Consider the following 115,343-nt stretch of genomic DNA (forward strand, 5'->3'; position numbering starts at 1 on the left):
ACCGCAACAACAGACAGCAGCACCAGCGTGGCAATCAACGCGTTCGCGGAGCCCTTCTGGCGCGCCTCCATCACCTCGCGCGACAGCCACGCGAGCGCCACGACATCCGTGGCAGGCAGGTCGGTTTCGCCCTCGAACTCCAGGATCGCCTTGCGCACACCCGAGTTGGCGCGCGTAAACTGCGCGACTTTCTCGCCGGCGGCGTTGTCGATGATCCAGTTCGATGAGGTCTCGCTGACCAGCGTGTAGCCGCGCCCCTCAACCTCGGCGCGGATGGTTTCGCCGCGCTTCAGCGGGTCGGCGGCACGCACGATTTCCACACCGTCGCGCACCGCGCTGGCCCCGGCCTCAGGCGCAACGGTCAACTCCCAGACTTCGCCGCCAACATTGGCGTGCGAACCAGTGAACACGCCGAGTACCTCAGGACCTGCCTCTGCAAGCAGCTTCGGCGCGTCCCGATCCGTACGATCCCAGCTGACGTAATGCATTAGCAGCCGATCAGTCGCGCAGCCAGGTATGCCTCGAGCTCTGCCAGCGGCACGCGCTCCTGCTCCATGGTGTCGCGCTCGCGCACGGTCACGGCGTTGTCCTCCAGCGACTCAAAGTCATACGTCACGCAGAACGGCGTACCAATCTCGTCCTGGCGGCGGTAGCGGCGGCCGATCGCACCGGAGGTGTCGTAGTCCACGTTCCAGTGCTGACGCAGCTTGTCCGCCAGCTCGCCGGCAGGCCCGGCAAGCTCCGGCTTCTTCGACAGCGGCAACACGGCCACCTTCACCGGCGCGAGGCGGCGGTCAAGGCGCAGCACAACACGAGTGTCGGTGCCTCCCTTAGCGTTGGGGGCTTCTTCTTCATCGTAGGCGTCGATAAGAAAAGCCATCATGGCGCGACCCAAGCCTGCCGCCGGCTCGATGCAGTACGGGATCCAGCGCTCGCCGGACTCCTGGTCGAAGTAGGACAGGTCCTCACCGGAAGCCTCGGAGTGCGTCTTCAGGTCATAGTCAGTGCGGTTGGCAACGCCCTCCAGCTCGCCCCACTTGGAGCCCTGGAAACCGTACGCGTACTCAATATCCACGGTGCGCTTGGAGTAGTGCGACAGCTTCTCCTGCGGGTGCTCGTACAGGCGCAGATTATCCGGGTTGATGCCCAGGTCGATGTACCACTGGTGGCGGTTGTCAATCCAGTACTGGTGCCACTGCTCGTCCTCACCTGGCTTGACAAAGAATTCCATCTCCATCTGCTCAAACTCGCGGGTTCGGAAGATGAAGTTGCCCGGGGTGATCTCGTTGCGGAAGGACTTACCAATGTTGGCAATTCCGAACGGGGGCTTCATGCGTGACGACGTCATCACGTTCTTAAAGTTCACAAAAATACCCTGAGCCGTCTCGGGCCGCATGTAGTGCAGGCCCTCTTCGTCATCGACGGGGCCGAGGTACGTCTTCATCAGGCCGGAGAATTCGCGCGGCTCGGTCCAATTGCCGGGCTGGCCGGTCTCCGGGTCATTGATGTCTGCCAGGCCGTTTGCTGGCGGGTGGCCGTGCTTCTCCTCGTAGGCCTCAATGAGGTGGTCGGCGCGGTAGCGTTTGTTGGTGTAGAGCGACTCCACTAGCGGGTCGGTGAACACCTCGACGTGGCCGGATGCGACCCACACCTGGCGCGGCAGGATGATGGAGGTGTCAACGCCAACCGTGTCGCGGCGGGACTGCACCATGTGGCGCCACCACTGGCGCTTGATGTTTTCCTTCAGCTCAACGCCAAGCGGGCCGTAGTCCCAGGCAGAGCGGGTGCCGCCGTAGATTTCACCGGCCGGGTATACAAGGCCGCGGCGCTTGCACAGGTTAACTACGGTATCGATTGTATTGGCGGGCACTTGGTCCGAGCCTCCTCTTTGCGTCTGAACACTATCGGCATCAGTCTAGCGAAGCGACCAGCAAACTCTGCATGGTGTGGGGAAATGTGCAACATTTACTGGTCCATTTGCAGTAAAATATTCCGGCATGGAACTGACACCGCGGGAGCTTGAGCGCACTGTTGTACTGCTCAGCGCGCTTGATTCGCGGTTGCGGTTGCAGTTGGTGCTTTTGCTTGCCGACGGCGACCGCGCCGTCAACACCCTCGTCACCTCCTTGGGTAAATCGCAGCCTTTGATTTCGCAGCATTTGCGGATTTTGAGGGCGGCGGGGGTGGTGGCGTCGCGTCGTGAAGGGCGTGAGGTGGTCTATTCGTTGACGCATCCGGGGGTAGTTGACGCAATCCACTGGCTTGCGGGGCGGGGGCATTCGGGTGGGGTTGGCGTGGCGGCAATCGCGGCCCCGGGGCTCACCCCGTCAACCCCGAGGCCGCAAAAAGCTTAGCGGTGGGCTAATAGTGGTAGGTATGGCCAAACAGCCCATTCCCAAGATCGGTCCCCGCTCGACGCGACAGCGCACCGCCATCGTGGAGATGCTGCGCGAGGTTGAACGCTTCTCCTCTGCCAGGACAATCCACGGGATGCTTGAAGAGCGCGGCGAACAAGTCGGCCTGACCACCGTGTATCGCACGCTGCAGTCGTTGGCGGAGATGGACATTGTGGACGTGTTGCAGACCCCCGAGGGCGAAACGCTGTACCGCCACTGCGTGAGTCCGCACCACCATCACCATCTCGTGTGCACCAAGTGCGGGCGCAGTGAGGAAGTTGAGGGCGGGCCGGTGGAGCGTTGGGCGGAGGCGGTTGCGTCGCGCTACGGCTACGAGCTCGTGGCGCACGACGCCGAGGTGTACGGCATCTGCCGCACCTGCCAAGCCGCGCGAGCCGAACAAGAAGCACAAGCCGAACAAGAGGCACAGGCCGAGCCGGGGAGGCAGTAGCGGCGCCAAAACTGCTGGCCCGTAGCGGCGCCAAACCGCGCCCGGCGCGCTGGGGTTTCGCTAGGGTTTCGCGAACTTATCTACCGCGCCGCCGAAGCGGCGGTCGCGCTTGGCGTACTCCAGCACGGCGTCGTACATGTGCTGCGGCGTAAAGTCCGGAAACAGCGTGTCCTGGTAGACCATCTCCGCGTACGCCGACTGCCACAAAAGGAAGTTCGACGTGCGCTTCTCCCCGCTCGGGCGCAGAAACAGGTCCACGTCCGGCATGTCGGGGCGGTACAGGTATTGGGACAGCGTGTCCTCGTTGATGTCGCCGGGGCGGATGTTGCCTTCGTTGGCGGCTTGGATGAGGTTACGTGTGGCGTCGATAATCTCGGCCCTGCCGCCGTAATTAATACACATGGCGAGCGTGAGCCCGGTGTTGTCCTTCGTCAGCGCTTCGGCTTCCTCCAGCTCACGCAGCACGGAACGCCACAAGCGCGGACGGCGGCCCGCCCACACGATGCGCACGTTTTTCTCATGCAGCTCATCACGTTGGCGACGCAGCACGTCGCGCGAAAAACCCATCAGAAAACGCACTTCGGAGGCGGAGCGGCGCCAATTCTCCGTCGAAAAGGCATAGGCGGACAGCCAGTCGACGCCCATGGCGATGCAGGCATCCACACAGTCCATAAGCACCGCCTCCCCGCGCCTGTGTCCCTCCGTGCGCGGCAGGCCACGTTCCTGGGCCCAGCGGCCGTTGCCGTCCATGACCAGCGCAATGTGGCGTGGGATGAACTTTGGGTCAATCGCGGGAGGTTGCGGTGTCATGCGTTTGATTATGCCTGCTCCATCACGCGCAGTGACTTCAGCCCGGTTTCTAGGTGATAGTTCAGGTGGGCGGCGGTCAGGCGGTGCGCGGCGGCGGCGTGCTCGGGGCCGGCGGGGTGGTTGTGTTGCAGCAGCCACATGGTGTGGAGGACTTCCGGGTCCACGTCGGCGGATCCGGACGGGCGGCAGTTGGTGCACACGGCGCCGCCTACTGCGGGGTTGAACGCGCGGTGCGGGCCGGGCGCCTGGCAGTTGGCGCAGTTGAACAGGGTGACTCCCCAGCCGGCATGGTCTGTGGCTTGGAGGATGAAGGCATCTAACACCATTGTCGGAGCTTCGTTTGCTTGTAGACGCCCCAACGCAGCCCCCACCAACCCAAACAACCCCGGATCCGCCTCCTCATAAGCCAGCTTTTCTGCGGTTTCCATGATCGCGCAGGCGGCGGTGTAGCGGTCAAAGTTGTCGGTGATTTGGTGGCCGTAGTAGGTCACGGTGTCCGCGCCGGTGATGGTGGCAAGCGCATTGGTTTTGCGTCCGGGGTAGACCTGCACGTCTACCTCCACAAACGGCTGCAGGCGCGAGCCGAAGCGGGACTTGGACTTGCGCACCCCCTTGGCCACGCCACGCACCAGGCCGTGGTGTTCGGTGAGCAGGACGATGACGCGGTCCGCCTCGCCGAAGTCGTAGGTGCGGATGATGTAGGCGCGATCGCGCCAGGAGTTAAAAGCCACCTAAAAGCCCAGCCGTCCGAGGGCTTTCGGGTCCGACTGCCAGTTCTTCAGCACCTTCATGCGCAGGTCCAGGTAGACGTTGGTGCCGGTCAGGTCCATGATCTGGCGTCGCGCGCGGTGCGTAATGCCGGACAAGCGGCGCCCGTCCGGGCCCTCCAGGATGCGCTTCTGGCCGGGGCGCTCTAGGTAGACCACGGCGTAGATCATGGTGCGCTCCGGGTTGTCCGGGTCCGGCACCATCTCATCTACTTGTACGGCAACGGAGTGCGGCAGTTCCTCGCGAAGACCTTTGAGCGCCTCTTCACGGATCAGCTCCGCGATGCGCGTTTCCATGTCCTCATCGGTCACGTGGTCCTGGGGGTAGAAGCGGGGGCCTTCGGGGAGTTGAGAGACCAGGACGTTCAAAAGCACATCCAGCTGCACCTGCTCGGTGGCGGACACCGGCACAACCTCCGAATCCGGCCCTAGCATCTCATGCAGCTCAATGAGGCGCTCGCCCACCGCGTCCTTGGACGTCTTGTCCAGCTTGGTCACAATGCCAACCACCGGCGCCTTCGGGCTGATCTCACGGATCTGCTCATAAATGAAGCGGTCGCCGGGTCCGAGCTTCTCATCCGCCGGCACCGTAAAGCCGATCACGTCCACGTCCGCGTACGTGTCGCGCACCACGTCATTCAAACGCTCACCCAAAAGCGTGCGCGGGCGGTGAATACCCGGGGTGTCCACCACGATCACCTGGGCGTCATCGCGATTGACAATGCCGCGGATCGGGTGACGCGTTGTCTCCGGCTGATCCGCCATAATCGCAATCTTCTCCCCCACCAACGCATTGGTCAGCGTGGACTTACCCGTATTCGGACGGCCCACGAAAGCAACAAAACCAGAGCGGAAGCCCTCAGGTGCGGAAGTGAAATCATGCATAACGCCTAAGGGTACTCAACCTCCACCACATCAAAGGAGGAGCGCGGCCGGACGAGCAGCTCCTGGCACTCAATCAGCGGCAGTTCCGGCAGATTGCGCGTGCGGACCTCGTTGACAAAATCAAACATCGTCGCCCCCAAATGACCCAGCCTGTCGCGGGCTGGCTCATCAAACATTGCCGCGTAGAGTGCGGTGGCGAGGTCTCCGGCGCCGACGACGTTGCCGCCTAAACGTGGCGTCGATAAGCAAAAAGTGCCCTCCGGCGACACATCGATCATGCGCAAAGGATCCGAACCCACCGAGGTAATCAACGCGCGCGACGGCAGATCCACCCCGAGCAGGTTCAGCTCCCACTCATTCGGGGTAATCGCATCAGCCAGCGGAATCAGCACCTCACGAAACACATCCGGCATCTCCGGGCTGACAAAAGAACCAACCTCCTCATTACCAATCACCGGATCACAGATATAGCGCGCCCGCGGATTCGCCGCCTTGATACGCGTCACGGTCTCGCGCACCACCTCCGCAAGCTCCGGCGAACCCAGGTAGCCAGTGACCACCAGATCAACCTGGTCAAACGCAAAACTAAACCCGTCCAGCACATCTTTGACCTGAGCCGGGTCCATCACCGGCCCACCCCAATCGGGGTACTCCGTATGGTTGGAAAAATTCACCGTGTACACCGGCCAGACCTCATGGCCTAAGCGCTGCATAGCAAAGGTAGCCGCCGAATTTCCCACATGCCCGTAGGCCACGTGAGACTGCAAGGAAACGATATTCACGGCGAAAATCCTAACAATCGCTAGAGTGGGGGTACTTCTGTGATTGCAACCACAAACTGCGAAGGGAGAGGCATTGCCCATCTACGAATTCAAATGCGGCGCTGGTCACATATCCGAGCAGCAGCTACCCATGTCCAGCGAGCAACGCACCCGCGAATGCCCCAACTGCGGCGACGTAGCCAACCGGATGATCAGCGCCGTTTCCGTACGACGTGTCGACGGAGCCAAAGCACGCGCCGTCGAAGCAACACAGAAGAGCGCATACGAGCCAGCCGTAGTCAACAGCCTGCCAAGCGCAGGCAACAAACGCGCAACGCCCGTCACGCGCAACCCCCAACACGCAAAACTACCCAAACCCTGAGGAGGATCACCCCATGCCAACCAACCTGTTTCCCCTCGACTCAACCAAGCCATTCACCGAGCAAGAAACACTCGGCCACAACCGCTGGCACCCAGACATCCCGCCGGCGGTCACGGTAAAGCCCGGCGACTCATTCCGCGTTGACTGCCGCGAATGGTTCGACGGCTTCATCAAAAACGACGACAGCGCCGACGATATTCGCGACGCCCCACTCAACACCGTCCACACCCTCTCCGGCCCATTCCGCATCGAAGGCGCCAAGCCCGGCGACCTGCTCGTGGTGGACATCCTGGATGTCGGCCCGATCCCGCAGGAGGAAGGCCCGCTGGCCGGCCAAGGCTGGGGCTACACCGGCATCTTTGCCAAGAAAAACGGCGGCAGCTTCCTCACCGACCAGTTCCCAGACGCCTACAAGGCCGTCTGGGACTTCAAGGGCCAAACCGCAACCTCGCGCCACATCCCGGGCGTGAGCTTCACCGGCATCATCCACCCGGGTCTGATGGGCACCGCGCCGTCGCACGAGCTTCTGGGCAAGTGGAACCAGCGCGAAGCCGCGCTCATTGCCACCGACCCGGAGCGCGTACCGCCGTTGGCGCTGCCGCCGGAGCCGAACGGTGCCGTGCTGGGTTCGCTGGAAGGCGCTGAGTTCGACCGCGTCGCCGCCGAAGGCGCACGTACCGCCCCGCCGCGCGAAAACGGCGGCAACCAGGACATCAAGAACCTGTCCAAGGGCACCCGCGTGTTCTACCCCGTGTATGTGGACGGCGCGAACTTCTCCGTCGGCGACCTGCACTTCTCCCAGGGCGACGGCGAGATCACGTTCTGCGGCGGCATCGAGATGGGCGGCTTCATTGACCTGCACGTTGACATCATCAAAGACGGCATGGCCAAGTACAACGTCAGCGAGAACGCCATCTTCATGCCCGGCAACGTGGAGCCGCGCTACAGCCAGTGGCTGGCGTTCTCCGGCACGTCGGTGACGCTTGAGGGTGAGCAGCGCTACCTGGATTCGCAGCTTGCGTACCAGCGCGCCTGCCTGCACGCCATCGATTACCTGACCACGTTCGGCTGGTCGCCGGAGCAGGCCTACCTGCTGTTGGGCGCCGCGCCGATCGAAGGCCGTTTCTCCGGCGTGGTGGACATCCCGAACTCGTGCGCCACGGTCTACTTGCCTACGGAGATTTTCGACATCGACATCCGCCCCGGCGCCGGCGACCCACCGCGCATCGACCCGGGCATCGGCGCACCGCGTTCGGCGTTCTAAGAGCTACAGCTTTTCGACGCCAAACTGCATCGCCGGATGCGCAAAAAACTCCTGCGACTCAACCAGTTTGAGCTCGCGGGAATCCGCCTCGAAGGTCAGACGCAACATGTCGTAGACCGACGAGGCGGTTTTTGCCAGCGCGTCCGCCGGATCAGCCGAGTTCAGCAGGTGGCCGGTAAACAGGGCGGCGGTGACGTCGCCAGAGCCGTTGCGTTTCATGGGCAGGCGCGGGGTCTGCACCATCCACGTGCCCTCGCTGTTAGTCACCAGCATCTCCATCACGTCCAGCTCGGCGGTCTCGGGGCGCTCCACCGACGTCACCACAACCGTCTTCGGGCCCATGTCGCGCGCCGCCTCCACAGCGGCAAGCGTGGAGTCCAGATCCGTCACGTCGCGCTCCGTGAGATAGCCCAGCTCGAACTGGTTCGGGAAAATGATGTCCGCAACCGGCACCACCTTCGAGCGCAGCATCGGCGGGATCTCATCAGCCACGTGGCAGCCGGATTTCGCGTTGCCCATCACCGGGTCGCACGCATAGATCGCCTTCGGATTAGCTTCCTTGACGCGGGCCACGGTATCGATGATCACGTCCGCGATGGTGGGGGCGCCTTGGTAGCCGGTCAGGATGGCGTCGACAAGCGGGAAAGCCCCACGCTCCTCAACACCCGCAATCACCGCGGCAACATCATCCGCCGGCAACACCGGGCCCTTCCACGCGCCGTAGCCGGTGTGGTTGGAGAAGTTGACCGTGTGCACCGGCCACACCTCATGCCCGATGCGCTGCAGCGGGAACACCGCCGCCGAATTGCCCACGTGCCCGTAGGCCACCGCCGACTGGATCGACAAAATATTCACTCGGAAAACTCCTCCCCCGCGCTCGCGGGAACACTAACTAAAACAGAACGGGTCTTGATGCGGCCTCGGCGGTCACGGCCGCCTTCCGCGGTGTACGTCAGGCCATCCATGCTTATCGACGACCCCGGCAACGGCACACGCCCCAACTCATAGGACAACAACCCGGCAACGGTATCGACGGAATCGAGCACCTCGTCGCCGTACGTGAGCTCGTAGTCCAGGTGGTCGGCGAGGTGGTCGATGAGGTCATCCAGCGGCAGGCGGGCCTGGACGCGCAGCAGACGGGTGTCCGAATCCATGTCGAGGTGCTCGATGGGGGCGGCCTCGTCTTCGTCGTACTCGTCGGTGATCTCGCCGACGATCTCCTCCAACAGGTCCTCCATGGTGAGCAGGCCAGCGACGCCACCGTACTCGTCCACAACAATCGCGATGTGCGTATTTTGCTGCTGCATCTGCTTCAGCAACACGTCCAACGGCTTGGAGTCGGGGACGAACAGCGGCTCGCGCACCACGTTGGTGATGGCGGTTTCGCGGTCGATGGGGCGGCCGTCATCACCAAACATGTCCTTGAGGTAGGCAACGCCGACAATGTCATCGACGTCCTTGCCGATCACGGGCACGCGCGAGTGGCCGGAACGCACCATCAGGCGCGTGGCCTGGGCTGCCGTCTTGTCCTCCTCGATCCAGATCATCTCCGGGCGCGGCACCATCACCTGGCGGGCGTGGGTGGAGGCGAGGTCAAAAATATTCTGAATCATGCGGCCCTCGGTGGTTTCCACCACGCCCTGCTCCTGGGCAATATCCACCATCTCGCGCAGCTCCACCTCGGTGGAGTACGGGCCGTCGCGGAAATCCTCACCCGGGTGGAACACGTTGCCCAGTTTGATCAGCAACCCCGACAGCGGGCCGAGGATGGTGTGGAACGCCACCAGCCACTGCGCGGCGCGCAAGCTGATGGAATACGGGTTGCGTTTGCCCGCCGTGCGCGCGAACACGCCGATGATGCCGAACTGCAGCAACGTCACAGCGGCCACCGCCGCGGTAATCGCCCACACATCGGAGGCGATCAGGTCCATGGCAAGCATCGCGGCAAACACCGCCGCCACCACATCCAACACGGTGCGAAGCATCACCAGCGTATTAACGTGGCTTGCGCGGTTATCCACCACGCGCAGCAACGCGCCGGCGCCACGCACCTCGTCTTTGACCATGCCCTCAACGCGGGCGCGCGAAATCGGCGCCAGCGCCGACTCCACTGAACCAAGCAGGCCGGAGAGCAGCAGTGCGATCAGCGTCGTCACCGCATATGCAAGTGTGAGTGGCACTTAACGCTCCCCTGCCTGCTCGCCGGCCGCGCGCATGCGGCGATCCAGCTCCTCGCGGTCCGCCGCCGACGGAAACGCATGCTCACCCGACGGCTTGTCCTGGTAGGCCACGCCACGGGTGTGCAGCGAGTCGTACCAATCCGACAGGATCTCGTTTTGCAGGGCGAACATCTCGTGCTCGTCGTCCGGGGCAACGTGGTCGTAGCCAAGCAGGTGCAGCACCCCGTGGACGGTGAGCAGCGCAAGCTCATGCGCTAGGTCGTGGCCGGCCATGTCGGCTTGTTTGCGGTCGAAGGCGGGGCACAAGATGATGTCTCCAAGCATGGCCGCACCAAACGGCGATGCGTCTGGGCGCCCACCGCCCGGCGTCAACTCATCCATGGGGAAACTCATCACGTCGGTGGGGCCTTCGAGGTCCATCCAGCGGACGTGGAGGTCGGCCATGGTCGCTTCGTCTACAAGCGTGATGGTCGCCTCGGTATCGGGGTGGACGTCCATCGCACGCAAAGCGAACGAGCAGACGTCCACCAGCATTTCCTCGTTGACGTCGGCTTCACCCGACTCGTTTAGCACCTCAATACTCATTGGCCTGCCTCCAGCTCACGTTCGCGCTCAATTTCTCGCTGGCGCTTTTCGTAGCGCGCCGCGTTTTGCGCATCATGGCGGTCATAGGCCGCAACAATGCGCGAGATCAGGTGGTGGCGCACCACGTCTTCGGCGCGCAGCTCCATAAATTCAATGCCTTCAATGTCGCCCAGGATGCGACGCGCCACGCGCAAGCCAGAGACGGTGCCGCGCGGCAGGTCCACCTGGGATACGTCGCCAGTAACCACCATTTTCGAGCCGAACCCAAGGCGCGTCAGGAACATTTTCATCTGCGCGCCGGTGGTGTTTTGGGCCTCATCCAGGATCACAAAGGCGTCTGACAGCGTGCGGCCTCGCATGTAGGCAAGCGGGGCGACTTCGATGATGCCTGCCTCAATCAGTTTCGGAATCATCTCCGGGTCCAGCATGTCGCGCAGCGCGTCATACAAGGGCCGCAGGTACGGGTCGATCTTGTCGCTGAGCGTGCCGGGCAAAAAGCCCAGCTTCTCGCCCGCTTCCACGGCTGGGCGGGTCAGGATGATGCGTTTGACCTCTTTGTTCTGCAGCGCCTGCACGGCTTTCGCCACCGCCAGGTACGTCTTGCCGGAACCGGCCGGGCCGATGCCGAACGTGATCGTGTTCGCGTCAATCGCATCCACGTAACGACGCTGCCCCGCCGTCTTCGGACGAATCACCTTGCCCTTGCGCGCCACAATCTCCGCGCCCAGGATCTCGGCGACGGACTCCGGCGCCTCATTTTCCATGATCCGCACGGCGTGCACCACGGTATCGGCAGTCACGGGTACTCCGCGGCGCGCCATCGACTCCAGCTCATCCAGCGCGCGCAGGGCGTGGCCGACACGGTGTGCCTCGCCGCGCAGCGTCACCGTCGTGCCGCGCGCGTGCACGTCCACGCCCAAATGTTGGCTGAGTACGCGGACGTTTTCATCGTTGACCCCAAGGACGGATTGCGCGTAGGCGGAATCCAGCTCGATTTTTCGGGTGAGCAGTTCTTCCATAATGCGCTTCAGACTACCAGCGCTTTGTCAAGGTTCCGATCGCACAGAGCCCCGCAAACGCCGCACTTGCCGTCCGAAGCACCTCGGGCCCTAGTTTCACGGGCGTGCCGCCGATCAGCTCCAGCTCATCTGCCCCGATGCCGCCCTCGGGCCCGACAACCAGGTAGATGTCATCGGCAAGCTCCACATCCCTGATCGACGTGGTCGCATCCTCATGCAGAATGAGCTTTTGCTTATCGACGCCACCCAGCCACCCCGACGACACCGGCGCAGCCACCTGCGGCACCCACGCCCGACGCGCCTGTTTGGCGCTGGCCAGGGCCTGGTTTTGCCACTTCTCCACCATCTTCGCCTGCTTGTTTTCCGGCCAGCGGGCGATCGTGCGGTGGCTGATCCACGGGATGATCGCATCCGCGCCCGCCTGCACAGCCAGGTCAACGGCCAGCTCGGAGCGCTCCGACTTCGGGATCGCCTGCACCACCGTCACCCGCGGCGACGGCGCTTCCACCACGTGTTGGGCAACCACGTCGCCGCGGAGTTCATTCTTGGCGGTGTGGGTGACGGTGACGGTGGTGGTCAGGCCGTTGCCGTCTGTAAGCATGATCTGCTCCCCAACCGCAATGCGCTTCACGTGGGCGTGCTGGGCCTCCGGGCCAACGAGCACGCCCGCGCGCGGGTCATCACAGACGAAAAATGGCAGCGACACTAGCGGCGGAACCTATCACGCATCCGGCCGAAGAACCCCTCATGGGCGGTGTCGGACTCGGTGTGGACTTCGGCACTGTCACTGCGAGCGTCCCGCAGCTTGGTCAACGCCTCACGCTCCGCGGACGACAAGTCCGTAGGCACGACGACCTGCACGTGCGCGACCAGGTCACCGAAGCGGTCGGTGCGAAGCAGCGGCATGCCCTCACCATCCAGGCGCACAGTCTCGCCCGGCTGTGTGCCCGCAGGCACCTCGATGACAGTCTGGCCGCCAGCCAGGTTGTCCACCGTGATCTCCGTGCCAAGCGCCGCATCCACCATGGGCACGTTGAGCTGCAGCAGCAGATCGTTGCCGTCGCGAACAAAGTACGGGTGCGGCTCCGTGTGCACCTCTACATACAGATCACCTGCGGGCCCGCCGCCGTGGCCGACCTCACCCTGGCTTGCCATGCGGATACGCATGCCGTTAGCAATGCCCGCCGGGATGTTCACCGTCAGATCACGGGTTGCGCGCACGCGGCCATCGCCGGCGCACTGGCCGCACGGGTCCTTGATAATCTCGCCGTAGCCGCGGCACTTCGGGCAATCACGCGTAGTCATCACATTGCCCAGGAAGGACTGCTGCATCTCTTGCACTGCGCCCATGCCATGGCAGTGATCACACATCACCGGCTTCGACTGGGATTCCGAGCCCGTACCGTGGCACTTCTCGCACACCACGGCTGTATCCACGCTGACCTCCTGCTTCACACCCGTGTAGGCCTCCTGCAAGGTGATGGAGGTCCGCAGCAACGCATCTGCGCCCGGCTGCACACGCGAACGCGGCTGGCGCGCCCCACCGGCGCCGCCGCCGAAAAACGCCTCAAAAATATCGCCCAGGCCGCCACCGAAGCCGGCGCCGCCGCCCATGCCGCCGCCTGCTTCCATCGGATCCCCACCACGATCCACAATGGAGCGCTTCTGCGGATCCAGCAGCACCTCTTGCGCAAGCGAGATCTCCGCAAACTTCTCCTGCGCCTCATCCGACGGATTCACATCCGGGTGGTACTTACGCGCAAGTTTGCGATACGCCTTTTTAATTTCCTGTTCGGTGGCTTCCCGGTCCACGCCGAGGATGCCGTAGTAATCCCGAGCCAAAACGTTCCTTTCTATTCGCCGCGCAGGATGCGGCTGATATAGCTGGCCACCGTTGCAACCTTCTGAATGGTACCGGGGTAGTCCATGTGCGTGGGACCGACAACCCCTAAACCACCAAGTGCCTCATGGCCAGCCCCATATGCAGTTGTAACAACACTGGCGCGGGATAATTCCACGTCCTCGTTCTCGCGCCCGATGCGCACAGACACGTGCTCCAGCTCCTGAGCGCTCGCCAACAGCTTCAGCACCACCACCTGCTCCTCCAAGGCGGCGATCACGCTGCGCAGATCCCCCGGCCCGTGCAGGGTGAGGTTGCCGGCGCCAGCGATCAGCAGGCGGTCCGGCGTGGTGTCTACCAGCGTGTCTATGAGCACCTCGGTAGCCCGGCGCGCCGCCGGCTGCAGGTGCATCGGCGCCGCGTTTGGCAGATCGGCGATGGCGTCGGCGGCTTCGCACAGGGTTTTGCCCACGAGCACGGTGTTGAGGTGTTCGCGCAGCAACCGCACCGCGTCATCATCAATCGGGTGTTCCAGCTCCACGTTGCGCTGGTCCACACGTCCCGTGTCCGTGATCAGCACAAGCAGAAGCCGCATCGGCGCAAGCGCCACCACCTCGCAGTGCTTCACGCGTGAGACCGTCAGCGTGGGCAGCTGCACCACGGCCGCCTGGTTGGTCAGTTGCGCAAGCAGCGTCACGGAGCGGCGCAGGACGTCTTCTAAGTCCACACCGCCATCAAGAAACTGCATAATCGCGTGCCGCTCGGCGACGGACAGCGGCTTGACGTCGTGCAACGCGTCTACAAACGCCCGGTAGCCCGCCTCCGTGGGGATCCGCCCAGACGACGCGTGTGTTTGCTCGATGAAGCCCTGGGATTCCAGCACACTCATGTCGTTGCGGATCGTCGCCGAGCTCACCCCCAGCCCGTGGCGCTCTACAAGCGCCTTCGACCCCACAGGTTCCTGGCTGGCGATGTAATCAGCGACGATTGCCCGCAGCACCGCCCGCCGTCTCACATCCGCCGCACTCATAGCCGTCGATGTTACTCGTGGGCGAGGAGGTCTGTCACGATGCCGTCCACAAGCAGCCTGCCCTTGTCCGTGACCGCAATGCGCTCGCCCACGGTGAGCAGCCCGAGCTTTTCATGCTTATCGACGCCCACGTCAACCAACCCAGCGTCAATCCCCTCCTTCAGGCGCAACCCCAACATGACGGCCTCAAAACGGCGGATCTCTTCGGTGAGCTGTTCTTCTTCAGCAATCGGCAGCTGGCCTGCGGCGAGGATGTCGGCGTAGCGCTCGGGCCGCTTCACGTTATAAAAGCGGCGCGGGTAGATCGTGGAATGCGCGCCCGGGCCCGCACCCCACCACGCGCCGCCGCGCCAATAGAGCAGGTTGTGGCGGCACTGGCCGCCCGGCTTGGCCCAGTTGGAGACCTCGTACCAGTCAAACCCCTGGGCTTCGAGGGTCTCGGCGATCATCTCGTATCTGCGCGCGTAGACATCCTCCTGCGGCTCCGGCAGCTCGCCGCGGCGGACTTTGCGATGCATCGCCGTACCATCCTCCACAATCAGGGAGTAGGCGCTGACGTGATCCACCGGCGTTTCCAAAATGGCGTCGAGGGTTGCGCGCACATCGTCGTCCGTCTCCGTCGGGGTGCCGTAGATCATGTCCAGGTTGATGTGCTGGAAGCCTGCGTTGTGGGCCTCTTTGGCAGCCGCGACCGCGCGCCCCGGCGTGTGACGACGATCCAGCACCTTCAGCACCGGCGTGGACGCCGACTGCATCCCCAACGACACGCGCGTAAAACCATGACCCAGCAGCCCCTCGAAGTACTGCGGGCTCGTGGACTCTGGGTTGGACTCCGTGGTGATCTCCGCGCCTTCGCTAATGCCAAAGGTATTACGGACTGCATTGAGGATACGACCCAAGCCATCCGCGCCAAGGACACTCGGCGTGCCACCGCCAATAAACACCGTGTCCGCGGATCGCTGCACCTGCGCCGCCGCTAACTCCAGCTCACGCTCCAACGCATCCAAATACGTTGCGTGCGAAGTCTCCACCTCGCTCGGGGTATACGTATTGAAATCGCAATACCCGCAACGACTCTCACAAAACGGGACATGCACATACACGCCAAAAGCATCCATGCGAGACATTCTGCTACCTAACCCCGAAACACACACAAAACGCCCCGGCGGCGAAGCGCACGGATCCGCCAATCCATGCCTTCACGCGCCAGGGCATGAGGCGTAAGCGTACCTGAAGTACCCGATCAATCCTTAAGCGCCGCGTCGGCGGCGTTTGGCGGCGACGCGGGCCACGATAGCGTCGATACGCGCGCGCTCCTCCAAAAACTCCGGCGGATTCGTCCCCCGCATCGTCCGAGCAAACGCCGGATGATCCTCAAACACGGTCTCAATCCAGCCGTCCACGGCCGCCTCCACCAGCGCACCAGCACGCGCATACAGATGCGGCAAGCTCACCGCACCCAACTCACGCGCCACCATGTCCGTCTGCTCAAGCACAAACGCCACAACCTCTTCAAGGTGCTGCACCACCAAATCAGTGCGACCCGTCAAGGCGTCCTGCATCATCTGCACCGAATACGGCACCTCGAGTGGGAAGAGGTCGTCCAGGCCCGCAGCGTCGAGAAGCTCAGGCTCCGGGATCCGCTCCTCCGGCTCCGCACTGGCAGACAGGTGCCCGGCGCGCATCCCGGACGTCAGCGCCTGGCGCAGCCCGATCAGCTCGCCGACGATACGGCGGGCGTCCTGGCGGGCATCGTCCACAATCTCGCAGAACTCCGCCAGGCAGTCATCTGCTAGCTCACCGTCATAGTCAGCGATGGCCTCGGCGATGTGCTCAGCGTACTCAGCAACCTCATCGCCAATGTTGTAAATCTCCTGAGTCAACTCACGATGGCGCAGCACAGCGGCCGATTTGTGCATCGCAAGCCTCCCAGGAAACAAACACGTGACAGTAACAGTCAGCGATGCTATTCCACTTCACGCGCCGCCGCGTTAAGGCGCGCCGCTAACGCTGATACAGCTTGTCAATATCCTCCTGGAAACGCTGGAACACCACGTTGCGCTTCACCTTCATCGTCGGCGTCATCTCATCATTTTGCTCCGAGAGGTCACGATCCAGGATGCGGAACTTCTTCACCGCCTCAGCCCGCGACACCGTCGCATTGGCCATGTTGATCGCATCCTGCACCTCAGCACGCAACGCCGGGTCCTGCGCCAAATCCGACAACTTCCGGTTCGCCGGAATGTTGCGGTTAGCCTTCCAGCGCTTCAGCTCTTCCTCATCCAGGGTGACAAGGACGCCGATGAACGGCTTGCCGTCGCCCACCAGCAGTGCGTTGGAAATCAGCGGGTGCTGGCGGATGATCTCCTCCAGCGGCGCCGGGGAGACGTTCTTGCCGCCGGCGGTAACAATCAGGTCTTTCTTGCGGCCCGTGATGGAGACAAACCCGTCCTCATCAACCTCACCCAGATCCCCAGTGTTGAACCAGCCGTCCGTAATCGCCTCTTCGGTGGCCTCCGGGTTCTGCCAGTAGTAGGAGAACACGCCGGGGCCCTGGAACTCGATCTCACCGTCATCATTGATACGCACCGAATATCCATTGACCGGGCGGCCCACGGTGCCGATCTTGTTCGCGTCCGCGTTGTTCACGCAGCACGCCGCGCACGTCTCGGTCAGCCCGTAGCCCTCATAAATAGGCACGCCCATGCCGCGGAAGAAGTGCGACAGATCCGCGCTCATCGCCGAACCACCCGTAATGGCGTACCAGACCGAGCCACCCATGGCTTCCTTGATCTTGCCGTACACCAGCTTCTCGTACACCTTGGCCTTGGCCTTTTGCATTCGCGACGGCCCCTCCGGCGTATCCAACGCCTTCGAGTATTCAATCGCCGCCTTCTCCGCCTCTAGGAAGATGCGCTTGCCCACCGCCGAGCCGTCGGCGGCCTTGTGGTAGGCGCCCTCGCGCACCTTCTCAAACACGCGCGGCACACCCACCACCAGGTTCGGGCGCACGCGCTGCAGCTCCACCGTCAACGTGGAGGTGTCAGACCAGTGCGTCTGCGTCGCCCCCGAAATCGTCCACGCCGTAGACACCGCACGCGCCAACACGTGCGCCAGCGGCAAGAACGTCACCATGCGCTGGCCAGGGTACGACACCTTGCCAATCTCATTTTCCAGAAGCGCCCAGCACTGGTGCGCCCAGTTGCCGTGCGTAATGGCCACACCTTTCGGGCGTCCCGTGGTGCCCGAGGTGTACACGATGGACGCCAGGTCGTCGTGGGTGAGGGCTTGCCAGCGCGCGTCTACAAGCGAGGAGTCCACCGTGCGGCCCTCAAACTTGATGGTCTCCACACCTGCGGAGTTGAACTCATACAAACGCTCCAACTTGGAGTCCTTGTACACACCATCCGGCAAAAACGGGGTCATCAGCTCGGTGTGATCACGCGTCTCACAAAACGCGATCCGCGCCCCCGAGTTCTCCAAAATCCACTGAATCTGCGGCGTGGAACTCGTCGGGTAAATCGGCACAGACGCAGCACCCGCCGCCCAAATCGCAAAATCCAACAGCGCCCACTCGTAGCGCGTCGACGACAAGATAGCCACACGATCCCCCGGCTCAATACCAGCCGCGATCAGGCCCTTCGCCACGTCATAGACCTCTTCCCAGAAGTCCGCGGCGGTCACCGACACCCACTCATAATTACGAGGACGGGAAAACAGCACCAAATGCGGCTGCTCCGTGCACATCGTTGCCAGACGGCGGATGCACGTTTCCTTCTCGTCCAGGTGGAATCCAAGCTCTGTTGTGTACGTGTTCGACGGCATGGGGGCCACTTTAGCGTGTGCTGTGGCAGAATTACTGTTTGTGATGAACGGGGATTTGCTGCTCGAACTCGCCGCGGCCTACGGCTTCGGCACCACCTACCGCGACTCCAACGGGGAGGTGACCACACCCCCGAGGCAGTCTTTTATCAAGCTGTTGCGCGCTTTGGGGCTCCCGCTTGACGACGATCCGACGAACGAACAACTCCAACTCCACCTGGACGCACGCCACCTTGAGCTGGCGACACGCCCCCTGCCGCCAACCGTGGTGGCACCGGAAGGCGAGGAACGCCACTTCAACGTGCACGTGCACGACGGGCATCCGGCGCACTGCTGGATCCGGCTCGAAGACGGCACCTCGCGCGACGCCTACCAGGACGAAAACTGGTCTCAACCTGTCACCGGCGCCGACGGCATCGTGTGGGGCGAAGCCACCTTCCACATCCCCGGCGACCTGCCCGTGGGCTGGCACGAACTGCACCTGGAATCCGACAACTTCACCGACAGCTGCACGCTGATCATCACCCCACGCACGCTGTCCACCAACGAATCCTGCATCCAGGACCCCGTGTGGGGTGTCATGGCGCAGCTCTACTCCGTACGCTCCGAGCAGTCCTGGGGCGTGGGCGACTTCGAAGACCTCGCGCGCCTAGCTGAGGTCGTCGCCGCCGAAGGCGCAGACTACCTGCTGATCAACCCCGTCCACGCCGCGCAACCCGTGCCGCCGGTGGAGGACTCGCCGTACCTGCCCACCTCGCGGCGCTTTGTTAACCCCATCTATATCTCCGTGGAGGCTGTGCCGGAGTATGGGCGGTTGGATGGGGAAACGTTGGCGTCGATAAGCAAAATGGCCCAACCGCTTAAAGCCATGAACCGCTCAGCCGAACCGCTGCAACGCAACGAAGTCTTCGGCACCAAACTGCAAGTGCTGCGCGAACTGTTCTACATGGCTGAGCAGGACCCGAAACGCACCCACGATTTCGAACTGTTCATGCTTGATGAAGGCGAAGGGCTCGCCGAATTCGCCCACTGGTGCGCGCAACAGGCCGTCACCACCGCCAACGCACGCCACGACGGCGCGGAATACCTCGGCGAAACCACCCGCTTCTACATGTGGCTGCAGTTCATTGCGGATGAGCAACGCCGCATCGCGCAAGAGCGCGCCATCGCCGCCGGCATGCGTCTCGGCATCATGACCGACCTGGCGGTGGGTATCCACCCCGACGGCGCCGACGCGAACACCCTTGCAGACGTTCTGGTTGCCGACGCCTCCGTAGGCGCCCCACCAGACCAATACTCACAACTCGGCCAAGACTGGTCCCAGCCGCCGTGGAACCCCCAGGCGCTCGCCGAAGCTGGCTACGAACCCTGGCGCGACCTGCTGCGCACCGTGCTGCGCCACTCCGGCGGGATCCGCGTCGACCACGTGCTTGGCCTATTCCGCCTGTTTTGGATCCCCCGCATGGACACCCCCGCCGACGGCGCCTACATGAACTACGACTACGAAGCCATGGTGGGCATCCTCGCGCTCGAAGCGCAGCGCGCCGGCGCCGTTGTTGTGGGCGAAGACCTGGGCACCTTCGAACCGTGGGTCCAAGACGTGCTGCGTGACAAGGGCATCCTCGGCACCACCGTGTTGTGGTTCGAGTCCACCCCGTGGAACGGCGCGCCGCTGCCCTCGGATCAGTACCGCAACCTGTCGCTGACCGCGGTGGGCACGCACGACCTGCCGCCAACCGCCGGCTACATCCAGGGCGCACACAACGAGCTGCGCCACAAACTCGGCCTCGTGCACGAGACGCTGGAGGAGCTCAACGCCAACGATGCCGTGTGGATCTCCCAGGTCCTTGCCGCCGTGCAGGCCGAGGGCGCATTCGAGGGCACCCCGCTTGCCAAGGTCAACTTCCTAGACAAGGACTTGGGGCAGTACGGCGACGTCGACTCGCTACTGGTGGGGCTCACGCGCTTTGTCGCCTCCACCCCATCCGCCATGACCTGCACGAACCTGGTGGATATGGTTGGAGACGTCCGCATCCAAAACCAGCCCGGCACCAATCACGAGCAGTACTCCAACTGGTGCATCCCGCTTTGCGACGCCCAACGCAACCCCCTCACCATCGAAGACCTCCCCACCCTGGAGCTCTTCAAGCGCGTTGCCGAAGCCTCGCAGCGCGGGCGCTAAACGCCAGCGCTTGCAGCGCCCGCGGTGCGGGGGTGCTGGCATTGCCCCCCCGTGCCCCCTGTGTGCTTGCGGCGCTAGAGCGCGCTGATCGCGGCGGCGACAACGCACATCGCGATCAGAAACCACATCACCTGGGTGACGCGCGACTTGGGGAAGCGCCGCTTCGTGGTCCGCTTCTCCGTGCTTGCCGGGGTTTCAGGCAGCGCGTTTTGCGTATCCTGCGGGTGCTGCGGGTGCTGTGTGTTCAAGGGGTCTGGCATGGCAGTTACGCTACTCCCCTTGGCCGTGGACGTCGGAACCCGCAAGCCCGCGGCGGGTCAGCAGGGGGCGGACGTCTTTGTCGCGGCCTCGGAAAGCACGGTATGCCTCCGTGTAGTCGCGGGCGGCACCGCGCGACAGGATGGTGTCGCGGAACGCCTGGCCGGTTTCGCGGTTGATGCCGCGCTCTTCAACCAGCTGGTAGCCATCAGCATCCAGCGCCTCAGCCCACAGGTAGGAGTAGTAGCCCGCCGAATACCCACCGGCGAAGACGTGGTTAAACCAAGTGGAGCGGTAGCGCGGTTCGAGACCTTCGATGTCCAGGCCGACCTGACGAAGCGCCTGGGCTTCGAACTCGGCGATGTCCACGTCGTCTGCCGGCGGGGTTTCCAGGGAGTGCCACGCCAAGTCAATGGCTGCGGCCGCCAAGTATTCGGCGGTGGCGAAGCCTTGGCCGAACTGTCGGGAAGCACGCACCGCTTCGAGCAGCTCGTCGGGGATGACCTCGCCAGTGTCTACGTGGCGTGCGTAGTTGCGCACGATCTCCGGGGCAAAGGCGTAGTTTTCATTGATCTGGGAGGGGAACTCCACCCAGTCACGCGGCACATTCGTGCCGCTGAGCGTTGGGTAGCGCACGTTGGACAGCAGCCCGTGCAGCGCGTGGCCGAACTCGTGGAAGACGGTGGTGACCTCGTCCACACTGAGCAGATTGTCGGTGATGCTCATGACGTTGACCACCACCGGCTTCGTGTCCAGCAGCGTGGACTGTTCCACAAAGGAGCTCATCCAGGCGCCGCCGCGCTTGGTTTCGCGGGCGAAGTAGTCCGTCAACAGCAGGCCGATGCCGGTGCCGTCGGCGTCTTTCACTTCCCACACATCCACGTCGTCCCGGTAGCCGCGCAAATCCTCGCGCTTGGTCACGGTGATGCCGTAGAGGAGGTTGGCGGCGTGAAACGCGCCGTCTACAAGCACCTGCTCAAGCGGGAAGTACTTGCGCAGCTCGGCGTCATCAACGTCAAGCTCCTCTTCCCTGCGGCGCGCCTGATAGTACGGCCAATCCGCCCCATCCACCTCAAAACCGGCGAGCTCGGAGGCGAGTTTGCGCTCAGCTTCCGCATTCGCCGCAGCCGCCGGAGCCAGGTCCGCAACCAGCGCGCGGGCAGCCTGAGCGGTTTCGGCGGTTTCCTCCGCAATCACGTAATCAGCGTGGCTGGCAAAACCGAGCAGGTTCGCGCGCTCCAGGCGCAGCTGCACGGTCTCGGCGATGATCGCCGGGTTGGTTTCCGCGCCGCGTTGGCGAGAGGCGGTGAACAGATGGCGTCGAGAAGCAGGAAGCTCCAGGTCAGCCTGCAGGGACTGGGTGGTGGGCAGCTCGATGGGCACCACGTAACGGTCGCCGTCGCGGTAGGCCTCGCGCTGCGACTCGCTCAGGCCGGCCAGCTCCTCCGCGCTGAACTCCACGGCAAGGCGCTTCGTGTCAGCGAGCAGGTTGCGCCCGAAACGCTCCGACAACTCCGCCAGGCGCTGGTTGATCTCCTGCAGGCGGGTCTTGCCCTGCGCATCAAGCGTGGCACCGCGGCGCTGGAAGCGGCGCATCAACAGGTCATGCAGGCGCTGCGACTCCTCATCAGCCGGCACCTCAACGGCCTCCAGGCGGCGGTAAAGCTCCTCGTTTTGGTAGATGGAATCCAGGTGGGCGGACAGCTTCGGCACAATGTCGTCTGCAACCGCGTCGAATGCCTCATTGCCGTCGGTGCCTTGCAGGTTGAAGAACCAGGCGGTGACGCGCTCAAGTTCACGGCCGGAACGCTCCAGCGCCTCGACGGTGTTTTCCCACGTCGGGGCGGCTTCGGTGGTGATGGCGGTGATTTCTTCAGCGTGGCGCCGTAACGCCTCAGCGAACGCGGGCTGCACGTCATCGAGCGTGATGGCGGCGAAGTCCGGCAGACCGTAGGGCAGATTCGATGGGGTAAGCAACGGATTTGTCATGCCCACACAATAGCTATGATGGCGCGGGTGAACACCACTGAAGTCACGTGTCCGGCTGGAACGGTCCTCGGCGTCATGGATGATGGCCTGCGCCGTTTCCATTCCATCCCGGTGGTGCAGGCTTCAGGATTGTTTGATAACCCCAGGCCAGCAGAGCTTGGTTTGCTTATCGACGCCACACGCCCCCGCCCCAACGCACCCCACCTCTCGATCACCGCCCCAGCAGCCACGGCGCACGAAGATCTGCCCGTCATGGTGTGGATTCACGGCGGCCGGTTTGAGGAAGGCGACCACACGGAGACGTTTTCCAACCCCGACGGGTTCGCGCGCGAAGGTGTGGTGCACGTGCGCGTGGGCTACCGGCTGAAGTTCCCGGGATTTGTGCAGTTTCCTGATGACACCGCCGCGCACTACCGCGCCGTCGCCGACGTCTCCACAGCCCTGACCTGGATTCAGCACAACATCGAAGCATTTGGGGGTGACCCGACAAACGTGACTGTCATGGGCCACTCCGCGGGTGCCGCGATCGCACTGTGGCTGTGCAGACGCGACCACTACAAAGGCGAATTCCGACGCGTGCTTGCCATGTCACCAGCGTTTCCCCGCCGCGGTTTCCCGCAACGCAAATGGGCCGCGCGTGGCGCTTTGGGCACGCCAATTGCACGCGTGGCGCTCAACCGTCTCTCCCCAACCAAACTCAACCACGCCTACCAGCGCTTCCGCCTGCACTTCCCAACGGACATGGCGCTTGGCCCCTACCCGCTGGAACCTCAAGAGATGGCGAATGTTCCCGTCGTGCTCACCTGCACGGACAAGGAATTCCACCACTCAGGCGCGAAGCTGGACCGCGTGCCTGCGCTGGGCCGTGTCTTTGTGCGTGTCGCCGGACGCACGATGGGCCTGCGCAAGCGTGCCAGCAAAGGCGCAGGTAAAGGCACGGTTACAGGCACGGGCAAGGGCTACACCGCGGGTCAGTTGCTCTCAGACTCCCTGGTGCGACGCCACGTAGACGCGGTCGCCGAGCACGCACCTGGCCCCGTATGGCTTGCGGAGCACGTAGGTTACGCCCACGCCGAAGACCTCAGCGGTATGTTCGCGCCGGACCCATGGTTGTTGACGTTCCTGCACACCGGTGATGTTGGTTGGCCGGAGTATGGGGTGTCGGGGAGGGGTGCGGTGAGGCGTCGTGAAGCAGAAGCCCCAACCGTGGTACACGATCCCCTTGGCTACCTGCGCGACATATTCGAAGACCCAAACAGCAGCGACATCGCCGAATAAGGATGATGGCGGTTCTCCACCGGCACCCCACTCGGTGACACCCAACAGGTACGGCCGTTGATGCTCTCCGTACGGCCACGAATGGGCTGCGAAGGATCATCATCATTGACCTGGTTGTGATAGCGACACAGCACCGCCAAGTTATCCATGTTCGTCTCACCACCACGCGACCACGCGGTGATGTGGTGCAGCTGGCAGTTGTCCGAAACGTGGCGGCAATCAGGCACCGTGCACACCGGGTTGGCCATGCGCGCCAAGTCGCGCTGCTTCGTGTTGGCGTAGCGCTTCGTGCGGTACAGGTTCACGGGCCCCTCCTGCGGGTGGAACGTTGCCACCTCAAGGACCTCGCCGTAGCCCTGCTTGAGCAGTTCGGCGCCGGTGATGGTGGTGCCGTCGGTGAGGCCGAAGGTGGTTTCGTCGGCGTCGCCTTTGAGCAGCTTCAGGTGCTCATCAACGGGGATCAGGACGATTGGCCGACGCACAGCCCGAGACACGCCTGAGGATTTGCCCCGCAAAATGGCCAGGAGTCGTTCCAACATCTGACCCATCGCAGGTTTTTCCAGGTCAAGGTCGTGGGTCAGGGCGTGTTCAACGTCTGCAATCAGCTCCTCATCGTGTGTGAGCGTCATGGTGCGCTTGCGGTCTTTGGATTTACTAAATCGAACGCCATCTTGGCGCGGCTTCTCTAGCTTCGGAATGCGCTGTTTCACCAACGCCATCACCGCCTTGTAGTGGCCGCGCAAGCCAAGCAGCACTAGGCGTAGTTTGTTGCGGGTGCGGAGGCTCTTGATGCGTCGCAGCTCACGCTCGATCATGCACAGTTGGTCTAAGGAAAGGCCCGAGCGGCGCGCCTTATCTAACGCTTGGCGCTGCTTGGCGGCGGAAGTGGCCGCACCGTAATAAACCTCGTGTGCTAATTGCCACTCGCGTACTTTATTGGGCGGAATGCCCGCATCTAATGCTTGTTGCTTATTGAAGTGTTCAAGGACGTCGATGTTTGCTGTTTGCAAAAATTGTTCAAATGGATTCATGCGCAAAACGCTAAGACAAAATCAAGCCTTTGCCAAGGGGTACGCACAGCGCCTGTGGATAACTAAAACAGGTTATCCACAGGCTTCATTGATCCATTTTCAATAAGCCCTATCTGCGCAGGTGGGCGCGTAGCGGCTCATGCAACGCTTCTTCAATAAGCCACGGCGAAAAAACGAACGGCGCAGCCTCAATCGCCGCAGACAACCCCCCGGGGGTAATCCAGGCGCTCTCACATACCTCGTCGGGGTTGGGTTGAATCTGCGCATCCGCGGTCAAGCGTGCCACGAACACGGGGCAGATTTCATTTTCTACCACGCCGGATGCATCCACGGCGCGGTACTGGAAGTTCGGCAGGACCAGCTCAAGCGACGCAAATGCCTCGCGCTGCAGCCCTAACTCAAAAGTGGCGCGGCGGTACACGGCCTCCTCCGGGGTCTCGCCAGGGGCGGGATGGCCGCAAAAGGAGTTCGTCCACACCCCGGGCCACGTCTTCTTCCCCAATGCGCGCCGTGTGAGCAGCAGCTGGCCGTCCTCGTTGAACAGCCAGCAGGAAAAGGCGAGGTGCAGCGGGGTGTCACCGGTGTGGACCTCGGCCTTGTCCGCGGTCCCGATCGGGGATCCGCTGTCACTGAGCAGGATGACTTCTTCGCGCATTAGTTATTCAGATTCCCTTGGAACGTGACATTGCCGATGGTGAACTGCGCGTCCCACAGGTTGCCCGTAGACACGTTGAACGCGTACTTGGCGTTCACCGTCGCACCAGGACCAAGCGGCAGGTCAAGGCCAACAATGTCTACCCCGGCCGCATCCGCGGTCAGCGTCTCAGCGGTGCGCATCTCCCCACCGCCGACGTTGTACTTCAGCGTGGGTTTCAACGCGTCTACAGGCAGCGGCGCATCCGACTCATTGGTCACCACCACCACGACCACGGTGCCGCCGCCCGGAGCGTAGCTAGATCCCTGCCACTTGTACGACAGGTCCATGGCGGGATCCTTGACGCGCTCGCCGTTGATCTCCGTGCTTGGCACGGGCTCAACCTCAGAGCTTGCGAAGGTCTCCGCGGGTCGCCCGATCGTGCTGGTGGGGGTGACGGCCTCCGGGTCAACGTCGTTTTCTCCGGGGGCAGCGCAGGCGGCAAGCGGCAGCAGCAGGCTGAATACCGCAAGTTTTAGGCGGTGGGACATGTAGGCGACGCTCCAAAATCCATCGTTGTGAGTTTGCAGGCAATCCTACAGCCCGGGCTAGTGTGGACCATCATGCAGCCGATCATCCGCGTTCTGCGCAGCACCTCAACGCTTTGGCCGTTCTATCTTGCGGTGGTGGTGGTTTCTTCTGCCGTCGCGGGGTTGAGTTTGCTCAGTCCGTTTTTGCTCCGTGAGGCCACGGACACGATTGTGGACGGCGGCGCGATCCGCACCGTCGTGTGGCTGGCGGTGGGGTTGTTCGCCGCGGAGGCAGGCGCGACGCTGTTGCGAAACGTGTCTGGCTACCTCGGGGATGTGATGGTGGCGCGTATTCGCCAGGTGTTGTCTACGCGCTATTTTGCAAAGCTTCTGGCACTGCCACAGTCGTATTTTAACGGGCAGGTCACGGGCACGATCATCGCGCGGCTGGATCGTTCGATTGCGAACGTCACGCAGTTTATCCAGTCCTTTACTAATAACTTCTTGCCAATGCTGCTTCAGGTGGTGGCCATTTTGGGCATCACTGCCTACTACTACTGGCCGCTGACGGTGCTTCTGGCGTTGCTGTTTCCGTTGTATACGTGGTTGACTGCGCTCACGTCGAAACGCTGGCAGGTGTTTGAGCAGGAAAAGAACGCCAACATCGATGAGGGCAACGGCCGTTTCGCCGAGGTTGTGGGCCAGGTGAAGGTGACCAAGTCCTATGGCGCTGAGGTGCGTGAGCTGGAGAGCTTCGGCCGCCACTACACCAATACGGTGGAGATTACGCGTCCGCAGTCGCGCTGGTGGCATTCGATGGACACGGCGCGCGGCGTGGCCATGAACCTGATCTTCCTGGGCATTTATCTGATTGTGTTCACGCGGACGCTGAACGGCTTTTTCACTATCGGTGAGATGGTGATGCTGATTCAGATGGTGACTATGGCGCGTCAGCCGGTGACCATGATGAGTTGGATTGTGGATTCGGCGCAGCGAGCGATTGCGGGTTCGCGCGATTACTTCAAGGTGATGGATGAGTCGGTGGAGCCGACCGCGAACCGCCAGCTGGTTGCGGCCACTAAGGCTTCCGACATGCCGGAGGTGGCACTCGCCCAGCAGACTCCACTGCCGGTGCGTGAGCCGGTGGTTGCGTTTGATCAGGTTACTTTCGCTTACACGCCTGGGGAGCCTGTGCTTCACGACGTCACGTTTTCCGCCCACAAAGACGAAAAAATCGCCCTGGTTGGCGAGTCTGGTGGGGGCAAGTCCACGATTGTCAACCTGCTTTTGGGCTTGTACCCGGTAACTCAGGGTCGCCTTGAGGTATGCGGCGAAGAGCTGGGCGAGTTGGACGTGGAGAAGCTGCGCGCCACAACTGGTGTGGTGTTTCAGGAGGCTGCGCTGTTTTCGGGCTCTGTGTTTGAGAACATTGCGTACGGCAAGCCGGAGGCCACGCTGGAAGAGGTTGTGGCAGTGGCAAAGCGTGCCAACGCGCACGACTTCATCATGAAGTTCACCGACGGCTACGACACGGTGATTGGTGAGCGCGGTTTGCGCCTCTCGGGCGGGCAGCGCCAGCGTGTGGCGGTAGCGCGCGCCATGTTGAAGGATGCGCCGATTCTGATCCTGGACGAGGCGACCTCCGCCTTAGACACCAAGGCGGAGCGCGCCGTGCAGGCCGGGTTGGATGAGTTGATGGAAGGCCGCACCACCATCATGATTGCGCACCGCTTGTCCACCATTGCGGGTGTGGACACGATTATCACGCTTCGTAACGGCCGCATCGACGAAATCGGCTCGCCCGCTGAGTTGGCGGTCTCCGGAGGTATTTATTCGGAGCTGTTGAAGCTGACTGCGTCCTCGTCTGCGGAGGATCGTAGGAGGTTGAGGGCGTTTGGGTTTGCGTCGGAAAGCATGAGCCCCGATGAGGATGAGGACGAAGACGTCTAGGGCTGCGCTAGCGTAGGGCGCATGCAGTTTCTGGACCTGGATACTTTAAGGGCGCGCGGCACCCGCAAATGGACCGTCTACGGCGATGACGTTATCCCCATGTTCATCGCGGAAAGCGACTTCCCCACCGCACCTGCGGTCAAAGACGCGATTGTTCAAGCCTGTGAGCGCGAGATGTTTGGGTACACACCGGCGCCGGGCGCGCATCGTTTGGGGGAAGCGGTGTCGGATTTCTACGCGTCGCGCTACGGCTGGCGCCCGGAGCCTGCGCGCGTATTCCCGGTGGCGGACGTAGTGCGCGGCGTGCTGCTAGCCATCCAGCACTTCACGCAAGGCCCGGTGATTGTGCCGGTGCCAGCGTATTTCCCGTTCCTGGACATTGCGGATGCCGCCGGGCGCGAACGTATCAACGTTGCAAGCACCCCGGGCCTGGATCTGGCAGAGATCGAGGAGGCGTTTAAAAAGGGCGCGGGCAGCATCATTGTGACCAACCCGTACAACCCGGGCGGCTGGATTTTCAGCGAGGCTGAGCTGGATGCCATTTGTGATGTGGCACGCCGCTACGGCGGGCGCGTGATTGTAGACGAGATCCACGCCCCGCTTGTGCTGGACGGTCAGCACGTGTGCGCAGCGGCGAACAACCCGGATGTGTGCATTACGGTCACAGCGACCTCGAAGGCGTGGAACGTCGCGGGACTGAAGTGCGCGCAGATGATGTTCTCCAACGATGAAGACGTGGCCATTTGGCAGCGCATCAACCCAGTGCTGAAGGACGGTGTGGGCACGCTTGGAATCACCGCTGCGGAGGCGTGCTACGACCACGGCCGTGAGTTCCTCGATGAGGAGGTGGCGCAGCTGAAGGCCAACCGCGATTGGCTTGTCACCCACCTACCGGAGGCGGTGCCGGGCATTAAATTCGAGGTTCCGGCCGCGACGTATCTGATGTTCCTGGATTTCAGCAACACGGAACTCAACGATCCGCGCCCAGCCGCCTGGCTGCTGGAGCACGCAAAGGTCGCGATGAATGAGGGCGCCCACTTCGGCCCGGGCGGTGAGCACAAGGCGCGGATGAACTTTGCTACCAGCCCGGAGATTTTGCGGCAGGCCGTCGAGCGCATCGCCCAGGCCATCCGGCTACGCTAACTGGCTATGCTAACTGGCTATGGAGCAAACCCCTCAGGCAACTGATTTTCTTACGCCTACCCCAGCTGAGCAGCCGTGGCAGCGTCCGGACCCGGAGTGGTACAAGGATTCCGTGTTTTATGAGGTGCTGGTACGCGCCTTCTACGACCCGGATGGTACGGGGTCCGGCACGCTGAAGGGCCTGGAGGAGAAGCTGGATTACCTGCAGTGGCTGGGTGTGGATTGTCTGTGGATCCCGCCGTTTTATGATTCGCCTCTTCGAGACGGCGGCTATGACATCCGTGATTTCCGCAAGGTGCTGCCGGAGTTTGGCACGGTTGAGGACTTTGTTTCGCTTATCGACGCTGCACATAAACGCGGCATCCGCATCATCACGGACTTCCCCATCAACCACACCTCCGATTCGCACGCCTGGTTCCAGGCGTCGCGTCAGGACCCGGATGGGGAGTACGGCGATTACTACGTGTGGACCGATGACCCGGAGCAGTACGCGGGCACGCGCATCATCTTCATTGACACGGAAGAGTCCAACTGGACGTGGGACCCGGTGCGCAAGCAGTACTTCTGGCACCGTTTCTTCTCGCACCAGCCGGATCTGAACTACGACAATCCGCGTGTACAGGAGGAAATCCTGGACGTGATCCGGTTCTGGCTGGACCTAGGCATGGACGGTATCCGCTTGGATGCCATTCCGTACCTGTTTGAGTGCGAGGGCACCTCCAGCGAGAACCTGCCGGAGACCCACCAGTTCATCAAACGTGTGCGCAGGATGTTTGATGAGGAGTACCCGGGCCGCTTCTTGCTGGCTGAGGCAAATCAGCTGCCGCATGAGGTGGTGGAGTACTTCGGTGAGGGCACAGACGGCAAGGGCGATGAGTGCCAGATGGCGTTCCACTTCCCTGTCATGCCGCGCATCTTTATGGGGCTGCACATGGAAAACGCGCAGCCAATCATTGACATTTTGCGCCAGACCCCAGCGATCCCGGAGTCTGCGCAGTGGGGCATTTTCCTGCGCAACCACGATGAGCTCACGCTTGAGATGGTCACGGAGGAAGAGCGCGAGTACATGTACAAGCATTACGCGTTTGATCCGCGGATGCGCGCGAATGTGGGTATTCGTCGCCGCTTAGCGCCGCTTTTGGGTGGGCATCGTGATCGTTTGCAGTTAGCGCACGCGTTGCTGCTGTCGCTGCCGGGTTCGCCGTTTATGTACTACGGCGATGAGATTGGCATGGGCGACAACATCTGGCTCTATGACCGTGATGGTGTGCGTACCCCGATGCAGTGGTCGAATGACCGCAACGGTGGTTTTTCCTCCGCGGACCCGGAGCGTCTCTATCTTCCGCCGGTGCGCAATGACCAGTACGGCTACCACATTGTGAACGTGGAGAGCCAGATGAAGCAGGAGAATTCACTGCTGCATTGGGTGCGCACGTTGGTGCATGTGCGCAAGCAGTACAAAGCGTTCGGCCGCGGCTCCTACATTGAGGTTGAGCACGGTAATGAGCAGGTGCTGGCGTTTATCCGCGAGTACACGGATGAGACGGGCCGCACGGAGCGTATTTTGTGCGTGCACAATATGTCCTCGCGCCCACAGCCTGTGGAGATGGAGCTGGCGCAATACAACGGCATTGTGCCGCGTGAGCTCTCTGGCAGCGTGGAGTTCCCGGCGATTGGTGAGCTGCCGTGGCTTGTCACACTCGCGCCGCACGGTTTCTTCTGGTTCGATATTTCAGCATGATCGATATCACCAAGGAGCGGTTTTTTGGGTCGAAGGCGGGGAGGGTGGTTGGCGGGGGCGTCGATAAGCAAAAAGCCCTCGGCCCCTATACCTGGGAGATTGTGACCCTGGATCTGGGCACGCACCGCGAGAGCTATCAGATTCTTCACGACGGCACACGTGACATCCTTGCCACCTCCCCCGGCGCGCAGACGTATGTGGAGCATATGGCGCAGCTTGGGCAGGTGCACGGGCAGCTGCGCGGGGGTGATGTGCGTCCGATGGGTGCGGAGCAGTCCAACACCAATCTGATTGTTGGCGACACGATTGTGAAGGTCTTTCGCAAGCTTGAAGACGGCCTGAATCCGGACGTAGAGCTCTTAAGCCGCATTGAGAACAAGCATGTGGCAAAGGTGACGGGGTATGTCACGTTGGATGGTCGCACGCTTGCGATGCAGCAGGAGCTGGTTGGCGGCACGGATGGTTTTGTGCTGGCTACGGCAGGCGATTTGGGGGTGGCGGATGCGCGTGCGTTGGGTGAGGCGATTGCCAGCGTGCATGGGTCCTTGGCGTCGGAGTTTGGTGTGGAACAGCGCGCGGGCTCAGCGATTCGCGCCCAGCTGGATGCCAACTTGGATGCGTATGTGGAGCGTGCTTCGGTGCTGCGTGAGTTCGCCCCGGGCCTGCGTGCGCTCTACGCCGCGCTTGATACCCAGGACGTCGACGTGCAGCGCGTGCATGGGGATCTGCATTTGGGCCAGACGCTTTTCGACGCCCCGTTGTGGCACCTCATCGACTTCGAAGGAGAGCCAGCGCGCCCGTTGGCGGAGCGTCGCCGCAAAGACGTGGCGTTGCGCGATGTTGCCGGCATGGTGCGCTCGTTTGGCTACGCGCGTGCCGTGGGTGAGCTTTCGAACTCGTGGGAGCACGAGATGCGCGAGGCGTTGCTGGCTGGCTATGGGGAGTTGGACGGAACGTTGGATGAGGCGCTGCTGGCTGCATATGTGGCGGATAAGGCCGCCTATGAGGTGGTCTATGAGGCCAATAATCGCCCGGATTGGGTGGACATTCCGCTGACTGCAATCAAGCAATTGCTGTCCATCTAGTGGAATCCGTTTCCCAAATTGGACCTTGGAGTGTACTGTCAACTGCATCCTATGCATCACAGCTAACTCCTAGGAGGCAATTATGGGCTCAACCGCAGTCAAGCGGGGCGGGTCTGGAAAGACCATCGCGATCACCTCGCTCGCGCTCTTTTCCATGTTCTTTGGCGCGGGCAACCTGATCTTCCCGCCGATGCTTGCCGTTCAGGCGGGCGACAACTTCTGGCCCGCAATTCTGGGCTTCCTCGGCACCGGTGCCCTCCTGCCGGTGCTCGCTGTGATTGCTATTGCGCTCTCGGGTGCTTCCGTACGCGACCTGTCCCAGCGCGCTGGCACCGTCTTCGGCGTCCTGTTCCCCATTCTGGCGTACCTGTCCATCGGTGCGTTCTACGCGTTGCCGCGTACCGGCGCGGTATCCATGGAAACCGCCATCACCCCACTGTTTGGCATTGAGGGCACAGCCGCGTCCGCAGTGTTCAACCTGCTGTTCTTCGGCGCCGCCCTGGCCCTGGCATGGAACCCCTCCACCATCATGGACAAGCTGGGCAAATTCTTGGTCCCGTCTCTGGTGATCCTGCTGATCGTTATGATCGTCGGTTCACTGTTCCGCTGGGACGCTGAGCCGAGCACCCCCGGCGAGCAGTACGCAGACGGCGCGTTTACCGCGGGCCTGCTCGAGGGCTACCTGACCATGGACTCCATTGCCGCCTTGGCGTTTTCCATCGTGATCATCTCCACCCTGCGCATGAAGGGTTTTTCTGAAGGTGGCGAGATTGTCCGCGGCACCATCATCGCTGGCCTTGGCGCTGGCCTCATGTTAGCGCTGGTCTACCTGGGCTTGGGCGGCATCGGCCGTGTTATCCCGACCGGCGGCGAGTACGACAACGGCGCGGGCCTTTTGGCAGATGCCGCGAACCTGACCATGGGCACCGCGGGCCAGATCATCTTCTCTTTGGTCGTGCTCCTTGCCTGCCTGACCACTGCGGTTGGTCTGATCACCGCTACTGGTGAGTACTTCTCCGAGCAGTTCCCCGGCAGCTACAAGGCGTGGGCGATCTTCTTCACCATCTGGTCCATCGTGTTTGCTACCCAGGGCCTGAACTTCATCATGGGCGTTGCCGCCCCGGTGATCGGCTTCCTGTACCCGCCGGCGATTGCACTGATCTTTGTCACCCTGGTTGAGCCTGCGTTCCGCAGCCGCACCCGCTTCACATGGGCAATGTTTTTGCCGATCTGGGTTGCTGTGATCTGGTCCGCTATCGAGACCTTCATCGCCCAGGGGTGGGCTGCCGACGCCCTGCAACCTCTGGTGGACTGGGCGCCGCTGGCCGCAGAAGGCTTGGGCTGGGTCCTGCCAGTTGTAGTGGCGTTTGTCATCGGCCTGATCATTGACTTTGCTAAGCCAAAGCCGCCGATGGTGGTTGGCACCAACGAGGCTGTCGACGGTGAGGTGGTTACCACGTAGCCTCGGGGCTATGAGTACCCCCCTTTCCTTAATTGATTTTTGCACCCGATACCCCGGCGAGTCCGTGGGCAAGGCGATAGAGCGATCTGTCGCCTTCGCCCAGGAAGCGGAAACGCTGGGGTTTTCGCGTATCTGGTACTCCGAGCACCACAACATGACGCGGATCATCTCTTCTGCGCCAGCTGTGCTGATCGCGCACGTAGGTGCCAAGACGGAGAAGATCCGCCTCGGCGCCGGCGGCGTAATGCTGCCCAACCACTCGCCGTATGTGATCGCGGAGCAGTTCGGCATGCTTGCAGAGATGTATCCAGAGCGCATTGACCTTGGTCTGGGCCGCGCCCCGGGTACAGACCAGCAGACGTTGGGCCAGGCGCTGCGTCGTGACCCGCGGGCGGCCGAGAACTTCCCGCAGGATCTGCTGGAGCTGCAGGCGTGGATGTCCAACCAGTCGCCCATGCCTGGGGTTGTGGCCATGCCGGGCGCAAGCACGAACGTGCCCATCTACATCCTTGGCTCTTCCATGTTCGGTGCCTCATTGGCGGCGAAGCTGGGCTTGCCGTATTCCTTTGCTTCCCACTTCGCCCCGCAGCACTTAGAGCAAGCGACTACCTACTACCGGGAAAACTACGAGCCCTCAGAGCGCTACCCGGAGCCCTACTGCATCGCTGCGGTCAACGTGATCGCCTCCGACAGCATGGAAGATGCGGACAGGCAAGAAAAACTTGTTCATAAAGAACGCGTTCGCGCCTTTGTAGGCCGCCGCGGTACCCCCCTTTCGGATGATCAGCTGGAACAAATTATTCATTCCTATCAGGGGCGCCAAATTACGGATATGTTGCGCTACACCGCAAAAGGTACAGGCACCGAGGTGCGAGAATACCTGCAATGGTTTAGGGAGCACGCGAAGGCAGATGAACTGATGATTTCCGTACAAGCGCCTACGTTTGAAGAAACTGTCCACACTATGGGCATTGTTGCAACATCAATGCAATAGTATTCTTCACACACAAAATGGTTTGACCTGGAAAGAGGTAAGGCGTGACTGAATCCGTCCCCAATACCCCCCTACGGCGGCCGCAGCAGCACCAAGAAATCGCTAGCTACCTGCGCGACGAGATTTTCGCAGGCCGTATCCCGGTTGGTAAGTCGCTGCCGTCTGAGGCTGAGCTGTGTGAGCAGTTTGCTACCTCGCGTGGGCCAGTGCGTCAGGCTGTGGCCACGCTGCGTAGTGAGGGGTTGATTTCCTCGGGTCGGGGACGCCGTTCAATCGTCTTATCCAACACGCGCACGGAATCGTTTGAGGAAGTGCTGTGTACCGCTAGCCGCGTGACGCAAATGGGCAAGATCCCGGGCCAGGTTTTGCAGGAGTTTGGCCTCCACCAGGCAAACGACCATATTGCAGAAGCGCTGTGGCTCAATGACACCAAGACGGTGGTAACGCTGCGCCGCATTCGCACCGCCAACGATCACCCGGTGGTGGTGGAGGAGATTTACTTCTCACCCTCTATTTCCTCGACAGTGTTGAGCGTGGATCCGAACGCGGAATCGTTCCACCGCGAGCTGATGCGCAATGGTGTGAACTACAACAATATTTCGCGCAAGGCTCGTGTCGCTCCTGCTACCGAGGAGCACGCTGAGGCGTTGCAGTTGCCGGTAGGCGCGCCATTGCTTGAGATTGAGTTGCGTGCGTTTACGCACACGGGTGCTCCGGTGGAGTATTCGGTGCAGCGTTACAGCACGGAGCAGTTGACCTTCGGGTTGAATATTGTGCGCGGTCATTCCTCACCGTTGTGGATTGAGCTAGAACCAGAGCAGATCGGCTGATGCGGGGCGCTCGGATCGCCGGTGCGTTGACTGCGGTTGGGGTGTTGCTTGCTGGATGTGGGGCGTCCACGCAGCCAAGCAACATGCTGACTGTTGCAGCTTCCGCACCGCCGGCAAGTTTGGATTTCACTACGGTTGGCGGTGCTGCGGCGCCGCAGGCGTTGGTTGGCAATGTGTATGAGACGCTCGTGCGTATCGACGCAACGGGCACCCCACAGCCCAACCTAGCCACATCCTGGGACGTCAGTGATGACGGCACGGTGTACACGTTCCATCTGAAAGAGGGCGTGACCTTTTCTGACGGATCACCGTTTACTGCGCATGATGCGGTGTTTTCCATCAATTATGTGAAAAACGAGTGGACCAACGGGCTGAAGGCCCAGATGGATCCCGTTGCAGAGGCACTCGCCCTTGATAGCGCTACGCTGCAGGTCACCCTCTCAGCGCCCAGCGAACCCTGGCTTTGGTCCATGGCCACGCTGACGGGAGCGATGATGTGTGAGGACTCGATTCCTCGCCTTGCAACCGACCCGTTGGGCACCGGCCCGTATACAGTGGCGCGGTTTGATGAGGGAACGGCGATCACGTTTAAGGCGCGCGATGAACAACGCAGGGATGCGCAAATCCGCTACTTCGCTGATGCGGCAAGCTCCGTTAACGCGCTGCGCGCCGGTGATGTGGATGTGGTTTGGGCGATGCAGGCGCCACAACTCTTGGATGCACTGCCGGAAGAAATCGGCGTGCAGGTGGGCACCACCAACGGCGAGGTGCTGCTCAGTATGAACAACAACGCCGCTCCTTTTGATGATCCGGATGTTCGCCGCGCTGTGGCCTACGCCATAGACCGTGATGCGCTCAACCAGGTGGTGTACAACGGCCTGGCCACTGACACCGGTGGCGCCCCTGTCCCACCAACAGATCCGTGGTTTAGCAACCGCAACTACTACCCCTTCGACCCGGACAAGGCCCGTGAGCTGCTTGCCGGCCGCACACCCGAGATCACGATCACGGTGCCATCGCTGCCCTATGCGCAGACGGCGGCGGAACTGATTTTCTCGCAGCTGCGTGACGTTGGTTTTGTAGTCAACCTCGAAACCGTCGAGTTCCCGGCGGTGTGGTTGTCCAAGGTGTTGAAGGGGGCGGATTATCAGGCGTCGATTATCGCGCACGTTGAGCCGCGCGACATCCCGAACCTGTTTGGCAACCCGGACTACTACCTGGGCTACGACAACGAACACGCCCGCGAGCTGATCACCGCGGGTGATGTGGAAAGCATGCGCCTGGCCGTGGACCAGATCATGGATGACGCCGGGGCCTTGACCTTGGTCAACGCCCCCAACATTGTGCTCACCCGCCCGGGCATTAGCGGGGTAGATCCGAACGTGGTGACAGATTCCCTGCCCCTGGCAGACATCGAGGTGGAGGAATGAGAAACGGCCTTACCCGAGGCGTTGCCCGCTTTCTCGCGCTCATGGTCGCGGCAAGCGTGATTATTTTCGTACTTCTGCGCGCAGTGCCGGGCGACCCGGCGCGTATCGCCCTTGGCGTTACTGCCACCGAGGAAGCAGTTGCGGAGCTAGCCACGCGCCTGGGCACGGACCGCCCCTTGGTTGTCCAGTACTTCGACTGGGTCACAAACATGCTCACGGGCAACTTCGGCATCTCGATGTCCTCGGGGCGCGAGATTACTAGCACCATCTGGGAGCGCGCCGGGGTATCCCTGACACTGACCATCCTTGCCATGCTGCTGGCGATCATCACCGCAGTTCCCCTGGGTATACACCTGGCGCGTACACCAAACGCGGTGCTCTCCGGGCTCACCCAGGTGGGCATTGCGGTGCCCTCGTTCCTCGTCGGCATCCTGGCGGTCAGCGCGTTTTCCGTGCGGCTCGGTTGGCTGCCCGCCGGCGGCTGGGGCACCCCCGCCCACGCCGTGTTGCCAGTGTTTTCGCTGGCCTTAGTGCAGTCGGCGATTCTGACCCGCTACGTGCGCTCGGCTGTGGCAGAAGAGATGGGCAAGGATTATGTGCGTACGGGAAGGAGCCAGGGGGCGTCGATAAGCGAAGTGCTCTATCGCTCCGTTTTGCGCAACGCCGCACTACCCGTGCTGACCGTGACGGGCTTGCAACTGTCCACCATGATCGTCGGCGCCGTGGTGGTTGAGCGCGTGTTTGCGGTGCCTGGGTTAGGTTCGCTGCTGCTGGATTCCGTGGGCAACCGCGACCTGACCACCGTGCAAACCGTGATGATGCTGCTGGTGGCGTTCACGCTGGTGGTCAACCTGATCGTTGACTTTCTGTACGCCGCCATTGACCCAAGGAGCCGTCGATGAAACGCACCGCAGGGTTTGTCATTGTCGGCCTGATGATTCTGCTTGGGCTGTTGTCTTTGGTGTGGACGCCCTACGACCCGCTGCAAGCCGACCCGTTGGTACGCCTGCAGGGATCCAGCCTGCAGCACCTCATGGGCACCGACGAGCTGGGCCGCGACGTGCTATCCCGCGTGATGAGCGGGGCGCGCCTGACCATGGCCGTCGTGCTGGGCGCGGTGAGTATCTCCGCGCTCGTGGGCATCCCGCTGGGCATCTGGGCGGGCATACGTGGGCGCGCCGGGCGCGTGGTCATGGGCGCAAGCGATCTGCTGCTCGCCTTCCCCGCGCTGCTTCTGGCGATTGTGTTTACCGCCGTGTTCGGCGCGTCGATCTGGATTGTGGTGCTGGCCATCGGCATCGCGGGGATCCCTGGCTTTGTGCGCGTGGCGCGTGTGGGCACGCTGCAGGTGCTCAGCCAGGACTACATCCTGGCCGCCCGCATGGCGCGTGTGCCTGGGCCGGTGATTGCGTGGCGGCACGTCTTGCCAAACATCGCCCACCTGGTGATCACCCAGGCGACGGTGGCCGCGGCGCTTGCCATCCTGGCGGAGGCCGGCTTGTCCTTCCTGGGCCTGGGTGCGCCAGCCCCGTTCGCTTCGTGGGGTCGGATGCTGCAAGCCTCGCAGCCGTACCTTGCTACCGCGTGGCATTTGGCACTGTGGCCCGGTTTGGCAATTGTGTTGACGGTATTGGGATTGAATGTGATTGGGGGTTCGCGTGATCGTCGTTAAGGATCTGCGCATTGCAGGCATCCTGCATGGAATTTCGTTTGAGCTGGCGCGTGGCGAGCGCCTCGGCATCATCGGGGAATCCGGCTCCGGTAAGTCACTGACTGCACTGGCCATCATGGGGCTAGTTGATCTGCCGGTTGAAGGCTCCATCACTATCGACGCCACGCAGATGGTGGGCACCCCCGACCGCGTGCGCCGGCGCGTTCGCGGTGCGACGGTGGGCATGGTCTTCCAGGAGCCGATGACGGCACTTGACCCGCTGACCAAGGTGGGCAAACTGGTGCCGCGCGAGCTGCTGGTGGACGTTGGCGTGGATCGCCCGGAGGCCTACCCACACCAGCTGTCCGGCGGGCAACGCCAACGCGTGCTGATTGCGCTGGCGCTCAAACAGAACCCGGACTTTCTGATTTGCGACGAACCCACCACCGCCCTCGACGCCACCACCCAAGCCCAAATCCTGGACCTGATCGACCGGCTAGTACGCGAGCGCGACATGGGCCTGATCTTCATCTCCCACGACTTGGCGGTGGTGCGCCGGATGACCACGCGCCAGCTGGTGTTTCGCGGCGGCGAGATCGTCGCGGGTGACTCTGAGTATGCGCAGGCGCTGGCGGCTGCGGCGAAACCCGGCGCGCCCGCCTCACCCACTGTGCTGGGTGAGCCGGTGGTTGAGCTGCGTGACGTATCGCTGCGCCGCGGCAAGACGCAGGCGCTCGACGGTGTGACGCTGACGGTTCACCACGGCGAACGCCTTGGCATCGTCGGCGGCTCCGGCTCCGGCAAAACCACGCTGATCCACACGATTGCGGGGCTGTTGAAGCCCGATTCGGGGACCGTGACCACCAGCGGGCGGATGCAGATGGTGTTCCAGGACCCGTACGCCTCGCTGGATCCGCGCATGAAGGTGCGCGATTCCATCCGCGAGGCCGGCGTGGACCACGCGCGCGCCGAGGAGGTACTGGGCGCCGTTGACCTGGCCGGCACCGGCGATCGCCTGCCGCGCGAGTTCTCCGGCGGTCAGCGCCAGCGCATCTCCATTGCGCGAGCCGCCGCCCCGCACCCCGACGTGTTGCTTGCCGATGAGCCGGTTTCCGCGCTGGATGTGTCGCTGCGTGCGCAGGTGCTTTCGCTCATTAGCGACACCGTGAACACCAACACCCTCATTTTCATCACCCACGACCTTGCCGTGGTGCGTGAAATCTGCCCACGGCTTGCTGTGATGCAGGCGGGCAGGATTGTGGAGCACGGTAATACCGAGGAGATCTGGGCGAACCCGCAACATGAATACACGCGTGAGCTGATCCGTTCCGTTATCTCCGGGTAAAACGCGGGCAATCACGCGTATTCTCGGTGGCTATGAACCACCCGCAGATCACCGTTGTTGGCTCTATTAACGCGGACTTGACGGTTAACGTCGCGCGTCACCCGAACCCGGGCGAAACCTTGCTCGGCTCAGGCGGTGGTGTGACCGCCGGCGGCAAGGGCGCGAACCAGGCTGTGGCGGCGGCGCGCCTCGGTGCACGCGTGGCGCTCGTCGGCGCGGTTGGCGCGGACGCGAACGCCCATCCTGCAACCGCGCTGCTTCGCGAGGCCAACGTGGACCTCACCCACGTCGAAACCATCAGCACCGAGGTCACCGGCCTAGCCGTGATCACGGTGTCGGAAGACGGGGAGAACACGATCATCGTGGTGCCGGGGGCGAATGTGGGGGTGGATGCGCGGGGCGTCGAGAAGCATAAGGCCCCCGTGGAAGCTGCTGAGCTGGTGCTTCTGCAAGGCGAGATCCCTGCGGACGGGTTTGCGCGTGCCGTGGAGCTGGCGCGCGGGCGTGTGGCGGTGAACCTGGCGCCGGTGGTGGACGTGCCGCGCGAGGCCCTGCTGAAGGCAGACCCGCTGATGGCCAACGAACACGAAGCCGGTCTGATCCTGGAGCAACTGGGCTTGCGTGGTGAGGGCGAGCCTAAGGAGCTTGCGAAACGCCTGGTGGAGGCCGGTTTCGCCTCCGTGGTACTGACGTTGGGTGCGCAAGGCGCGCTGGTTGCCGACGCCCAGGGCGTGCGCCCCGTACCCACCCCAATCGTCACAGCGGTAGACACCGTCGGCGCAGGCGACGCCTTCGCAGGCGCGCTGTGCTACCGGCTTGTCCAGGGCGACACGTTGGACGAGGCTGCCGCATTCGCCGCACGCGTCGGCGCATTCGCCGTGACCAAACCCGGCGCGCAACCGTCCTACCCCACGCAGGCGGACGAGCTGCCTACCTGTTGACGTAGAGCATCAGCGACGCATCCAGCACGTGCTCTTCCACCCGCTCAAACTGGGCAGCAAGGGCGTCGAATTCCTGGCGCTCAATGGCGCTTAACCGCACTTGCTCGCGGGGAACCGGTGTCTGCATGCGCTCATTGTATCGCGATACCATTGCCGCATGGTTTTAGTGCGACACCTCCCCCACCCGACCGGTGACCTGCTGTTTTCCTCCCGCGTTGGTGCGGAGCACGGCGGGATGCCTGTGGTTGCGCCGTGGTTTGCCACCACGTTGGGTACGCAGATGCATGGTTGGGCGGAATCTCTGCCGTGGCATGACGGGGTGCTTTCGCACGAGGGCTTGCGCCTCACATTTACCGCCGAGGACCTCACGTTTAGATTGTCGTGCCGCAACGAGTCTGACACTGTGCGACGCGTGCAGCTTGCCTTGCACCCGTACTGGGCGGTGGACACGACAAGTGCCGCCGTGCGCGGGGTGGACGGCGCGCAGTATTTCGACAAAACCGACGGCCAGCTGAAGCGTTTCTGCGGCGAGGTGCGTTTTGGCCAGGAAGTCGACTACGTTTTTGCCACCACCTCGGAGCTTTTGCTTGCCGACGCTTACCGCACCCTCACCCTCACCCCCACCGGCACCGATCACGCCGTGGTGTGGAACCCCGGCCCGGTGGAATGCGCGAACGCCCCAGGGCTTGGTGATGAAGAGTGGCGGCAGTTCGTCTGCGTCGAACCCGCGCTGCTGGGCCCCGAGCGCGACGGCGTTGACCTACGTCCTGGCCAGGACGTAGAAATCGGCCTTAGGGTGCAGGTATGAGTTTTCACCTAATCGCCCGGCCGCGAAACGGTTGGCTGGCGCTGGCGGAGCTGGCGCTTTTAATCGCGTTGTTTGTGGGCGTGCAGTTTCTCATCGTGATCGCTGCGGGGCTGATCAACCCCGAGCTGTTTATCGAGTTTGCTGATGCGGACGCCGCCGGGCCGAACGACGTATTTATCATCGCGCTTTCCATCATCGCGCCGTTTGTGGCGTCCTGGATTGCGCAAAGGAACCCGGCCGGGCTGGTGTCGGTGGCCAACCGGGTGCGCTGGCGCTACGTGGGCGTTGCCGCGGCAGTAGCAGTGCCGGTATATGGGGTGCTGTTGGTGGTCGATGGTATAAGCGGCGGGTGGACCGTAACCACCTCCACGCTCGCGCTGGTTGTTGCGATGGTGCTGGTCGTGCCCGTCCAAGCGGCCACTGAGGAGTTTGTGTTTCGCGCCGCCATCCCCCAGATTGTGGGCAACTGGCTGCGCCCAGCGTGGGTTGCCTACGGCGCGGGCGTGCTGCCCTTTGTGTTTCTGCACCTCTACAACGTGATCGGACTTGTAGACATCTTCATTTTCGCGCTTTGCGCGGCGTACCTGACGTGGCGATCGAACGGCATCGAGCAAGCGGTGGTGCTGCACGCCGCGAGCAACACGTTCGTGTTCATCACCCAGGCGCTTCGCCCCGACCTTGTGGTGACCACCGATATCTCTTGGGGCGAGACCGCACTCAGCGCCGGGTTGACGGTGGGCGTTACCGCTGGCATCGCGTGGCTCACCCGCGCGAAGCTGCCCGGACCAAGCGAAAGCGCTACCCCGGCACCAGCGCTAGTCCAGCATGGTGAATAGGCCCTTGGCTACGTCGGCGCCGTGGGCCCAGATGCCGTCGTGAAGCCAGTCGTCATGAATCCACAGCTTCAGGTTGCCCACCTTCTCAGCTGATTTGATGGACAGCTCAAACGGCAAATACACGTCCTGGGGGTACAAGATCGCAGCCACCGGCACCGTGTTGTTTGCAACGTCCACGGACTGCGCGGCCAAGTCATCCATGCGGTGTACCTCATCCACTGCTTCATAAAACGGACGGAGCGCCGGGTCCTCCTTGAAGTGCGTGGTGAAGAACTGGTTGCCCAGAAACGTCAGGTCCGCGAACTCTTCGCGGTAAATACGCTCGCCGGACCAGTTGATCGCATGCCCCGGGCGCGCCATCACGCTTTCATGGATCACAGCCCACAGCGGCATCGTCTCCAGTGAGATGATGCTGCCAAGCTGCGCCAGGAAATCCCCACGCAGCCGCATCTGCCCCTTATAGCTGGTAAACGGGGACTCAAACAGGTTGGCAAGGGCGGCGAAATCACCTTCCTCACCAATCAGCACACCCGAGGTGCGCATGCGTATCGACGACAAGCGCTCCCCCGTCGGCATGAACTCCTCATGCGTGTCCACGTGCTTAGCTACTTCTTCGACGCGTTGCTGCATCCACGGCACAGCGTCGAAAAGCTTGAGCTGGCGCTCCCGCAACAACCGGAACTCCGCGCGGTGGAACGCGTCCACGTCCATCTCCGGCTCCGGCACACAGCCTGCCAAATGGGCGCGACGCACCCCGTGCGGGTAGTACGCCAAATAGGCGCCCGCGCACGCCGCGCCGAAGGAATTGCCCAGCACATCCCACTGCTCAATACCAAGGTGGATGCGAAGCGCCTCCGCATCCGCCGCGACATCCGGCGGGCGAAGATGCGACAAGAAGTGCGCGTTGATGCGCTCTGGCGTGGTTTTGTCGACTTTGGTGGATAGGCCGGTGCCGCGTTCGTCGATAAGCAAAATGCGATACCGCTTCAACGCCTCCGGGATCCAGCCCATCACCGTGCGCGGGCCGGGCTTGCCGGGGCCGCCTTGGAAGTAGATCAAGTACGGCAGCGACGCGTCCGTGAACAACTCACGCGCAAACACCGTGATCACGCCTGCGGCAGGGTTCGCACGGTCAATGGGGACGGTGATGGTGTGCTCACGCTGCTGTACGCCAGGAAAATAAACAGTTGAGCTCAAAGGTATCCTCCCAGGTATGCAACTGCACTCGTCGAACGGCATCGGGCACGACTTCTACGTGCCGGAAGACTTTAAGGCCCCGATCCTACCCGAGTGGCGCCTGGCGTTTTTCAGCATCATCATGCCCATCCCGCGCGCCGCCGGACTGGCGAAATATGGCAAGCCGTTTGACTTCGCCACCGCCGAAGGCTGGTGTTACGGCCGTGACAAAGGCGTGCGCACCGTGGAGAACCCGCAGTGGGACCCGGCGCTGGGGGTGTTTCGCAAACCTGAGCCCCGCTACGGCTACTACGGCGACCCCATCATTGAAGGCGGACGGCCCTTCTACAACGACGCGCGCACGCGTTTTGTGGACCCGATGGACAAGGCCACCGGTGCGGCGTCGGTGGATGTAGACGTGGAGCTTGCGTCCAACTGGAGCCACTCAGAACGCAAGGAAGTGATGTGGCACGAAGACGCGATAAAACTCGCCGAACAGCGCGCCGAGCAGCGCATCACGCCTGAGAAGGTGCGCGAGGTGACGATTACTGATGCCGGGTGGGACCCCGCGATCAGCGCCCACCATTTCGTGTTTGAGCCGGTGCGCAACGAAACGTTCTATGAGCTGGTTAATTATGACGAGCAGCGGCCCTGGGAAGACCAAATCCGCGGCGAGCGAAACAGCCACGGCACCGCCACGCTGCGGCTGCTGTCCGCAGAAGTCATGCAGTTCCATGACCTGAACCTGACTGACGTTGCGCCTGATGAGCCGCAGCCAGCACACGTGGTCAGTGACTTTCTGATCCTGAACGTGGCCGCGGAGAACATCTCGAATGCAACGCTTGGGTTTTTATCCGCCACGCTGCACACCCCGCGCAACTCCTCGCAGTTCTACGAGCACGATGATTTCTACGAGGAAAGCCCGCCGCAGCTCTACGCGCTGACCAAGTTCACCAACCTGGCGGTGGCGCGCATTGATGCGGCGTTGGGCAGGGACCGTTCCATGCGCATCGGTTCTGACGGCAGCCTGGTGCCCACCACCGCGCCGGTAGGCTTGCGGGAGGAGACGTTTACGCTGCCGGCACCCCAACGCGTAGCGTTTGCCATCCCGAACCCGGCGCGCCCCAACTCGGTGAACAAGACCCTCGGCGAGGGCAACAACGGCTCGGTCCCCGACGACATCGAAGCGCCCCTTGTGCTTCGCGACGACACCGAAAGCACCTGGGCCTGGCACGAACAATGGGCCTGGCAGATCCTCACCGGCGCGGACTCCTACCCCGAGTCCGTGCCCGCCCAAACGCCTGCTGCGTTACGACGCTTCCTGGCAGCCAAACTCTCCTCCTGGACCGTGTTCACCTCCGACAACGGGGTAGGCATGGTGCGCACCAAATCCGCCAGCCGCGAGGGAATGCGCTACTGGTCCATGGCGGGGTCACGCTTTGTGGATCTGGTGATGCTGCAGATGCGCGCCCAGGCGGGTGAGGCGCACCTGCGCAAGTCCTTGAAGATTGTCGGCGAGAAGAGCGCGGCAAAAAGCGGCACCGCGGAAAAAGACATGCACCACCGCGAGCTGCGCGCGGACCTTGAACGCCTGGAGAAGCTGCAGCTAGATCACATTGAGATCCGCGACAAGCTGTGGTTCCGCTCCGTGCCGGGGCGTGACATTGACACCCGCGTGCTCAAAGGGCTGCAGGAGGCCACCAATTTTGACCAGTTGCGTGATGATTTCGACTCTAAGGTCAAGTCACGTCAAAACGTCATCCGCACCCAGTTTGAGCAGCTTTCGAGTGCGATTGCAGACGAAGAGTCCAAGCGCGCCGAAGCCATGAACCTGGTGCTTGGCTTTGTCGCCGCGGCCATTGGTGCGCCGGACTGGGCGCAGGCCGCCGGTTGGACTGGTCCGTGGGGCAACCTGGGCATGGCGGCGATTATCTTCGTGCTGATGTTCGCCGTGGTGTGGGTGGTGCAGCGCCTCTTTGCGTGGAAGCGCGGCGGCGCACGTTAGGCGCTTACTCCTCGTCCGTGGACAGCGCTGCCACGAATGCTTCCTGCGGCACGGTCACAGACCCGATGGACTTCATGCGCTTCTTACCGGCCTTCTGCTTCTCCAGCAGCTTGCGCTTACGGGAGATGTCGCCGCCGTAGCACTTCGACAGCACGTCTTTACGCAGGGCGCGGATGTTCTCGCGCGCGATAATCTTGGAGCCAATCGCGGCCTGTACCGGTACCTCGAACTGCTGGCGTGGGATGAGCTCTTTGAGCTTCTTGGTCATCTTGTTGCCGTACCACTGGGCAGAGTCCTTGTGCACGATCGCGCTGAACGCGTCCACCGGCTCGCCCTGCAGCAGGATGTCCACCTTCACCAGGTCGCCGAGCTGCTCGCCGGCTTCCTCATAGTTCAGGGAGGCATACCCCTTGGTGCGGGACTTCAGCATGTCGAAGAAGTCAAAAATGATCTCACCCAGCGGCATGATGTAGCGCAGCTCCACGCGGTCCTCGGAGAGGTATTCCATGTTCTTCATCTGGCCGCGCTTGGACTGGCACAGTTCCATCGTGGTGCCCACAAATTCCTGGGGCACGATGATGGTCATGTTCACGATCGGCTCGTAGACCTCGTCGATCTTGCCGCCGGGCCAGTCGGAGGGGTTGTGCACGATTTGCTCAGTGCCGTCCTCACGGATCACGCGATACGTTACGGACGGTGCTGTGGAGATCAGGTCCAGGTCGAACTCGCGCTCCAGGCGGTCGCGGGTGATCTCCATGTGGAGCAAGCCCAGGAAGCCACAGCGGAAACCGAAGCCCAGGGCGACGGAGGTTTCGGGCTCCCAGGTCAGCGAGGCGTCGTTAAGCTGGAGCTTCTCTAAGGATTCGCGCAGCGCCGGGAAGTCCTCCTGGCTGACCGGAAACAGGCCGGAGTACACCATCGGCATGACTTCCTCGAAACCTTCAAGCGGCTCTGATGCACCCTTGGACGCCCACGTGACGGTGTCACCCACGCGTGTCTCACGCACGTCTTTCACGCCCGTGATGAGGTAGCCCACCTCACCGGGACCGAGGCCCTTCGTTTTCTTCATGGTTGGCGAGACCACGCCGATTTCGAGGATTTCCAGCTTGGTGCCGGTGTTCATCATCTGCACCTGCTGGTTGGGCAGCAGCTTGCCATCCATCATGCGCACGTAGGTGACTACGCCGCGGTAGGTGTCGTAGACCGAGTCGAAGATCAGGGCACGAGCCGGTGCGTCAGCCCCCAGCTCCTCGCCGCCTGTGCTTCGTGATGACGGCGGCGGGACCAGCTCCACCACCTTATCCAGAAGCTCCGGCACGCCCTCGCCGGTCTTGCCGGAAACGCGCAGCACCTCATCGGTTTCGCAGCCGATAATGTTGGCGATCTCCAGCGCGTATTTCTCCGGGTCCGCTGCCGGCAGGTCAATCTTGTTCAGCACCGGGATGATCTCAAGATCATTGTCCATAGCCATGTACAGGTTGGCTAGGGTTTGGGCTTCGATGCCCTGCGCGGCGTCCACAAGCAAGATAGCTCCCTCGCACGCATCGAGCGAGCGGGAAACCTCATAGGAAAAGTCCACGTGACCAGGGGTGTCAATCATCTGCAGCACGAACTGCTCACCATCGGCGGTAGTCCAAGGCAGACGAACGTTCTGCGCCTTAATGGTGATGCCGCGCTCACGCTCAATGTCCATGTTGTCCAGGTACTGATCACGCATCTCGCGCGCATCCACCACGTTGGACAGTTGCAAAATGCGGTCCGCCAGCGTGGATTTACCGTGGTCAATGTGAGCAATGATGCAGAAGTTGCGGATTTTCGACGGGTCCGTAAACGTCTCTTCCGCATAATTCTTCTTCAAGGCAGCCATAACCCCAGGATTCTACCGGTGCACACGCAAATGAGAAACACCGGCAAAAAGTGCTTGTGCCAACCTGCCAAAGAACCTAGAGTTGCGTTAAAGAAAGGAGGCGACCATGCGCAGGTTGTTGAAACGCAAACGCGCAGGGTCGCTTGACCGCGGCTTGGCGCTCCTCAACGAACGCTTGGCCAGCCCCGCCGTGCGCCGCGGCAAAGATCTGGCGGCGCGAGTGCAGGTGAAGGCCACCGCGAAAATCCCCCGCAACATCTACTACGCGCCTGATATGGACGGCAGCGCCGAACCGGGCGAGGTGGTGTGGGTAACCGTGCCGTCCCAGCCGCCGAGCGAGCGCTCCATGCTGGTTGTGGGCCGCGACCGCCATGACGTGCTGGGGCTGTTGATCTCGCCCGAGAAGGACCACGCGCAGGACTCGCGCTGGCTGGGCATCGGCTGCGGCAGCTGGGATAGTTCCGGCGAGCCGTGCTGGGTGCGCCTGGATAAGACGCTGTGTGTGCCGGAAAGTGACGTACATCGTCGGGGCGCCACCCTGCCGCCGCTGCGCTTTGAGCGGGTGGCGAACCGGCTGCGGGACCACTTTGACTGGAGCTAGCATTTGGTAACCGCCTGGGCGTACTGCTATTTTTGAGTGGTTGCCCAAAACAGGGCGAATGTGTGTAACGCGGGCAGGACCTTGGGTCCGCGTTTTCGACATCATCGATACCACTAGCAAGAGGTGCAAACATGGCTAACATCAAGCAGCAGCAGAAGCGCGTGCTGACCAACGAGAAGCGTCGCGTGCGCAACAAGTCCATCCGCTCCGCCACCCGTACGGAGATCCGCAAGTTCCGCGAGGCCGTGGCCTCCGGCGACAAGGCTGCTGCTGAGGCACAGCTGCGCGTGGCTTCCCGCAAGCTGGACAAGGCTGTGACCAAGGGTGTGTTCCACCGCAACAGCGCTGCGAACAAGAAGTCCAACATGGCTCGCGCCTTCAACAAGATGGAAGGCTAAGCACTTCCGCTTGATTTACGCCCCCGTGGTCCTTGTGGCCGCAGGGGCGTTTTGCTTTGCGACGCTCCCCCGCGCCGCCAGCTCAGCTAAGCCAGCTCAGCGATGCGGCGCACGGCGTCTTCGACGGCGAACTCCGGGTCGCCGCCTTGGCCTTTGACGGTGGCGTCCAAGTCGGCCACGATGATCACCGCTTCAGAGATCGCGTCCCCGCTCCACTGCCGTGCGGTTTGCATGGTGCGTTTCACACCGTAGGGCGGCATGCCTAGTTGGCGTGCGAGTTGCTCGGGGTTGCCGCGTACGCCGTAGAGCTTGGCAACGTCGCCGACCTTGTAGGCCAGTGCTGCTGCGATGGCGACGGGGCTGGTGCCCAGTTGGAGTGCGCGCCTGGTGGATGCCAGTGCGCGGTCGGCGCGGCCGGCAAGTGCTTGTTCGGCGATGTCGAAGCCGGCGACTTCCGCAACACCCGTGTAGTACTCGCGCACGGCAGCGACGGTGATTTCGCCCTCGGTATCGGCGATCAGTTGGCTCACAGCACTGGCAAGCTCGCGCAGGTCAGAGCCGACGGATTCCAGCAGCGCGGCCACAACGTCTGGGGTGGGGCGCACACCGTGGCGTTTGAATTCGTTGGTGAGCCAGCTTTGGCGGTCCCGGTCACGCAGCGGCGCCACGCTATGCACTTGCGCGATTTTGGCCAGCTTGGAGGCGTAGGCCTTCTGGCGTCCCCCACCGGTGTGCTGCACGATAATGGTCACCCCGGGCGCCACGTCCACGCAGGCGCGCAAGAGTGCTTCGACGGGTTCTTTGCCGGCGAGTTCGGTTTTCTCCACCACCAGCACGCGGTCCTCAGCGAACAGGGAGGGGCTTGTGGCCTGGGCGAGTTCGCTTGCGGTGACGTCGGATCCGCGCAGGGTGGTCACTTCGGCTTGGGGGCCTGCGTCCGCGATGATCTCCTTGGTGGCGCGTTGGGCGAGGAACTCGTCTTCGCCTAAAACCAGGTGCACGGGGTTTTGCATGCGCTCTATTCTAGGGGGCGTGGTTAGGGGGAGCGTGAGGCGTCGGTACGCAAGGTGACCGGGCCGTCGCGGTTGGGAAACACGACGGGGATCCCGCCGATGGTTTTGGTGCCGCGTGGGGTGGGTGGCCCGTCTTCCAACACCACAACCAGCTGTGTGCCGGGTGGGACGGGTTCCACATCGGCGCGCGTGTCCACTACGTGTGCGACAAGCTGGTGTTGGTCCACAACCGGTGCGCGCGGGGATGCAAGGTTGCTTACACACAGCGTGACGACGGCCAACGCCACCGTCAGCCGCGGCCTCCCCGCTAAAAAGCCGTAGATGATCCAGCCGTAGCCCACGATCGCCGCCAAAGGGCCAATCGGCGCGGTGGCCAGGGGTAATGACGCCCCCACCACCGCCACCTTGTTCACCCACCAGGTAAACGGCTGCACAACCAGCAGCAGCGGCACCTCTAACCCGCCGGGCAGCAACGCCAGCACGGCGGCGCACAGGCCAAGGATGGTCACAGGTGCCGTGGCGGGAGCGACAAGGGTGTTGGCCACCGTGGACACCAGCGACACTTGGCCGGCCATAACAGAGACGATCGGCATGGTCACCACATCGGCGGCGATGGCCACGGACAGCGCGCGCACCACAATGTCCGGCCAGCGGGTAAATGCAAGCGCCCGGTACAACAAGGGTGAGAGCGCCACGATGCCGGCGGTTGCGGCCACGGACAGGGCGAACCCGTAGTGCACCGCAAGATCCGTATCCACAAACACCAGGCCGATCACGGCAAGACAGAGCACGTGCATGGGTTCCGCGCGCGTAGAGGTCAGCACCGCGACCATGCCCACCAGCCCCGTCACTGACGCACGCAGCACGCTCGGCTCCGGGCCCACGAGTGCTGCAAACACCAACAGCGCGGCACCCGCGGCGACCAAACGCCAGTGCAACCCAAGTCCCAACAGCGTGGTCAGAACAATCGCCGCGGTAGTCACAATGGCCACGTTGCTGCCTGAGACCGCAGACAAATGCGACAGGCCGGTATCTATGTAGGCCTGTTGTTCGGTAGGCGTTTGCAAGGAGGTATCTCCAAGCACCATCCCCGGAATCAACCCCTGGGAACTCGGCCCCACCGTATGCACAACGGATGCAGCAAAGGTCTCGCGCACGTGCTGTGCAAACGCCGCGAACCCGCTGGGCGCTTGCACCACCTCAAGGGTGCCGTTGAACACGTACGGGTTGACCCCGACAAGCGTGCTCTCCCCCACCGTGCCATGTGCCGCAACCATCGTCCCCGAAACAACGCCCTCGGGCATCTCACGCGAGAACACGGTCAACGTCGAGGGATGCCCGGGCACCACAACGCGCGTCAGCCACGTCTCGCTAGCCAATAACCTGGGTTGCCCAGACACCGTCGCCACCACTGTGTCACCGAACTGCCACGCCTGCGCGGTGCGGTGGCGCACCAACGCCACCACCAACGACGCCAACCCCAACGAACCAACCAGCACCGCCTGCCCAAACTCGCGCCACAAAAGGCACGCCACGACAAACGCAGCCACCACGCACGCGGCCCAAACCGGCCCCTGCCACAGGCACACCAGCGCCGCCAGCCACACCGCCCCCGCCGCGGGCACTAGCCGAAGCTCACTCACAACGTGATCTGCCCTTCCAGCGCCGCAAACTTCGCCGGCCCAATGCCTTTGACCTCCATCAACGCCTCCGGGGTGGCAAACGGCCCGTTGGCTTCCCGGTGCGCCACAATCGCATTGGCCGTTGCCTGCCCCACCCCGTCCAAGCTGGTCAGCTGCTCGGCCGTCGCCGTGTTAATAGAGATCAGGCCGCTCGCCTCCACCCCGGCAACTTCAGGCGCTGCATCCGGGGTGGAGGGTTGGACGAGGATCTGTTGGGCGTCCACAAGCACCTGCGCCTGGTTGAGCACCAACAGGTCCGCACTCTCTTTGGGCACGGCAGCCGCCAGCGCATCGGCCACGCGCGCGCCGGGTGCGAGAGTGACCAGCCCGGGGTGTTCGACCTCCCCCACCACGGACACCACGATCTCGGCAGGCTCGGGCGGCTCCTCCCAGGTAGGTTGCGGCGCGGGCGGTCGGGTAAACGCCCAGGCACCGACGAGCCCCATGCTTATTAGCGCCACCGCCACCGCCTGCTTCCGCCCCACCGCAAACCTGGGCGCCGGGTACTCCACCGGCAGGGTATCTTCCTCACCGGTTGGGCGGGAAAGCTCCTTGATTCTGTCTTTGAGGTTCATGCCTGCAGACCGTAAACCGGCAGCGCAAGGCACGGAAGTGGTGCATGGTGCGACTGTGGATAACACGCGAAGTTATCCACAGAAACGCGCTCTTAATGAAAACAGGGCGCGAGTTATTGAAAATGTAGGGCGGTTTTCAGTACGCACTTGGCGCGCGAGAGGGCACTCACGCGGGCTCGGCGAAGATCACCGACAGACCGATCGCACCCTTGCCGGTGTGGGTGGCAAGTACGTCCATCATCGGCTCCACGAGCACTTGCGAGTGCTGCGGCAGGACCTCTTCAAGCATGAGCGCGAACTGCTCAGCGGCGTCGGCGGCATCCGCGTGCTGGACAGCAGCGAAGACGGGTTCGCCGTCGGCACGCTCAAGCACCAGCTCTGCAAGCCTGGCGAATGCCTTGGTCTGCGTGCGGGTTTTCGCGGCGAGCTCAAACTTGCCGTCGTGCATACGCAGGATCGGTTTGGTGGCAAGCAGGGTTGCAGACAGCGCGGTACCGGTAGACAAACGCCCAGACTTGCGCAGGCCCTCCACCTGTTGCAGGTACAGCCAGGTCTCCGCGCGCTTCAGGGTGTTGACGGCCATCTCCTCGCACTGCTCAAGCGTGCCGCCCTCGCGGGCAACCGTGGCGGCCGCCATGGCGGCTGCGCCAATGGCCATACCCGCGGTATCGGTATCCACCACGCGAACCGTGCCAGGGAACACGCCCGAGGCGGTCACCGCCGCCGACCAGGTCGAGGACATGGTCTTAGTCAGGTGTAGCGCCACCACGCCCTCATCACCGCCGCGCTCCAGCTGGCGGGCGTAACACGCAGCCAGCTCAAGCGCCGTCAACCCCGACGTAGAGCCTTCACCATCGGCGTCTTCCATCACGTGCATCGGCACAACCGTGATGTCGAGCTCCTCGGCGATCTCAGCAGGCAGGCCTGCGGCGGAATCGACAACTACACGCACCGTCATAACGCATCCGGCCCCTGGTTCCAGGCCTCCAGGTACCACTGCACCTCACCGGGGTCTTGCGCACCGTAGCGCGGCATGGCCACCAGCTGGGAGGTGTGCGTATTGCCCAGCCCCTTCAGCAAGGGGTACTGCTGCTCAGCAAACCCGAGCAGGCTAGACGTCAGCGCGGAAATCGTACCGCCGTGCGCCACCAGCAGCACCGCAGCATCGTCCCAGTCGGTGTAGGAATCCATCAGCTCATCCACCACCGGACGCGCACGCTTGGCCACATCCAAGCGGCTCTCGCCCTCTGGCGGTGCCCACGCGGCGTTGTTACGCCAGTGCGCGCGGATCGAGGCGTCCGCGCCGTCAACCTCTGCATGCGTCTTGCCCTGCCACTGGCCGAGGTGGGTTTCGCGCAAGCGCGCGTCCTCAGTAATGGAAAGCCCCAGCTCCCGCGCCACAATCTCCGCAGTCCGGCGGGCACGGATCAGATCCGAGCTGACAATCTTGCCAATGCCAAACTCGCGCAGACCCTTGGCAGCGCGACGCGCCTGTTCTTCACCCAACGCGGACAAGGTGGTATCCAGATGGCCCTGCATCCGCCGGGTGGCGTTGTAGTCTGTCTGCCCGTGGCGCAGCAGAATCAGTCGACGTTTCACGCTTAAAACTCGCGCCTAGTACTCGTCAGCGTCCGGGCCCTCGCCGGCCAGCGGCAGGTCCTCCAGGGTTTCCGCCTCGCGAACGCCAGCGTCGTCCGCAAACACGCCCGGGCGCTGGTACGGCTCAAGACCCTCAACGGCAATCACCGGGCAGTCCGAGTACAGACGATCCAGGCCGTAGAACTCACGCTCCGCCTCACGCTGCACGTGCACCACAAAGTTGCCGTAATCCAACAGCACCCAGCGGAATTCACGGTTTCCTTCACGACGCTTCGGCTCCAACCCAGCCGCCGTCAACTCGGTCTCCACTTCCTCCACAATCGACGCCACCTGGCGCTCCGTCTCAGCGGACACAACCACGAAAATATCCGTAATGGCCATGACGTTTGACACGTCAATCACGGCAATGTTGGCGCCCAGTTTCTCATCGGCGGCACGTGCCGCGATGGAGGCTTGTTCAATCGAAATTTGCGCTGCAGTCAAAAATACGTTCCTTCACGTTTGCTATGAGCCGGCGGTTAATAGCCCCTATTGTGCCACCTGCGGGCGATACAGCCCATGCTTCGCTATATATTGCACCACCCCATCCGGGACGAGGTACCACACCGGGCGCCCTTGCGACGCACGCTCGCGGCAGTCCGTGGACGAGATCGCCATCGCCGGGATGTCGAGGAGATGCACCCGCTCCTGGATGTCTTGCGGCAGCATGTCCTCCGTCAGCTCATAGCCAGGACGCGTCACGCCAACAAACTCTGCCAGCTCAAACATTTTGTCCCAGTCATGCCACGACATGATTGAGCTCAGCGCATCCGCGCCCGTGATGAAGAACAGTTCCGCATCCGGGTACACCTCGCGCAGATCCCGCAGGGTGTCAATGGTGTACGTCGGACCCTCACGGTCAATGTCCACGCGAGACACGGTGAAGCGTGGGTTGGAGGCGGTGGCAATCACCGTCATCAAATAGCGGTCTTCAGCTGGCGAAATCTGCCTGCCCGCCTTTTGCCACGGCTGTCCCGTAGGTACAAAAACCACCTCGTCCAGCGCGAAACGGTGTGCCGCTTCGCTTGCTGCGACGAGGTGGCCGTGGTGGATCGGGTCAAACGTCCCGCCCATCACCCCAATACGCATGTGTTTGGTACAGGGGTTAGACGAAGCGGATGTTGCTGCTCTCAACGAACAGGTTGAAGATGCCCGCGCCGACGGCACCCAGGACGCTCAGCACGATCAGGGCGATGCCCCAGCCCGGGATCTCGGTCTTGTTGCCCTCAGCGTCCTTGGAGGAACCCTCGCCGGAGGACGCCTTCTGCGAAGAGGTCAGGCCAGCCCAGAGGGTGTCGAACGCCTTCGCGGAGCCCTCAGGAAGATTCTCCTTCTTCGTCTTGCACTGGTCCTCGATGATCTCGCCCTTGTCATTGACCGGGCAATCCTTCTTTTCGAAGCCGATCTGATCAGACGGCCTGGTTTCAGCAACAGCGGTGCCAGCGCCAGCCGTGACAGCGACTGCGGTGGCCAGGGAAACAATCACACGTGCAGTTTTCATGGTTCGGAATTGTATACCATTCTCGCTGCGCAAACCATTAGAACCGCGTTTATGTCCGTATTTTATGGACGGGTTTGTCCCGTGCCCTCCAGAATCCACTTCGTGGTGGTCAGCTCCGGCAAGGCCATCGGTCCGCGCGCGTGCAGCTTCTGGGTAGAGATGCCAATCTCTGCGCCCATGCCGTACTGCTCCCCATCCGTAAAGGCAGTCGAGGCGTTGAGGACGACGGCGGCGGAGTCGACGTGGTCCGCAAAACGTCGTAAAGCAAAAGCCCCTTGGGACGCGATGGCATCCGTGTGCCCGCTGGACCATTTGGCAATGTGGGCGATCGCGCCGTCCACGCCGTCTACCTCGGCATACGCAATGTCCATGCTGAGGTACTCCTCGCCCCAATCCTCATCGGTGGCGGGCACGAAGCCCTTGGCGGCGTCGCCGTGGATGGTCACCCCGGCGTCCTGCAACGCGGTGATGATGCGCTGCTTCGCCCCCTCCGGCAAGGCGGAATCCACCAGCACGGTCTCGGTGGCGTTGCACACGCTCACACGCCGGGTCTTGCCGTTGAGCAGCATGGCAATGGCGGAATCAAGCTCCGCATCACGGTCAATGTAGAAGTGGCAATTACCAGTGCCGGTCTCAATGGTGGGGACGGTCGCGTTAGTAACCACGGCCTCAATAAGGCGAGCACTGCCGCGGGGAATCACCACATCAACCAACCCGCGGGCGGTGATCAGATCCTGGACCGAATCGTGGGTTTCACACGGCAGAAGCTGCACGGCCTCACGCGGCAGCTCGTGGGCAGCCAGGGTGTCCTGGAGAATCTCCACCAGCATCGCGTTGGAGTGGCGCGCAGTCTTCGAACCGCGAAGCAGCGCCGCGTTGCCGGACTTCAGGGCAAGACCAAACGCATCAACGGTGACATTCGGGCGGGCCTCATACACCATCCCCATCACCCCAAGCGGCACGCGGACCTGCTTCATCTGGATGCCGTTATCCATCACGTGGCCGCGCAACACCTCCCCCACCGGGTCCTTCAGGCCTGCAACCTGGCGCAGGCCACCCGCAATGCCCTCGATGCGGCCCTGGTCCAGGGCGAGGCGGTCCAGCAGCGATTCAGCCAAACCCTGGGCGCGGCCCTCATCCAGGTCGCGCTGGTTGGCCGCAATGATCTCGTCTGCACGCTTCAGCAGCGCATCGGCCGCGGCATGCAGAACCTGGTTCTTTGTCGGCTGCGGCAGGGTCGCAAGCGTAGGTGCTACATCTTTGGCCCGGCGCGCCTTGTCCAAAACCTCGGCGCGCTCGGCTTCGCGTGGGGTGTTGAGATCAGTCATGCGGCAAGCTTAGCCGAGGCCCGCTGCGCTTATCCGGAAGTTAGTAGCCGACTAGTAGCCAGCCTCAACATCAACCTCGGTGGACATTTTCTCGCCGGCTTCGAACAGGTCCCAGTTCTTCGCGGCAAGGGGGCCGATGCGGCCTGTCATGAAGCGGGGAATGTTCGCTGTGTGCGGGGTGATCACGCAGTTGTCCAGGCTCCACAGCGGGTGGTCCGCCGGCAGCGGCTCGGGCTCGGTCACGTCCAGCCCGGCGCCGCGCAGGGTGCCGTTGGTCAGGGCTTCGGTCAGCGCTTCAGTATCAATCAGCGGGCCGCGGCCAACGTTGATCACCACGGCATTATCAGGCATCTTCGCAATGGTTTCGGCATTGACCATGTGGCGGGTGGCCTCCGTCAGCGGGGCGAGCATGACAAAGTAATCGTGGTTCGCCCACACCTCATCAGACAGCGTCACCGTCTGATCCGCACCTTCCACCTCACGGCCAGAACGGTTCACCGCAGTAATGCTCATCCCGAAAGGCTCTAGGAAACGGATCAAGGTCTTGCCAATGCCGCCGGCGCCGATGATGGCCAGCTTTCTGTCCTCAAACAGGTACTGCTTCTCCGCGAAGATCTGCGTGTTGTTCCACTCATTGCTCACCGCCTTGATGCGGTGCTCCACCGCCAGGAGCAGCGCCAGCGTGGACTCTGCAACCGTGTCGTCATACAGACCACCCGCGTTGGCAAAACGCACACCGTTTGCGGCATGCTTGGCAAAAACGTCTTGCAGGTTTTCCACACCCGCATAAAGAATCTGCACCACCTTGACGCTTTCCGGCAGCTCATCTGGGAAATCATCCGGGCCACCGCCGAAGAGCACCATGTCCGGGTTGTCTTCGAGCGCTACATAAGTGTGGCCTGCGGCCTCCATGTCTGCAATCGGCTGTTCTTTCGGCTTAGGCACATACGTGAACTTCATGCCCGCCCACAGTAGCGGTTACAGACGCGAGGCGTAGTTACTCAAGTAATCCGCATGCACCACAGGCCGGCGCAAGTGCTCCGGCAGCTCATGCGTATGCTGCCCCAGCATGGTGGCAAGCTCGACCGCGTCATAGGCAACTTCGCCACGGCCAACCACGGCGGAATCCGGCCCCAGGATCTCCACAATGTCGCCCGCGTGGAACTCACCCTCAATGCCGGTAATGCCCACAGCTAACAGGCTCGTTCCGCCGCTGGTGACGGCGCTGACCGCGCCGGCGTCCAAACGCAGCACGCCCTCCGCATCGGCGGCATACAACGCCCAGAACTTCCAGGCGGACAGCTTGCGGCCCGGGCGGGTATGGAACACGGTGCCCACCTCAGCAGACCCAAGCGCCTCGGTGATCTTCTCCGTTGCTGTCAACAGCACCGGCACACCACCACGCGCAGCCAGGCGCGCAGCCGAGACCTTCGCGGCCATGCCGCCGGTGCCAAACACGCCACCGTCGCCAGCCTTAACGGCCTCTAGGTCCTTGCCGCTTCGCACCTCATCCAAAAGACGCGCCCGCGGATCGGAAGGGTTCATGTCATAGAGCCCATCCACGTCAGACAACAACACCAGCGCATCGGCGCTGATCAGCGTTGCCACGATCGCCGAGAGCCTGTCATTGTCACCAAAGCGCATTTCAGAGGTAGCCACCGTGTCGTTCTCATTGACAATCGGCACCGCCCCCATCTGCCGCAGCCGGTCAATCGTGCGCTGCGCGTTACGGGCGCGCTCACGCGAACCCGCATCCGACTGGGTCAGCAGCACCTGACCAATCGTGCGACCGTAGCGAGCAAACGACGCACCCCACACCTGCGCCAAGTGAATCTGGCCAACAGAGGCAGCCGCCTGCTTTGTCGCCAAATCCCTCGGGCGCACCTTCAACCCAAGCGGCGCCATACCAGCAGCGATAGCACCCGAAGACACCACAATCACATCAGTGCCGCGGGCGATGCGCTGCTCAATCGCATCCACAATCAGGTCGATTTTGCGTGCGTCGAGGTTTCCGTCAGCGTCGACAAGCGAAGAAGTGCCCAGCTTGACCACAATGCGCCGCGCGGACGCAATCTGCTCCCGAAGTTCTAACACCCCTACCCCTGCCAACGCTCGCGCTCAGCGGCCTCGCCAGCACCGTAATCAAACTCATCAATCAAGCCACGACGAGCCTGGGAGGCACGCTTACGCTCCGCAGCAGACGCACGATCCGTACCGCCCAGACGTGCGTCCTGGCCGCGGCCAGCAAGCGTCGGGTCGCCGCCACGCGAAGGCTCCCAGTCAAAGGAGACCTCACCAATCGTCACCACATCGCCCTCACGCGCACCAATCTTGCGCAGCGCGTCTTCCACACCCGCCTTCTCCAAACGGTCAGACAGGTAGCCCACGGCCTCATCGTTTTCAAAGTCCGTCTGGCGGATCCACCGCTCCGCCTTCTCACCGGTGACAATCCAGCCCTCCGGGTACAGCGGGTCGCGCTCCACCTTGATGCCGTTATCACGGGTGCTCTTCACCTCATTCGGGCGAATCACGATAGGCTCCGCAGGCTTTACCGCCTTCGGGCGAGCCTTGCGCGCCTTTTGCACAACCTCCCACATCGCCCACTTCAGCTCATCCAAGCCCTCGCGCGTGGCAGTGGAAATCAAAAATACCGGCCAGCCGAAACGCTGCTCAATATCCTCGCGCAAAAACTCCGCCAGCTCACGAGCCTCCGGCACGTCAATCTTGTTCAGCACCACAAGGCGGGGACGCTCACGCAAATCACCCAGGCCGGAATCCATGTCGAGTTCCTCGGCGTAGGCATCCAGCTCCGCCTCAAGGGCCTCAATGTCAGAGAGGGGATCACGCCCCGGCTCCATCGTCGCGGTATCCACAATGTGCGCAAGCACCGCGGTGCGCTCAATGTGGCGCAGGAAATCCAAGCCCAGGCCCTTGCCTTCGCTCGCGCCCGGGATCAGCCCCGGCACATCCGCAATAGTAAAGGTGTCATGGCCAGCATTGACCACACCCAGGTTCGGGGCGAGCGTGGTAAACGGGTAATCCGCAATCTTCGGCTTGGCTGCAGACAGCACCGAAATCAGCGAGGACTTCCCCGCCGACGGGAAGCCAACCAGGCCCACATCGGCCATGGACTTCAGCTCCAGGATCAGGTCGTGCGCCTCACCCGGCTCGCCCTTGAGCGCAAAGCCCGGCGCCTTACGCTTCGCAGTTGCCAGCGCCGCGTTGCCCAGGCCGCCGTAGCCGCCCTCTGCAGCCACAAAGCGGGTGCCCGGCACCGTCAGGTCAGCCAGGATCTCACCGTCAGCGCTTCGCACCACCGTGCCAACCGGCACCTCAAGCACCAGGTCCTCACCACGCGCACCATTGCGGTGGTCCCCTTCGCCGTTGTTGCCGCGCTGCGCCTTCACGTGCGGGCGGAACTGGAAGTCCAAGAGCGTGTGTACCTGCGGCGACACCTCAAAAATGATGTCGCCGCCGTGGCCGCCATTGCCCCCGTCGGGCCCACCCAGCGGCTTGAACTTTTCGCGGTGCACAGACACACACCCGTGCCCACCATCGCCAGCTTGCAGGTGCAGCACTGCCCTATCAACAAATTGCGCCATGGGCACAAGCCTACTTGTTCAAGGTTTTCAGGTCTTCGGCGGTAATTGTCATGCGCTCCTCTGCCGTCGCCTGCGACAGGTTGCCGCCGTGGGTGCGGAAAAGGCGCATCGCAATCGCGTCTACAAGCATCCGCTCAATCTTCGCCGCATCCGCAGCGCTTGCAGCCACCGCGGCACGCAGGGCCTCCTCATCAAAGAGGTAGCCCCTCGCCGCCAGGCTCATCACCACCATGTCAGCCGATGGAGCATCTTGCTTATCGACGCCCACCGCATCCCCCTCCCTCTTCATCCCCGGCAGTTCAGCGCCCGGGAAATGCACCGTGGTGTTACCCTTCGTTACCACGCGCACACGCTCACCCTCACTTGTGCGCGATGTTTGTACGTTGAGCACCGAATCCTCAACAAAGCACTCCATAGCAGCGCCGTGGGTGACCAGCTCTGTCAGATCGCACTTCGAGTTCTCGGCAACGATCGTGCGGAAATTCGCCGCGTTCTCAATCCCAACCAGGGCGCCGGAGGCGTTGGAGTTGTTCAACGCAAGGTAATAGATACGGTCCTGATCGAACGTGGCCTCAGCATCGTCCATACGCACCCAGCCCAAGAAACTGTTCCGGGAGCGAAGCCGTGCCCCACTTGACAGGCGCATATTCAACTCAGCGCGTGCAGGCGTTGCCTCCACCACGCAATGATCCAACTCAAGCGTTGCGCCAACAACCGCAATCGGTACGTACTCAGACAAACGATGCGCAGGCACGACCACCACATCCTGCAGACGCACCTCCGCCCCGCCGCCGATCCCAAGAAGCATCGCGTCATCATCCTGCAACAACGTCAGGTCACTGAACATGAGGCGCTGCCCGTTTTCCACCTTGACGCCGTGAAGCCACAGCAAGCACTCCCCTTTATCCTGGTCCGGTCCGGAGAAGGCCACGTTCGTTGCCAGAGGAGCATGCGACAGTGTGTAGCGGCCGGCTTCGAGGCGGATCACAGCTCCGTCAAAGAGCCGGGGCGCAATCACTTCATCAAAGTTGTCACCGTCCTGAGCCCGCCACAGGATCTCGCCGCGTTCCCTGTCCTGGTCCAACTCAGTGAACACGCACACCGACCGGTCCGCGTCCACCTCAGACTGCGCATCAACCTCAAGGGTGATCTGCTCACCATTGACGGAATCAATGGTTGGCGCAAGGAGCGTACTTGCGGAAATCTTGAACGTGGGCCCCTGCGTATCCACCCGCAGTACAGGTGCGATTAATGAACTTCCCGCCTGCAGATGCAGCGCCAGATCCTCCACAGGTGGCGCCAAAAGACTGCTCGCATCCAGACGCATGTGAGCGTCATCTGTAAGCTTCACCCCGCCAATGCGAGAGCCCGCAACAAGCACCTGGGCGCCCTCAAACCCACCGACATAGCCCACGTTGCAAGCAACAAGCTCAACCGTGCCCCGATCACAGACAACCGTGGCGGCACTGTCATTGTCCGCAATCGTGCACGACACCATCTGCAGCTTCGCATCCTCAACCGACACAGCCGCACGCTCATGCCCGTCAGGGAACTCAACCGCACAGTCCTGCATCACTGCTGTGCCCTCAACCACGCTCACCACGTAGGTATCTTGTGGGCCGGCCAGGGTGACGTCTTTCAGCAACGCCCCATCCCGCAGGCTGATCGGCCCGTTAATACGTACCTTATCTGCGCCCGGGCCCTGCAAGTATTGCCCACTCAGCGTCAAGGGACGCCGCAGGAAGTAGTCCCCCGGGCTCAACCAAAGCCCCTGGCCCGGGCCAAGGGTGGCAAGCGCCATCTGCAGGTCAACGGACGGGTCTACAACGCGCGGTGAATTGTCGCTCATAAGTCTCACACAATAGGCCTGTTTCTACACTCCGTGTACAACACCCCGAGTACGCCACCAAAACCTGGTCTACTCGGGGTGTTGTACACGGGGTTTAGAGCGTTTAGGCGTTAGGCGGCAAACAAAAACTGCCCCAACCCGTGCATGGGTTGGGGCAGGAGAAAGCTTTGCTAGCTTAGGCGGTCTCTTCGACTACGCCTGCAGCCTCAGCAGCCTCGAGCACCTCAGCGGAGACGCCTTGGCCGTCAGCCGGAACGATGTTCACAACACGACGACGCTTCTTGATGCCGAACTGCACCGAACCAGCGGCCAGTGCGAACAAGGTATCGTCGCCACCACGGCCAACGTTCTCACCCGGGTGGAACTTGGTGCCACGCTGGCGAACGAGGATCTCGCCGGCCTTGACCTGCTGGCCGCCGAAACGCTTCACACCGAGGCGCTTCGACTCAGAGTCACGGCCGTTCGAGGAGCTGGATGCACCCTTTTTGGTTGCCATTATTCAAATCTCCTTGACGTTGAAAAGTTTGCTTACTTAATGCCGGTGACCTTGACCACGGTCAAAGGCTGGCGGTGGCCCTGACGGACCTTGTAGCCGGTCTTGTTCTTGTACTTGAGGATGTCGACCTTCTTGCCCTTGGTCTGCTCCACAATTTCAGCCTCAACCTTGCTGGAAGCAAGCTTGTCGCCGGTGGTGACATCTGCGCCATTTACGAGAAGGATCGGGGTGAGTTCGACCTTGTCGCCTGCTTCACCCTCAAGCTTCTCGACCTTGACCAGGTCGCCCTCGGCAACCTTGTACTGCTTGCCGCCGGTCTTGACGATCGCGTACATAGAGGGTTACCCCTTCTCTCTTACTCGCCCGCCCCCGGCATGCCTCGGTGACGGAAATGGAACAACATTTAGCGTTTCGGGGCCCGCCTTCTTAGGTGGCAGTGGCCCGCCGTGCCCGCATGCTTGGGCAACGAGGTGCGAGCACCCCAAAACAGCGACTGTCAAAGACTACACCGGAAGGCCGCGATTTACCAAACCCCGGCCTTTCCTGCCGCTATCTGCGAGACGTACGGCGTGTCGCCCTACGACGACCACGGCGTTGCGAGACCTCAACATGCGCCGCCTCACGCTTCGCCTGGGCAGCGCGCTTCTGTGAAGACTCACCACGCTTGCCCTGGGAAGCACCCGCACCCGACTGCGAACGGGTCGCAGACGTTGAGGTGCGACGCGTTGCCCTACGACGCTCACGCGTACGCGGCTTCGCAGCCGAGGAACGGCCAGCGCTACGGCCGCTGCGACCAGTGCTGCGCTTGTCATCACGCGGCGAATCCTCCGCCGCCTCCGCCGGAGCCTCTGCTTCGACGTCAGCCTCTACTGCGAAGTCCTCACGCTTCGGACGGTGATCCGAGCGCGAGTTCCCACGCGTGCGACGCTTGCGGCGCGGCGAGGCCTCAAACTCCTCAACCGCCTCCTCATACGTCTGCGTTGGGGCGTCTGTGTCCGTGGCGGTGCCAGTAGCGGAGTCCGTGGCGGAGTCGGTTGGGGGGTTCACGTTAGCGTCGTCAAGCTGAAGCTCCTTGCCTCGCCCACGGGAAGCACCGCGACGACCGCGGCGGCGCGGACGCTTCTCCTGCGGCTGATCAGTGTCCGCAGTGTCCGTGTCCGCTCCGACGATGATCGAGCCTGCGATCTCATCCAACTCCGCCTCAACAGCCGGGTCGTTTTCCTTCGACGCGGCTTCTTCACGCATCGCCTTCGCTACCGGGTGCTCACCCGTCGGACGGCGGCGGCTATCCCGGCGCTCCCGGCGATCCCTACGGTTGTCGCGATGGCCATGCTGCTCGTGATGCTCGTGGCCATCAACCGGATCATCGCCCACGACAATCCCGCGGCCGCCACACGCCTCACACGGCTGCGCGAACGTCTCCAGCAGACCAGTGCCCAAACGCTTACGCGTCATCTGCACCAGGCCTAGCGACGTCACCTCCGAAACCTGATGACGCGTCCGATCACGCCCCAGCGCCTCCTTCAAACGACGCAGCACCAGATCCTGGTTCTCCGGCAAGATCATGTCAATGAAGTCAATGATGATGATCCCGCCAATGTCACGCAGGCGAATCTGACGCACGATCTCCTCGGCGGCCTCAAGGTTGTTCGAGGTCACCGTCTCCTCCAGCGAACCGCCGGAGCCGGTGAACTTGCCCGTATTGACGTCAATGACCGTCATCGCCTCAGTGCGATCAATGATCAAGGAACCACCCGACGGCAGCCACACCGTGCGCGACAGTGCCTTCTCAATCTGTTCATCAACGCGGTAAACCTCGAACGCGTCCTGGCCGTCGTGCTTGTTGCGGTCAAACTTCACCAGACGGTCCAACAGGTCCGGCGCCACCGACTCCACATACGCATGCACGGTGTTCCACGGCTTGCGGCCGTCTACAACCAGCTCGGTGAAGTCCTCATTGAACAGGTCACGCACAACCTTGACCAGCAGGTTCGGCTCTTCATACAACGTGACCGGGGTTGCGCCCTTGGAGTTCTTCTCCTTCTCCGCGCGGTTCTGGATGGCCTCCCACTGCGTGTGCAGACGGTTCACGTCCGCCGCGATGGCCTCCTCCGACACGTTCTCCGCAGCAGTACGGATGATCGCGCCGCCCTTGCCCGGGACCACGTTGTTCAAAATTTCTTTGAGACGCTTACGCTCCGGCGCCGGCAACTTCCTCGAAATACCCGCGCTGCGGCCACCCGGCACGTACACCAGGTAGCGGCCAGGCAGGGAAATCTGCGTAGTCAGCCGCGCGCCCTTGTGCCCGATCGGGTCCTTGGTCACCTGCACCAGCACCTGGTCACCGGACTTCAGGGCATGTTCTATACGACGCGAGCGTCCACCCAAACCCGCCGCCTTCCAATCCACCTCACCGGCGTAGAGCACACCGTTGCGCCCTTGGCCGATGTCAATGAACGCCGCCTCCATGCTGGGCAGCACGTTTTGCACACGACCCAGGTAGATGTTGCCAATCATGGACGCCTGGGCATCCGAGGTGACGAAGTGCTCGACCAACAGGCCGTCTTCAAGCACGCCGACCTGTGTGATCTTGCCCGCACCGTCATGACGCTCACGCTCACGCACCACCATCGTGCGCTTCACCGACTCACGACGCGCCAAGAACTCCGCCTGCGACACAATCTTGGAACGCTTGCGCCCCTCCTCGCGCTTCTCACTGCGACGACGACGCTGCGCCTCCAAACGCGCCGAACCCTTAATCGCCTTCGGCTCCTCGATCACCTCGACGTCATCATCGTGGTTGTCGTGGGTGTCGTGTTCGTCCTGCTTGTCGTGGTGGTTCTGCTGGTTCTGCTGGCCATGCTGACCCTGTGAAGAGCTCGACCTGCGCGAACGACGACGCCTCGACTGGCCCTCCCGCTTGGATTCCTGCTTGGATTCCTGCTGGTTTTCAGCGGTGTCCTGAGTGTTTGCCTGGTCCTGGTCTTGGCCCTGGTCCTGGTCTTGGTCCTGGTCCGGCTTTTGGCTCGGGCGGCTTGCGCGACGACGCGTCGATCGCGCCGGCGCCTTGAACACCGGCGCATACGCAGCCGCTTCCTCTACCGGCGCCGGGGTGATCTCCGGTTCAACGTCCGTGAGCAGATCTTCCGATTCTTCTGTGTCTTCAGAGTCCTCAACGGTTTCAGCGTCATTGGCGTTTTCAGCTGGTTCGACGTTCTCAGCGCTCTCGGCGAGCTCAGCACTCTCAGCGAGCTCAGCCTCCACCTTGCGCTCAATTTGGTTGATCTCGTTGGCAACGTCCTTGCGCACACGCTGGCGGATCTTCTCATCCGCCTCCTCAGCGGCAGCGCTTTCTTCAGCGCCAGACTGCCCGGACTGCTCAACGTTGTTCGCCTTTGCAGACAACGCGGTCAGCAGCTGCTCTGCCTCCGCGCGCGTCAACGTGGACTGCGCAACCTTCACCAAACCCAGCTCAGAAAGCGCAACAACCAAGTCCTTTGAAGGCTCATCCAGCGCCTTGGCCAGGTTGAACACACGCGTCTTCTCACCAAGCTGGGAACGATCAAACGCCTCAAACTTGTTCTGCGGCGCCGCCTTGACTTCCGGCTTTGTCGCACGCTTACGCGTGCTCTTCTTAGCAGTAGTTTTCTTTGCCGTGCGTTTAGCACTCTTCTTTGCAGTCTTCTTCGCTGCCTGCTTGGTTGCTGGGCGTTCGTTCTGCTCAGCGGATTCGTCGCTACGTGCCACGATAAGCTCCTCTTTTATTGTTGGCCCGTGAAGCGTTCAACACCGGGCGCTGGCGATGTTTCTCGCCGCCGCCGCACAGTGCTGCCACCAAACGGGAACCGTACGGTTGTAAAAAGTCTGGCCCCATTGTTGCACACCGCGGGCAATCCAGACGTTCCTCACGCTGCCCACGCTTGAAAGAGCTCGGCCGTTTTCAACAAATATGCAGGGGAAGATATGCAGGAGCAATGGTCAGAGCGCTTTTTCAATAAGAGGCCTGTTAATGAAAATCGTCCGTGACCTGCAGACCTGCATATCTTCCCCTGCATATTTGTTTCCGTGGCGGTAGTCGAAGAGGCCGATTGAGCCGAGACCGGAGGGCGATTGAGGCTGGCGGCCGAGCACAACCGCCCAAAACCGCCCAAAAACAACCCCCCAAGAAAAACAAAAACGCCCCGCACAACGGCGGGGCGGAAAACAAGCGTTTACTTGTTCGGGAACCAGATGGCGATCTCGCGCTCAGCGGACTCCGGGGAGTCAGAGCCGTGCACCACGTTCTCACCAACGGTCAGTGCGAAGTCACCGCGGATGGTGCCCGGGGTGGCCTTCTCAACCGGGTGGGTGCCGCCGGCCAGCTGGCGCCATGCTGCGATTGCAGACTCGCCCTCAACAATGCCAGCAACCAGCGGTGCGGAGGTGATGAAGTCAACCAGCTCGCCGAAGAACGGCTTGTCCTTGTGCTCGGCGTAGTGCTTCTCTGCGGTCTCGCGGTCTGCGGTGCGCAGATCCATCTCGACCAGCTTGAGGCCCTTGCGCTCGATGCGGGCAATGATTTCGCCGACGTGGCCGTTTGCCACGCCGTCCGGCTTGATCAGAATCAGAGTACGTTCAGTCATAACGCTAAATCCTACCTACACCTGGCTAACTATGCGCGCTGCCTCCTCGGGTGTGGTGTTGCGGAACCAGAGCTGCACCTGTGAGATGGCCATCGGTGTGTTGCCTTCGGCCTTCATGCGGGCGATGGTGGCGCGCTGTTCAGGGTCCAAAACTTTGGGTTTTGCCTGCATGTTGCGGGCTTTGTCCGCAAACCCCCACGCAAGGAGCACAAAGGCGACTCCCAAAGCGGCAAGTGCTGCCCACCGCGGCCAGCCGAGTGGCCCGCTGAACACGGCAAGCAGAGACAGGACGCCGGCGAGGATAAATGCAAGGTTGCGCATGAGCCCCGTTTATACCGCAGGTAGCCTGTGCGCATGCAGTACCGTAGCCCGCTGCCGGATATCACCTTGCCCAACACGGACGTGTTCACCTTCGTGCTGGGAGACCTCCGCAATGACGCGGACCTGCCCGCAATCACCGAGGTAGACACCGGCCGCACCGTTACTTACGGCGAGCTCGCCGCCCGCGTTGAGGCACTCGCCGCCACCATCGCGCCCGGGGAAGTCATCGCACTGCGCCAGCCGAACTCTATCGACTTCGCCGTCGGCCTGCTGGCCATCCTGCGCGCCGGCTCCACCGTCACGCTGATCGGGGCCTTATTGCTTGACGACGAAGCGTCAACCCTCAAACGCCTCTCCCACACCACCCGCGAACTCACACTGAATGAAATCCAACACGGGATCCAGTCACCCACCGCCGGCGAATACACCCCGCCGCTGATTGACCCGCAGTCCATTGCCGCCGTGCCGTTTTCCTCCGGTACTACGGGGCTTCCCAAGGCGGTGGAGCTGACCCACGCCGCAATCACGGCGAACGCCGCGCAGTTCGGAACTGCCCTTCGCGCAAGCGGCATCGAAGCGCAGACGCGAACCTTTGCGCCGCTGCCGTTTACGCATATTTATGGGTTGAATACGTTGCTGTTGGCGTCGTTACGCGCAAGGCACCATATCCACACCACCAGGCGCTTCTCCTTCGAGGAGATGGTGACAACCCACGCAAAACACGGCATTGAGCTGACGTTTATCGCGCCCCCGATTGCCCGCCTTCTGGCCAAGCAGGAATTCGACGCAGCCGCGTTTACTGCCAGCCGCTTCATGGTGTGCGGTGCCGCCTCACTCGATGAGGAACTCGCCCGAAGCGTGGAGCGCAAACTGGACACCACGATTCTGCAGGGCTACGGCACCACGGAATCGGCACCGGTCACACACGTGGGCATCGCCGGGAAATCAACGCCCGGCTCCATCGGCTTTGCGGTACCCAACACACAGTTTCGGATCGTGGACCTAGACACTGGCGAAGATGCCAAAACCGGCGAACTCCTCATCCGCGGCCCGCAACTCATGCGCGGCTACCGCGACCAACCCCCACTTGGGCCGGGCGATTGGCTGCACACCGGTGACCTGGCGCGGCTGCGTGACAACGGCACCGTGGACATCATCGACCGCGTCAAAGACATCTTCAAATACCACGGCTACCAAATCTCCCCCGCTGAGCTTGAAGCCGTCCTGCTCACCCACCCGCAGGTGGCGGACGCCGCGGTGGCAGGCAGGAAAACCGATGACGGTGAGGAGGTGCCGTGGGGGTTTGTGGTGTGGCGTGGGGCGTCGCAAAGCAAAAAGGCTCTGATCGCCTGGATGGCTGAGCGTGTTGCCTCATATAAAAAACTGCGCGGCATCACCGTGATCGATGAAATACCGCGCAACGCCGCAGGCAAAATCCTGCGACGCAACCTACCCCTCTGAGGCGCCCAAGTGCTGCGTGACCAGGTAGCCGCCACGCATGCGACGCTCCATCTCTGAGCGCAGCTTCACAATGTAAAACCACACGATGCCAAAGATGATGCCCACGGCCGTGACCGACCAGTGCACGAAGAAACCGAAGATCAGCGGGATCTGCAGCGCCAGGTTGATCCACAGGGCCCCCGGCGCGCGCTGCGCGAACGCCATGATCAGATGCGCGGCACCCAACACCGTGATGTAGACCCAGTTAAACGTGGTCCACAGCGCGCCGCCGTCCACTTTCAGCACCACCAGCAGGATGAGAAAGACCGTGATGGCCTCCATGACCAGGGTGCCGGACATCACCGGGCGCAGGCCCGCCATCGGGTCTTTTACCGGCGCGTGGCCGGGCCCGAGGGGGCCGACGGGGATTTCGCGTGAATGCTTCGAGCTCACTTAGGGTCCTTTCCAAACAATGCGCGAGCCTCACCAGCGGTGACAACAGAGCCGGTGATGATCACACCGTTGCCGGCCTGCACGCCAGCTTCGTCGAGTTCTTCCTCCGCCAACTCCACGGCTAGGTCGTAGGCGCCGACGAGGTTCGGCTCGACGTGGACGCGCTCATCGCCAAAGATTTCGCGGGCGGTTTCAGCCAGGTCGTAGGCGTCGGCCGCGCGTGGCGACGTATTCTGCGTCACCACCACCTCCGTCAACACCGGCTCAAGCGCCTCCATAATGCCGCGGGCATCCTTGTCACCCAAAATGCCCAGCACGCCGATCAGGCGGGTGAAGTTGAAGTCACGGCTCAGCGCTGCGGCTAGGGCGCGGGCGCCGTGCGGGTTATGCGTGGCGTCTACAAACGTGGTCGGAGCGGTGTGGACGTGCTCAAGGCGACCCGGCGACGCAGCGTTAGCAAAGCCGGTGCGCACCGTATCCGGGTTTAAAGGGCGCTCAGCCGAGGCACCGAAAAACGCCTCCACCGCGGCCAGCGCCACGGCGGCGTTTTTCGCCTGGTGCTCACCAGCCAGCGGCACGAACACGTTGTCTATCTCGCCAGACAACCCGCGCAGCGTGAGCATCTGGCCGCCGAGCGCCACGTCTGCCGACACCACATCAAACTCACTACCCAAACGCGCAACCGTCGCGCCAACCTCCACGGAACGCTGCAGGATCACATTCATTGCATCCGGCTCCTGGTTGGCAATGATCGCCACTGCGTCCGCGGAGCGGATAATGCCGGCCTTCTCACCGGCGATCTCCGCGACCGTGTCCCCCAGATAATCCATGTGGTCAAGGCCCACGGGCATGATCACGTCCACGTCGGCGTCGACGACATTGGTGGCGTCCCAACGCCCGCCCATGCCAACCTCCACCACGGCAACGTCCACCGGGGCATCGGCGAACGCGGCAAACGCAATGGCCACGGTGACCTCGAAGTAGCTCATCGGGATACCCGAGCGCTCATCCACCATCTGGATGTAGGGCTCGATCTCGCGGTAAATCCGCACGAAGTCGGCTGGGTGGATCGGCTCGCCGTCAATACCCACGCGCTCCGTGATCAGCTGCAGGTGCGGGCTGGTGGTACGCCCAACGCGATTGCCAAACGCCGCTAGCAGCGACTCAATCATTCTGACTGTGGACGTCTTACCGTTCGTCCCCGCCACGTGAATGACCTTGCAGGACTTCTGCGGCTGGCCCAGCAGATCCATCAGCAGCTCAATGCGCTCCAGCGAAGGATCAATGTCCGTCTCCGGCCAGCGCGCGTTCAGCTCCTCCTCCACCTGTGCAAGCGCGGCGAGGTCCTCGTCCGTGACGGGGCACTCGATGGGCGTGTCCTCGGCGGTCTCGGCTGTGCTGCCGTTCGCGTCACCGCTACCAAGCGTGGCCCCAGCCCACTGGCCCAGGTCGATCGAGCGGCCGTGCTCGTCCTCCGACACCTCGAAGCTGCCGAACCCGTTAGGCGTCCCCTTAGCCATTGAGCCCCTCAAGACGAGCGCTCACGCGCGCGAACTCGTCTTGCGCCACACGCTGGCGCTGGCGGATCTTCTCCACCACCGGCTCCGGCGCGTTAGCCAAAAACTGCTCATTGCCCAGCTTCGCCGCCGTGGTGTCCAGCTCCTTCTGCGCCGCCGCAAGTTCCTTCTCCAGGCGCTTGCGCTCAGCGGCCACATCCACCGTGCCCGAGGTATCCAGGGCCACATCCAGGGTGGTCTGGCTCAGGCGCATTTCGATGCTTGCCGACGCCACGAAACCATCACCCGGCTCCTCCACCCTGGCAATCTGGCGCACCATGTCCTCCTGTGCCACCAGGTCAGCTGCGGCAAAGTCCAGCTTCGCCGGCACCTTCTGGCTGGGCTTGACCCCCTGGTCGGCGCGGAAGCGGCGCAGCTCCGTGATCAGCTTGATGGAGTCTTCAATACGACGGCGCGCGTTGAGATCAGTCTCAGCGCCACCGTTGGTGTCCTGCGCGCTCGGCCACGGCGCAAGCGTGACCGTCTCGCCGCCGGTGAGTTCCTTCCACAGCACCTCAGTGATAAACGGCATGGTCGGGTGCAGCAGACGCAACACCACGTCCAACACGCGACCAAGCACAACCTGGGTGTTTTCACCCTGGGCGATGTCTCGCTCCCGCGGAATCTGCGTCTTGGCAATCTCCAGGTACCAGTCACAGAGTTCATCCCACGCGAAGTGATAGAGCTCCTCATTGGCCTTAGCAAACTGGTAATCATCCAGGTAGGCGTCCACCTTGGCGCGGACCTCTTCGCAGCGGTCCAAGATCCAACGGTCAGCGTCCGTCAGCTCCTCGCGCGCCGGCAGTTCATCCACCCGGGCGCCGTTCATCAGCGCGAACTTCGCGGCGTTGAACAGCTTGGTGGTGAAGTTGCGTGCGGAGGTGGCGTTGTCCTCACCAATCGGCAAATCCACACCCGGGTTCGCACCACGAGCCAGCGCGAAACGCAGCGCATCCGCACCGTATTGCTCCACCCAGTCCATCGGGTTGATGCCGTTGCCCAGAGACTTCGACATCTTGCGGCCCTTCTCATCGCGCACCAGACCATGCAGGTACAGGTGCTCGAACGGGATCTGCGGGCGACCATCCTTGCCCTGGCCCAGCACATCCGGGGTTTGTGTTGCGGCAAAGGTGCCAAACATCATCATGCGCGCAACCCAGAAGAACAAAATGTCGTACGCCGTAACCAGCACGGTGGTTGGGTAGAACTTCTCCAGCTCCGGGGTTGTGTCCGGCCAACCCATCGTGGAAAACGGCCACAGTGCAGAGGAGAACCACGTGTCCAACACATCCGGGTCCTGCTCGTAGCCTGCCGGCGGCTCCTCATCCGGGCCAACGCAAACCACGTCGCGGTTGCCCTCAGCGTCTTCCGGCCCGTACCAGATCGGAATACGGTGGCCCCACCACAACTGGCGTGAAATCGTCCAGTCGTGCATGTTGTCCACCCAGTCGAAGTAACGCTTCTCCATGGAGGTCGGGTGGATTTCGGTATCACCCTCACGCACCGCCTCAGCGGACATGCGTGCCAGCTCAGCCACCTTCACAAACCACTGCAAGCTCAGACGCGGCTCAATCGGCTCACCGGAACGCTCCGAGTGGCCAACCGAGTGCACGTATGGGCGCACTTCCTTGACAATGCGGCCCTGCTCCGCCAACGCCTCGCGCACCTTCACGCGGGCTTCGAAACGGTCCATGCCATCAAACTCGGTGCCGGTATGAGCAATGCGGCCCTTCTCATCCAAGATGATCGGCATGTCCAGATCGTGCCGCAGACCCATCTCATAGTCGTTCGGGTCATGCGCCGGGGTGATCTTCACCGCGCCGGTACCCAGCTCGCGATCCACGTAATCATCAGCGATCACCTTCAGCTTCAGGTCATCGCGCAGCGGGTGCTCAAACTCCTGGCCAACCAGGTGCGCGTAGCGCTCGTCCTCCGGGTGCACGGCAATAGCAACGTCACCCAGCATCGTCTCCACACGAGTGGTTGCAACCACCAGGTGCGGCTCATCATCATTGAGCGAGCCGTAGCGGATGGAGACAAACTCGCCCTCGACGTCCTTGTACACCACCTCAATGTCGCTCACCGCGGTCTCCAACACCGGGGACCAGTTCACCAGGCGATAATCCTGGTAAATCATGCCAGCGTCATACAGCTGCTTGAAGATGGTTTGCACGGCGCGCGACAGGCCGTTATCAAGCGTAAAGCGCTCACGCGACCAATCAACTGAGTCGCCGATAGCCCGCATCTGCGTGGTAATCGTGCCGCCGAACTCGTGCTTCCACTCCCAAACACGGTCTACAAATTCGTCACGACCATAGTCGTAACGGTCCTTGCCCTCCTCGGCCTTCAGCTTCGCCTCAACCTTGGTCTGGGTGGCAATACCGGCGTGGTCCATACCCGGCAGCCACAACACCTCATAGCCCTGCATGCGCTTACGGCGCACCAGGGAATCCATCAAGGTGTGGTCAAGCGCGTGCCCCATGTGCAGCTGACCAGTCACATTCGGCGGCGGCAGCACAATGGAATACGCCGGCTTGTCCGAAGCCGGGTCGGCGGTGAAATACCCCGCCTTGACCCAGCCTTCGTAGAGGCGCTCTTCTTGTTCCTTCGGGTCCCAAGACTTCGGAAGGTTCGTCGCAGGGAGGTTCGTCGCTTCAGTCACAACGAACCATCTTAGTCCCTTAGAAAAGCTGCGCCGCTACCTCCGCTTCAGAGCGCAGCGCCTCCACGTTCGCATCAATGCGCGGACGCTGGAAATCGCTGATCTCAAGGCCCTCAACTACCTGCCACTGGCCGTTAGCGCCAACCACCGGGAAGCCGAAGACCAGGCCCTCATCCACGCCGTACTGGCCCGTGGACGGCAACGCCACCGTGGTCCACCGACCATCAGTGCCCTGCACCCAGTCACGCATGTGATCCACAGCAGCAGACGCAGCCGACGCTGCCGAAGACTTACCGCGCACCTCAATGATCTCCGCGCCGCGCTTAGCCACACGCGGGATGAACTCATCGGTGTACCACGCCTGGTCAATCTTCGGCATCACGTCAGCGCCTTCAAGCTGCGCGTAGGTCAGGTCTGGGAACTGCGTATCAGCGTGGTTGCCCCACACCACAACGCGCTCAAACGCATCCGTCGGCGCATCAAGCTTCTGGCCCAACACGGACAGCGCACGGTTGTGGTCCAGACGCATCAAAGCGTTGAAACGATCAGCCGGGACATCACCGGCAGCCTTCGCAGCAATGTACGCATTCGTGTTCGCCGGGTTGCCAACAACCAGCACACGGATGTCATCCGCCGCACCAGCGTTGATTGCCTTGCCCTGCTCGATGAAGATCTTGCCGTTGGCGGCCAACATGTCAGCGCGGGACTCGCCCTTGCCACGCGGCTTCGCGCCAACCAAGAAGGCGGCATTCGCGCCCTCAAAACCTGCACGCTGATCCGTGGTCACCGTAATCCCACGCACCAGCGGCATCGCGGAGTCAGACAACTCCATCGCAGTGCCCTCAGCAGCCTTCGCCGCCGGCTCAATCTCCAGCAACGTCAGGTCCACCGGCTGATCCGGTCCGAACACGTCGCCCGAAGCCACGCGCCACAACAGGGAGTATGCGATGTTGCCCGCAGCGCCAGTGATAGTGACCTTTACCGGCTGTTTCGTCTGTGCCAAATCAGATGCCATTTCTCTCGAAGCCTTTCCATGCAGAAGCTGGTCAGATACACCCTCGAGTATAGGCGCGGCCGGCACAACACCCCGTTTGAGCGTTAGGCGCTTTGCTCCTCGTTCTCAGCCACGTAGCGCGGCTCTTCCTCACCGCGCACCACCGCACCGTTGATCACAACCTCTGCAATGTCCTCGCGGTCAGGCAGGTCATACATCACCGGTACCAGCAGCTCTTCCATAATCGCGCGCAGGCCACGGGCGCCCGTCTTGCGCTCGGCGGCCCTATCGGCGATCTCGCCCAACGCGTCCTCAGTAATGGTCAGCTCCGCGCCATCCATGGCAAACAGGCGCTGGTACTGCTTCACCAGGGAGTTCTTCGGCTCCGTGAGCACGCGAACCATGGACTCGCGGTCCAGGTCCTCCACGTGCGCCAGGATCGGCAGACGGCCAATGAACTCCGGGATCAGACCGAACTTCACCAGGTCCCCCGGCTGCACCTTGGACATCAGGTCCGACTCATCGCGCTGCGCCTTGGAATCAATCTCCGCACCGAAGCCGATGCCCTTCTTCCCCACACGCTCCGCAATCACCTTATCCAGGCCCGCAAACGCACCGGCCACAATGAACAGGATGTTGGTGGTGTCCAGCTGAATGAACTCCTGGTTCGGGTGCTTGCGCCCGCCCTGCGGCGGCACAGAGGCCACGGTGCCCTCCAGGATCTTCAGCAGCGCCTGCTGCACGCCCTCGCCGGAGACATCACGGGTGATGGAGGGGTTTTCGCTCTTGCGCGAAATCTTGTCCACCTCATCAACGTAGATAATGCCGGTCTGCGCACGGTTGACATCAAAATCCGCCGCCTGCAGCAGCTTGAGCAGGATGTTCTCCACGTCCTCGCCCACGTAGCCGGCTTCGGTCAGACTCGTCGCGTCCGCAATAGCAAACGGCACATTCAGCATGCGGGCCAGCGTCTGCGCAAGGTAGGTCTTACCGGAGCCCGTCGGACCAAGCAGCAGGATGTTGGATTTCGCAATCTCCACTTCCTCATCACGACGGCGCGCGCCAAGCACTTTCTGCTCCGCCTTAATGCGCTTGTAGTGGTTGTACACCGCAACCGCCAGCGTGCGCTTTGCCACATCCTGGCCAATCACATACTGGTCAAGGAATGCAGTGATCTCCGAGGGGCGAGGGAGCTTCTCTTCGCTTGCCGACGCCTGCGTGCCCGCCCCCGACAGCTCCTCTTCAATAATCTCGTTACATAGCTCAATGCACTCGTCACAAATGTAAACGCCGCCCCCGGCGATCAACTTGCGAACCTGCTTCTGCGTCTTCCCGCAGAACGAGCATTTCAGCAGGTCTGAGCTGTCGTGCGTTACTGCCATGTACTTTCAAAAACTCCCGCGTGGTGTGTGAGCGTGGTGTATGAGTCCGTCTCGGACAGGTGATCTCTTGATCATACTTGCTCAGTCAAACTCCGACGATTCTAACGCGGGAGGCCCTCACGGCCCGACTCCCTGGGAAAGCTAGAGGGAATCCCCTAGTAGAGTCCACGCCACAACTCTAATTAACTGTGTGAAACCTCACACGCAAAGGAGTTGAAATGCCAGCAACACCAAAAATCCAGCGCGAAGGCTGGGCATCGGCCAAGCATCGCGCGTCCGTCTATCTCATCCTCGCCGTTGTCGGAATTGCCATTCTTTTCGACGGCTACGACCTCGTCATCTACGGCGCCGTCCTCTCCAACCTCCTGGAAGACCCCACCCAAATCGGCGCGCTGAGCCCACAGATTGCCGGCACCCTTGGCTCCTGGGCCATGGTGGGCGTTATGGTCGGCGCGCTTGCCGCCGGCGCGGTTGGCGACAGGCTTGGGCGCCGCAACGTGTTCCTCGTCGCCATCGTCTGGTTCTCCATCGGCATGGCGGTGACCTCGATGGCGCAGTCCATCGTCATGTTCGGCCTCCTGCGTTTCCTGACCGGCCTTGGCATCGGCGTGATCGTTGCCACCGGCGGCGCCATCATCGCAGAGTTCGCCCCGGCAAACCGCAAAAACCTCTTCAACGCGATTGTGTACTCGGGCGTGCCGGCGGGTGGCGTTATGGCGTCGTTAATGGCCCTGTGGTTCCAAGATGCCTGGGGATGGCGCGGGCTATTCCTGTTCGGCGCTTCCCCACTGCTGTTCCTGCTGCCGCTTGCGTACGTGGCGCTTCCTGAGTCGCCGCGTTGGCTGATCACCCGCGGCCGCCACGCCCAGGCCAACGCGGTGTGCGAGAAGTACGGGCTTCCGAAGGACAGCTTCCTTTTCGACCCATCGGCTTCCTCCACCACCACAGCAACCGCCACTCAGGCGAAGTCCGACATTGAGAAAACCGGCTTTGCGGGTATCTTCTCCCGCTCCTACCTGATTGGCACACTGCTGATCGGCGCGATGAGCTTCATCGGCCTGCTTTCCACCTACGGCCTCAACACCTGGCTGCCGAAGATCATGCAGGCAAACGGCGCATCCCCGCACGATTCGCTGTACTCCCTGCTCGTACTGAACGGCGGCGCTGTCATTGGCGGCCTCTTCGCCGCCTGGGTGGCCGACAAGATCGGCGCCAAGATCGTCATCACCTGCACCTTCCTGCTAGCAGCAGTCATGCTTGCGATCCTGCCGCAGTTCAACACTGTCGCCCCTATGTACCTGCCAATCGCACTTGCCGGCATCGGCGTGCTGGGCACCCAGGTGCTGGTCTATGGCCTTACCTCCAACTACTTCGGCACCGCCCAGCGTGCCGCCGGCGTGGCATGGACCGCGGGCTTCGGCCGACTCGGCGGCACCTTCGGCCCGGCGATCGGCGGGCTGATCATCGGCTCCGGCGCAACCCCGAGCACCGCCTTCTACCAATTTGCCGCAGTCGCCGCCGTTGGCGCCCTGTGCACCGCGCTGATTCCGCGTTCCCCAGTTGATCGCGTGCTTGATCAAGGCCCTGTGCCCGCCGCTGCACCCGAAAAGGAACCTGTGCCGGTTGCCCGCTAGATCAGCCTTCATCACAATGGGGCCATGACTCACCTACACGTCACCGAACACGGCCCCACAGAAGGCACTCCTGATCAAACAGTGGTGCTGCTCAGCTCGATTGCCACCACGCACGAAACCTGGAACGCGCTCATCCCAGAGCTTGCGAAGCGCTTCCGGGTGGTGACCGTGGACCACCGCGGCCACGGCCAGTCCGAGACCGCGCCAGTAGCCCCCGGTTCCACCACCGTGGAGGATCTCTGCCAGGACATCACGCAGGCGCTTGACTCCGTGGGCGTCAACCGCTTCCACATCGTCGGACTATCTTTGGGCGGCGCGCTGGCGCAGTGGCTGGCTGCCTACTCCGGCCGCGTGGAAAAGGCAGTGTTCTGCGCAACCGCAACCTTCCTCGGCGGCGAAGAGCGCTGGACCGAGCGCACCACCATCGCCCGCGAACAAGGCATGGGCGCTCTCGCCGACGCATTTATTAAGGCCTGGTTCACCGAAGGCTTCCGCGCCAGCCATCCAGAAAAGGTCAACGAGGTGCGCGAGATGATCTTGCGTATCGACGCCGAAGGCTACGCCCAAAACGGCGACGCCCTCGCCGGCTGGGACTTCGCCGACCAACTTGGCAAAATCACGTGCCCGGTGCTCACCGTTGCCGGTAAGGACGACGCCGGGACCGGCCCCGAGCAGCTCGCCGAGATCGCCGCCGGGGTCTCTGGCCCTGTGCAATCCGCAGTTATCGACGGCTCCCATCAAGTAGCCGTTGAGAACCCAGAAGCATTCAATCGGGTGGTGAAGGGATTTTTGGGGGCGTGATGGGTTAAATTGGTACGTCGATAAGCAAAAAGCTCCGAAAGGAAAAACTCGCGTGAACCGTGTCAAGACCGCTGCCGCAATCGTCGCCACTTCAGCGATGCTGCTGGCCGGTTGCGGCAGCGAGGGTGACGAGGGGCGCCTGGCCGAGCCAGTGTTGGACTTCCCCTACACCAGCACCTCGCAACTGCCGGAGCCAGAAGAAACAACCGAGGAAGAAGAGCCGGAGGAGACCACGACGAGCTCCACCACCACTTCCTCCAGCAAGTCTTCGACCTCATCTTCAGCCACAACGACGTCCACCCGCAGCTCCACCTCCAGCTCCTCGCGCCAAGCCGAGCCGGAGCCGGAGCGCGAACCAGAACCCGAACCACTGCCGGGCGCGGAGTGCGCATGGCCAAGCCAAAACGAGGCCAACGGCCGCGAGTTCTCCACCTTCTGTGACCGCGAGTGGGCCCGCACGATGCTCGACGGCCAGCAGTACTTCTGGAAGGCACGCGGCAACGGCTGGGCCAGCGTCGACCCAGACGGCATGGTTGGTGAGGACGTCTGCTGGGCCCGCGATGACTTCGCCGGCGCACCAGAAGCCATCCGCAACGCCGCGGTGTACTGCACCCCGGCGGAGTAGCGCGAAAGAACGCGAAAGAACGCGAAAGCCGCCCTCTCCCCTTCCGATTCGGTTTCGGGGGTGCGGGCGGCTTTTGTTGTTGCTAGCTACGCGTTCAGCTTGCGGTAATCAAACCTGACTTAGGCCAATTTAGTGCGGAAGTTCGTGGCCGGTGATCGCTTGGATGGTGGCGGCGAGGTCGGGCGGCAGTGGTACGGCGGCGTGGATGGTTTCGCCGCTGACGTTGAGTTGAAAGCTGCGGTATTTTTTGAGTGTTCTTACGAGGCGTTTGATGGATTGCCCACTGCGGGTTTCCATGAGATGCGCAACTGCTAGCGCGGCGATGACAATATTGAGGTGTGCGGTAATCGAGTCTTGTTTCCGCGCGTAGATCGGGCGGGCTTTTAAGTCTGATTTCGACATCCGAAACGACTTCTCGATGTTGAACAACCTGCGGTAATGTCCGATCACTTCCTCAGCGGGAAGAGTAGTCAGGTCAGTTTCGTAGCCTTTGATTCCTGCCAACGCCCGGTGCTTGGCAGCGAGGGCGTAGTTGACTTTCTTGTTCGGGGCAGCAAGGTCAATGTAACGGTTGCGTTTGATGGCGGTCTCGCCGTCAACAGCGCGTTTGGCTTTCGCGATTTGTTCTTCAATACCACGCAGGCTGCGCCGGGCCCGATCGTGGGAGTACTGGAAGTGGGTCACCGAGTTCGGGGTAGCATGTTTGCGACCGTCACTTGCCGAGAGTTGTGTCCAGATCTGGCCGTGGGTGTAAGTAGTGTCTGGATGCTTGCGGCGCCAGGTGTCGATCACCTCGGGCACGGTGGGGGTTTTCACCGACAAGATGTAATGCAAGCCCGCATCGATAAGCGCTTGTTTATTCGCCGCGGAAAACATCCCCGCATCCGCGACCACGGTGACTTCGTCGAGCTGGTAGGCGTCTTGAAACCGTGTAATCATCGGCAGCATCGTGTGAGTTTCGGCGGAGTTGCCAGCAAACGCCCCGACATGCAAAGGAAACCCGGTGGCGTCTGTCAGTAGTCCCACCAGAATCTGCGGTTCGACCCGGCGTTCTTTGGAAAACCCGGGTTTACGAAGCTTATCGGGGGTATCTGTTTCGAAATACAGTGTGGTCACGTCGTACAAGATGAATGCGCCCGGCCCAATCCCGGCATGATGGGCCAACGCCTGGGACAAGATCTCCCCAAACGATTCGGTAGCAAAGCATGCAAGGCGCCTTTGGATAGTGCGGTAGCTTGCGCTGGTGACTCCGACCTCGGCAAGAGTCTCGATGGAATCGAGCTTTGAACCGGGGTGAATGATCCTGGCACGTACAAGATCACGAAACACCAGATCATTACCGGTGGCCGCAGCAAGGCCTAACTCGTCGAAACACGTATCAATGCAGTTCAGCAGGTAACCGGCACGCTGACCGACTACCGGTAGCGGATTATCCACACTGCCCGTTGCAGATGGAGTGTGATCAACTTCGCCGAAATCCAACGCGAGTTGGTCACCATCAACGATGCGTTGGGCTTCAGCACGTAAAAGCGCAAGCTCAGACTCCGAATGCGCCGAACCGACATGCTTCATCCTTTTGGAACCTTTGCGTTCAGAGAACACGACCTGCACCGCTGTTGCCCCGGAGCCGGTTGTGACGGTGCGGATATAAGGACTCACAAAAATCAGACTACTGATCACCCCCGCCACTACCCACTTAGTGCGGAAAATTCTCACACTGACAAAGAAAACCACCAGCTAGCAGTGTCAAGAGTGACGTTGCTCACCCACCCATGGCCTAAGTCGGGCCCGAACCACTGCCGGGCGCGGAGTGCGCATGGCCAAGCCAAAACGAGGCCAACGGCCGCGAGTTCTCCACCTTCTGTGACCGCGAGTGGGCCCGCACGATGCTCGACGGCCAGCAGTACTTCTGGAAGGCACGCGGCAACGGCTGGGCCAGCGTCGACCCAGACGGCATGGTTGGTGAGGACGTCTGCTGGGCCCGCGATGACTTCGCCGGCGCACCAGAAGCCATCCGCAACGCCGCGGTGTACTGCACCCCGGCGGAGTAGCGCGAAAGAACGCGAAAGAACGCGAAAGCCGCCCTCTCCCCTTCCGATTCGGTTTCGGGGGTGCGGGCGGCTTTTGTTGTTGCTAGCTACGCGTTCAGCTTGCGGTAATCAAAGACCTGGTCAATGATCCCGTATTCCTTCGCCTCAGCGGCGGTGAGGATCTTGTCGCGGTCCGTGTCAATGCGAACCTGCTCCGGGGTACGGCCCGAGTGGTGCGCCAGCGTCTCCTCCATCAGGCGACGCATACGCTCAATCTCGTTTGCCTGGATCTCAAGGTCCGACACCTGGCCACGAGTACCTTCAGTTGCCGGCTGGTGGATCAGCACACGCGAGTTCGGCAGAGCCGCACGCTTACCCGGAGCACCTGCAGCCAAGATCACAGCCGCAGCGGAAGCGGCCTGACCCAGGCACACGGTCTGGACGTCCGGGCGAACGTACTGCATCGTGTCGTAGATAGCCATCAGCGCGGTAAACGAGCCGCCCGGAGAGTTGATGTACATCGTGATGTCACGGTCCGGGTCCTGGGACTCCAATACCAAAAGCTGCGCCATGATGTCGTTTGCGGACGTATCATCCACCTGCGTACCCAGGAAGACAATGCGCTCTTCAAACAGCTTGCCGTACGGGTCAATCTGCTTCGTGCCAAAGCTGGTTTCCTCAAGGAACTGCGGCAGCACGTAACGCGAGGTGGGCATCTGGAAAGTCATGAAAAGTTCTCCTCTGTGATTTTGCTTGCGTTGTCGCTTGCCGGGTAGTTACTCGCCGATGGAGTGCACACCAGCCTGCGCGGCGTGCTCAATAACGTGGTCCACAATGCCGTATTCCTTGGCTTCCTGCGCAGTAAACCAACGGTCACGGTCAGAATCCTTCGTGATCTGCTCGAAGGTCTGGCCCGTGTGCTCCGCGATCAGCTTCGCCATCTCACGCTTGGTCTGCGCGAACTGCTCAGCCTGGATCGCAATATCTGCTGCGGTACCGCCAACGCCTGCGGATGGCTGGTGCATCATGATGCGCGCGTGCGGCAGCGCGTAGCGCTTCCCCTTCGTACCGCCAGAGAGCAGGAACTGGCCCATCGAAGCAGCCAAGCCCATGCCGTAGGTGGCGATGTCACACGGGGAGTACTTCATCGTGTCATAAATCGCCATACCCGCGGTCACAGAGCCGCCCGGGGAGTTGATGTAGAGGTTGATGTCACGGGTCGGGTCCTCAGCGGACAGGAGGAGAATCTGTGCGCACAGCTTGTTCGCAATCTCATCATCCACCTCCTGGCCCAGGAAAATAATGCGCTCACGGAGCAGGCGCTCATAGACCGAGTCACCCAGGTTCATGCCAGTCGGCTGCGTCATTGTTGCCGCGTCCTTTCTAGAATCTTTCGCTGCTTTCACTAGTTATTAACGCCACTACCTTACTCGGGCATTTCACTATCGACGCCCACGTTCGCTACCGGCGTACGCCCCCTTCCCACCCCTTTGGCACCTTTGCCCACTTGTGCCCTCTTTCGTCCCGCTCGACACACTAGCCCCATTGCAAACATTTCGATTTGTTACGGATGTGACTGCAAAACCCCAGGGCCCTGAAAGATTTCGCATTTGTTTTCAGCCCGGCGGGTGCAGCTAGAGCCCCAACCGCCCTCTAGGCGCGAGTTTTTGTAAGCGAGGCCGCCTTGTTACGGATGTGACAAACCCGACCTGGGGTTTTGTAAATGACCCCGGGGTCGTTTACAAACTGCGCCACGCTCAACACCGGCGGACCGCCACCACCTCACCACAGACAACAAAAAACGCCCCACACACCCTCATCGGGTGCACGGGGCGCTCGCGCTCAAAAGTTTTACTCGTCGGCGGAAGCCTCGTCAGCCTCGTCCTCGATCTCGCCGAAGTACTCGTTCGGATCGATGGAGTTGCCGTCCTCATCCTTCACAGACGTGCGGGAGATGGCAGCTGCCAGAGCCTTGCCGCGGCGAACGTCGGCGAACAGGTTGCCGATCTGGTTGTTCTGCTGCAGCGTTGCGATGAACTGGTTCGGGTCCATGCCGTAAGACTGCGCGGTGAACAGGATGTGATCGGTGATCTCTTCCTGGGTTACCTCCGGAGCCTCAGCCTCTGCGACAGCATCGAGGAACAGCTGGGTGCGCACAGACTCTTCAGCCTGCTCGCGGGAGTCCTTGTCAAACTCTTCGCGGGTGGTGCCCTGTGCCTCAAGCAGCTGAGCGAGAGCGTTCTCGTCGTGTGCCAGCTGACCCAGGAGCTGGTGAAGCTGGTTGTGCACCTGCTCATCAACGACAGACTCCGGCAGCGGGAACTCAACCTGAGCCAGTGCAGCCTTGAGCACCTCGTCGCGGATGTCGGCAGCCTGCTGAGCCTTCAGGCCCTCCTCAAGCTGGGACTTCGTGGACTCACGCAGCTCTTCAACGGTGTCGAACTCGGAAGCGAGCTGTGCGAACTCGTCATCCAGGTCCGGCAGCTTGCGCTCCTTGGTCTGCTGCACGGTCACCTTCACGGTGGCCTCTTCACCCTTGTGCTCGCCGTACTCGATCTTGGTGGTGAACTCGTTGTCCTCACCGGTCTTCATGCCGCGCAGTGCGGTGTCAAGACCCTTGATCAGGTCATCGGAGCCAACCTGGTAGGTCAGGCCTTCTGCGGAAGCCTCGTCGAGCTTCTCACCGTCAACGGTTGCCTCAACGTCGATCACAGCGAAGTCATCGGTCTTCAGCTTGCGCTTGGTGTCCTTCAGCTCGCCGAAGCGGCCACGAAGATCGTCGAGCTCCTTGTCCACAGCCTCGTCGTCAACCTTGCGGGCTGGGACGGTCACGTCAATCTTGGAGAAGTCCGGAACCTCAATCTCCGGGCGTACGTCGAACTCAGCGGTGAACTCAACAACGTCGTTGTCTTCGATCTTGGTGATCTCGATGTCCGGCTGACCCAGCGGGTTCAGCTCGTTCTCGGACAGCGCACGGTCGTAGCGGGACGGCAGCATGTCGTTGACTACCTGCTCCAGGATTGGGCCGCGGCCAAATCGAGCGTCGATAAGCTGGCGAGGAGCCTTGCCACGACGGAAGCCCGGGATGTTGACCTGCTGTGCAATTGCCTTGTACGCCTGGTCAATCTCGCGACCCAGTTCGTCGAAGGGGACGGAGACGTCCAGCTTGACTCGGGTGTCGCTGAGCTTCTCGACGTTTGTCTTCACGAATAACTCCTGTACTAAATCGATTGAACGGTTATAAAAACCTTGTCGGGGCGACAGGATTTGAACCTGCGACCCCCTGCTCCCAAAGCAGGTGCGCTACCAAACTGCGCCACGCCCCGTGAGTCGTGAAAAACTCACGTCGGGTCATTTTAATACCCGTGCTTATAAGAGATAGCAACGGGTGGCGAAAAAACAAAAAAGCCCCGGTCAGAGGGGCTTTTTCTTGGAGGGAATGACGGGAATCGAACCCGCGTCTTCAGCTTGGAAGGCTGAGGTATTAGCCACTATACGACATTCCCATGCGCCTAAACGCTGCTCAGATGAGCTGCTCGGAACTTTAGCGCAGGTTCACCCGTTGAACCAAACAACAACGAATTTTAGGAGGATTCTTGCTCACCCTTTTGCTCATCGTCCTCATTGTTGGCGCAGTTGTGGTGTTGCTTCCTTCCGGAGGCGGCAGGCAGGTACAGCAGCGGCAGCAGGAGCAGATTTCGCTTGACGACGCATTGGCGGACGCCAAACGCTGGACCGACCGCCTAGGCTCCCAGGTGCTCACAATTTCCGGTAATGACGCCGCGTCAACCCAGGCCATGGCTGACGCTTCCGAGCGCTTCAACGCAGCTTCTGCCGGCCTTGCGGACGCACGCACCCCCAAGCAGGCGATGCTCGCCCGCGAATCTGCGCTTGAGGGCTTGCATTACGTCAACGCCGCCCGCGAAATCATGGGGCTTCCTGCAGGTCCACAGCTGCCTGAGCTTGAGGGGCAGCGCCAGGCGGGCCGCGTGACTGAGCAGCGCTCCATCCGCCAGGAAGACGGCACCGTCGTTACCGCTTCCCCCGTGGCTACTTCGGCTACCCCGCACTACTACCCTGGCGGCGCCGTCGCTGGTCGTCCTGTTCCGGCCGGTTGGTACTCCACTGCGTGGTGGGCTCCGGCGATGATGACAGGTATGTGGGCTGCGTCTTCAATGATGTTCTACTCCGCAATGTTCGCAGGCATGGCTGGAACCCCGTCGCCGGAGGCCTTTGAGGCTGGCGATTTCGGCGGCGACATGGGTGGCATGGAAGGCATGGGCGATTTCGGTGGTGCTGAAGGCATGGGCGATTTCGGCGGCTTTGATGGCGGCGGTTTCGACTTCGGCTTTGACTTCTAACCCCACTATTTTCACCTTTTTCACTTAGGCTAGAGCACGTGAGCACAGCAAACGAACCTCGTAAACGCCTTTCCAGTGCCGCTCGCCAGGCAACGACCGAAGCCTTGGCGGCGGCGTATGCCGACGGCCAGCTCACTACCGAGGAGTTCGACCTGCGTACTAAGCAAGCGTGGGGCGCAACCTATGCCGACGAGGTTGACCACCTCACCGCTGATTTGGATGTGCCGGACGCTAGCGGTTTGCTTCCAGCGAATATGCCTTACGCACCGTTGGCTCCGAAGGCAAACACCAGCCGCGCGCTGTCCATGGTCACGGGTGAGCCTGGGGGCAGCGCCATCTCCGTTTCCGTAATGAGTGGTGTTGGACGCTCCGGCGACTGGCTTGTTGCGCCAAGCCACTTCTCTCTTGCGTTGATGGGTGGCACGGATCTGAACCTGCTCAAAGCTCGCTTCACCGAGGCGCACACCAGGATTAACACGCTTGCCCTGATGGGCGGAGTGCGCATCATCGTGCCCGAAGATATCCGCGTGCTCAGCGAAGGCTACGCCCTCATGGGCGGCTTCGAGATTCACGACGACAAAAGCGTCACCATCTCCCAACAAGAACTCCCCGCGAACGCCCCCACGCTCACCATCGGTGGACTTGCTCTGATGGGCGGTGTGGAGATTGTCCGTATGGCACGCAACGCCGACCCCAAATAATCTCTGTTACCCCCTCATTCACGCACGTTGCTGCCAATGACACTCGGCAGCACCAACGGCGCCTCCCCTAGCAGTGCCCGGAGGTTGCCGTCACGCTCAACCGCGCTGGTCACTGCTTGTATCTTCGCGGCCTTACGCTGCTTGCCTTGCTGGCCTTGACCTGCGCCAGCCACGCCCATGGGGCCACCCGCAAACGCTGTTGCGCGCCCTTGCGCTGCCGGCGCTCCTGGTGCTGCGGTAGTGCTCGTCGATAATGGCGATGCTCCTGCACCAGCACCTATCCCAGGACCAGCAAGCGGTGCGCCGCCAGCAAAGCCACCGACGCCACCGGCTAGCCCGCCAGCTATTCCACCGGCGCCGCCTGCCCGGCCAGCGCTCAACGCTCCACGGTTGCTTTGTTGCCCGCGGCTGCTGCCACCAGCACCTAACGGTCCCATGCCTCCCGCGACGCCACCCGCCGGAGCACCTCCGCCAGCTACGGAGGCCGAAGCAGCAGCACTACCGACGCTGCCGGGCGACATGGTGCTCAGGCCAGCACCTGAACCAACACCACCCGATGCAAGGTTGCCCGGCGCGCCACCAGCCATCCCTGCTCCCGGGGTTAACGACGGGGGTATCGACGGCGCCGCCAACGACGCCGCCTGCGTCTGCGTCGCACCCGCTTTAATCGCCTCAACAACATCTGGGTTGACCTTGCCGTATGCGTTGATGACGTCGTTAGGCGTGGTCGCCCTGGCGAGGTCCGCATGGCCGAGCGCCCTGAATGATTCTTGGATGATCTTAGGCAGCGGGGAGCGCTCGAATGATGGGGCGTCCGGCGCGTTGACCTCCCGGATGTCGAAGGGGTTGCCCGAAAGCTGATCTAAGTCTGGCAACAGCTGGGCGAACGACGGCACCGTTGCCGCTAGCTGCGAGGTTGCCCTAGGTGCGAAGACGGCGAGGTATTGCGCCTCATACGCCGGGCGCATCGCGGGAGGAAGCGCCATGGCTGCCGTGGCGGCCACCGCCGCCATGACGGTCTCTGCCGATGCCAGACTCCCCAACGCCGTGGTGTGCGCGGACATCGCGTCTGCACGGCGAGCGTAGACGTTGCCGGCGCGTTGGATTTTGTTCACGTGCGCGTCGCCACGCTGGACCCATGCTGTCTCCATCGAGGTGGAAAACGAATTCTTCACCTCGAACAGTGCCATCACGGACTCATCCAACGCGCGGGCTGCCATTGTCCAGTTCGCTGCCTCAGCCTCCGCGGCTGCCACGTTCGACGCCGCGAGGAGCCGCTCCAACACCCGCAGGCTCATGGGCGGCACGACCACAGGCGCCGTAGGTGCGAAGCTTGGCGCCTTCGCGTTCGCCAGGCCCAGCGAGGCCTCCATCTGCCCCAACCCCGCGACCAGCGAATCAAGATTTCCAAAGTTGATCGCGGAAAAGGCTCCCGAAAACGAGTCATCGGCACGCTGCATGTTTTTCAGATTCACCTCGGAAACACGCGCGGCATCTTTCAGGTGTGAAGCTAACGCTCGAAAAGACTCCGGCGCTTTGACCGCCGAAACAGCTCCCAACGATTGACCGGCCTCACGAAACCCCGACAACTGCGAAAATGTTGCGAGTATGTTTCGTAGACCTCCCCTACCGGTAAAAAGAACTGATGTTGCCTCATCCCGCAGGAGAGAAATCCCCCGCTTTAGCCCCTCTGTATCTAAACGAACTACTTGGCTCATTCAAAGTCCCCCGAAGTATTTAATGTTTTGGTTACGTTTCGTAAGACACCATCTTAGAGTCAGAAAAGCCATTTGCCAGCAGAAACCGTGTACACTTTAGTGGACATTCGGGCTACCAAACGTCCGGAATAACTGTTCCATCGCCTCGATCGCGAGTGGGCACATCTCTTCGGTTGTTACATCTATAGCGTCACCACCAGCTGAAGCGCCGAATCCTCCACGAGCTGTATCAATCTGGGTGTAACAGAAACCTGGGTAGCCATCCTCAGCCGCGAATGCGAATAGTTCGGGGATGAGTTCCGAACGGTACTCGGGATACAAAAGCCCCTGGGCCTCGATCATCTCCCGGTTTGTGTTGCCATTATCAAAGGAAACAGATACCGCATGCTTCTTCTGCTCTTCGGTGCTCGACACAAGACACGAGTTCAGTCCGACCATCGTCCGCCCCTCGTCTTTCACGATGATCTCCGGAAAGCCAGCCGCTGCGTATTCTTCGGGGGTGATTTCGGTGCAGGGGTTAAAAAGGGAGTCGCCAAGCGAATAGGGATCGAAGTCACCAAACTCCAGCACACCCGATTCGAAGTAGAACGCACGCGGACTCTCCTCCGCGGCGGATTGCGAGGCAGCAACGCTGCCGATCTTCTCTGACGGAACGCATCCGCCCACCAACAACACAGCCCCCGCCAACGCCATGCTGACCACGGTCATCTTTATCTGCATCGTGAATCCCCCCTCGATCGTTCGTTGATAACGCACGGAGCACCCCGCCTAAGGGATGCCCCAGCAAAGTTTGCAGCTACTTACTTGCAGCTACTAGCGATAAAAACGGCAGGTAGCCGGGTGTAGGTAGCTGCAAACGTGATTTCGGGCGCCCGAGCGGCGCTCGAATCCCGCAGCGCTTAGGCGCCCGGGACCTCCGGCGCCACACCGGTCTTCTCGTACTCGGCAAGGATGTCGATACGGCGCTGGTGGCGCTCCTCTTCGCTCCACGGCTGGGACACGAAGGCGTCCACAATAGCCAGCGCCTCTTCCTCGGTGTGCATGCGCCCGCCGATACCGATGAGCTGGGCGTTGTTGTGCTCGCGGGCCAGCTTTGCGGTCTCCACGCTCCATGCCAGAGCGCAGCGTGCGCCCTTGACCTTGTTCGCGGCGATCTGCTCGCCGTTGCCGGAACCACCAAGCACGATGCCCAGGGAACCCGGGTCAGCCACCACGGCTTCAGCCGCGGCGATGCAGAACGCCGGGTAGTCATCAGCGGCGTCGTATTCGTGGGCGCCGCAGTCGGTTACCTCGTGGCCCTGGGCCTCAAGGTGGGCTTTGATCTGGTTCTTTCGCTCGAATCCGGCGTGGTCTGCTCCAAGGTAAATACGCATGCCCACAAGCGTACCCCGGACACCCGCCGGACAAGCGCCGATCCAGCGCAAACCAAGCACAAACCTAGCGCTAGCCAGGCCAAAAACTAGCGCACCTGCGGGTTCTCGGTGCGGGAGCGCTTCATTTCAAAGAAGTACGGGAACTTCGCCAGGCCGACGGCGTGGTCGAACATTTCGCCTGCGTCTTCGCCGGTGGGTACGCGGGTGATGACGGGGCCGAAGAAGGCGGTGTCGCCAAGCTGGAGCACCGGAGTGCCCACGTCGTCCCCAACGGCATCCATCGCTTGCTGGTGGTAGCCGCGCAGCAGGGCATCGTCGCCGTCAACGTTGGCTGCCTCCGCAAAGTCTTCCGGCAGGCCAACCTCCGCAAGGGCTGCGCGGATGATCTCGTCATAGGCGCCGAAGCCCTGCTTGTGGTCTTGGCCTTCCACGTGAATCTTGGTACCCATCGCCGTGTACAGCGCGTCAACCATCTCGGGTTTTTCGTTCTTCACCTTGGCAAAGACACGCGCGGGACCCCAGTTCGCTTTCATCGCTTCTTTGTAGGCTTCGGGGAGGTGGTCGCGACCGTCGTTAAGAACTGCGAGCGACATGGGCACCCACTCCACCTCAACATCGCGGACCTTTTCCACTTCCTTCATCCAGCGGGAGGTCAGCCAGGCAAAAGGGCAAGAAACATCGAAATAAAAGGTAACTTTTGTAAGGCTCATGCGGCCCACTGTAGCGATGTTCAGTAGCGTGGCGCCTATGAAAACAAATCTCACGCGCGATGATGCGCAAACGCGTAAAGCACTGATTGATAACGTCCACTACAACATCCACGTGGATGTGACCGGCAAGGAGCAGTTCACCTCCCGCACGGTGGTCAAGTTTGACTCCAAGGCAGGTCAGACCCACTTTGACCTGGTGGCGGATGAGTTCGAGGCAACCCTCGACGGCGCCCCTACCAACGGCAATGAGCTTATGCTTGTCAGCGGCGCGCACGAGCTCACCGTCAACGCCACCATCACCTACAACCGCACCGGTGAGGGCCTGCACAAGTTCACCGACCCGGTGGATGGCAAAGACTACCTGTACACCCAGTTTGAGCCGGCGATGGCGATGAAGGTGTTTGCTGGTTTTGACCAGCCGGATCTGAAGGCCACCTACGACATTGCGGTGACCGCGCCTGAGGCGTACACCGTGGTGCTCAACGAGGCGGTTGAGGTCACCGACAACGGCGACGGCACCAAGACGTGGACCACCGCAATTGATTACCCGCTGTCCACCTACCTGATTGCGATTGTGGCTGGCGAGTACGAGCGCGTCACGGACACCTACACGTGCACCGGTGACAACGGTGAGGAGCGCACGATCGAGCTTGGGCTGTACGCGCGCGCCAGCCTGATCCCGCACATGGATTCGGAGCGCCTGTTCCGTCAGACGAAGGACGGCTTCGATTTCTACCACGCCAACTTCGGCCGCACCTACCCGTTTGGTGATAAGTACGACCAGATTTTCTGCCCGGAGTACAACATGGGCGCGATGGAGCACGTGGGTGCTGTGACGTACCGCGATGAGTACATCTTCACCTCGGAGCCGACGCCGTACCGCCTTGAGCGTCGTAACGACACGATCCTGCACGAGATGGCGCACATGTGGTTCGGCGATTTGGTGACTATGCAGTGGTGGGATGACCTGTGGCTCAATGAGTCTTTCGCAACCTGGTCCGCCGCCACCGCTCAGGTGGGCATCGGCGAGTACTCGGAGGCGTGGACCACGTTTGCCGCTGTGGAGAAGGCGTGGGCGTACCAGCAGGATCAGCTGCCCACTACCCACCCGATCGCCGCAGATGCCCCGGATATTGAGACCGCGGAGCAGAACTTCGACGGCATTACCTACGCCAAGGGCGCGTCCGTGTTAAAGCAGCTGCAGGCATACGTGGGCTACGAGGAGTTCTTCGCAGGTGTGCGTACGCACTTTGACAACCACGCGTTTGCTAACGCCACCTTCGATGATCTGCTTGGCGCGCTTGAGCAGGCCTCGGGCCGCGATTTGTCCGACTGGGCCGACGCGTGGCTGCGCACCACGGGTGTATCCACTCTGCGTGCGGATACGTCCGATGGCTTTGCGGTGGTACAGGAGTCTGAGGTGTTGCGCCCGCACCGCGTTCGCGTGGGGCTTTACTCGCTTGTCGACGGCACCGTGCGCCGCACCCACCAGGTAGAAACCGACATCCACGGTGAGCGCACGGAGATCCCTGAGCTGGCTGGCGTGGAGCACGACCTGGCACTGGTGAATGATGAGGATCTGACCTACTGCAAGATGCGCTTAAGCGACGAGCACACTCGCTTCGCGCTGGAACACCTGGGCGACATCGAGGACTCGCTGGCGCGCACCCTGGTGTGGTCGTCCCTGTGGGAGGCCACCCGCGACGGTGTCCTGCCGGCTCGTGAGTTTGTGCGCCTGGTGGCGCGCTTTGCGCCTGCGGAGACGCACCCGAGTGTGCAGGAGCGCCTGTTTGCGCAGGGCACCGCTGCGGTGCGTGGGTTTGTGGAACCGTCCTGGCAGACCGAGGGCTTCGACCTGCTCAACAACGCTTTCCGTGGTGCTGAGCCGCGTGCAATTTCTGATCGTGCGCTGGCGCGCCTGCAGCCCAACGATGAGACGGTGGCCTACTTCAAGCAGTTGCTGGAATCCTCCGACAACCAGGAGGTGCGTTGGCTTGCCATCACCACCCTGGTTGCGGCTGGCCAGCTGCCGGCGTCTGCTGCTGATGAAGAGCGCGACGACTCTTCCGAGGGCGCGATCTCTCGCCTGCGCGTGCGTGCGGTTGCTGACAAGGCGTGGGCGTGGAAGAAGCTTGTTGAAGAGGACCTGACCAACCTTGAGGCCCGCTATCTCATGGATGGTCTCACCTTCACCGACGAAGGTTTGGAAGGTTTGGCAGAGGACTACTTCCGCATCGCCCCTGGCTTATGGGACCGACTGACCAATGAGATGGCGCAGCGCACCCTTGAGGGCATGTACCCGGGTTGGGCTGTGGATCAGGTAAGCGTGGATAAGGCCAATGCCTTGCTTAATGATCCACAGGTGCCCTCCGGCCTGAAGCGCGTTGTAGCCGAAGGCCAGGACCGCACGGCGCGTAAGCTGCGCAACCGCACGGTGGACGCTGAAGCAAATAAGTAGCTAGCCGGTATTGACCGCGCGCAACTTTGCGGCATCCGGCCGGATGGCGATGAGGCTGAATTCTGTCAGATCATCGCCAACAAACATGCTGCGAGTTACGCGTTGGACCACCGCGTTGGCGCTAAGGCCCAGCGCCTCGCTCTCACAGTCCGAGGCGCGCGTTGCCGTCAAAATGTCTTCCCACCACAAAGCACCGGGCGAGATGTGCTCGCGCGTTCGCCCCGGCAGCGTGTAGCACGTGGCAAACATCAAGGGATGACTTTCGGAGGAGAACACCACCTGGCGTTCAGTGACCTCGAAACCGGGTTCCACCTTGAATGCGTTAGCCACAGAATGCGGCGCGGGCACGAGGGCCAAGCTGCGAGTTGTGCTTGTTACCCCGCTTTCTTCAGCGGCAAAGTGCTCTTCAAATCCCACCCCAGAGTTCAACTCCAACACTGGCGGGGTGGCGCGGATAAACGTGCCGCCGTTGCGGCCACGGCGGCGCTCAATCAGCCCTTCCGCCTGGATTATGTCCAGTGCGTGGCGGATTGTCATGCGCGCCACCCCAAACTGCTCTACCAGCTCGCGTTCCGACGGCAACCTGTCACCGGGGGCAAGCTCATGCGTCTCAATTCTGGCCCGCAACGCATCGGCAATAACCATATACGCGGGTTTCTTGACCACCGTCAAGCCTCCTGGGATATAAGTCTTTCTGCATGCTTAAACGTAGCTACAGAATCCCCAGCAAGCAACTTAGAAGACACCCACCCAGGGGTGTCGCCTAAAGCTGCGCGAATGCCTGCTCCAGGTCCGCAATCAGGTCAGCTTCATCCTCAATGCCGACGGAGATACGCACCAGCTCACCAGGCACCTCAAGCGCGGAACCGGCCACGGATACATGCGTCATGGTCGCCGGGTGCTCAAGCAAACTCTCCACACCGCCGAGGGACTCCGCGAGACAAAAGAGCTGTGTAGACAAACAGAACTTTTTGGCCTGCTCTTCAGTTTGGAACAGCACGGAAACCATGCCACCAAAGCGACGCATCTGCTTCTTCGCCACCTCGTGGCCAGGGTGAGACTCCAGTCCCGGGTAGCACACACGGGCAACTTCCTTGCGCCCCTCAAGGTACTTGGCCACAGCCTCGGCGTTGTCGCAGTGGCGTTCCATGCGCACCGGCAACGTCTTCAAGCCACGGCCCGTGAGGTACGTATCAAACGGCGATGGGATCGCACCAACCCAGCCGAAGAAGAAGCGCAGCTGCTCCTCAAAGCCTTCGATCAGATCATCCTTGCCGCAAACCACGCCGCCGATCACGTCGGAGTGCCCACCGATGTATTTGGTAGTGGAGTGCAAAACCACGTCCGCACCGAACTCGAACGGGCGCTGCAGGTACGGCGAAGCAAACGTGTTATCCACCACCAACGCAGCGCCCCCCTTCACCTTGGCCACCGCCTCAATGTCCACGATGGACAGCAGCGGGTTCGTCGGGGTCTCCACCCAGATCACCTTGGTGTTGTCCTGAACCGCCGCACCAACCTCTTCGGCATTGGTCATGTCCACCACGGTGTTTTCCACGCCCCAGAGGGAAAACACCTGCTGGATCAGGCGGTAGGTGCCGCCGTAAGCATCGTTGGAGACCACGATGTGGTCGCCGGGTTTCAGCAGGGTACGCAAGACCACATCCACCGTGGCCATGCCGGATGCAAACGCAACGGCAAAGTCAGCACCCTCAAGTGCCGCAACGGACTTCTCCAGCGCGGTGATCGTTGGGTTTCCAACGCGGGTGTATTCATAGCCGCCGCGCAATTCCGCTAGACCGTTCTGTGCAAACGTAGTGGAAGCGTAGATGGGCGTATTGATCGGCCCGTAGAGGCTATCGGGTTCGTAGCCTGCGTGGATCGCTGCGGTCGACGGGCCTGGATTGCTCGTGTTGGTAGACATGCCAAGCATCGTAGCCACAAACTAGACCAAGCTGTTCATTATCGACGATTTATATGCACGCCCACCTTCCCCACTCGCGTAGACTGTGGGCCTGATGAACACCACCTACATATCAGCAGCCGCAGAAAACCTCGAAGAAGCAGTAGAAGGGGTCTCCACGTGGTGGAACGACCCCGCCACGCGCGAGCTAGTGCTCGAACGGCCCCTGAAAATCGCGCTCATCCTCGTCGTCGCGTTCATCCTTGACCGGGTTGCAGCGCACCTGATCCGCCGCGCCACGAATGCCAGGATGAACAACCCCGGCCTTTTGCGCACACGCGAAATTCCAGACACCCCGCAGGGCCGTGCGCAGGAAAGCCGACGCCGACAGCGCCTGAAAACCCTGTCCAACGTGGCCCGTTCAGTGGCCGCCATTATTGTGTGGACGTGGGCGCTGCTGGCCGTGCTTGATCAGCTTGGCGTGAACGTAGCGCCACTGATCGCCTCTGCCGGCATCGTGGGCGTGGCCATTGGTTTCGGCGCGCAATCCCTGGTGAAGGATTTCTTCTCCGGCATGTTCATCCTGCTGGAGAACCAGTACGGGGTTGGAGACACCATCCAGGTTGATGACATTGTGGGTGATGTTGAGGAGATGACCCTGCGAGTAACCACTATCCGCGATATGGACGGCGCGCTGTGGCACGTGCGCAACGGCGACATTGACCGTGTGGGCAACCACTCCATCCACTACTCCGTGGCGCGACTGCAGATCCCGGTTTCCGTCATGGCGGACCCGGATGAGGCCTCCGCAATCATTGAACGCTCAGCACAGGCAGCCATCCAGGAACCGGAGATCCGCGACCAGGTGATGAGCCCGCCAGCCATGCTCGGCCCTTCAGAATTCAACCCCACCTATGCATCCTTCCGCGTTACGTTAAAGACGATGCCGGGACAGCAGTGGTCCGTCGCCCGCTTTATCAACCACCGCATTTTGAAAGACCTGCACGATGCTGGCGTTGTGCTGGAACCTATGGATTCTGTGCTTGTGGGTTTTGGAAAAGAAGAGAAAGGAGCTTGAGGTGGAAATCACCCCAACACCACCGCGCGATGACCAGAAGCGCACACTGTACGAGGACGTCGGCGGCACCGAATTTTTCAGCCGCCTAGTCAAAGGCTTCTACGATCAGGTCAAAACCGATGACCTGATCGGACCCATGTACCCGGAGGATGATTTCGACGGCGCCGAGGACCGCCTTCGCTGGTTCCTCGAACAGTACTGGGGCGGGCCCCGCACGTTTCAGGAAAAGCGCGGCAACCCAATGCTTCGCCGCCGCCACTTCCCCTTCAAAATCGGCATGGCTGAGGCGGAGCGCTGGCTAGCACTCATGGGGCGTTCGTTGGAGCAATTTACTGACGACGAACTGTCGCCCCACCACCGCCACCAACTCTGGAACCACATGCAACGCGTGGCGTACATGATGATCAACCAAGAGCCGGGCAACCCTGCCTAACTGCTAAAAGAGCAGGCTCAGGCCAGCGTTTTTAAACACGGAGCCGTATGGTGCGTCTAGGCGCACCCACCTGCCAGCGCTGGCGACACGCAGGTGGCGTGGGATGTGTGCTGGCGCCTCAAACCCCGGAATCAGGCCCATGGACGTGCAGGTGAAAATCATGCGCATGGGCACTTCAACAGGGGTGTCGGAGGTGGCGTTCGCGGTGATCACCGTGGCGTCGAGAAGCGAGCGCGGTGGCCCTGCCGGTCCGGAGAATTGTTTGGCAAGGCGTTTACCTTCGTCCGCGAGTTGGCGTGCGGTGCTGACCGGCACTTCGTCGCAAAGCTGAAAGCCCTCGACCGGCGGCAGCGCGCCCGGCCAGGAGGCATCCTGCGGGCGGCCGATAGTAACCGTCTGCCCGGTCTGCTTGCTGAGCGTCTCCAAGAATTCCGCCGCCGAAACGGCCGCACCGTCGCGGGAGATCTCCCCCGCCACGCGCCTGGCCACAATGCAATCAAACGGCGTGGTCACAAACACGTTGAGCGCGGCGCCCACCGTTTGGAAACGGGCAAGCGCATGCGGATCTAGGGCCACCGCGCGCTGCAGCAACGCGCGAAGGCCCCCAAGCCCTTGCTCGCCTTGCGGCGTAAAGGAAATAGGTGACACTGGTACTACGCCTGTTTCTACTCCAACTCCCCCGCACCCGGTGCCGCCGTCAGCGACAAAATGCCGATCTCCTGCTTTGTAATCGCACGCGGAGTAGCAGTTGCGTCATCCACCGTCACCTGCACACACTCCACGACACAGCAGACCCTGCCCTGCGAGTCCTTGATCTCCTGGTGGGTAGTAAAAGACGTATTGCCCAAACGCGAAACGTGCGTTTCAATCACCGCAGTTGCCGTATTGGGCAGGATCGGGCGCATGTAGTCTGCCTCCACGCGACGCACAAACACCGCAAAATCGTGGCCCTGCGAGTAGAAGTACTCACGAGCAAACGCAAGGCGCGCCTCCTGAGCAATCTCTAGGTAGGCGGAGTTAGTAACGTGCCCGTAGCGGTCAAAATCCCCCCACCGCAGCGGCACTTCGTACACGTGGACGTTGTTTTCTTCACCCTGTTTTGCCATGCGCTAAACCCTACATGCCAAACACAACCCCGCGCCGAATTCAATCCAGCGCGGGGTAAAAAGCTGCCTAACGTGAGGCTTAGCGGGTAGGCGTTAGCGGGTGAGCTTGCGGTGCGTCACACGCGACGGCTTCGCAGCTTCCTCACCAAGGCGCTCAACCTTGTTCTTCTCGTAGTCGCCGAAGTTGCCCTCGAACCAGAACCACTTGCCCTCTTCAATGTTGCCCTCCCAGGCAAGGATGTGGGTACAGGTGCGGTCCAGGAACCAACGGTCGTGAGAAATCACCACAGCACAGCCTGGGAACTTCTGCAGCGCGTTCTCCAGGGAGCCCAGGGTTTCAACGTCCAGGTCGTTCGTCGGCTCATCGAGCAGGATCAGGTTGCCGCCCTGCTTCAGCGTCAGCGCCAGGTTCAGGCGGTTGCGCTCACCACCAGAAAGCACCTTGGACGGCTTCTGCTGGTCCGCGCCCTTGAAACCGAATGCGGACAGGTACGCGCGCGAAGGCATCTCGTTTTGGCCAACCACGATGTAGTCCAGGCCATCAGAGACTACTTCCCACACCGTCTTTTCCGGATCGATGTTCTCGCGGTTCTGGTCAACGTAGGACAGCTTCACCGTGTCGCCAACGGTGACGGTGCCTGCATCCGGCTCTTCCAGGCCCACGATGGTCTTGAACAGGGTGGACTTACCCACACCGTTCGGACCAATCACGCCCACAATGCCGTTGCGCGGCAGGGTGAACGACAGGTCCTTGATCAGGATGCGGTCGTCAAAGCCCTTGTCCAGGTGCTCAACCTCAACAACCTTGTTGCCCAGGCGTGGCGGGGTCGGAATCTGGATCTCTTCAAAGTCCAGCTTCTTGTACTGCTCCGCCTCAGCAGCCATCTCTTCGTAGCGCTCCAGACGAGCCTTGTTCTTCGCCTGGCGTGCCTTCGGGGAGGAACGCACCCACTCAAGCTCGTTCTTCAGGCGCTTCTGCAGCTTCTGGTCTTTCTTGCCAGCAACCTCAAGACGCTCCGCCTTCTTCTCCAGGTAGGTGGAGTAGTTGCCCTCGTACGGGTAGAGCTGGCCGCGGTCAACCTCACAGATCCACTCGGCGACGTTGTCCAGGAAGTAACGGTCGTGAGTAATGGCAAGGACGGCACCCGGGTAGGACTGCAGGTGCTTCTCCAGCCACAGCACGCTCTCGGCGTCCAGGTGGTTCGTCGGCTCATCAAGAAGCAGAAGATCCGGCTCGGACAGCAGCAGCTTCGCAAGCGCCACGCGGCGGCGCTCACCACCAGACAGGTTGGTCACCGGCGCATCAGACGGCGGGCAGCGCAGGGCTTCCATTGCCTGCTCAATCTTGGAGTCAACCTCCCAAGCGTCAGCGGCATCCAGCTCCTCCTGGAGCTTGCCCATCTCCTCCATCAGCTCATCGGAGTAGTTGGTGGCCATCTCCTCGGCGATCTGCTCGAAGCGCTGCTTCTTCTCAAAGATCTCGCCCAAGCCCTCTTCGACGTTCTCACGAACCGTCTTCTCCTCATTCAACGGCGGCTCCTGCAGCAAGATGCCAACCGTGGCACCCGGCTGCAGGAAAGCTTCACCGTTGTTCGGCTGATCAATGCCAGCCATGATCTTGAGCAAGGACGACTTACCGGCGCCGTTGGGGCCGACGACGCCAATCTTGGCGCCGGGGTAGAAAGCCATGGTGACGTTGTCCAAAATGACCTTGTCACCGATGGCCCTGCGAACATTTTTCATCGTGTAGATGAACTCAGCCACGTGGTATCCCCTTGTGTTAAACAGTGCTTGAAATGCTTTCCACAGGGTACATCACGCACGCCCTTGCTAGAGCGGCAGCAACGTCAGGCGTTTAGACGGCGTTTAGACCAGCCGCTTAAAACGGCCTCCCGTCCTCATCAACCCCTGCCGCGGCACCGACGAGATCACCGCTTGATTCGGCGTTGGGGTCGGAGTTGGACCCAGCGCTAGATGCCGCACCAAAACTCGATGCCATGGGTTTGCGCGGCGGCAGCTGGTCCTCCGCACTTTCACGAGGTTGACTGTTGCGTTCCAGCAGGTCTTCCAGGGACTTCACCTGCACCTCTTCAGTGCCCTCTACCGTGTGGGAGACGCTGGTGGTCTTGCGCGAGTTGATCTGGAAGTTGCTCAAGTCAAACGCCACGCGGGATGCGCGCATAGTAATCCTTGAGCGATTGACGGTCTTGCCGTCTTCGCCGGTTTCTTCCCACGACTCTGTAACCAAACGTCCGGTGATAACAACCGGGCTGCCGCGAAACAGCGACGCCTTGACGTTGACAGCAAGGTCGCCCCAACAATTGACGTCAATGTAGAGCTGGTCAAAGTCCAGCCAGACGTCTTTGCCGTGCTCGTCTTTTTCGTCGGTACGGCGGCGTCGTGAAGAAGCAACGCGCAGTTTGGACAGCGCAGTGCCTTTCTCCCCTACGCAGGCGATGGTGGGTTCTGCAACAAGGTTGCCGTGGATGGTGATTTCGGTGCTCATGGAAGAGCCCCCCTTTCCGTGATGTTCCTTCTAAACAATGACCGGTAGCTACCGGCGGTTACAGCACGCTGTTTTGCGTACCCACGGGCAGAATGTCACGGCACAGCCTGCTTGCCAACCCCCAAAGAAAAAAGCTGTGGATAACCCGGAAGTTATCCACACTTAATGAAAACGCGCAGGTCAGAGCGTCTTACTGGCGGTTGTATTGCGCCAGCATCTCGTTGTAGCGGCGCCACTCCTCATCGTCGTCTTCCTCCGCGCGGCGATCCACCTCACGGGTTTCCTCACGGTCTTCAGCCAACCAGGCACGGAACAACACGCCGAAGACAATCACAAGCGGGAAGGAGCCAGACGCCCAACCGATGCCGCCGCCGGCCTTCTGATCCGCCAAGAGGTCCGGCTCCCACGGCAGCGCCAGCGAGCGGTAGAAATCCTCCGCCAGCACGGCGCTCAGCTGCATGAGGTAGATACCCATAAACAGGTGGATCGGCATGGACACCCACAGCCAGGCAAGGCGGACCTTGGCGCTGGGGCGGCCTGGGATCTCATCAGGGCCGATCAGCTCCCAGAAGTAGAAGTAGCCAGAGACCATAAACACGCCGTTCATAATCACGTGACCTGCGTGTTCCGAAATCATCAGCTCATACAGCGACGGGAACAGATACATCACGTAGAAGAAGGTGACAAACTGCCCCAAGCTCAGCGGCGGGAAGGTGACCACCTTCAAGAACTTGGAGTTTTGGAAACTTTCCGCCCACAGTCGCGGGTTGAATTCACCCTCCGGGTAGGCGCGGCGAATCAGAGTCAGCGGCGCGCCAAGCACCATAAATACGGGCACCACCATGGACAGGATCATGTGCACCGTCATGTGCGCGGAGTAGGACGCCGGCATGTGCAGACCCAGGCGCGAGGACAGCGTAATCACGATGGTCACGCAGCCCGCCAGCCACCACAGGGTGCGCGAAAGCTCCCAATTTTTCACGCGTCGCACCAGGTAGAGGTAGTACACCGCCAACAACAGAGCGATTGCGCTGTAGAGCAGCTCCGGGCGCCACAGGGTTAGCCAGTTGCCCACCGTCAGCGGCTCGTAGAGGTCATAGCCCATCTTCACCTGCATCACGCTGATGTTGAATACCTGCGGCGGGGGCGGCGGGGTGCGCCCAAGCGTTGCCGCCAAGCCGGTAATCAGGGCCATGAGCAGCACTTCCACGGCGGCAAGACGCCCAAACGCGCGCGGGTTGGTAGCAAGCGCCGGGATGGTCTCCTGCCGATGGACAAACCCCATCAGCCCCAGCACGAAAATGCCCACAAACTTGGCAATCAACACCCACCCGTAGTGGTACTGCGTGAGCTGCTCAGGTGAAAGGCGGATCAGCGCGTTGACCACGCCGGAGACCAGCATGACGATGAAGCTCACCAGCGCGATGGTGGAGTACCTGCGCACCGCCTGCTCCATGTTTGGCCCGAGCCTGCGCCCGTGCGCCACCAGCGCCATCAGCGCGCCGACCCACAGCAGCATCCCAACCAGGTGCCAGATAAAGGAGTTAGTGCCAAAGTCATGATTGCCGCCGGAGGCAGAGTGCCCGGTCAGGGCCAGCGGCATGATGGCCAGCACGGAGCCGAGAAACAGCGCCACCTGCGGCCACCAGGTGCGCGCCATGAACCCGCCGACAGCCACAACAGCGGCGATCGCGGCAACAATGAGCCACACCTTGGCTTCTTTGACCTGGTCAATTGCGGTTGACCACGCGCCGGGGCTAAACAGCACGTCTTTCAGGGGTTGTCCCGAAACATCGGAAAGCACCAGCGGAATCATGATCAGCCCGAGGGCCATCATGCTTATCGACGCCCACGCCCCCACCCTCGACGCCACCACCCCATCAACCGTCAACGGCGCCCCGTTGAGGTCTTTGCCCACCTGCTTCGGCGGGATCAGAAACGCGGAGAAGAGGAACGAGCCGCTGGCCAGCGCCGCCAGCATCCACGCCGCACCGCGTACCGCCGGGAGCCCGAACGTGGTTGGCCAGCCTGGGTCAGGAATACCCAACACCGCAAGCGATTCACCGGAGAACAACTGCCCCAGCGTTCCCGCAAGAATGCCCGCAAGAAGCACTGAGGTGAGATAGAACGGCCACGCCGCCTGCACAGACCGTTTTTCACGCATGCCAACAACCCTACGTTTCCAACGTTTTCAAGGCCTAACCGGCTCTTGGTGTTCTTTGTGTTTTGGCCTGCGTTACAATCCCTCGTGTACTGCCTCCATAGCTCAGTGGATTAGAGCAACCGGCTTCTACCCGGTGTGTCGCGGGTTCGAGTCCTGCTGGGGGCGCTTTTGTCCTCAGTCGCGACATAGTTGACAACTCAGTCGCGACATGGTGGACAAACCGGTGCCTCGGTTTTTATTTTTCTGAGGTGCCGGTTTTGTTTTTAGGTCAGTGGGGGTTGGCCTTTTCGCCAGTATGGTTTTTGGTAATTGCGGGATGTGTCGATGTAGTGCTCGGTGATGATTTCGCCGGTCTCTTTTAGCGATGTGGTGACGTGGTTGTCGGTGATGACCATCAGGATGTGCTTGCCGCCGTAGGCGCGTCCGATGCCTAGGTGGTAGAGCCTTCCGGCGTAGCGGATGGTGACCTTGCCGTTGACACCGACGATGTCGTTGCGGATGCGCCATTCGTCATTTGGGTTGTCCGTGGGTTGGGCTTTGGGGCCTGTGGTATAGGCCTGCTCGGGTGTGCGGCGTCCGAGTGCTCGATGGGGCCGCTGTGTGTTGTAGTACCCAGCGAATTCGTCGAGTTGTTGTTGTAGTTGGGTAATTGTTTCTGCTGGTGGTTGTGCTTTGATCCAGCGTTTGAGTGTCTGGTGGAATCGTTCGATCTTGCCTTGGGTTTGTGGGTGCCCGGGTCGGCCGTTTTTCTGTTGAATACGGTGATGGTTGAGGGTTTTCTCAAAGGCGTTGCGCCCTCCTTTCCGGCCTGCGAGTCGTGCTGTGAATACCAGCCCGTTGTCAGTGAGCGTGGATGCGGGTGGCCCATAGGTGTTGATGAGGCGTTGGAGCTGTTCTGCCACTGCAGTGCCTGTAAACGCGTGCTGAGCGGTGATTGACAGCAGGTAGCGGGAGTGGTCGTCGAGGAAGTCGAGGACTTCTACACGAGTGCCGTCGGCGAGGAAAAGGTGGGTGATGTCGGCTTGCCAGCATTCATTGGGCATTTCGGCTTCGAAGCGAATGTAGGAGCTTCGTGGCTTCTTTTGGGGTTGCGGAGTAACTAGGCCTGCGTTGGTGATAATGCGGCGGATAGTGGAGGTTGATGGCACGCGTAGGCCTTGTCGTTGTAGGTGAAAGGCGATGGTGTCTGGACCTGCGTCGAGTCCGGCTCTGGTGAGTTCTTTGCGCATTTCGATGATGTGTTTGCGCAGGTGTTCGGGTATCGCCTGGGGGTGGGTGTGTGGTGCGCGGGATTTCGGGGCGATTGCTTCAGGTCCGCCGGCGTCGAAGTCGGCCAGGATCTTGTAGACGCGTTGGCGCGAGATCCCGAATCGTTTGGCGACTTTGGCAGCTGGTTCACCTTGGTCTCGTACGGCTTTAACAATTGCGAGGTTGCGGTTGGGGCTGTTCATTTGTCAACGATGTCGCGACTGATCCCCGTCTGCCTTCGCGCCACGCGGTGGTTGGGGAGAGTGTCAACGATGTCGCAGCTGAGGTGTCAACCTTCACCCCAGGTAGTTTCCCCTGGCTAAGTGTCAATCATGTCGCGGCTGACCTGTCAACCATCAGGAAGGTTCTCCCAGTCACGCTGTGTCAACTATGTCGTGACTTCGGACACTGCTGGGGGCGCTTTTGCTGGGGGCGCTTTTTCGCCGGCCGTTCGCCGGCTGCTCGCCGCCTGTTCGCCGACAGAATCCACGTTTGCAGCTACCTACCTGCAGCTACCAGCAGAAATTTCGCTTGGTAGCCGGGTGTAGGTAGCTGCAAACAGTCCTCACGCTGGTGCGCTGCCCCTCCACGGCGTACACTTTCCACCATGGAAAGCTTGGAAACCGCACGAGATGCACAAGACGCCCGTGAGGCGCTACGTGCCGCCGAGGACGTGGAATCGCGCGCAACCGAAACAACCACATCACGGCCTTGGGCGTACATCATCCCAACTGGCGTGGTCATAGGCCTTGCGTTTGGCGCGGCACTGATGGAGCAAGTGCTCATCACATTCCTCCTCATCGCGGCCACCATCATCCTTGTTTGGGTCACGGAGACGCGTAGGAAACGCACGGTGCGCATTTCCTACAAGCAGGACATACGCCCGGACGAAGACACATGGAACTCGAAAACGTTCCTGACGTATATGGCTAGCTACACCATCATCTACGTCGGCTTCCAGTTCCTGCCGCTCGGAAACCTCGCAGTGGCAGCCGCCGCCGGAATCCTCATCGCGCTCGTCTTCATCGTGGCGGCTGGACTTACCTGGGGGCGAGTTCCTAAGTGAGCCAGCTCGACCCGACCATCCACCCCATTACGCGCCTGAAGATCTGCGCGGCACTTGCCGCAGCCGGCGCCACTGAGGAAAACATCCGCAAGGAGATGCGCTTTGCGCAGCTGCGCGACATCGTGGACACCACTGACGCAACGCTATCCAAGCAGCTCAGCGCACTTGAAGAGGACGGGTACGTCACCCGTTTCCGCGAGTACGGTTCCAGCCGCGCGAAAGACACCGTGTGGGTCACCCTGACCAACGCGGGTCTTGCCGCGTACCGCGGCCACATGGACGCGTTGCGTTCTATCGCCGGTGAAGATCACGTGAGTGGGTAGGGTTTAGGGTTATGAGTTTCCCGGAGGCGTCGAAAAGCAACTATGCCCTGATCACTGGTGCTAGCCAAGGCATCGGTGAGGCGATGGCCCGCAAGCTGGCCGCGGGTGGTTACAACCTGATTGTCGTGGCGCGGCGCGAAAACGTGCTGATGGCGCTGGCAGAGGAGCTGGCAAGCGCGCACGGCGTGCACGTGGAGGTGTTTGCGGCGGATCTGTCGAAGGAGCGCGACGTGACCGCGCTGATTGAGCACATCCAGAACCGTGAGATCGCCATTTGCGTTAATTCTGCGGGCATTGCCAGCTTCGGCCCGTTCATGCGCCAGGACTGGAACTACGAGGTAGACCAGTTCAACCTGAACGCCACGGCGGTGTTTCGCCTGACCAAGGCGGTGCTGGATCAGATGGTGCCGCGCGGTTCGGGTGCTTTGTGCAACGTGGGTTCCGCAGCCGGTAACTCCCCTATTCCGAACAACTCCACCTACGTCTTTACTAAGGCGGGTGTGAATACGTTTACGGAGTCGCTGCACTATGAGCTGAAGCCCACGGGTGTGCACTGCACGTTGCTTGCCCCAGGGCCGGTGCGCGCGGCGGAGATTCCGGAGGAGGAGCAGAGCTTTATTGACAAGCTTGTGCCCGATTTCCTGTGGACCACGTATGAGTCCTGCGCTGATGACACGTTGCGTGCGATGCGTCGTAATAAGCGTCGCGTAGTGCCGGGCCCGTTGTCGAAGGCGATGGATGTTGTGTCAACCTATGCCCCGCGCGGTTCGCTCTCGCCGCTTTTGGGTTCCTTCTACGCAAAGATGGGAGAAGAGCAGGATGCCTGAGCTTTTGCTTCGCGACGATCGCGTGGTCTGGGTCGACCTCGAAATGACCGGCCTTGACCCCTCCCGCCACGTGATTGTGGAGGTTGCCGCCCTGGTCACAGATGCCAACCTGAACATTTTGGATAGCGGCATTGACTTAGTCGTCCACGCCACTGAGGCGCAGCTTTCCCAGATGGATGACTTTGTGCGCAACATGCACTCCGAAAACGGCCTGCTGGATGAGATTCAGCGCTCCACCGTCTCCATCGAGGAAGCCGAAGAGGCGGTGCTGGAACTGATTGCGAAGCACTGCGACCCGAACCACCCGGCGCCGCTTGCGGGCAACTCCATTGCCACGGACCGCATGTTTATCCGTGAGCAAATGCCGCGGGTAGATGCCGCGTTGCACTACCGCATGATCGACGTTTCCACGATCAAGGAGCTCACGCGCCGCTGGTACCCGAAGACGTATCAGAACCAGCCTGATAAAGGCATGAGCCACCGTGCGCTGGCGGACATTGTGGAGTCCATCCAGGAGCTTGATTACTACCGACGCTGCGTGTTCACCCCCACCCCCGGCCCCGACGGCGACGCGGCCAAGGCTGCCGCGATTGATGCGCACGAAGCGTACAAGCCGTACCTATGACGGACTTTTCGGCCAGGGACCTTTCGGCCGCCGAGCAACGCGACCGCGATGCGCTTGACGCTGCGAAACTGTATTACCGCGCTGGCTTAAGCCAGGCGGAGGTGGCGGCGCAGATGGGTATTTCGCGCCCGACGGTGGCGAAGCTTCTGCAGCACGCGCGTGAGCGCGGATTTGTGGTCATTGAAATTGTGGACCCACAGGAGGCGGGCGCGCAGGTTGGCGATAGGCTGCGTGCGCTGTTTAATCTTGATGACGTTCGCGTGGTGCATCCTCCGCAGGCGCCGAGTGGGGCGGGCGATCATCCGTCGATAGTCGATGACCTTGGCATTGCCGGCGCCCGCTTCCTGGAAGAAGTGGTGGAAGACGGTATGTCTGTAGGCGTGTCTTGGGGCAAAACCATGCTGCATGTGGCCCGCAACCTGCGCCATACGCATACCCGCGCACGCCAGATTGTGCAGCTCAAAGGCGGGTCATCGCGCTCAAATTTATCTACGAACAACTTTGAGACGATGAATTTGTTCTGCGCCGCCTTCAACGCGCCGGCGCTTGCGCTGCCGCTGCCGGTGATCTTTGACCAGGTGGAAACCAAGCACATTGTGGAGCAAGATTCCCACATTGCTGATGTGCTGAACCAAGGCCGTGAGACGGACCTGGTGGCCTTTACGGTTGGCTCTGCCCGCAGGGAATCCCTGGTGATGAACCTGGGCTATCTTTCGGACGCCATGGTGGAGCAACTCGTCGGCGTGGCCGTTGGTGATGTGTGTTCGCGGTTTTACACCCACGATGGAGCCATCGCCGCACCTGACATTGACGCGCTGACCGTAGGCATCAGCGTGGAGGACCTGCGTGCGCGTCCGCGCCGCGTGCTCATCGCTGGTGGGACGTACAAGGCGGAGGCAATTGAGACTGCGCTGTGGATGGGATTGGCTACTGACCTGGTGATTGATGAGCACACCGCCCGGCGCGTGTTGGCACTGCACGAGCGCCGTAAACATTTGCAAAAATGACAATTGCCATATGTTCTGAGGGTTTTCTACAATAAGAGACGCAAGAACAGGTTCACTCTCAGGAAGGCGGACATCCGCACCATGGCAAACTCCAGCCAGATTCCAACCACCCAAACCGCTCACATCGTCCCCACCGGACCGATCGCCGAAACCATCCTGATGCCCGGCGACCCGCTGCGCGCAAAGTTCATCGCAGAGACCTATCTTGAGGACGCCGTCCAGTTCAACGCCGTACGCAACATGCTCGGCTACACCGGCACCTACAAGGGCCACGAGGTCTCCGTCATGGGTTCCGGCATGGGCGTGCCGTCCATCAGCCTGTATGCCTACGAGCTGATCCACTTCTTCGGCGTGAAGAAGCTGGTGCGCGTCGGCTCCTGCGGCGGCTTCCAGCCGGACCTGAAGCTCTTTGACATCATCGTCGCATCGTCTGCATCCACGGATTCGCGCTTCCTGGAGCAGTACAACCTGCCGGGTACCTACGCCCCGACGGCCTCCTGGAAGCTACTTTCTGCCACCGCCGAGGAGGCGAAAAAGCAGAACGTGGATATTCACGTGGGCAACATCTTGTCCTCTGACATCTTCTACAACTTCCAAGATGACGTGAATGACCGCTGGACCCGCATGGGCGTGCTCGGCGTTGAGATGGAATCCGCTGGCCTCTACGCCACCGCGGCTGAGGCTGGTGTGGACGCACTGGGCATCTTCACCGTCTCTGACGTCATCGGCTCTGGCGAGAAGGCCACCGCCGAGCAGCGCGAGAGCGCCTTCACTCAGATGATGGAGCTGGCGCTGCCGCTGGCTGCCGTCTAAGCACACCCACCAAGAAATTCCTGACACAGAAAGTCCGAAGCGATGACAACACAGGCCGCACAGGCGGGCCCAAACTCGGGCCCAAACTCAGGCACTGAAACGAAACTCAGCCCGAAGCACGCCGTGCCCATCATTTTGTTCACGTTCGTTTTCTCACTGATCATTGATAACGGCTTCAAGTTCATGACTGACCCGATGGGTGAGGCGCTTGGCTTGTCGCTCAATGAGGTCAGCCTGCAAGCCTCCCTGGCCGGTGTGATCATCGGCATCGGCGCCGTGGTCTACGCGGCGCTGGCAGATGTAGTCAGCATTCGCAAGCTGCTACTCGTGGGCATTGTGCTCACCCTGATCGGTTCTTTGATTGGTTACTTTGGCCAGAGCTCCTGGCCGCTGGTCCTAACCGGCCGCATCATCCAAACCACCGGCCTGGCAGCTGCGGAAACGCTCTACGTTATCTACGTAACCAAGCACCTTGCGCCGAAGGATCAGAAGACCTACCTGGGCTTTTCCACCGCAGCTTTCCAGGCAGCAACCCTGTTCGGCGCGCTGACCTCCGGATACATTGCAACCCAGGTCTCCTGGACCGCAATGTTCCTCGTGCCGCTGGTGCTCGTGCTGGCCATCCCGGTGATTTTGAAAACCGTGCCGGAGGAGGCATCGCTGGAATCCGGCCACGTGGACTGGATCGGCCTCGGCCTGATCGCTGTGCTGGCCACCTCCGCCATCATGTTCATGCAGGCGTTTAACTGGTGGTGGCTGCTGCCGTGCATTGCCGCTGTGGTGCTGTTTGTCATGTACGTGAAGAACGGCAAGCGTCCGCTGGTCAACCCGGAGTTCTTCCAGAACCGCCCGTACGTCACCGCCATCATCCTGGTATTCATTGTCTATTCGGTGCAGCTTGGGTACCTGGTGCTGTTTCCGGCAATGGCAAAGCAGGTCCACGGCCTGACCGCTGATACCGCTTCGTACTTGCTTATCCCGGGCTACACCGCCGCCATTTTGGTTGGTGTGTTCTCTGGCCAGATTGGCAAGTTCCTGCCCACCCGCCCGGCGATCTTCACCGCGCTTTCCTCCATTGTTGTCGCCCTGCTTATTGTGGCGTTCTTCATGCAGGCCGGCCCGTGGGTATTCGTGGTGTCGTCCCTGCTGTTCGCCAGCGGTTTCGCACTGCTCTACGCCCCGCTGGTGGCAACCGCTATTGGCAACATCCCGCCGGCGAAATCCGGTATTGCCATTGGTTTCTACAACCTGACCATCAACCTGGCCGTGCCGCTTGGCATTGCGTACAGCGCAAAGTTGGCAGACCTGAACCTTCCTGCGCCGGGCTTCCTGGCGGATAACGCTGGCACATACCCGATGGTCATGCTGATCTTGGCTGCCATCGCCGTTGCCGGCACGCTGCTCTACGCCGCAATGACGGCACGCATGAAACAGCCAGCCTAAGAACCCAGACATCACTCATACCTTGAAGGAGAACAACCCATGACTTCACTTACTCGCTCAGATGTCGCACAGATGGTTGACCACACGTTGCTCAAGCCGGAGGCCACCCACGCCGACGTGGAGAAGCTGATTGCAGACGCCACCCGGCTGGGCACCTTCTCCGTCTGCGTGTCGCCGTCCATGCTTCCAATCCAGACGCCAGACAACCTCAAGGTAGCCGTGGTCTGCGGCTTCCCCTCGGGTGCAGTACCCACTGAGGCCAAGGCTGCTGAGGCCGCGTGGTGTGTGAACAACGGCGCGGATGAGGTGGACATGGTAATCAACATCGGTGCTGCCAAGGAAGGCAACTGGGACGCCGTGCGCGAGGACATCGCCGCGGTGAAGAAGGCCTGCGGTGACGTGCTGCTGAAAGTGATCATTGAGTCCGCGGTGCTTACAGACGAAGAGATCGTCAAAGCCTGCGAAGCCTCCGTTGCTGCTGGCGCGGAGTTTGTGAAGACGTCTACCGGATTCCACCCGGCGGGCGGCGCTTCGGTGCACGCGGTTGAGTTGATGCGTCGGACCGTCGGCAAGCAACTTGGCGTTAAGGCCTCCGGTGGTATCCGTGATGCCGAAACCGCCCGCGCCATGATCGAGGCCGGCGCGTCACGCCTGGGCCTTTCCGGCACTGAGGCTGTGCTGGACGGTTGGGAGTAGGCCATGCTGCGCGAAGATTTACGCGAGCAAGCACAAACCTGGCTGGCCCACGACCCTGACCCGGAGACCCGCGCGGCGCTCCAAGAGGCACTGGACACAAACGACGAGGAGGCGCTTGCACGCGCGTTCGCCGGACCCCTGGAGTTTGGCACCGCAGGGCTGCGCGGCCCGATCGGGTTCGGCGAGTCCGCCATGAACCAGGCCGTTGTCATGCGCGCCACCGCCGGGCTCATGGCCTGGCTGAACAAGCAGGTGGACACCCCGCGTGTGGTGATTGGTTGCGACGCCCGCCACGGCTCCACCAAGTTCGCCAAAGCCGCAGCCCAGGTTGTCGCCGGTGCTGGTGGCGACGCGATGCTGCTGCCGCTTGGTGAGCCGACCCCGCTGACCTCATTTAGCGTGCGCCACCTCGACGCTGACGCCGGCATCATGGTCACCGCCTCCCACAACCCGAAGTGGGACAACGGCTACAAGGTCTACCTCGGCGGCCGCGTCGCCACAGGTGATGCCGCCGGCGTGCAGATCATCGCCCCCGCGGACAAGGAGATCGCAGCCGAGATTGCGAAAGTTCCCGGGGCCACAGAGCTTTTGCTTGCCGACGCCCACGTCAACCCCGACCCCCGCTCCACCTACATCGAAACCGCCAAGGCGCTTGGCAAACCCGCCGCGGACATCACCATCGTCTTAACCCCCATGCATGGCGTGGGCGGACAGTTGGCGAAGGACGCACTGGGGGCGGCGGGGTTTGGGGACGTGGTGGGCGTCGATAAGCAATGGGCTCCTGACCCGGAGTTTCCAACGGTGGCCTTCCCCAACCCGGAGGAAGACGGGGCGCTCGACTTGGCCGTGGCGAAGGCGAACGAGGTGGGTGCGGACCTGATCATCGCACTCGACCCGGACGCGGACCGTTGTGCGTTGGCGGTCCCGGCGCGCGACACAGCGTCTGCTGGCACCTCGATCGGCGGCGGCTGGGTGAAGCTTTCCGGCGACGAAACTGGAGCCCTGCTCGGCGAGTACAAGGCCTCGCACGCCTCTGGCGGCGCGACGGCCTGCTCGATCGTATCCGGGCGGATGCTGGGCCAGATTGCCAAAGCGCACGGCCTGAAGCACGCCACCACACTCACCGGGTTCAAGTGGATCGGACGCACGCCGGAGCTGGTCTACGGCTATGAGGAAGCCATCGGCCACTGTGTGGACCCCGCCCACGTGCGCGACAAAGACGGCATTAGCGCCGCCATCGTCGCCGCAACCGTGGTTTCTGCACTGAAGGCCCGCGGCGTGAGCGTGCTTGAGCACTTCGACGAGCTCGCCCGCACCTACGGCCTCTACCGCACGCAGCCGTTGACGTTCCGCGTGGAGGACCTGTCCCTGATCAGCGAGGCCATGCAGCGACTGCGCGCTTCGCAGCCGAGCGAGCTCGCCGGTGCGGCGGTGACGGAGTACGTCGATTTGCGTGACGGCTACGGCACCACCCCCGGCACCGACGGCATCCTGATCCGCACCGAGGCCGACGACCGCGTGATCATCCGCCCAAGCGGCACCGAACCGAAGCTGAAGTGCTACCTGGAGGTGGTCATGGACGTTGATGGTGCTGGTTCTGGTTCTGGCGCTGGTACCGGTGCTGGTTCTGGTGCCGGTGCTGGCGCTGTGGACTGGGCGGCTGCCGATGCGCGCCTTGCCGCGCTTTCGGACGCCACCCGCACGTTGTGTGGCATGTAGCCCACTTGCGCGCAAAGACCGCGAAGTCCGTGAAGACCGCGAAGACCGCGAAGGCACTGCCTCTGCGTTAGTGCGACTGGCCTGCGGTTTTTGTTTCCCAGGGCAGTCGTACTAAGGTAGGCAGAGCTGTTTGCAATTAGCGTTTATTGCTAGAGCATGACAGCGATGGTGGCTGTAGTTCAGCTGGTAGAGCACCAGGTTGTGATCCTGGGTGTCGCGGGTTCGAGCCCCGTCAGCCACCCCTAGCGCCGGCGCTCACCTTCGGGTGGGTGCCGGTTTTCGTTTCGTGCAGCGGCAGCACCGAGCACCGAGGGCACCGAGTCTGGTAGCGGCTCGCCCCAAAACACGTTTGCAGCTACCTACCTGCAGCTACCAGCGGAAATTTCGCTTGGTAGCCGGGTGTAGGTAGCTGCAAACTCTCCGCCATCCACCGCCGCCCCACTAGGCGGCTGGCCAACACCCCAAACAGCGCCACGAATATACGTTAGCCTTACCTAACCCACAAACGTGTACGATGTCCTCGATAGACATACCCCTACAAGAACTCGAGGACAGTGATCACCATGGCCGAGCAGGCAAATACCACGGTGCCAAGGCGCAGAGTCCGCAAGGCAAACGAAGCGACGGTGACTGGCCGCCGCCAGCTTTCCCCAGACCTGGTTCGTCTAAGCATGAACTCCCCTGCCCTGGTGGGCCGAGAGTTGGAATTTACAGACCACTACATCAAACTGCTGTTCGTGCCGGAAGGCGCCGACTATTCATGGCCGTTTGATGCCGAGAAGGTCCGTGAGGAGCAGCCTCGCAACAAGCAGCCCGTCACCCGCACGTACACCCTGATCAACCTGGATCCGGCCACCGGTAACTTCGATGTCGACTTTGTCACGCACGGCGACGCCGGCCTGGCCGGACCATGGGCGCGCATAGCTGAGGTTGGCGAGACGTTTGGCTTCTTCGGCCCGGGCGGCGCGTGGGCTCCCACGGCTGACTACGAGCACTTCATCTTCGCCGGCGACGAGTCCGCAGCACCAGCCATCGGCGCCGGCCTGAAGCACCTGCCGGAAGGCGCGACGGCATCCGCCTACATCGAGATCGAAGCCGATGACCGCACGTTCGAACTGCCCACCCGCGAAGGTGTGGACATCCACTGGGTGACCCGCAACGGCGCGACCCACGGCACGGAGCTCTCCCGCGTTGTTCGCCAAGCCGGTGTGCCCGAAGGAAAGAAAACCGGGTGGTTTATCCACGGTGTCGCGGAAATGATTAAGGAGATGCGCCGTTTCCTTTTCGTCGAGTCAGAAATTCCACGCCAAGACGTGTCCATCTCCGGCTACTGGCGTATCGGCATGACGGAAGACCAGTGGCAGGCCTCCAAGGGCGAGTTCAACGCGCAGATTGAAGCCGAAGAGGAAAGCGCCAAGGCCTAACCCAAGGCCTAAGCGTTGGGGTCTTCTGAGCCGCCGGAGCGCTGTTCCCAGCGGAAGTTCCAGTACCCGAGGCCGTCGTAAGGCGAAAGGTCCCCTCCCAGCGCATTCTTCACAATGACGGGATCGCCGCGGCGGACGGTCTCTTGGAACCAGCGGGCGTTCTCCGGCGACGCGTTGATGCAGCCGTGGGACACGTTGGTGTTGCCCCACGCCCAGGCCGCCCACGGCGCGGAGTGGACGTAGATGCCGGAGTAGGACATCTGGGTCGCCCAGTCCACCGGCGTAACGTAGCCGCCTTGGTCCAGGCCGAGGCCGTAGGTGCGGGAGTCCATGACGAGGCTCTCGTGCTCGTCGCCAATCACGTAGGTGCCATTGGGAGTGTCGTAGGAACCGTCGCGGCCTAAGGCGATGGGGAATGATTTCAGCACCTCGCCATTGCGGGTGACAGTCAGGGTCTTGGTGGCGTTGTCAATGACGGTCTCCACGGCATCACCGATGGTGAAGCTGATATTGATGTCGCTGGAACCCCAGGTGCCGCCACCAAAATCGCGCCCGTAGAACTCGGCCGCAACGTCTACTTCGGTGCCGGGCTCCCAGTATTCCTTCGGACGCCAGCGCAGCTCATAAGGGTCGAGCCAGAAGAAGCCGCCTTCGGTGTCGTTGGAGGTCTGAATAGTAATTGCGTCTTCCACCGCCTTGGTGTCCGTGATTGGCACGCTGAAGCGGAAACTCACGGCCTGCGCTACACCAACGGTTGATCCGTCGAGGGGCCCCACAGCTGCCGTGGCTTGCCTGTCCGGGACGATGGTGCTGAACGTGGCGGTTGACGTCTTGCCGTCCACGTTTTTCGCGGTCAACGTGTATGTGCGCCCGTAGCCCATCGGCTCATCGGTGGTCCATTCGGTCTTGTCCGCATTGAATTTGGAGTCAATTTCCCGGCCCTGTTCGTTGGTCATGCTGACCTCGAGCAGTTTGCTTGCCGACGCCACCGTTACCCCATCCCACGGCTCCACCCCCGTCGCACCGTCTTTGACGGAAATGCGTGGCGGTTTAGCCGCGGCAGTGGTAGCTGCTGCGGCACCGGTGGTCAGCGAAGTATCTGCGTCAGCGCCTTGGCTTGTGCCGGGTTCCCCAATGGTGCAAGCAGTGAGTGTGATTCCACACAGCATTAGGCCTGCTAGCCTCGCCGCAATTGCCCTGCTTCGCATTTCGCCGCCCTTCAAGCCCTTCAAACCCAAGCACCATTTGTTGTACCCATGACACGATAGCGTCAAACAGACAAAAAGTTTAAACTCGCAACACCAACACAAAAACCGTCTCTGACCAGGCGATTTCACACATAATAAACACGCTGCTATAGTCATATCCCGTTGCGCCATTAGCTCAATTGGCAGAGCAACTGACTCTTAATCAGTGGGTTCGGGGTTCGATTCCCTGATGGCGCACAAGGGCAAAGCCCCTAGCTTTTGCACAAAGGCTAGGGGCTTTTCGCTACGCTGTCCACATGACTCGTGCATTAGTAATTGTGGACGTTCAAAATGACTTCTGCCCCGGCGGCTCGCTTGCCAGGGTTAAGCGACAAAATGTGTGCTTTTCTCGGCGTGTCGATTTAAGTGACAAAATGTGTGCTTTTCGGGGGTTGGAATGGGCCGGGCCCGGGGTGCTGTGCTGGGGTTATGAGCGTCCTGCCCAGCCGTGTCGGATGGCCCAGGAGGGGTTGAAGTCGGTGTCGATGCCGGTGTCGTAGACTTTCGGCCGGCCGTCGGGTGAGTTGGCTTGGTCGCGTTCACGCATGTGTGCCTGGCGGGCGTGTGCGTAGCCTTTGCGGCCGAAGTCTTGCTCGATTGCTAGCGCCAGCGGGTCATCGTGGTGTTGGGTGTGCAGGTAGAGCCACCAGTCCATGATGATTCGTTGATGTTCGTCAAATGCGCCGCGGTGGGCTCGGGCAAGGTGTTTCAGCTGTGCGTTCACGCCGCCTTCCAGGCTGTTTGTGGTGGTCTTCAGCTCGGTTGTGGTGCGGTGTGGTGGGTTGAGCCAGACGAAGAGGTGGCCTTGTTGGTAGAGACGCTCGAACCGGCGGTAGGCTCTGCGGGCTCTGGGGTGGGTGTACCACCATTGCTGGTTGTCGCGGATGCGTTTTGGGATCTCTTCTGGGGCGACTTGGTTGCGGTAGGTGCGGTCTTTGAGCCAGTCACCGTAGAGGTCATGGAAGCGGTTGAGGCGAAGTACCCAGGTAATTGCCTGGTCACGGGTGGTGATGTGGGTTAGCTGGTTGCCGAGGCGAAGGAGTGCTTTGTGCGCGGTGATTGTTGGTTGGCGTGTGGTGTCTTTGATGGTGTCGCGGCGTACGTGGACGAGGCAGCGTTGGATGGAGGCGTTTGGCCAGCATTGTTTGATGGCCTTGTTTGCGCCACCGGAGCCGTCTGTGGTCACGACTAGGGGTTCGGCGATCAGGTCGAAGAGTTTGGCGTAGTCGTAGGCGGTTTCTCGTGTGCACCAGTGCCAGGCAACGACGTGTTCGCTGGTTGCAGCGACAAGCAGGCATTTTTTGTGGAAGTAGGTGCCGTCAATAAACAGCTGGTCGTAGACGCGGTACGGGTCTGGTTTGCATGGGACGATGATGAACCAGAAGTAGGTGAACCAGCGGATCAATGTGCGCCTGGAGACGTTGTGTGCAGCAGCCACAGCGTCGAGGGGACGCTGGCCGGTGATCCAGTCGATGAAGATGGCAAACCGATATGCGCTGGTCTTAGCCGTGTTCGGGTTGGTGAAGGTGTGCCCGCAGTGTGTACAGCGCCATCGCTGTTTTCCGCTGGAGGTGGTGCCCATTTTCGTGGCGGTGTGCTCGCATGCCGGGCATAGGGGCCTGTTGTGTTTTCTCTTCCTGTGTTGAGTTGGCATGCAGCTGGTTTAACAGCTTGCTGTCGTAGCACATCCAACGCCTGAAGTGGTGGACCTTCCGGTCTATGGTCGGGAATCCCGATTCAACGAGCACTCTCCCGCCGTAGGCCCAGGCAGGCCCGGGAATCCATATCCAAAAAAGCACACATTTTGTCGCTTAACCCGCTTGCCACCGAGAA

109 protein-coding genes and 5 tRNA genes (1 of these 114 running past the window's edge) are annotated in these 115,343 nt (G+C 61.7%); 48 read left to right on the plus strand and 66 right to left on the minus strand.

What is annotated here, in order from left to right:
* Nucleotides 1-104 precede the first annotated feature (104 nt).
* A complete protein-coding gene (locus I6I71_RS12235) occupies nt 105-227 on the plus strand; it encodes a hypothetical protein (protein WP_414017461.1) in 123 nt (40 codons plus the stop codon).
* Nucleotides 228-487: 260 nt separating this feature from the next.
* Here the strand turns inward: I6I71_RS12235 and I6I71_RS00010 are convergent, their stop codons facing one another.
* The gene (locus tag I6I71_RS00010; RefSeq protein WP_201821336.1) at nt 488-1,870 is read right to left on the minus strand and encodes a glycine--tRNA ligase; all 1,383 of its coding nucleotides are present in this window, start codon (nt 1,868-1,870) and stop codon (nt 488-490) included.
* A 127-nt stretch (nt 1,871-1,997) separates the two neighbouring features.
* Here I6I71_RS00010 and I6I71_RS00015 point away from each other — a divergent pair, with 127 nt between their 5' ends.
* A complete protein-coding gene (locus I6I71_RS00015) occupies nt 1,998-2,354 on the plus strand; it encodes an ArsR/SmtB family transcription factor (protein WP_083439690.1) in 357 nt (118 codons plus the stop codon).
* A gap of 22 nt (nt 2,355-2,376) precedes the next feature.
* Nucleotides 2,377-2,847, plus strand: coding sequence for a Fur family transcriptional regulator (locus I6I71_RS00020; protein ID WP_070494440.1), 471 nt, complete (start codon nt 2,377-2,379; stop codon nt 2,845-2,847).
* Between the two features lie 60 nt (nt 2,848-2,907).
* On the opposite strand, the gene I6I71_RS00025 is transcribed toward I6I71_RS00020, so the two are convergent.
* From I6I71_RS00025 to pdxY (I6I71_RS00040), 4 genes are read right to left on the minus strand one after another with little or no spacing between them, the layout of a single operon-like run.
* A complete protein-coding gene (locus I6I71_RS00025; protein WP_201821338.1) occupies nt 2,908-3,657 on the minus strand; it encodes an isoprenyl transferase in 750 nt (249 codons plus the stop codon).
* 8 nt (nt 3,658-3,665) lie between these two features.
* The gene (gene recO / locus I6I71_RS00030; protein WP_052203388.1) at nt 3,666-4,388 is read right to left on the minus strand and encodes a DNA repair protein RecO; all 723 of its coding nucleotides are present in this window, start codon (nt 4,386-4,388) and stop codon (nt 3,666-3,668) included.
* On the minus strand, nt 4,389-5,309 hold the full coding sequence (gene era, locus I6I71_RS00035; protein ID WP_052203387.1) for a GTPase Era: 921 nt from the start codon (nt 5,307-5,309) through the stop codon (nt 4,389-4,391). It abuts the gene before it with no gap.
* A 5-nt stretch (nt 5,310-5,314) separates the two neighbouring features.
* Nucleotides 5,315-6,091, minus strand: coding sequence for a pyridoxal kinase (gene pdxY, locus I6I71_RS00040; protein WP_201821340.1), 777 nt, complete (start codon nt 6,089-6,091; stop codon nt 5,315-5,317).
* A gap of 130 nt (nt 6,092-6,221) precedes the next feature.
* On the opposite strand from pdxY (I6I71_RS00040), the gene I6I71_RS12240 reads away from it, so the two are divergent.
* Nucleotides 6,222-6,452, plus strand: a complete 231-nt coding sequence (locus I6I71_RS12240) for a zinc ribbon domain-containing protein (RefSeq protein ID WP_371441036.1) — start codon at nt 6,222-6,224, stop codon at nt 6,450-6,452.
* Nucleotides 6,453-6,465: 13 nt separating this feature from the next.
* The gene (gene fmdA, locus I6I71_RS00050; RefSeq protein WP_052203382.1) at nt 6,466-7,716 is read left to right on the plus strand and encodes a formamidase; all 1,251 of its coding nucleotides are present in this window, start codon (nt 6,466-6,468) and stop codon (nt 7,714-7,716) included.
* A 3-nt stretch (nt 7,717-7,719) separates the two neighbouring features.
* Here fmdA and pdxY (I6I71_RS00055) read toward each other — a convergent pair whose 3' ends face one another.
* From pdxY (I6I71_RS00055) to I6I71_RS00100, 10 genes are all read right to left on the minus strand, one after another.
* The gene (pdxY, locus tag I6I71_RS00055) at nt 7,720-8,571 is read right to left on the minus strand and encodes a pyridoxal kinase PdxY (RefSeq protein WP_201821342.1); all 852 of its coding nucleotides are present in this window, start codon (nt 8,569-8,571) and stop codon (nt 7,720-7,722) included.
* Nucleotides 8,568-9,896 (minus strand): hemolysin family protein, encoded by a 1,329-nt coding sequence (locus tag I6I71_RS00060; RefSeq protein ID WP_201821344.1) that lies wholly within the window; start codon nt 9,894-9,896, stop codon nt 8,568-8,570. The genes pdxY (I6I71_RS00055) and I6I71_RS00060 overlap by 4 nt, the downstream gene beginning before the upstream one ends.
* A complete protein-coding gene (ybeY, locus tag I6I71_RS00065) occupies nt 9,897-10,481 on the minus strand; it encodes an rRNA maturation RNase YbeY (RefSeq protein WP_201821346.1) in 585 nt (194 codons plus the stop codon).
* Nucleotides 10,478-11,500: a PhoH family protein gene (locus I6I71_RS00070; RefSeq protein WP_052203375.1), complete on the minus strand. Its 1,023-nt coding sequence runs from the start codon at nt 11,498-11,500 to the stop codon at nt 10,478-10,480. The genes ybeY and I6I71_RS00070 overlap by 4 nt, the downstream gene beginning before the upstream one ends.
* 13 nt (nt 11,501-11,513) lie before the next feature.
* On the minus strand, nt 11,514-12,206 hold the full coding sequence (locus I6I71_RS00075) for a 16S rRNA (uracil(1498)-N(3))-methyltransferase (RefSeq protein WP_052203372.1): 693 nt from the start codon (nt 12,204-12,206) through the stop codon (nt 11,514-11,516).
* On the minus strand, nt 12,206-13,342 hold the full coding sequence (dnaJ, locus tag I6I71_RS00080; RefSeq protein WP_201821348.1) for a molecular chaperone DnaJ: 1,137 nt from the start codon (nt 13,340-13,342) through the stop codon (nt 12,206-12,208). Before dnaJ ends, I6I71_RS00075 begins: the two co-directional genes overlap by 1 nt.
* Before the next feature lie 11 nt (nt 13,343-13,353).
* On the minus strand, nt 13,354-14,370 hold the full coding sequence (gene hrcA / locus I6I71_RS00085) for a heat-inducible transcriptional repressor HrcA (RefSeq protein WP_201821350.1): 1,017 nt from the start codon (nt 14,368-14,370) through the stop codon (nt 13,354-13,356).
* Nucleotides 14,371-14,381: 11 nt separating this feature from the next.
* Nucleotides 14,382-15,488, minus strand: coding sequence for a radical SAM family heme chaperone HemW (hemW, locus tag I6I71_RS00090; protein WP_201821352.1), 1,107 nt, complete (start codon nt 15,486-15,488; stop codon nt 14,382-14,384).
* A 132-nt stretch (nt 15,489-15,620) separates the two neighbouring features.
* A complete protein-coding gene (locus I6I71_RS00095; RefSeq protein WP_201821354.1) occupies nt 15,621-16,289 on the minus strand; it encodes a hypothetical protein in 669 nt (222 codons plus the stop codon).
* 85 nt (nt 16,290-16,374) lie between these two features.
* A complete protein-coding gene (locus I6I71_RS00100; protein ID WP_201821356.1) occupies nt 16,375-18,195 on the minus strand; it encodes an AMP-dependent synthetase/ligase in 1,821 nt (606 codons plus the stop codon).
* Nucleotides 18,196-18,238: 43 nt separating this feature from the next.
* Between I6I71_RS00100 and malQ the strand changes: the two genes are divergently transcribed.
* Nucleotides 18,239-20,374, plus strand: a complete 2,136-nt coding sequence (malQ, locus tag I6I71_RS00105; RefSeq protein WP_236587464.1) for a 4-alpha-glucanotransferase — start codon at nt 18,239-18,241, stop codon at nt 20,372-20,374.
* Nucleotides 20,375-20,448: 74 nt separating this feature from the next.
* On the opposite strand, the gene I6I71_RS00110 is transcribed toward malQ, so the two are convergent.
* Both I6I71_RS00110 and I6I71_RS00115 read right to left on the minus strand, forming a co-directional pair.
* Nucleotides 20,449-20,634, minus strand: coding sequence for a hypothetical protein (locus I6I71_RS00110; protein ID WP_201821360.1), 186 nt, complete (start codon nt 20,632-20,634; stop codon nt 20,449-20,451).
* A 10-nt stretch (nt 20,635-20,644) separates the two neighbouring features.
* Nucleotides 20,645-22,621, minus strand: a complete 1,977-nt coding sequence (locus tag I6I71_RS00115; RefSeq protein WP_201821362.1) for a M3 family metallopeptidase — start codon at nt 22,619-22,621, stop codon at nt 20,645-20,647.
* A 27-nt stretch (nt 22,622-22,648) separates the two neighbouring features.
* Between I6I71_RS00115 and I6I71_RS00120 the strand changes: the two genes are divergently transcribed.
* A complete protein-coding gene (locus I6I71_RS00120) occupies nt 22,649-23,899 on the plus strand; it encodes an alpha/beta fold hydrolase (protein WP_236587328.1) in 1,251 nt (416 codons plus the stop codon).
* On the opposite strand, the gene I6I71_RS00125 is transcribed toward I6I71_RS00120, so the two are convergent.
* From I6I71_RS00125 to I6I71_RS00135, 3 genes are all read right to left on the minus strand, one after another.
* Nucleotides 23,848-24,930 carry an HNH endonuclease signature motif containing protein gene (locus I6I71_RS00125; RefSeq protein WP_070494414.1) on the minus strand — a complete coding sequence of 361 codons (1,083 nt, stop codon included), beginning with the start codon at nt 24,928-24,930 and terminating at the stop codon, nt 23,848-23,850. The two genes, I6I71_RS00120 and I6I71_RS00125, sit on opposite strands and share 52 nt — an antisense overlap.
* Before the next feature lie 109 nt (nt 24,931-25,039).
* Entirely contained in the window at nt 25,040-25,585 is a 546-nt protein-coding gene (gene idi / locus I6I71_RS00130; protein WP_201821366.1) for an isopentenyl-diphosphate Delta-isomerase, read from the minus strand.
* The gene (locus tag I6I71_RS00135; RefSeq protein ID WP_201821368.1) at nt 25,585-26,115 is read right to left on the minus strand and encodes a hypothetical protein; all 531 of its coding nucleotides are present in this window, start codon (nt 26,113-26,115) and stop codon (nt 25,585-25,587) included. Before I6I71_RS00135 ends, idi begins: the two co-directional genes overlap by 1 nt.
* Before the next feature lie 72 nt (nt 26,116-26,187).
* Between I6I71_RS00135 and I6I71_RS00140 the strand changes: the two genes are divergently transcribed.
* The 12 genes from I6I71_RS00140 to I6I71_RS00195 all read left to right on the plus strand — a co-directional run bounded on the left by I6I71_RS00140 (nt 26,188) and on the right by I6I71_RS00195 (nt 40,666).
* On the plus strand, nt 26,188-28,044 hold the full coding sequence (locus tag I6I71_RS00140; RefSeq protein WP_201821370.1) for an ABC transporter ATP-binding protein: 1,857 nt from the start codon (nt 26,188-26,190) through the stop codon (nt 28,042-28,044).
* 21 nt (nt 28,045-28,065) lie between these two features.
* The gene (locus I6I71_RS00145; protein WP_201821372.1) at nt 28,066-29,187 is read left to right on the plus strand and encodes a MalY/PatB family protein; all 1,122 of its coding nucleotides are present in this window, start codon (nt 28,066-28,068) and stop codon (nt 29,185-29,187) included.
* A gap of 19 nt (nt 29,188-29,206) precedes the next feature.
* Nucleotides 29,207-30,928 (plus strand): maltose alpha-D-glucosyltransferase, encoded by a 1,722-nt coding sequence (gene treS / locus I6I71_RS00150; protein ID WP_201821374.1) that lies wholly within the window; start codon nt 29,207-29,209, stop codon nt 30,926-30,928.
* Nucleotides 30,925-32,013, plus strand: a complete 1,089-nt coding sequence (locus I6I71_RS00155; protein WP_201821376.1) for a phosphotransferase — start codon at nt 30,925-30,927, stop codon at nt 32,011-32,013. Before treS ends, I6I71_RS00155 begins: the two co-directional genes overlap by 4 nt.
* An 82-nt stretch (nt 32,014-32,095) precedes the next feature.
* Nucleotides 32,096-33,475 carry a branched-chain amino acid transport system II carrier protein gene (gene brnQ / locus I6I71_RS00160; protein WP_201821378.1) on the plus strand — a complete coding sequence of 460 codons (1,380 nt, stop codon included), beginning with the start codon at nt 32,096-32,098 and terminating at the stop codon, nt 33,473-33,475.
* A gap of 10 nt (nt 33,476-33,485) precedes the next feature.
* Complete coding sequence (locus I6I71_RS00165) at nt 33,486-34,469, plus strand: LLM class flavin-dependent oxidoreductase (protein ID WP_201821380.1); 984 nt, start codon at nt 33,486-33,488, stop codon at nt 34,467-34,469.
* Between the two features lie 44 nt (nt 34,470-34,513).
* Entirely contained in the window at nt 34,514-35,299 is a 786-nt protein-coding gene (locus I6I71_RS00170) for a GntR family transcriptional regulator (RefSeq protein WP_201821382.1), read from the plus strand.
* On the plus strand, nt 35,299-36,729 hold the full coding sequence (locus I6I71_RS00175) for an ABC transporter substrate-binding protein (RefSeq protein ID WP_201821384.1): 1,431 nt from the start codon (nt 35,299-35,301) through the stop codon (nt 36,727-36,729). Before I6I71_RS00170 ends, I6I71_RS00175 begins: the two co-directional genes overlap by 1 nt.
* Nucleotides 36,726-37,631, plus strand: coding sequence for an ABC transporter permease (locus I6I71_RS00180; protein ID WP_201821385.1), 906 nt, complete (start codon nt 36,726-36,728; stop codon nt 37,629-37,631). Before I6I71_RS00175 ends, I6I71_RS00180 begins: the two co-directional genes overlap by 4 nt.
* Nucleotides 37,628-38,401: an ABC transporter permease gene (locus I6I71_RS00185; protein ID WP_201821387.1), complete on the plus strand. Its 774-nt coding sequence runs from the start codon at nt 37,628-37,630 to the stop codon at nt 38,399-38,401. The genes I6I71_RS00180 and I6I71_RS00185 overlap by 4 nt, the downstream gene beginning before the upstream one ends.
* Nucleotides 38,388-39,725 (plus strand): ATP-binding cassette domain-containing protein, encoded by a 1,338-nt coding sequence (locus I6I71_RS00190; RefSeq protein ID WP_201821390.1) that lies wholly within the window; start codon nt 38,388-38,390, stop codon nt 39,723-39,725. Before I6I71_RS00185 ends, I6I71_RS00190 begins: the two co-directional genes overlap by 14 nt.
* 32 nt (nt 39,726-39,757) lie before the next feature.
* A complete protein-coding gene (locus tag I6I71_RS00195) occupies nt 39,758-40,666 on the plus strand; it encodes a ribokinase (RefSeq protein ID WP_201821392.1) in 909 nt (302 codons plus the stop codon).
* On the opposite strand, the gene I6I71_RS00200 is transcribed toward I6I71_RS00195, so the two are convergent.
* Nucleotides 40,656-40,793, minus strand: coding sequence for a hypothetical protein (locus I6I71_RS00200; protein ID WP_168156353.1), 138 nt, complete (start codon nt 40,791-40,793; stop codon nt 40,656-40,658). The genes I6I71_RS00195 and I6I71_RS00200 overlap by 11 nt on opposite strands.
* A gap of 30 nt (nt 40,794-40,823) precedes the next feature.
* Between I6I71_RS00200 and I6I71_RS00205 the strand changes: the two genes are divergently transcribed.
* Nucleotides 40,824-41,474 carry an aldose epimerase family protein gene (locus I6I71_RS00205; RefSeq protein ID WP_201821394.1) on the plus strand — a complete coding sequence of 217 codons (651 nt, stop codon included), beginning with the start codon at nt 40,824-40,826 and terminating at the stop codon, nt 41,472-41,474.
* The gene (locus I6I71_RS00210) at nt 41,471-42,310 is read left to right on the plus strand and encodes a CPBP family intramembrane glutamic endopeptidase (protein WP_101734883.1); all 840 of its coding nucleotides are present in this window, start codon (nt 41,471-41,473) and stop codon (nt 42,308-42,310) included. The genes I6I71_RS00205 and I6I71_RS00210 overlap by 4 nt, the downstream gene beginning before the upstream one ends.
* Here the strand turns inward: I6I71_RS00210 and I6I71_RS00215 are convergent.
* A complete protein-coding gene (locus I6I71_RS00215; protein ID WP_201821396.1) occupies nt 42,290-43,507 on the minus strand; it encodes an alpha/beta fold hydrolase in 1,218 nt (405 codons plus the stop codon). The genes I6I71_RS00210 and I6I71_RS00215 overlap by 21 nt on opposite strands.
* Nucleotides 43,508-43,523: 16 nt before the next feature.
* Between I6I71_RS00215 and I6I71_RS00220 the strand changes: the two genes are divergently transcribed.
* On the plus strand, nt 43,524-45,491 hold the full coding sequence (locus tag I6I71_RS00220) for a hypothetical protein (protein ID WP_201821398.1): 1,968 nt from the start codon (nt 43,524-43,526) through the stop codon (nt 45,489-45,491).
* A gap of 4 nt (nt 45,492-45,495) precedes the next feature.
* On the opposite strand, the gene lepA is transcribed toward I6I71_RS00220, so the two are convergent.
* Nucleotides 45,496-47,358: a translation elongation factor 4 gene (gene lepA / locus I6I71_RS00225; protein WP_414017438.1), complete on the minus strand. Its 1,863-nt coding sequence runs from the start codon at nt 47,356-47,358 to the stop codon at nt 45,496-45,498.
* 106 nt (nt 47,359-47,464) lie between these two features.
* Between lepA and I6I71_RS00230 the strand changes: the two genes are divergently transcribed.
* Both I6I71_RS00230 and rpsT read left to right on the plus strand, forming a co-directional pair.
* The gene (locus I6I71_RS00230; protein ID WP_070494382.1) at nt 47,465-47,959 is read left to right on the plus strand and encodes a type II toxin-antitoxin system PemK/MazF family toxin; all 495 of its coding nucleotides are present in this window, start codon (nt 47,465-47,467) and stop codon (nt 47,957-47,959) included.
* Nucleotides 47,960-48,090: 131 nt separating this feature from the next.
* Nucleotides 48,091-48,357: a 30S ribosomal protein S20 gene (gene rpsT / locus I6I71_RS00235; RefSeq protein WP_052203319.1), complete on the plus strand. Its 267-nt coding sequence runs from the start codon at nt 48,091-48,093 to the stop codon at nt 48,355-48,357.
* An 86-nt stretch (nt 48,358-48,443) separates the two neighbouring features.
* On the opposite strand, the gene holA is transcribed toward rpsT, so the two are convergent.
* From holA to I6I71_RS00325, 18 genes are all read right to left on the minus strand, one after another.
* Entirely contained in the window at nt 48,444-49,370 is a 927-nt protein-coding gene (gene holA, locus I6I71_RS00240; RefSeq protein WP_052203318.1) for a DNA polymerase III subunit delta, read from the minus strand.
* Between the two features lie 23 nt (nt 49,371-49,393).
* Entirely contained in the window at nt 49,394-51,013 is a 1,620-nt protein-coding gene (locus I6I71_RS00245; RefSeq protein WP_201821399.1) for a ComEC/Rec2 family competence protein, read from the minus strand.
* Nucleotides 51,010-51,627 (minus strand): ComEA family DNA-binding protein, encoded by a 618-nt coding sequence (locus I6I71_RS00250; RefSeq protein WP_201821401.1) that lies wholly within the window; start codon nt 51,625-51,627, stop codon nt 51,010-51,012. The genes I6I71_RS00245 and I6I71_RS00250 overlap by 4 nt, the downstream gene beginning before the upstream one ends.
* A 166-nt stretch (nt 51,628-51,793) precedes the next feature.
* Nucleotides 51,794-52,585 (minus strand): DegV family protein, encoded by a 792-nt coding sequence (locus I6I71_RS00255; RefSeq protein ID WP_201821403.1) that lies wholly within the window; start codon nt 52,583-52,585, stop codon nt 51,794-51,796.
* Entirely contained in the window at nt 52,582-53,226 is a 645-nt protein-coding gene (locus I6I71_RS00260; RefSeq protein ID WP_201821405.1) for a histidine phosphatase family protein, read from the minus strand. The genes I6I71_RS00255 and I6I71_RS00260 overlap by 4 nt, the downstream gene beginning before the upstream one ends.
* A 15-nt stretch (nt 53,227-53,241) precedes the next feature.
* Nucleotides 53,242-53,709 carry a ribosome silencing factor gene (gene rsfS / locus I6I71_RS00265; RefSeq protein ID WP_070494373.1) on the minus strand — a complete coding sequence of 156 codons (468 nt, stop codon included), beginning with the start codon at nt 53,707-53,709 and terminating at the stop codon, nt 53,242-53,244.
* 45 nt (nt 53,710-53,754) lie between these two features.
* Nucleotides 53,755-54,339 carry a nicotinate-nucleotide adenylyltransferase gene (gene nadD, locus I6I71_RS00270; protein ID WP_052206280.1) on the minus strand — a complete coding sequence of 195 codons (585 nt, stop codon included), beginning with the start codon at nt 54,337-54,339 and terminating at the stop codon, nt 53,755-53,757.
* A 31-nt stretch (nt 54,340-54,370) separates the two neighbouring features.
* Entirely contained in the window at nt 54,371-54,766 is a 396-nt protein-coding gene (locus tag I6I71_RS00275; RefSeq protein WP_052203307.1) for a hypothetical protein, read from the minus strand.
* Nucleotides 54,767-54,828: 62 nt separating this feature from the next.
* On the minus strand, nt 54,829-56,094 hold the full coding sequence (locus I6I71_RS00280; RefSeq protein WP_201821407.1) for a glutamate-5-semialdehyde dehydrogenase: 1,266 nt from the start codon (nt 56,092-56,094) through the stop codon (nt 54,829-54,831).
* A gap of 51 nt (nt 56,095-56,145) precedes the next feature.
* Nucleotides 56,146-57,054, minus strand: coding sequence for a D-isomer specific 2-hydroxyacid dehydrogenase family protein (locus I6I71_RS00285; protein ID WP_070494367.1), 909 nt, complete (start codon nt 57,052-57,054; stop codon nt 56,146-56,148).
* 18 nt (nt 57,055-57,072) lie between these two features.
* Nucleotides 57,073-58,188, minus strand: a complete 1,116-nt coding sequence (proB, locus tag I6I71_RS00290) for a glutamate 5-kinase (protein ID WP_236587329.1) — start codon at nt 58,186-58,188, stop codon at nt 57,073-57,075.
* A gap of 2 nt (nt 58,189-58,190) precedes the next feature.
* Nucleotides 58,191-59,696 (minus strand): GTPase ObgE, encoded by a 1,506-nt coding sequence (obgE, locus tag I6I71_RS00295; RefSeq protein ID WP_052203298.1) that lies wholly within the window; start codon nt 59,694-59,696, stop codon nt 58,191-58,193.
* Nucleotides 59,697-59,706: 10 nt separating this feature from the next.
* Nucleotides 59,707-61,545, minus strand: a complete 1,839-nt coding sequence (locus I6I71_RS00300) for a hypothetical protein (RefSeq protein WP_201821411.1) — start codon at nt 61,543-61,545, stop codon at nt 59,707-59,709.
* 175 nt (nt 61,546-61,720) lie between these two features.
* Complete coding sequence (rpmA, locus tag I6I71_RS00305) at nt 61,721-62,041, minus strand: 50S ribosomal protein L27 (RefSeq protein ID WP_070494361.1); 321 nt, start codon at nt 62,039-62,041, stop codon at nt 61,721-61,723.
* Nucleotides 62,042-62,073: 32 nt separating this feature from the next.
* On the minus strand, nt 62,074-62,376 hold the full coding sequence (gene rplU, locus I6I71_RS00310) for a 50S ribosomal protein L21 (RefSeq protein WP_052203292.1): 303 nt from the start codon (nt 62,374-62,376) through the stop codon (nt 62,074-62,076).
* A 214-nt stretch (nt 62,377-62,590) separates the two neighbouring features.
* Nucleotides 62,591-65,788: a translation initiation factor IF-2 N-terminal domain-containing protein gene (locus I6I71_RS00315; protein WP_201821413.1), complete on the minus strand. Its 3,198-nt coding sequence runs from the start codon at nt 65,786-65,788 to the stop codon at nt 62,591-62,593.
* Between the two features lie 464 nt (nt 65,789-66,252).
* Nucleotides 66,253-66,663 carry a nucleoside-diphosphate kinase gene (gene ndk / locus I6I71_RS00320; RefSeq protein ID WP_052203289.1) on the minus strand — a complete coding sequence of 137 codons (411 nt, stop codon included), beginning with the start codon at nt 66,661-66,663 and terminating at the stop codon, nt 66,253-66,255.
* A gap of 15 nt (nt 66,664-66,678) precedes the next feature.
* Entirely contained in the window at nt 66,679-66,984 is a 306-nt protein-coding gene (locus I6I71_RS00325; RefSeq protein WP_052203287.1) for a hypothetical protein, read from the minus strand.
* A gap of 33 nt (nt 66,985-67,017) precedes the next feature.
* Between I6I71_RS00325 and I6I71_RS00330 the strand changes: the two genes are divergently transcribed.
* Nucleotides 67,018-68,445: an AMP-binding protein gene (locus tag I6I71_RS00330; RefSeq protein ID WP_201821415.1), complete on the plus strand. Its 1,428-nt coding sequence runs from the start codon at nt 67,018-67,020 to the stop codon at nt 68,443-68,445.
* Here I6I71_RS00330 and I6I71_RS00335 read toward each other — a convergent pair.
* From I6I71_RS00335 to clpX, 5 genes are all read right to left on the minus strand, one after another.
* On the minus strand, nt 68,434-68,877 hold the full coding sequence (locus I6I71_RS00335) for a DUF4233 domain-containing protein (RefSeq protein WP_070494331.1): 444 nt from the start codon (nt 68,875-68,877) through the stop codon (nt 68,434-68,436). The two genes, I6I71_RS00330 and I6I71_RS00335, sit on opposite strands and share 12 nt — an antisense overlap.
* The gene (gene folC, locus I6I71_RS00340) at nt 68,874-70,397 is read right to left on the minus strand and encodes a bifunctional tetrahydrofolate synthase/dihydrofolate synthase (protein WP_201821417.1); all 1,524 of its coding nucleotides are present in this window, start codon (nt 70,395-70,397) and stop codon (nt 68,874-68,876) included. The genes I6I71_RS00335 and folC overlap by 4 nt, the downstream gene beginning before the upstream one ends.
* Nucleotides 70,390-73,095 (minus strand): valine--tRNA ligase, encoded by a 2,706-nt coding sequence (locus I6I71_RS00345; protein ID WP_201821424.1) that lies wholly within the window; start codon nt 73,093-73,095, stop codon nt 70,390-70,392. The genes folC and I6I71_RS00345 overlap by 8 nt, the downstream gene beginning before the upstream one ends.
* Nucleotides 73,096-73,114: 19 nt before the next feature.
* On the minus strand, nt 73,115-74,110 hold the full coding sequence (locus I6I71_RS00350; protein ID WP_052203280.1) for a malate dehydrogenase: 996 nt from the start codon (nt 74,108-74,110) through the stop codon (nt 73,115-73,117).
* Between the two features lie 83 nt (nt 74,111-74,193).
* Entirely contained in the window at nt 74,194-75,471 is a 1,278-nt protein-coding gene (gene clpX / locus I6I71_RS00355) for an ATP-dependent Clp protease ATP-binding subunit ClpX (RefSeq protein ID WP_052203278.1), read from the minus strand.
* Nucleotides 75,472-75,689: 218 nt separating this feature from the next.
* Between clpX and I6I71_RS00360 the strand changes: the two genes are divergently transcribed.
* The 3 genes from I6I71_RS00360 to I6I71_RS00370 are packed head-to-tail and all read left to right on the plus strand — an operon-like array spanning nt 75,690 to nt 78,531.
* Complete coding sequence (locus tag I6I71_RS00360) at nt 75,690-77,105, plus strand: MFS transporter (protein WP_201821426.1); 1,416 nt, start codon at nt 75,690-75,692, stop codon at nt 77,103-77,105.
* 24 nt (nt 77,106-77,129) lie between these two features.
* Nucleotides 77,130-77,906: an alpha/beta fold hydrolase gene (locus tag I6I71_RS00365; protein ID WP_052203274.1), complete on the plus strand. Its 777-nt coding sequence runs from the start codon at nt 77,130-77,132 to the stop codon at nt 77,904-77,906.
* Between the two features lie 52 nt (nt 77,907-77,958).
* Entirely contained in the window at nt 77,959-78,531 is a 573-nt protein-coding gene (locus I6I71_RS00370; protein WP_201821428.1) for a hypothetical protein, read from the plus strand.
* 129 nt (nt 78,532-78,660) lie between these two features.
* On the opposite strand, the gene I6I71_RS00375 is transcribed toward I6I71_RS00370, so the two are convergent.
* Nucleotides 78,661-80,190 carry an IS1634 family transposase gene (locus tag I6I71_RS00375; protein WP_462101426.1) on the minus strand — a complete coding sequence of 510 codons (1,530 nt, stop codon included), beginning with the start codon at nt 80,188-80,190 and terminating at the stop codon, nt 78,661-78,663.
* A gap of 227 nt (nt 80,191-80,417) precedes the next feature.
* On the opposite strand from I6I71_RS00375, the gene I6I71_RS00380 reads away from it, so the two are divergent.
* Nucleotides 80,418-80,582 carry a hypothetical protein gene (locus tag I6I71_RS00380; protein ID WP_201821431.1) on the plus strand — a complete coding sequence of 55 codons (165 nt, stop codon included), beginning with the start codon at nt 80,418-80,420 and terminating at the stop codon, nt 80,580-80,582.
* An 86-nt stretch (nt 80,583-80,668) separates the two neighbouring features.
* Here the strand turns inward: I6I71_RS00380 and I6I71_RS00385 are convergent, their stop codons facing one another.
* The 5 genes from I6I71_RS00385 to I6I71_RS00405 form a co-directional block, all read right to left on the minus strand.
* Entirely contained in the window at nt 80,669-81,289 is a 621-nt protein-coding gene (locus I6I71_RS00385) for an ATP-dependent Clp protease proteolytic subunit (RefSeq protein WP_052203270.1), read from the minus strand.
* Between the two features lie 48 nt (nt 81,290-81,337).
* Entirely contained in the window at nt 81,338-81,928 is a 591-nt protein-coding gene (locus tag I6I71_RS00390) for an ATP-dependent Clp protease proteolytic subunit (RefSeq protein ID WP_052203269.1), read from the minus strand.
* Nucleotides 81,929-82,412: 484 nt separating this feature from the next.
* Complete coding sequence (gene tig, locus I6I71_RS00395) at nt 82,413-83,768, minus strand: trigger factor (protein WP_201821433.1); 1,356 nt, start codon at nt 83,766-83,768, stop codon at nt 82,413-82,415.
* 45 nt (nt 83,769-83,813) lie between these two features.
* Nucleotides 83,814-83,887, minus strand: a tRNA-Pro gene (locus I6I71_RS00400).
* A gap of 105 nt (nt 83,888-83,992) precedes the next feature.
* A tRNA-Gly gene (locus I6I71_RS00405) sits at nt 83,993-84,067 on the minus strand.
* Between the two features lie 90 nt (nt 84,068-84,157).
* Between I6I71_RS00405 and I6I71_RS00410 the strand changes: the two genes are divergently transcribed.
* Both I6I71_RS00410 and I6I71_RS00415 read left to right on the plus strand, forming a co-directional pair.
* Nucleotides 84,158-84,922, plus strand: a complete 765-nt coding sequence (locus I6I71_RS00410; protein ID WP_201821435.1) for a DUF1542 domain-containing protein — start codon at nt 84,158-84,160, stop codon at nt 84,920-84,922.
* 38 nt (nt 84,923-84,960) lie between these two features.
* Complete coding sequence (locus I6I71_RS00415; RefSeq protein ID WP_201821437.1) at nt 84,961-85,623, plus strand: DUF1707 SHOCT-like domain-containing protein; 663 nt, start codon at nt 84,961-84,963, stop codon at nt 85,621-85,623.
* A gap of 14 nt (nt 85,624-85,637) precedes the next feature.
* Here the strand turns inward: I6I71_RS00415 and I6I71_RS00420 are convergent, their stop codons facing one another.
* The 4 genes from I6I71_RS00420 to I6I71_RS00435 all read right to left on the minus strand — a co-directional run bounded on the left by I6I71_RS00420 (nt 85,638) and on the right by I6I71_RS00435 (nt 89,424).
* The gene (locus tag I6I71_RS00420; RefSeq protein ID WP_201821439.1) at nt 85,638-87,083 is read right to left on the minus strand and encodes a hypothetical protein; all 1,446 of its coding nucleotides are present in this window, start codon (nt 87,081-87,083) and stop codon (nt 85,638-85,640) included.
* A 354-nt stretch (nt 87,084-87,437) separates the two neighbouring features.
* Nucleotides 87,438-88,097 (minus strand): DUF3558 family protein, encoded by a 660-nt coding sequence (locus I6I71_RS00425; RefSeq protein ID WP_201821441.1) that lies wholly within the window; start codon nt 88,095-88,097, stop codon nt 87,438-87,440.
* Between the two features lie 143 nt (nt 88,098-88,240).
* Nucleotides 88,241-88,714, minus strand: a complete 474-nt coding sequence (locus I6I71_RS00430) for a ribose-5-phosphate isomerase (RefSeq protein ID WP_052206275.1) — start codon at nt 88,712-88,714, stop codon at nt 88,241-88,243.
* Between the two features lie 86 nt (nt 88,715-88,800).
* Nucleotides 88,801-89,424 carry a mycothiol-dependent nitroreductase Rv2466c family protein gene (locus I6I71_RS00435; RefSeq protein WP_201821443.1) on the minus strand — a complete coding sequence of 208 codons (624 nt, stop codon included), beginning with the start codon at nt 89,422-89,424 and terminating at the stop codon, nt 88,801-88,803.
* Between the two features lie 37 nt (nt 89,425-89,461).
* Between I6I71_RS00435 and pepN the strand changes: the two genes are divergently transcribed.
* Entirely contained in the window at nt 89,462-91,882 is a 2,421-nt protein-coding gene (gene pepN, locus I6I71_RS00440) for an aminopeptidase N (RefSeq protein WP_201821445.1), read from the plus strand.
* Here the strand turns inward: pepN and I6I71_RS00445 are convergent, their stop codons facing one another.
* Nucleotides 91,883-92,548, minus strand: a complete 666-nt coding sequence (locus I6I71_RS00445; protein ID WP_236587330.1) for a GntR family transcriptional regulator — start codon at nt 92,546-92,548, stop codon at nt 91,883-91,885.
* Between the two features lie 97 nt (nt 92,549-92,645).
* Entirely contained in the window at nt 92,646-93,806 is a 1,161-nt protein-coding gene (locus I6I71_RS00450) for a cystathionine gamma-synthase (RefSeq protein WP_052206272.1), read from the minus strand.
* A 94-nt stretch (nt 93,807-93,900) separates the two neighbouring features.
* Between I6I71_RS00450 and I6I71_RS00455 the strand changes: the two genes are divergently transcribed.
* Both I6I71_RS00455 and I6I71_RS00460 read left to right on the plus strand, forming a co-directional pair.
* Nucleotides 93,901-94,863 carry a mechanosensitive ion channel family protein gene (locus I6I71_RS00455; protein ID WP_201821447.1) on the plus strand — a complete coding sequence of 321 codons (963 nt, stop codon included), beginning with the start codon at nt 93,901-93,903 and terminating at the stop codon, nt 94,861-94,863.
* 1 nt (nt 94,864) lies between these two features.
* Nucleotides 94,865-95,296, plus strand: a complete 432-nt coding sequence (locus tag I6I71_RS00460; RefSeq protein ID WP_236587331.1) for a globin — start codon at nt 94,865-94,867, stop codon at nt 95,294-95,296.
* Nucleotides 95,297-95,299: 3 nt separating this feature from the next.
* Here the strand turns inward: I6I71_RS00460 and I6I71_RS00465 are convergent, their stop codons facing one another.
* The 5 genes from I6I71_RS00465 to I6I71_RS00485 all read right to left on the minus strand — a co-directional run bounded on the left by I6I71_RS00465 (nt 95,300) and on the right by I6I71_RS00485 (nt 101,072).
* A complete protein-coding gene (locus I6I71_RS00465; protein ID WP_070494305.1) occupies nt 95,300-95,944 on the minus strand; it encodes a hypothetical protein in 645 nt (214 codons plus the stop codon).
* Between the two features lie 17 nt (nt 95,945-95,961).
* Nucleotides 95,962-96,402 carry an acyl-CoA thioesterase gene (locus I6I71_RS00470; RefSeq protein WP_070494303.1) on the minus strand — a complete coding sequence of 147 codons (441 nt, stop codon included), beginning with the start codon at nt 96,400-96,402 and terminating at the stop codon, nt 95,962-95,964.
* Nucleotides 96,403-96,495: 93 nt separating this feature from the next.
* The gene (ettA, locus tag I6I71_RS00475) at nt 96,496-98,166 is read right to left on the minus strand and encodes an energy-dependent translational throttle protein EttA (RefSeq protein WP_201821451.1); all 1,671 of its coding nucleotides are present in this window, start codon (nt 98,164-98,166) and stop codon (nt 96,496-96,498) included.
* Nucleotides 98,167-98,281: 115 nt separating this feature from the next.
* The gene (locus I6I71_RS00480; RefSeq protein WP_070494301.1) at nt 98,282-98,908 is read right to left on the minus strand and encodes a single-stranded DNA-binding protein; all 627 of its coding nucleotides are present in this window, start codon (nt 98,906-98,908) and stop codon (nt 98,282-98,284) included.
* 190 nt (nt 98,909-99,098) lie between these two features.
* Nucleotides 99,099-101,072 carry a cytochrome c oxidase assembly protein gene (locus tag I6I71_RS00485; protein WP_201821453.1) on the minus strand — a complete coding sequence of 658 codons (1,974 nt, stop codon included), beginning with the start codon at nt 101,070-101,072 and terminating at the stop codon, nt 99,099-99,101.
* 91 nt (nt 101,073-101,163) lie between these two features.
* Here I6I71_RS00485 and I6I71_RS00490 point away from each other — a divergent pair.
* A tRNA-Arg gene (locus I6I71_RS00490) sits at nt 101,164-101,237 on the plus strand.
* Nucleotides 101,238-101,335: 98 nt separating this feature from the next.
* Here the strand turns inward: I6I71_RS00490 and I6I71_RS00495 are convergent.
* Nucleotides 101,336-102,523 (minus strand): IS481 family transposase, encoded by a 1,188-nt coding sequence (locus I6I71_RS00495; RefSeq protein ID WP_201821455.1) that lies wholly within the window; start codon nt 102,521-102,523, stop codon nt 101,336-101,338.
* 404 nt (nt 102,524-102,927) lie between these two features.
* Between I6I71_RS00495 and I6I71_RS00500 the strand changes: the two genes are divergently transcribed.
* From I6I71_RS00500 to I6I71_RS00550, 11 genes are all read left to right on the plus strand, one after another.
* Nucleotides 102,928-103,386 carry a hypothetical protein gene (locus I6I71_RS00500; RefSeq protein WP_201821457.1) on the plus strand — a complete coding sequence of 153 codons (459 nt, stop codon included), beginning with the start codon at nt 102,928-102,930 and terminating at the stop codon, nt 103,384-103,386.
* Nucleotides 103,383-103,709 (plus strand): transcriptional regulator, encoded by a 327-nt coding sequence (locus tag I6I71_RS00505; protein ID WP_201821459.1) that lies wholly within the window; start codon nt 103,383-103,385, stop codon nt 103,707-103,709. The genes I6I71_RS00500 and I6I71_RS00505 overlap by 4 nt, the downstream gene beginning before the upstream one ends.
* An 11-nt stretch (nt 103,710-103,720) precedes the next feature.
* On the plus strand, nt 103,721-104,536 hold the full coding sequence (gene cmrA / locus I6I71_RS00510) for a mycolate reductase (protein ID WP_201821461.1): 816 nt from the start codon (nt 103,721-103,723) through the stop codon (nt 104,534-104,536).
* Nucleotides 104,529-105,161 carry an oligoribonuclease gene (gene orn, locus I6I71_RS00515; RefSeq protein ID WP_052203234.1) on the plus strand — a complete coding sequence of 211 codons (633 nt, stop codon included), beginning with the start codon at nt 104,529-104,531 and terminating at the stop codon, nt 105,159-105,161. Before cmrA ends, orn begins: the two co-directional genes overlap by 8 nt.
* Nucleotides 105,158-106,168, plus strand: coding sequence for a sugar-binding transcriptional regulator (locus tag I6I71_RS00520; RefSeq protein WP_201821463.1), 1,011 nt, complete (start codon nt 105,158-105,160; stop codon nt 106,166-106,168). Before orn ends, I6I71_RS00520 begins: the two co-directional genes overlap by 4 nt.
* An 81-nt stretch (nt 106,169-106,249) precedes the next feature.
* Nucleotides 106,250-106,981, plus strand: coding sequence for a purine-nucleoside phosphorylase (deoD, locus tag I6I71_RS00525; RefSeq protein ID WP_101734850.1), 732 nt, complete (start codon nt 106,250-106,252; stop codon nt 106,979-106,981).
* Between the two features lie 42 nt (nt 106,982-107,023).
* The gene (locus I6I71_RS00530; protein ID WP_201821465.1) at nt 107,024-108,424 is read left to right on the plus strand and encodes an MFS transporter; all 1,401 of its coding nucleotides are present in this window, start codon (nt 107,024-107,026) and stop codon (nt 108,422-108,424) included.
* Nucleotides 108,425-108,463: 39 nt separating this feature from the next.
* Nucleotides 108,464-109,120 carry a deoxyribose-phosphate aldolase gene (deoC, locus tag I6I71_RS00535; protein WP_201821468.1) on the plus strand — a complete coding sequence of 219 codons (657 nt, stop codon included), beginning with the start codon at nt 108,464-108,466 and terminating at the stop codon, nt 109,118-109,120.
* Nucleotides 109,121-109,123: 3 nt separating this feature from the next.
* A complete protein-coding gene (locus I6I71_RS00540; RefSeq protein WP_201821470.1) occupies nt 109,124-110,839 on the plus strand; it encodes a phospho-sugar mutase in 1,716 nt (571 codons plus the stop codon).
* Nucleotides 110,840-111,007: 168 nt separating this feature from the next.
* Nucleotides 111,008-111,080, plus strand: a tRNA-His gene (locus I6I71_RS00545).
* 322 nt (nt 111,081-111,402) lie between these two features.
* Complete coding sequence (locus tag I6I71_RS00550; RefSeq protein WP_201821477.1) at nt 111,403-112,263, plus strand: siderophore-interacting protein; 861 nt, start codon at nt 111,403-111,405, stop codon at nt 112,261-112,263.
* Between the two features lie 8 nt (nt 112,264-112,271).
* On the opposite strand, the gene I6I71_RS00555 is transcribed toward I6I71_RS00550, so the two are convergent.
* A complete protein-coding gene (locus I6I71_RS00555; RefSeq protein ID WP_236587332.1) occupies nt 112,272-113,432 on the minus strand; it encodes a L,D-transpeptidase in 1,161 nt (386 codons plus the stop codon).
* A gap of 203 nt (nt 113,433-113,635) precedes the next feature.
* Between I6I71_RS00555 and I6I71_RS00560 the strand changes: the two genes are divergently transcribed.
* Nucleotides 113,636-113,708, plus strand: a tRNA-Lys gene (locus I6I71_RS00560).
* A gap of 229 nt (nt 113,709-113,937) precedes the next feature.
* On the opposite strand, the gene I6I71_RS00565 is transcribed toward I6I71_RS00560, so the two are convergent.
* Complete coding sequence (locus I6I71_RS00565; RefSeq protein WP_269090332.1) at nt 113,938-115,164, minus strand: IS1249 family transposase; 1,227 nt, start codon at nt 115,162-115,164, stop codon at nt 113,938-113,940.
* A 150-nt stretch (nt 115,165-115,314) separates the two neighbouring features.
* Between I6I71_RS00565 and I6I71_RS00570 the strand changes: the two genes are divergently transcribed.
* Nucleotides 115,315-115,343 carry the 5' portion of an isochorismatase family protein gene (locus I6I71_RS00570; protein WP_236587333.1) on the plus strand. It continues 508 nt past the right edge of the window, so 29 of the gene's 537 nt are visible here — the first part of the coding sequence; the start codon lies at nt 115,315-115,317; its stop codon lies off the right edge, out of view.

The sequence above is a fragment of the Corynebacterium riegelii genome (assembly GCF_016728505.1).
GTDB lineage: Bacteria > Actinomycetota > Actinomycetes > Mycobacteriales > Mycobacteriaceae > Corynebacterium > Corynebacterium riegelii.

Bases quoted from the DNA above. Each gene is read 5' to 3' on its own strand.
- I6I71_RS00015 (WP_083439690.1), top strand. From the start codon at position 1,998: ATGGAACTGACACCGCGGGAGCTTGAGCGCACTGTTGTACTGCTCAGC.
- I6I71_RS00020 (WP_070494440.1), top strand. From the start codon at position 2,377: ATGGCCAAACAGCCCATTCCCAAGATCGGTCCCCGCTCGACGCGACAG.
- I6I71_RS00025 (WP_201821338.1), bottom strand. From the start codon at position 3,657: ATGACACCGCAACCTCCCGCGATTGACCCAAAGTTCATCCCACGCCAC.
- era (WP_052203387.1), bottom strand. From the start codon at position 5,309: ATGCATGATTTCACTTCCGCACCTGAGGGCTTCCGCTCTGGTTTTGTT.
- I6I71_RS12240 (WP_371441036.1), top strand. From the start codon at position 6,222: ATGTCCAGCGAGCAACGCACCCGCGAATGCCCCAACTGCGGCGACGTA.
- fmdA (WP_052203382.1), top strand. From the start codon at position 6,466: ATGCCAACCAACCTGTTTCCCCTCGACTCAACCAAGCCATTCACCGAG.
- ybeY (WP_201821346.1), bottom strand. From the start codon at position 10,481: ATGAGTATTGAGGTGCTAAACGAGTCGGGTGAAGCCGACGTCAACGAG.
- I6I71_RS00070 (WP_052203375.1), bottom strand. From the start codon at position 11,500: ATGGAAGAACTGCTCACCCGAAAAATCGAGCTGGATTCCGCCTACGCG.
- hrcA (WP_201821350.1), bottom strand. From the start codon at position 14,370: ATGAGTGCGGCGGATGTGAGACGGCGGGCGGTGCTGCGGGCAATCGTC.
- hemW (WP_201821352.1), bottom strand. From the start codon at position 15,488: ATGGATGCTTTTGGCGTGTATGTGCATGTCCCGTTTTGTGAGAGTCGT.
- I6I71_RS00095 (WP_201821354.1), bottom strand. From the start codon at position 16,289: ATGCACAAATCGGCCGCTGTGCTGCGCCATCGTGAGTTGACTCAGGAG.
- I6I71_RS00100 (WP_201821356.1), bottom strand. From the start codon at position 18,195: ATGCCGTCGAACACGTACACAACAGAGCTTGGATTCCACCTGGACGAG.
- malQ (WP_236587464.1), top strand. From the start codon at position 18,239: ATGAACGGGGATTTGCTGCTCGAACTCGCCGCGGCCTACGGCTTCGGC.
- I6I71_RS00110 (WP_201821360.1), bottom strand. From the start codon at position 20,634: ATGCCAGACCCCTTGAACACACAGCACCCGCAGCACCCGCAGGATACG.
- I6I71_RS00115 (WP_201821362.1), bottom strand. From the start codon at position 22,621: ATGACAAATCCGTTGCTTACCCCATCGAATCTGCCCTACGGTCTGCCG.
- I6I71_RS00125 (WP_070494414.1), bottom strand. From the start codon at position 24,930: ATGAATCCATTTGAACAATTTTTGCAAACAGCAAACATCGACGTCCTT.
- idi (WP_201821366.1), bottom strand. From the start codon at position 25,585: ATGCGCGAAGAAGTCATCCTGCTCAGTGACAGCGGATCCCCGATCGGG.
- I6I71_RS00135 (WP_201821368.1), bottom strand. From the start codon at position 26,115: ATGTCCCACCGCCTAAAACTTGCGGTATTCAGCCTGCTGCTGCCGCTT.
- I6I71_RS00140 (WP_201821370.1), top strand. From the start codon at position 26,188: ATGCAGCCGATCATCCGCGTTCTGCGCAGCACCTCAACGCTTTGGCCG.
- I6I71_RS00145 (WP_201821372.1), top strand. From the start codon at position 28,066: ATGCAGTTTCTGGACCTGGATACTTTAAGGGCGCGCGGCACCCGCAAA.
- treS (WP_201821374.1), top strand. From the start codon at position 29,207: ATGGAGCAAACCCCTCAGGCAACTGATTTTCTTACGCCTACCCCAGCT.
- I6I71_RS00155 (WP_201821376.1), top strand. From the start codon at position 30,925: ATGATCGATATCACCAAGGAGCGGTTTTTTGGGTCGAAGGCGGGGAGG.
- brnQ (WP_201821378.1), top strand. From the start codon at position 32,096: ATGGGCTCAACCGCAGTCAAGCGGGGCGGGTCTGGAAAGACCATCGCG.
- I6I71_RS00165 (WP_201821380.1), top strand. From the start codon at position 33,486: ATGAGTACCCCCCTTTCCTTAATTGATTTTTGCACCCGATACCCCGGC.
- I6I71_RS00175 (WP_201821384.1), top strand. From the start codon at position 35,299: ATGCGGGGCGCTCGGATCGCCGGTGCGTTGACTGCGGTTGGGGTGTTG.
- I6I71_RS00180 (WP_201821385.1), top strand. From the start codon at position 36,726: ATGAGAAACGGCCTTACCCGAGGCGTTGCCCGCTTTCTCGCGCTCATG.
- I6I71_RS00185 (WP_201821387.1), top strand. From the start codon at position 37,628: ATGAAACGCACCGCAGGGTTTGTCATTGTCGGCCTGATGATTCTGCTT.
- I6I71_RS00195 (WP_201821392.1), top strand. From the start codon at position 39,758: ATGAACCACCCGCAGATCACCGTTGTTGGCTCTATTAACGCGGACTTG.
- I6I71_RS00200 (WP_168156353.1), bottom strand. From the start codon at position 40,793: ATGCAGACACCGGTTCCCCGCGAGCAAGTGCGGTTAAGCGCCATTGAG.
- I6I71_RS00205 (WP_201821394.1), top strand. From the start codon at position 40,824: ATGGTTTTAGTGCGACACCTCCCCCACCCGACCGGTGACCTGCTGTTT.
- I6I71_RS00210 (WP_101734883.1), top strand. From the start codon at position 41,471: ATGAGTTTTCACCTAATCGCCCGGCCGCGAAACGGTTGGCTGGCGCTG.
- I6I71_RS00220 (WP_201821398.1), top strand. From the start codon at position 43,524: ATGCAACTGCACTCGTCGAACGGCATCGGGCACGACTTCTACGTGCCG.
- lepA (WP_414017438.1), bottom strand. From the start codon at position 47,358: ATGGCTGCCTTGAAGAAGAATTATGCGGAAGAGACGTTTACGGACCCG.
- I6I71_RS00230 (WP_070494382.1), top strand. From the start codon at position 47,465: ATGCGCAGGTTGTTGAAACGCAAACGCGCAGGGTCGCTTGACCGCGGC.
- rpsT (WP_052203319.1), top strand. From the start codon at position 48,091: ATGGCTAACATCAAGCAGCAGCAGAAGCGCGTGCTGACCAACGAGAAG.
- holA (WP_052203318.1), bottom strand. From the start codon at position 49,370: ATGCAAAACCCCGTGCACCTGGTTTTAGGCGAAGACGAGTTCCTCGCC.
- I6I71_RS00250 (WP_201821401.1), bottom strand. From the start codon at position 51,627: ATGAACCTCAAAGACAGAATCAAGGAGCTTTCCCGCCCAACCGGTGAG.
- I6I71_RS00255 (WP_201821403.1), bottom strand. From the start codon at position 52,585: ATGACGGTGCGTGTAGTTGTCGATTCCGCCGCAGGCCTGCCTGCTGAG.
- nadD (WP_052206280.1), bottom strand. From the start codon at position 54,339: ATGGGCGGGACGTTTGACCCGATCCACCACGGCCACCTCGTCGCAGCA.
- I6I71_RS00275 (WP_052203307.1), bottom strand. From the start codon at position 54,766: ATGAAAACTGCACGTGTGATTGTTTCCCTGGCCACCGCAGTCGCTGTC.
- I6I71_RS00280 (WP_201821407.1), bottom strand. From the start codon at position 56,094: ATGACTGATCTCAACACCCCACGCGAAGCCGAGCGCGCCGAGGTTTTG.
- I6I71_RS00285 (WP_070494367.1), bottom strand. From the start codon at position 57,054: ATGAAGTTCACGTATGTGCCTAAGCCGAAAGAACAGCCGATTGCAGAC.
- obgE (WP_052203298.1), bottom strand. From the start codon at position 59,696: ATGGCGCAATTTGTTGATAGGGCAGTGCTGCACCTGCAAGCTGGCGAT.
- I6I71_RS00300 (WP_201821411.1), bottom strand. From the start codon at position 61,545: ATGAGCGACAATTCACCGCGCGTTGTAGACCCGTCCGTTGACCTGCAG.
- rpmA (WP_070494361.1), bottom strand. From the start codon at position 62,041: ATGGCAACCAAAAAGGGTGCATCCAGCTCCTCGAACGGCCGTGACTCT.
- rplU (WP_052203292.1), bottom strand. From the start codon at position 62,376: ATGTACGCGATCGTCAAGACCGGCGGCAAGCAGTACAAGGTTGCCGAG.
- ndk (WP_052203289.1), bottom strand. From the start codon at position 66,663: ATGACTGAACGTACTCTGATTCTGATCAAGCCGGACGGCGTGGCAAAC.
- I6I71_RS00325 (WP_052203287.1), bottom strand. From the start codon at position 66,984: ATGCGCAACCTTGCATTTATCCTCGCCGGCGTCCTGTCTCTGCTTGCC.
- I6I71_RS00330 (WP_201821415.1), top strand. From the start codon at position 67,018: ATGCAGTACCGTAGCCCGCTGCCGGATATCACCTTGCCCAACACGGAC.
- folC (WP_201821417.1), bottom strand. From the start codon at position 70,397: ATGGCTAAGGGGACGCCTAACGGGTTCGGCAGCTTCGAGGTGTCGGAG.
- I6I71_RS00350 (WP_052203280.1), bottom strand. From the start codon at position 74,110: ATGGCATCTGATTTGGCACAGACGAAACAGCCGGTAAAGGTCACTATC.
- clpX (WP_052203278.1), bottom strand. From the start codon at position 75,471: ATGGCAGTAACGCACGACAGCTCAGACCTGCTGAAATGCTCGTTCTGC.
- I6I71_RS00360 (WP_201821426.1), top strand. From the start codon at position 75,690: ATGCCAGCAACACCAAAAATCCAGCGCGAAGGCTGGGCATCGGCCAAG.
- I6I71_RS00365 (WP_052203274.1), top strand. From the start codon at position 77,130: ATGACTCACCTACACGTCACCGAACACGGCCCCACAGAAGGCACTCCT.
- I6I71_RS00380 (WP_201821431.1), top strand. From the start codon at position 80,418: ATGCTCGACGGCCAGCAGTACTTCTGGAAGGCACGCGGCAACGGCTGG.
- I6I71_RS00385 (WP_052203270.1), bottom strand. From the start codon at position 81,289: ATGACTTTCCAGATGCCCACCTCGCGTTACGTGCTGCCGCAGTTCCTT.
- I6I71_RS00390 (WP_052203269.1), bottom strand. From the start codon at position 81,928: ATGACGCAGCCGACTGGCATGAACCTGGGTGACTCGGTCTATGAGCGC.
- I6I71_RS00420 (WP_201821439.1), bottom strand. From the start codon at position 87,083: ATGCAGCGTGCCGATGACTCGTTTTCGGGAGCCTTTTCCGCGATCAAC.
- I6I71_RS00430 (WP_052206275.1), bottom strand. From the start codon at position 88,714: ATGCGTATTTACCTTGGAGCAGACCACGCCGGATTCGAGCGAAAGAAC.
- I6I71_RS00435 (WP_201821443.1), bottom strand. From the start codon at position 89,424: ATGAGCCTTACAAAAGTTACCTTTTATTTCGATGTTTCTTGCCCTTTT.
- pepN (WP_201821445.1), top strand. From the start codon at position 89,462: ATGAAAACAAATCTCACGCGCGATGATGCGCAAACGCGTAAAGCACTG.
- I6I71_RS00450 (WP_052206272.1), bottom strand. From the start codon at position 93,806: ATGTCTACCAACACGAGCAATCCAGGCCCGTCGACCGCAGCGATCCAC.
- I6I71_RS00455 (WP_201821447.1), top strand. From the start codon at position 93,901: ATGAACACCACCTACATATCAGCAGCCGCAGAAAACCTCGAAGAAGCA.
- I6I71_RS00470 (WP_070494303.1), bottom strand. From the start codon at position 96,402: ATGGCAAAACAGGGTGAAGAAAACAACGTCCACGTGTACGAAGTGCCG.
- I6I71_RS00480 (WP_070494301.1), bottom strand. From the start codon at position 98,908: ATGAGCACCGAAATCACCATCCACGGCAACCTTGTTGCAGAACCCACC.
- I6I71_RS00485 (WP_201821453.1), bottom strand. From the start codon at position 101,072: ATGCGTGAAAAACGGTCTGTGCAGGCGGCGTGGCCGTTCTATCTCACC.
- I6I71_RS00495 (WP_201821455.1), bottom strand. From the start codon at position 102,523: ATGAACAGCCCCAACCGCAACCTCGCAATTGTTAAAGCCGTACGAGAC.
- I6I71_RS00500 (WP_201821457.1), top strand. From the start codon at position 102,928: ATGGAAAGCTTGGAAACCGCACGAGATGCACAAGACGCCCGTGAGGCG.
- cmrA (WP_201821461.1), top strand. From the start codon at position 103,721: ATGAGTTTCCCGGAGGCGTCGAAAAGCAACTATGCCCTGATCACTGGT.
- orn (WP_052203234.1), top strand. From the start codon at position 104,529: ATGCCTGAGCTTTTGCTTCGCGACGATCGCGTGGTCTGGGTCGACCTC.
- I6I71_RS00520 (WP_201821463.1), top strand. From the start codon at position 105,158: ATGACGGACTTTTCGGCCAGGGACCTTTCGGCCGCCGAGCAACGCGAC.
- deoD (WP_101734850.1), top strand. From the start codon at position 106,250: ATGGCAAACTCCAGCCAGATTCCAACCACCCAAACCGCTCACATCGTC.
- I6I71_RS00530 (WP_201821465.1), top strand. From the start codon at position 107,024: ATGACAACACAGGCCGCACAGGCGGGCCCAAACTCGGGCCCAAACTCA.
- deoC (WP_201821468.1), top strand. From the start codon at position 108,464: ATGACTTCACTTACTCGCTCAGATGTCGCACAGATGGTTGACCACACG.
- I6I71_RS00540 (WP_201821470.1), top strand. From the start codon at position 109,124: ATGCTGCGCGAAGATTTACGCGAGCAAGCACAAACCTGGCTGGCCCAC.
- I6I71_RS00550 (WP_201821477.1), top strand. From the start codon at position 111,403: ATGGCCGAGCAGGCAAATACCACGGTGCCAAGGCGCAGAGTCCGCAAG.
- I6I71_RS00555 (WP_236587332.1), bottom strand. From the start codon at position 113,432: ATGCTGTGTGGAATCACACTCACTGCTTGCACCATTGGGGAACCCGGC.
- I6I71_RS00565 (WP_269090332.1), bottom strand. From the start codon at position 115,164: ATGCCAACTCAACACAGGAAGAGAAAACACAACAGGCCCCTATGCCCG.